The following is a 111,924-nucleotide window of genomic DNA, read 5'->3' as shown; positions in this document are numbered from 1 at the left end:
GTCGATCTTCAGCGCAAAAGGCGTGCCCTCGAAGGCGTCGGCGCCACGGCCGATCGACAGGATCGCCTCGATCATGCGGCCATTGCGATCAAGCAGGGCATCCGCCACGGCAATCAGGCGCGGATTGGGTGTCGCCGAGGGGGATAGCGTCCGCAATGTCTGAGCCAATTCGGCCTCGTCGCGTTTCGGCGCCAGGGCGGCGGCGATGATATAGGCCGAAGCGGTCGAACGACTGATGCCTGCATAGCAATGCACCACCATCGGCCTTGCCCTATCCCACCGGCGCGCGAAATCGAGCAGGTTGCGCACGTGATCCTCGCCCGGCATGGTCATGCCGTCCTGCGCTATAGCAATGTCGTGCATGACCAGATGCAGATGGTTTTCCCTGGCGATCGAGGCCGGGCGCACCACCTCGGTTCCGGCGGCGAGCAGCGACAGCAGGCGGTCGGCACCGGTCCTCGCCACCGTTTCCTCGACCTTTGCCAGCGAACAGACATGGATCATCATCGCGCGATCTCCCTGGCGCCATCGTCGCGCCGCGAAGCCCAGCCGGCAAGAGCGAATTCGAGCCGCCGCCATTCTTCGTCACTCCCCGGCAGGCCTGCGCGCAGGACATGCGGCCGGTCGGAGAAATGCCGCAGCAGGATACCGTGCTCGCCAAGCGCGGAAAACAGGCCGGCGGCATCCGCCAGACCGAGATAGCGGAACAGCGTGGTACCACCGGCAACGGACACGCCGAAGCGGCCGAACAGCGCGTCGAGCCGCGCCGATGCCTCCGCGAGCGATATCCGCATCGCGTCCTGCCAGCCGATATCGGCGAGCGCGCGGATACCATATTCCAGCGCCGGACCGGCGACGGCCCATGGGCCGAATTGCGTTTCCAGCAGGTCCACCGTTGGCGTATCGGAAAGCGCGAATCCAAGCCGCACGCCGGCCAGGCCAAAGAACTTACCGAACGAGCGCAGCACGACGATGCCGCCCTGGCCGACATCGCCTGCGAGGCTGTGTTCGCGCGGGCCGACATCCATGAAGGCCTCGTCGACGACCAGCAGGCCGCCTCTGGCGCGCAATCCTGCGGCGAGCACCAGCAGCCGGTCGCGCTCGATGACGCGCCCATCCGGGTTGTTGGGATTGACGATGATGGCAAGGTCGGCGTCGGCGAGCGCCGCAAAATCGCTGACCCCGGACACCTCGTGCCCGGCGATTGCCGCCGCCCGGGCGTGTTCGGCATAGGTCGGCCCCAGCACCAATGCCTTGCCGGGTCTGATCAGCGATGCCACGCGCGGCAACAGGATCTGCGTGCCGGGCGCCGCGACGACATTTGCGGGCGACGGCGCACCATAGGTGCTGGCCGCGATCTCTGTAAGCTCACGCCCGCGCCCTGTTTCCGGCAATCGCGACAGCGAGGTGGCGGGCAAGTCGAAAAGCGGGTAGGAGTGCGGATTGATACCGGTCGAGAGGTCGACGAAAGGCAGCAAGGCGTTGGGGAAAAGCGCCCTCGCCCGGCCAAGACTTCCACCATGGTCCACCGCTCCTTCAAGAAGCTTCATGTCAGTCCTGATCGCTTTCCTGTCACTGGCCGTCGAATTCGTCCTGGGTTATCCGGACTGGCTGTTTCGCGCCATCGGTCATCCGGTGACGTGGTTCGGCAGCCTGATATCCTTTCTCGATCGCGGGCTCAACCGCGCCACTGATACCGACGCGCTGCGTCGCCAACGCGGCGTCCGGGCGCTTCTGGTCATCGTGCTGGTACCGGCGGTGATCGGCCTTTGCGTGCAGATCCTTCTGCTCTGGTTCGTTCCCCTGGGACTGATCATTGCCGCCCTTCTGGCGACGTCTTTCCTGTCGCAGAAGAGCCTGTATGAACATGTCGAGGCCGTGGCGGACTCGCTTGACTCGGGTGGCCTCGCCATGGGCCGTGTCGCCGTCTCGCGAATCGTCGGTCGTGACCCGGAGACGCTCGACAGGGCCGGCGTCTGCCGCGCGGCGATCGAAAGCCTGGCCGAGAATTTTTCCGACGGCATCGTCGCCCCCGCCTTCTGGACAGGCGTCGGCGGGCTAGCAGGAGGTGCTGCCTACAAGGCGGCCAACACCGCCGATTCAATGATCGGCCACCGCACCCCGCGCCACGAGGCGTTCGGCTGGGCGGCGGCGCGCTTCGACGATTGGATCAACCTGCCGGCGTCGCGGCTGACGGCTCTGCTGATCGTGCTGGCTGCTTTCCTGGTCAAGGAAGCCGATCCCCGCAACGCCTGGACTGCGGTGTGGCGCGACGCCAAAAAGCACCGTTCGCCCAACGCCGGCTGGCCGGAAGCGGCCATGGCCGGAGCGCTTGGACTCGCGCTCGCCGGACCGCGCAGCTATGGCGGCGTGGTGGTCGACGACGTTTTCATGGGCGAAGGCGGCCGCCGCGACGTCGACAGCGGCGACATCAGGCGGGCGTTGCAACTCTATCGGGTCGCCGACTACCTGCTGATTGCGCTGTTCGGGATGGTCTCGGTGATTGTCATCGTGGCGTGACGTTACCCTCCCCCTTGTTGGGAGGGTCGGCGCGTAGTGCCGGGGGAGCGGTGGGCCCCCACCCCGCTCCGCTTCGCGGATCGACCCTCCCCACAAGGGGGAGGGTAAACTTACCCCGCCGGCCGATCCGCCGGATACGGCGTCCTCACCAGTATCGCCATGCCGATGCCGAGGAACAGGATGATCACCGCCATGCCGAGCCGCGCCGAACCGCTGAGCGCGGTGATGGTCGCCACCAGGAACGGTGCCAGGAAACTGGTCGCCCGGCCGGCCAGCGCATAAATGCCGAAATAGCGGCCGGATTCCGCCGCCGTGACGCTGCGCGCCATGTAGGAACGCGACGACGCCTGCACCGGTCCGAAAGCCAGGCCGATCAATAGGCCGTACAGGATATAAGCTTTTTCAGCCGCCGTGCCGAACAGGCCGCCCGAATCGGTTGTCGAGAGCGGTATCAGGCCGAGCAAGGTGAAGCCCGGCCCCGTCGAGATGATACCGATGGTGGCGACCGACAGCATCACCAGCGCGATCATCACCACCGCCTTGGAGCCGAGCGCGGTGTCCAGCCGCGCCGCGATCCAGCAGCCGAAAATGGCGACGATGTTGAGAATGATGCCGAACATGCCGATCTCGGTGATCGACCAGTGGAACATGCCCGCCGCGAACGTGCCGCCGAGCGCCAGCAGCGCGTTGACGCCGTCCTGATAGATCATCCGTGCGACGAGGAAGCGGAAGATGCCGCCGCGCCGGCGCACCTCGGCCAGCGTCGATTTCAGCTCCGACAGGCCCTCGCGCACCGCCGGCCCGATTGGGATGCCCTTGATGGCGTCCGGCGTGAAGAAGAACATCGGCAGGATGAACAGGAAATACCAGCCGGCCGACAGCGGCCCGGTGGCGCGGGCATCTTCGCCCAGATGCGGATCGAGCCCGAACAGCGGGGCGATGCCGATGATGGTCTTGCCGGTCTCGGGCGAACCGGCCAGGCACGTCACCACGAAGATCAGCGCGATCATGCCGCCGAGATAGCCGAGGCCCCAGGCCGTGTTGGAGATGCGGCCGATCTCGCTCTTCGGCACCAGCCGCGGCATCATCGAATCATTGAACACCGTGGAGAATTCCGCCGCGACCGACGCCAGCGAGAACAGTGCCACGATCAGGAACAGGTTCGAGCCGGGCGCGGCGAACCAGAGCAAGCTAAGGCTGGTGATCTTGATGGCGGCGAAGAAGGCGATCCACGGCTTGCGCGGCCCGGTCTGGTCGGCGATCGAGCCGAGGACTGGCGACAGCACGGCGATGACCAGCCCGGCCGCGGCGATGCCGTAGCCCCAGACCGCCTGGCCGGTGTTGGGGTCGGCAGCCATGCGCGAAACGAAATAGGGACCGAAGATGAAGGTGGTGACGACCGTGAAGAACGGCTGCGCCGCCCAGTCGAAGAACATCCATCCCCAGATGCCGCGCCCGGACGCCCGCTGCATTGTCTCTACCGCCATGCTGACTCCCCTGGCACCCGCTCGGCCCGTGTCGGGCGCCATGTCTGCATGTTTCCGATGCTCATGCAAATGACAAGCGTCGCGCTGCCCCTCATTGCCCTGCCGGGCACTTCTCCCCGTACGGTGACGGGGAGAAAGACGCTGTCGCCGAGGATTTCGCCAATCCTCGACGTGGCAGAATGAGCGCCGGCCTCCCAGCCGGTTCGCTTCTCCCCGTCACTATACGGGGAGAAGGTGGCGGCAGCCGGATGAGGGGCGGCACCAATCTCCGCAAGAATTCGTCACATCCCCGTCAGATCGCTCATCAGCCCGGACGCCACCGACAGCCGCGACACGGTGATGTCGCCGCCCTCGGTCAGCGCCTGCAGCCGCTCGCGGATGCGCGCCACCCGCTCGCCGCCGGCTTCCAGCCATGCGGCCACCGGATCGGCCGCCTTGGCATGACTGGTGAGCGCGGCGACCGCGATGCCGCGCCGCGCCGCGCCGATCGTGTCGGTGGCGCGCGACAGCGCGAGTTGGTCGTAATAATCCGACGGCGTGATCGAGCGCGCGGCGTCCTCGACGCGCGGAATGCGGAAGGCATCGCTGACGGCGAAGAACGCCTTGGCGGCCGCGACGATGTCGGCGCCGGCCGTGCGCGCCGTCAACGCGATGTCGGGGATCAATTCCGCCACTTCGCTCAAGGCCAGCTGCTCGGCCAGCCTTTCCGGCGCACCGGCCTTGAACAGCCCGTGCCGCTTCTCCTCGATCCGCTCGCGCGAGAACGCCGGCAGCAGGGGAACGAGCTTGGGTTCCAGCGCCTTGCGCGCCTCCTGCAATTCGGCGATGCGCTGGCCGAGCGGCGCCGTGCCGGCATCGTTCTTCAGATACCAGCCGCTGCTCATATAGATGAGCCGGCTCACAATCTGGTAGAGATCGAGCTGCACCTGGCCGTCGATCTGGTTGTCGAGCGCGTCGATCTCGCGGTAGAGCGCCGGCAGCGCAAAGCCATCCCGCACCACGGCGAAGGTGCGCACCACATCGGCGGCGGTGCGGCCCGTGGCCTCCTGCAACCGGTTGACGAAGGACGGACCGCCGCGATTGACGAGGTCGTTGGCGACGACACGGGCGATGATCTCGCGGCGCAGCCTGTGACCATGGATCTCGGTGGCGTATTTCTTCGCCATCCGGTCCGGGAAATAGCCCATCAGATCACGGTCGAAATGCGCGTCGTCCGGCACGTCGCTGGCGACGATGTCGGAGAACAGAACGATCTTGGCATAGGCGAGCAGCACGCCGAGCTCGGCCCTGGTCAGCGGCTCGCCGCGTGCCTCACGCTCGGCGAGCGCCGCCGGGGACGGCAGCGTTTCCACGGCACGGTCGAGCAGGCCCCGCGCTTCGAGCGCGGACATGAACCGGGCCTGATGCGCAATGTCGGCGAGGCCGCGCTTGCGCGCGATCGAAAGCGCCAGCGTCTGCTCGTAATTGTTGGACAGCACCAGCCCGCCGACCTCGTCGGTCATCTCGGCCAGCAGCTTGTTGCGTGCCGGACGGTTCAGCGATCCCTTGCGCATGGCGGATGCCAGCGCGATCTTGATGTTGACCTCGACGTCGGAACAGTTGACGCCGCCGGAATTGTCGATGGCATCGGAATTGCAGCGGCCGCCATTCATGCCGAACTCGATTCGTGCCCGCTGGGTGACGCCGAGGTTGGCGCCCTCGCCGATCACCCTGGCGCGCACGTCGAGCGCGGTGACGCGGATGGCGTCGTTGGCCCGGTCGCCGACATCGGCGTTGGTCTCGGTCGAGGCCCGCAGATAGGTGCCGATGCCGCCGAACCACAAAAGGTCGACCGGCGCCTTGAGGATGGCGGTCATGATCTCGACCGGCGTGGCGGTCGTCTTGGCAAGGCCGATCGCCGCCGCAGCCGCGGCCGGCAAGGTGATCGACTTCTGGCTGCGCGAGACGATGATGCCGCCTTCCGACAGCTTGGTCTTGTCATAATCCTGCCAGCTCGACCGTGGCAGCGCGAACATGCGCTGGCGCTCGGCCATCGAGGCCTCCATGTCCGGATCGGGATCGATGAAGATGTCGCGATGGTCGAAGGCGGCGATCAGCCGCGTTTTCGGCGACAACAACATGCCGTTGCCGAACACGTCGCCCGACATGTCGCCGACGCCGACGACGGTGAAGGGCGAGGTCTGGATGTCGCGGTTCATTTCGCGGAAATGCCGCTTGACCGCTTCCCAGGCGCCCTTGGCGGTGATGCCCATCTTCTTGTGATCATAACCGGCGGAGCCGCCGCTGGCGAAGGCATCGTCCAGCCAGAAACCATGGCTTTCGCTGATGGCATTGGCGGTGTCGGAGAAGGTGGCCGTGCCCTTGTCGGCGGCGACGACGAAATAGGGGTCGTCCTGGTCGCGACGCACCACGCCAGCCGGCGGAATGACACCGTCCAGCCCGATATTGTCCGTGATCGACAGCAGGCTGGAGACGAAGTTCTTGTAGGCCGAGGTGCCGGCCTCGAAGATCGCGTCGCGGCTGCCGCCCGCCGGCAGGCGTTTGGGGAAGAAGCCGCCCTTGGCACCGACGGGCACGATAACGGCATTCTTGACCTGCTGCGCCTTGACCAGGCCAAGCACTTCGGTGCGGTAGTCCTGGGCGCGGTCCGACCAGCGCAGGCCGCCACGCGCGACCGGCCCGAAGCGCAGATGCAGCCCCTCGACCTCGGAGCCGTAGACGAAGATCTCCCGCCACGGCCGTGGCGCCGGCAATCCCTCGACCGCTTGCGAGTCGAGCTTGATCGCCAGCGATTGACCCTTCTGCTTCGTATCGGCAACGAAATGATTGGTGCGCAGCGAGGCTTCGACCAAATTCAGGTAGCGCCGGATGATGGTGTCGTCGTCGATGTTGGGCACATCTTCCAAGGCATCCTTGATCTTGGCCTTGAGGTGCTTTGCCGCCACGGCGCCTTCCGTCTCTGCCGTCGGCCCAAGCCGGGCGATGAAAAGGTCGTGCAGGCCGCGCGCGATCTCCGGGTAGCGGTTGAGTGCGGCAGCGATGAAATCCTGGCTTTGCGGAATGCCGACCTGCTGCAGATAGCGGCCATAGGCGCGCAGGATGGTAATTTCTTCAGACCACAGGCCGGCGGTCTGGGCAAGGCCGTTATAACCATCATTGTCGACGTCGCCGCGCCAGACCGACAGGAACGCGTCCTCGAACAGCGCGCCGCCATCGGCAAGATCGATCGGCTTGCCGTAGCTGTTCTCCAGCTCCATGTCGTGGATGAAGACCATGCCGGTCGCGTCGTCGCCGACCTCGAACGTACGCTCGCTGATCACCCGGAAGCCGATGTTTTCCAACACCGGCACCCGCCGCGACAACGCCACCGGGCTGCCATGGTGATAGATCTTCAGCGCCGCCTGCTGCGGCTTCTGCTCGCCGTGGCGATAATAGTCGATGGCGATCGGATTGGCGGCGCTGATCTTGGCGATGCGCCCGGCATCGACCAGCGCCACCGCCGCGCTGAACGAATCGCGGTAGCTTTCCGGCAGCCTTGCGGCGATGGCTTTCAACGCCGGGTCGCTGCCGCTGGCCTCCGCCGCCTCGGAAAGGGCGTCCTCCCAGGTACGGACGATGTCGCGGATCGCCGCCTCGATCGTCGCCTGCTCGACTCTTGGCGTCTTGCCGCCGGAGCGGCCGATGATGAAGTGGACACGCGCCAGCCCGCCTTCCGGGAAGGCCGGGTAATAGGCCGACAGCCGGCCTTCGAACACGGTCTTGAGATAGGCGCCGACCTTCTCGCGCACCACGCTGTCGTAGCGGTCGCGCGGCACGAAGACGAGGATCGAGACGAAGCGGTCGAACTGGTCGGCGCGCACCAGCGCCCTGACCCGCGGCCGCTCGATCAGGCCGAGGATGGCCGCGGCGTGCTTCCTCAGGATCGGCACCGGGACCTGGAACAATTCGTCGCGCGGATAGCTCTCCAGCACATTGATCAGCGCCTTGCCGGAATGGTCGTGCCGGTCGAAACCGGATTTGGCGATGATGGTTTCGGCCTTGGACCTGAGATATGGGATCTTCATCACCGAGCGCGTGTAGGCGGTCGAGGTGAACAGGCCGACGATGCGCAGTTCGCCCGCCAGTGCCCCCTTGGTGGTGTAGGTCTTGACGCCGATGTAATCGAGATAGATGCGGCGGTGCACGGAAGACTTGGCATTGGCCTTGGTGACGATCAGCGGCTCCGGCCCGTGCAGGAAGGCGCGAATCTCAGGCGTCGTCGTCACCGCTTCAGTGCCGCGTCTGAGCACCAGCACGTCGGGATCGGACAGGATACCAAGGCCGGGCTTGTCGGCGCGCTCCAGCGTGCCGCTTTCCTCGCCGCCGGTATATTTGAACTCGCGCATGCCGAGGAAGGTGAAATTGTCGTCGCGCAGCCACTCCAGGAAGGCGATCGCCTCGGCAACGCTCTTCTTGTCGAGCGGCACAGCCGAATAGCGGAACTCCGAGATCGCCTGATCGAGCCGGGCCAGCATCGGTTTCCAGTCGTTGACGGCCGCATGCACCTGGCCGAGCATCTTGCGCAGCCGCTCGGTCAAGGCGTTTGCCGCCTCCGCGGTCAGCCGCGGGATATGGACGTGGATGACGCTCAGCCGGTCGTGGCCGCCGTCGTCCCTGGCGAAATTGCCGTCGCCGAGGATTTCCTCGACACCGCCTTTGCCATGACGCACGGTGATGACCGGATGGGTGACCAGGGTCGGCTCGCCGGCGGTCTCGGTGATCTCGCCAAGGATGGAGTCGAACAGGAACGGCATGTTGTCATTGACGACCGTGATGACCGTGACCGGGCGGCCTTCTCGGGCGACGCCCGGATCGCTCTCGACGGCGACGACGCACTCGCCTTTCTTGTGACGGGCTACCGCCTGGCCGGCGAGGTCGGCGGCGCGTTCCAGGTCCCCCACTTGATAGGCGGCGATGTCTTCCGCCGGCGCGCGGGCGAGCAGGTAATCGGCAAGCCTGGCTGGCCTGTCCTCCGTCTTCGCCGCCGCCGTTGCCCTCTTCTTCGACTTAGCTGCGGATTTCACGCTGGCCATGACGCTTCTTGCCTCCCGTCGTATGCTTTTGTGACTATGGTAGCAGATGACCGCCATTTGGCGACAAAGGTTTGACGGCTTGCCAAGAATTCTGGGAATTCGGCGGCAAGGCATCGCCCGACGAGGAGAAACAAACCATGACCGGCAAAATCACCGCGCTTGATCTCGATACGGGGGAACTGAGCGAGCCGACAAAAGCCTATTTCGCCAAATGCGAGGAGAAGCTCGGGCTGGTTCCCAACGTGCTGAAGGCCTATGCCTTCGATGACAAGAAGCTGCGCGCCTTCACCGACATGTACAACGATCTGATGCTCGGCGATTCCGGCCTGTCGAAGCTGGAGCGTGAGATGATCGCGGTCGCCGTCTCCTCCATCAACCAGTGTTACTACTGCCTGACCGCTCATGGCGCGGCGGTGCGTCAGTTGTCCGGCGACCCTTCGCTCGGCGAGATGATGGTGATGAATTTCCGCGCCGCCGATCTCTCGCCGAAGCAGACGGCGATGCTGGAATTCGCCGTCAAGCTGACCGAGGAACCGGCCAAGATCGTCGAGGCCGACCGGGCCACGCTTCGCAAGGCCGGCTTCAGCGACCGCGACATCTGGGACATCGCCTCGACGGCTGCCTTCTTCAACATGTCAAACCGGATGGCGGCGGCGATCGACATGCGCCCGAATGACGAATACCACGCCATGGCGCGGTGACGAGCCGGGTTCCCATCAGACTACATATTAGACATGCCTAATTCTCATTGCGTGTCGGCCTTTTTGGTCCGATGATCGCTGGGCGGCATGGCCGCATGCTGGTTCGATGCCGCTGATCAAGGGAGAAGAACATGGCGAAGTTTCTCTACGTCTATCATGGCTCAGGCAAGATGCCGGCGACGGAAGCCGAGCGGAAAGCCGCGATGGACGCCTGGAATGGCTGGTTCGGCAAACTGGGCTCGGCGGTGGTCGACGGCGGCAATCCGGTCGGCATGTCCAAGACCGTGCTGCCGGGCGGCAAGGTCGAGAACAATGGCGGCAGCAATCCGACGGGCGGCTATTCGATCATCGAGGCCAAGGACATCGACGATGCCGCCGACAAGGCCAAGGGCTGCCCGATGCTGGCCATGCCGAACTGCAGCATCGAGATCGCGCCGATCATCGAAATGATGTGACGCTTCTTCTGTTGAGCATGATCTTTCCGAGCCGAAAGTCTGCGAAGCAGAAGAAGACGATTTCCACTTTTCGCCGACGCGGTCCTTCGGTTCGGATGATGCTTACGACCGCGCCGCGATCGCCGCCGCGGCCCCGGCCATCGTCGAGGCGCTGACGCGGTTGGCGATCTTCATGGCGCGCTTGCTCCTCAGCAGCTTGCGCGCCTGCGAGGCGGCGAGCACCCAGGCGAGATCGATGGCGATCAGCACCACGGCCATGGTCGCCGTCAGTTCGGCCCAGCCGATGACGCTGACCGAGGCGAGGTCGATGATGGTTGGCAGCAGCGCCAGGTAGAACATCATGATCTTGGGATTGCCGAGCGTCACCGCCATGCCGGCGAGGAACAGCTTGGCGGGCGAATCCTCGCGCGGCATCTCCCCTTCCTTGGCTTCGACCGGAGCCGTCCACATCTTCCAGGCGAGATAGGCGAGATAGGCAACGCCGACCCATTTCACGATGACGAAGGCAAGGTGGAAGGTCTGCGCGACGACAGCCAGCCCGAACACCGCCAGCGACAGCCAGATGCCCTCGCCGATCCACATGGCGAGCAGGAACGGAAACACGTCGCGGAATCCTTTCGAGATGACGCGTGCGACGAGCGCCGCGATCGATGGACCTGGCGAACCGGCGGCAACGAACAAGGCAGCGGCGAAGATCAGGAGCGAGGTGAGGTGCATGGCAGGATTTCCGCTTGTTTCAGGGTCGATCAACCACGATAACCCGACAGCTGCGGCTCTGGCAAAGGCAAGACAATGCGGGCCATAGGTGCAGACATGCAAGGCTTGGGCTCGCAGGGCCCCCTTGCCGAGCCCGCATCGCGCCGCTAGAAGAGCCGCCCCGACACCCATTTCGAGCTTCACTTTGCCTCAGTAACCGCCGGTCTCGTCAACTCCCCCGACACACTGCATGGCGCCGCATTCGCGGTGCCTGTTTCATGTTCATGTGTTCTCTGGGCGGCGGTTCGAGACCGGTTTGGCACTGCTGAACCGCTGTCGCGCGCTTTTGGCCAGCGACACCTGACTTCCGATCTCCGCAGCCTACCGCCACGCCGCGCCCGCATGGGCATCTCGACAGAGCCGACCTGAAGAACTTCCCCCCGGGAAGGGCTTACCGGCATGTCTTCTACCACTTGCATCCAATGGATGATCGCGCCTGGGATCGCACCTCGACCGCTCATCAACTGCAATCGCTGCGGCGGCCTGAAGGCCTATCGCAGCAGCGGCAAGTTCCGCGTCAACGCCAACGGCAAGCGCATCGACGTGTGGCTGATCTATCGCTGCATCGACTGTGACAATTCCTGGAATTTCGGCATTTTCGAACGCTGCAACCGCCGCGACATCGAGCCGGCGCTGTTGCGGGCGCTCGAAAGCAACGATCCGGGGCTGGCGCGGCGCCACGCTTTCGACGTCGTCGCCCTGCGCGACAACGTGGGACGTGTCGAGGAGTTTCCCGACGTCGCCGTGCTCAAGCGGGCGGTTGGAGAGACAACGGAAAGCGCGACAGCGTTGGAACTCTGGCTTGGGTTGGAAATGCCGACGTCGCTCCGGCTCGACCGCCTGCTCACCAACGAACTCGGCATCTCGCGATCAAGGCTTCAGGCGCTGGAAGAGCGGCGATTGCTGCTCGTCGATCCAGGCGGCGCAAAAGCCCTGCGCAAGCCGGCTCGCGAAGGAACGACGTTGCGTATCGACCTGACCGGCGAACCTGATCGGCAGGCCATTATCGCGGCAGCCCTCGGATGAAAATGAAAAAGGGGCGGCGCACTGGTGTGCCCACCCCTTTTCAAATGGAGGAACGGAAATTACGCCGCGCCGACCGCCTTGGCCGACTTCTCGAAGCGCTTGCGCTCGTTTGGGTCGAGATAGAGCTTGCGCAGGCGGATGGTCTTCGGCGTCACCTCGACCAGTTCGTCGTCCTGGATCCAGGCCAGCGCGCGTTCCAGCGTCATGCGGATCGGCGGGGTCAGCTTGACCGCCTCGTCCTTGCCGGCGGCGCGGATATTGGTCAGCTTCTTGCCCTTCAGCACATTCACTTCGAGGTCGTTGTCGCGGGAATGGATGCCGATGATCATGCCCTGATAGACCTTGACGCCGGGGTCGATGACCATCGGGCCACGGTCTTCCAGGTTCCACATGGCGTAGGCGACCGATTCGCCCTGCTCGTTGGAGATCAGCACGCCATTGGTACGGCCGGGCAACTCGCCCTTGTAGGGCTCATAGGCGTGGAACAGCCGGTTCATGACGGCGGTGCCGCGCGTGTCGGTCAAAAGTTCCGACTGGTAGCCGATCAGGCCACGCGTCGGCGCATGGAAGACGATGCGCTGGCGGTTGCCGCCCGAGGGGCGCAGTTCGACCATCTCGGCCTTGCGCTCCGACATCTTCTGCACGACGACGCCGGCATGCTCCTCATCGACGTCGATGACGACTTCCTCGACCGGCTCCAGCAGTTCGCCGTTTTCGCCCATCTGCATGACGACGCGCGGACGCGACACGGCGATCTCGAACCCTTCGCGGCGCATCGTCTCGATCAGCACGGCGAGCTGCAATTCGCCACGGCCGGAAACGAAGAACGAATCCTTGTCGGGCGATTCCTCGATCTTGAGCGCGACATTGCCTTCGGCCTCGCGCAGCAAGCGGTCGCGGATGACGCGGCTGGTCACCTTGTCGCCTTCGGTGCCGGCCAATGGGCTGTCGTTGACGAGGAAGGACATGGTCACCGTCGGCGGATCGATCGGCTGCGCATGCAGCGCCTCGGTCACGCTGGGGTCGCAGAACGTGTCGGCGACGGTGCCCTTGGACAGACCGGCAATGGCGACGATGTCGCCCGCCTGGGCTTCCTCGATCGGCTGGCGCTCGAGGCCGCGGAAGGCGAGGATCTTGGAAATGCGGCCGGTTTCGATCTGGGTGCCGTCATGGTGCAGCACCTTGACCGGCTGGTTGGCCTTCAGCGTGCCGCTCTCGATGCGGCCGGTGATGATGCGGCCAAGGAAGGGATTGGCCTCCAGGATGGTCCCGATCATCCGGAACGGGCCGGGATGAACGGTCGGCGCCGGCACATGCTTGATGACGAGGTCGAACAGCGGCGCGAGCTGCTGGTCCTTGGGGCCTTCCGGATTTTCCGACACCCAGCCGTCGCGGCCTGAACCGTAGAGGATCGGGAAGTCGAGCTGCTCGTCGGTGGCGTCGAGCGCGGCGAAAAGGTCGAACACCTCGTTGACCACCTCGACATGGCGCGCGTCCGGCCGGTCGATCTTGTTGATGACGACGATCGGCTTGAGGCCGACCTTGAGCGCCTTGCCGACGACGAATTTGGTTTGCGGCATCGGGCCTTCGGCGGCATCGACCAGCACGATGGCCGAATCCACCATCGACAGGATGCGTTCGACCTCGCCGCCGAAATCGGCGTGGCCGGGCGTGTCGACGATGTTGATGCGCGTATCCTTCCAGTCGACCGAGGTCGCCTTGGCAAGGATGGTGATGCCGCGCTCCTTTTCGAGGTCGTTGGAATCCATGGCGCGCTCGGCGACGCGCTGGTTGTCGCGGAAAGAGCCGGACTGCTTCAAAAGCTGGTCGACAAGGGTAGTCTTTCCATGGTCGACGTGCGCGATGATCGCGATATTACGGAGTTTCATGTTCTGGTCTCGGGAGCGTTGCAGGCAGCAGGCCAAAGGCGCCGCCTCTTTCGGTTGCGCGGCTCATACAGGGTTTTTCGCATTTGCGAAAGAGGAAGCGCGATACCAAATAATCATCAAATCTTAAGCATCTCCATGTGAGATGGTTTTGTTAACCAAGGCGGGAACCTTTTGAGGGCCCGGCAGTTCGAACGTCATGACCGATAAACTCAACCGTTTTTGGCCGTTCGTCGCTTCGGCGGCCTTTGCCGTCCTGCTGGCGGCCAACGCCGCGCAGTCGGCCGCGGCGCTGAAGGAAGCACGCCCTGTTCTTCCGACAGATACCTCGTCGGCCCAGCAGGTCTTCGCCGACGCGCCCGATGGCGTTGACCCCATGGTGACCGGCCCGGTCAGCACCGCCTTCAAGCAAAGGCAGGACGCCGCCAACTGCGACGCCGCCGTCTGGCCGCATATTCCTATGGTCTGCTACCCGGATTGACGGCTGCTTCAACAGCCGTCCCAGGTCGCCTCACGCAGACCGCACAGGGTCGAGCGTGACCTTGTAAAGCTCGTTGTCGTCACGATCCATCAACCGCACCGTTAGCTGCTCGGTGGCGCCGGATATATCGACCAGACCGAAGAACTGCAGCCCGGCTGACGGCGGCAGGTTCTGGCCCTGCTCCGCGGTCGGCGCCTTGATGAACTTCAGCTCGGGGCCGAAGGTCATGTCGAAATCGTTCGGGCCGAAGGTGCCGGCGTGGATCGGACCGGAGACGAACTCCCAGAACGGGTTGAAGTCCTGGAACTGCGCCTTGTCCGGATTGTAGTAATGCACCGCCGTGTAATGGACGTCGGCGGTGAGCCAGACGGTGTTGGTGATGCCGGCGTTCTTGATGTAGCGCAACAGGTCGGCGAATTCGAGTTCGCGGCCTTTCGGCGCGCCATTGTCGCCATTGCTGACCGCTTCGGCGCCAACCTTCTTGGTGCCGTCGTCCCAAACGACGAGGCCGAGCGGCATGTCGGCGGCGATGATCTTCCAGGTCGCCTTCGAGTTCGTCAACTCGCGCTTCAGCCATTTCGTCTGCTGTTCGCCGAGCATGCGCGATTGCGGCGTCATGGTGTCCTCCATGTCGGGGCCGTTGGGGCCGCGATAGGAGCGCATGTCGAGGAAGAACACGTCGAGCAGCGGTCCGTGGGCGATCTTGCGATAGACGCGACCTGGCTCCGACGGTTCGTAGCGGATGGTTGTCATCTCGTGGAAGGCGCGCGCGGCGCGGGCCGCCAGCACGTGGATGGATTTCTCCTTGTAGCGATCGTCGGCACTGAGGTTCTTCGAATCCGACCAGTTGTTCAGCACCTCATGGTCGTCCCACTGGTAGACGGTCGGGCAGATGGCGCTGAGTTCCAGCACGTTCTTGTCCATCATGTTGTACTTCCACTGGTCGCGATATTCGTCCAGCGTCTCGGCCACCTTGCGCTTGCCGTCGATGAGAACGACATTCTTCCACTTGCCACCGCCGGGCAGGTCGACTTCGTCCTTCATCGCGCCATCGGCATAGATGGTGTCGCCCGAATGCAGGAAGAAGTCCGGCGTATGCTTGGCGATGGTGGAATAGGTCTTCATGCCGGTCTCGTCGATGCCCCAGCCCTGGCCGGCGGTATCGCCCGACCAGGCGAAGCGCACGTCGCGCTTCGAGGACGGCGCGGTGCGGAAACGGCCGACGATCGGGTCGGAGACGGCATTGATGTCGGAAAGATCGGCCGCCGACATGCGGTAGAAGATGTCCTGGTCGGAGGCGAGGTCGGTGAGCAGCCGCTTGACCGTATAGTCGCTGGCCGGCGAGGTGTCGAGCGGTGCCAGCTTTGTCGCATTAGCGAAGCTTTCCGTCGTGGATACTTCGAACATGACGCGCGCGGGGCGGTCGGTACGGGTCCAGACCATGCCGCTGACGGCGTCGACATCACCGGACTGGACGCCATGGGTGAAGGCCGGACGCTGGCTGGCGCGGGAATAATAGGGCAATGCGAGACCCGAGGCGCCGAGCAGACCAGCCGCGCTGGCCGAAGTGACGAAGGCGCGGCGGGTCATCGAAAGCTTGTTCATGGCTGTCTCCTGGTGGCGTTGAAGGTGCCACCAAGGTCCGGCGTCAGTGTTGCAGACGCATTTCGAAACCATGAAGTTTTGATAACAGCTGCCAATCTCCCCCCTCGAGGGGGAGATGTCGCCGAAGGCGACAGAGGGGGTCGCCTCGCGTAGAGCGCCAACCCTTTACGCCCGCGACAAGGTCGAGCCTAGTCGGACCGACCCCCTCTGGCCGCTTCGCGGCCATCTCCCCCCTCAAGGGGGGAGATCGGCAGCTCAAGCCGCCTGCGGCTCGGGATCGAATGCCGGCCGGCTGGTGTTGATCAAAAGCGAGAGACACGCCGCGGCGATCGCCGTCATGCCGGCGATCAGGAAGGCCAGTTCGTAATTGCCCTGCAACTCGCGCATGGTGCCGCCGAAGGCGGCGGCGGTTGCAGCCCCGACCTGGTGGCCGGCGACGATCCAGCCGAACACGATCGGCCCGCTGCGATCGCCGAAGGCTTCGTTGGCGAGCCGCAGCGTCGGCGGCACGGTGGCGATCCAGTCGAGGCCGTAGAGCACCGCGAAGATGATCAGGCTGGTCGCCGAGAAGCCGGAATAAGGCAGATAGATCAGCGATAGGCCACGGATGGCATAATAGACGCCGAGCAGCTTGCGCGGATCGAACCGGTCGGTGAGCCAACCGGACAGCGTCGTCCCGATCAGATCGAAAATGCCCATCATCGACAACAGGCCGGCGGCCTGCACCTCGCCGATGCCCATATCGCCGCAGAAGGCGATGAGATGCGTACCGACCAGACCGTTGGTGGTGAAGCCGCAGACGAAGAAGGTGGCGAACAGATACCAAAATACCCGCGTGCCAGCGGCGCGCCGCAGCGTGTTGAGCGTGTGCGCCAGGAAGTTGCCCTGCGATGCCGGCGAGACCGGCGGCACGTCATCGGCCCCGGCGCCATAGCGAACCATGCCGATCGAGGCCGGACGCTCCGGCACCAGCAGCCAGACCAGGGGCAGGAGGCAGGCGGTGGCGACCGCGACCGCGATTGCGACCGGCTTCCAGCCGCCCGATTGCGCGAGGGAAGCGATCAACGGCAGGAAAATCAGCATGCCGGTGGCGCTCGAGGCCGACATTAGCCCCATGACCAAGCCGCGATTGGTCCTGAACCAGCGGTTGACGATGGTGGCGCCGAGCACGCTGGCGACGGCGCCGGAGCCGATGCCGGAGAAGACGCCCCAGGTGATGAACAGGTGCCAGGGCTTGGTCATCAAAAGGCTGAGTGCCGTCGAAGCCGACATCACCACCAGGGCAGCGAGCAGCGTGCGGCGCAGCCCGATCCGCTCCATCAGCGCGGCGGCGAACGGACCGGTCAGACCGTAGAGCAGGATACCGACGCCGGCGGCCAGCGAGATCGTGTCGCGCCGCCAGCCGAAGCTGCTTTCGAGCGGCAGCATCATGACGGAAGGCGCGGAACGCAAGCCGGCCGCGATCAGCAGACAGAGGAAGATGACACCGACCACGACGAAAGCGTAGCGCTGGCCAAACGGACGGGATTGAGTTATCATGTTACTGACCGGTACGTTGCAAGAAGGGAGCATGTATACGTACCGATCGGTAACATTGTCAATCGAGTCCCACGATGCAAACCGACAAAAATATTGAACTGACCATCAGCGACGGTCATGCATCGGCGCCGCCGAAAGCCGCCAAGAAGATCCTCGACGTGGCTTATGACCTGTTCTACCGGCGCGGCATAAGAGCGATCGGTGTCGACGAGATCGTCAAGCGCGCCGGCGTCACCAAGCCCAGCCTCTATCGCAGCTTCCCCTCGAAGGACGAACTGGCCGCGTCCTATCTCAGGCAATACGACCTTGAGTTCTGGGAGCGCTTCGATGAGGCCGTCGACGCACATCCGGGCGATCCGCGCGCGCAGATCATCGCCTTCCTCACCCGCGTCGGCAAGCGCACGCAGAACCCGGACTATCGCGGCTGCGGCATGACCAATGCGGCCGTCGAATATCCCGAGCGCGGCCATCCGGCACGCGTGGTAAGCGAGGACAACAAGCAGGAACTGCGACGCAGGCTGCGCGCCATGGCCGCCGCGATGGGCGCGCCAGACGCCGATACGCTGGGCGACGGGCTGCTGCTGCTCATCGAGGGCGCCTATATCAGCGGCCAGTTGTTCGGCCTCGGCGGCCCGGCGCAATCGGTCGCCCGCAACGCCGACCTGCTGATCGAAGCAAGCTTGAAGGAATAAGACTTTCAGGCGCTGCGCAGCCCTTCATCCGCCTGCCGGCATCCTCTCATCATCGATTTCGCCAATCGACGGCGTTGCAAAGAGAGCGCCGGGGTAGCGGACGTCCCCTTCTCCCCGTCACTATAAGGGAGAAGGTGCCGGTAGGCGGATGAGGGGCGGCGCAGACGCTGACAATGGGCTTGGCAGCCATCTCGCGCAAGCTCGCCGACGAGAAGGCGCGCAGCTTCGTCTGCGGCAAGGACAGGCACACCGTCATCGGCGATGTGCCGCCCTTCGGCCGGGTCGATAATTAGCCTACTTGCTCGCCTTGGCGCGGTCGACCGCGTCCATGATCATCTTCTTGGCGTATTTGGAATCGTGCCAGCCTTCGATCTTGACCCATTTGCCGGGCTCGAGATCCTTGTAGTGCTCGAAGAAGTGCTGCACCTGCTGGCGGGTGATTTCGGGCAAATGCGTGTATTCGGTGACGTTCTCGTAACGCAGCGTCAGCTTCGGCGACGGCACGGCGATGACCTTCTCGTCCTGGCCGGCATTGTCTTCCATGATCAAGACGCCGATCGGCCGCACGTTGATGACGCAGCCCGGCACCAGTGCGCGCGTGTTGCAGACCAGCACGTCGATCGGATCGCCGTCGCCCGACAGCGTGTGCGGCACGAAGCCGTAATTGCCGGGATAACGCATCGAGGTGTGCAGGAAGCGGTCGACGAACAGCGTGCCGGCCTCCTTGTCCATTTCGTACTTGATCGGCTCGCCGCCGATCGGCACCTCGATGATGACGTTGACGTCTTCAGGCGGATTCTTTCCGGTGGCTATGGCTTCGATGCGCATGGCTTTGTCCCTCTCTCGGTTGGGAGACCGATAGCGGGCGGCGCAAAATGGCGCAATGCGGCGAATGGTGTTCACGTATGTCAGGTGAGACGCGATGGCGTTCGACGCGTTCAACAATCAGCACAAGATGTTTCAGCGTCGTGATTTTTGCGCGGGATGCGTCCCTGAGGCTTCGCCTTCCGGGACCATCTCTGGGCAGTCACTCCCAGACGAAAGCGACTTTCTTCAACGCTTTCTGCTCGAAGATCTCGACGCCTTCGGCAATGTCGCGGCCGCCGGCACCGGCATAGAAAGCCAGCGCGTTCTGGTTGTCTTCCAGCGCCCACACCACCATGCCTTTCAGGCCATGGTCGGCGAGACGTGCCCTGGCCGCCGAAAACAGCCGCCGGCCAAGACCGATGCCCTGATATTCCGGGCGCAGGTACAATTCGTAGATCTCGCCCTGCTGCTTGAGTTCCCGGGCGCGGTTCTTGCCGATCGTCGCATAGCCGGCGATCGTGCCGCCGACCTCGACCACCAGGACGGTGGCGGCGCGGCGAATCGCATTCGCCCACCAGTCGGCGCCGCGGCGGTTGATCATCGATGTCAGCGTGCGATGCGGAATGATGCCGCTATAGGCGCCGCGCCAGGCCTCGAGATGCACTTCGGCGATGGCGCCGGCGTCGCGCGGTTCGGCTTTGCGGATGTCGATCGTCAGCGTATTCATGATTTGTTAACCATAAACCCGCATCGCCCGATTGCAAAGAGTCCGGACGGCCCGCCGATCGCTTTCTTGCAACCGGTCCCGACACTGCTGACAGGGCAAGGCCATCTGAAAACGCATTCAGCCGAGGCGCATGACGTGGTTTTCAAGAACCGAAGCGCGACGGCTTTTCAGATTTCGACCAGATGGTCGTCGAGCTCGTTGGTATCGTCCGGCGTGACCGGGAAGTGCTCGGTCAGCACCGCCCCCACCTGCTCGATCGCCTTGACGAAACCGTCGGCAAGCCGGTCGTCGCCGGCATGCGCGGTGAGATCCCGCACGACGCCATCCCAGACATGCTGGCCGACCTTTGCGTCGATACCCGAATCGGCGACCACCTCTGCATAGCGTTCGGCGATTGAGACGAAGATCAGCACGCCAGTGCGCGCCGTGGTGCGATGGACGTTGCGGGCAAGGAACTGCTTGAGCGCGTTGGCGTGTGCCGCCTGATAGCGCAGCCGCCGTGGCACCATATGGATGCGCAGGCCGGGCAGCGCCCACAACAGCGCCAGCACGCTGGCCAGCGCCAGAAGCTCGGCGATGACGAAATGCGGCAGGCGGATGGCGAGCCACCATGCCTCCAGCCCATAGGCGACGGCGAGGCTGACGATCAGCATGCCGAGTGTCGCCATCAAGGCGGCGGGGGAGAAATAGCCGTCGCTGGCACGCGCCACGACGCAGTAGATTTCGCCATCGGTGCTGGCCTCGGCGACGCGGATCGCGTCGGCGATGCGTTCATGATCCTGCGGGCTGATCGGTCGTGTCGCCATGCCGTTGCCTCACCAGCCTCCTGACGAACCGCCGCCGCCGGACGAACCGCCGCCGCCCGAAAAACCGCCGCCACCGCCACCCGAAGACCAGCCACCGCCGGAACTTCCGGAAGACCAGCCACCACCGGATGAGGAGCGCCGGCCAGGCTCGAAGGTCATGCCGAGCCAGCGGTAGCGGCCCGGCCCAAGCTTCTGGCCGAAGATCGGCGGCAGGACAGAAGCCGCGATGCCGCCGAAGAAAATGATCGCCCAGATGCCGATGAAGATGGCGAAGAACAGGTTGTCGGGATTGAAGGGTGCCTGCTGGTTGCGCTTGCCTCGCGCTTCCAGTTCCTCAGGATTGCCCTCCAGCACCATGATCATGTCATCGACGGCCTTGCTGATGCCACCCGAGAAATCGCCTGCCCGGAAGGCTGGCACCATATCGTTCTCGATGATCAGCTTGGTGTGCAGGTCGGTCAGCGTGCCTTCCAGCCCGTAGCCGACCTCGATGCGCATCTTGCGGTCGTTCGGCGCGACCAGCAGCAGGACGCCGTTGTTCTCTTTGGCCTGGCCAAGCTTCCAGAAGCGGAACAGCCGGTTGGCGTAGGGCTCGATCTCCTCGCCGCCGAGGCTCGGGATGGTGGCGACGACGATCTGGTCGGAACCCTTTGTCTCGAAATCGGCGAGCTTCTGCGTCAGCGCTGCCTTGGTGCCGGCATCGATGATGCCGGCATTGTCGACGACACGGCCGGTGAGAGCGGGGAGATCGGCTGCGAGGGCGGTGAGGGCGGTGAGGGGCAGAAGGAGGAGGCAGAGAAGAAGGCCAAGAGTGTTTAGGCAAGCGTTCCTTCGCGCCCCCCTCTGTCCTGCCGGACATCTCCCCCGCAAGGGGGGAGATTGGCAGTTTCGCCGCTGGCTCCCGCCCTTGAGTATTGGAGATTGGCGAAAGCCGTGATCACAGCCGATCTCCCCCCTTGCGGGGGAGATGTCCGGCAGGACAGAGGGGGGTGTGACGGAACTCAAGGTCGACACGGACCAGACCCGCTAAATTGCTCGTTCACCCGCCCTGCTTGGTGCCGAAATCGACCTTCGGCGGCTGCATCTTGTCTTCGGCGACGGTGAAATTGGCGAAGGGCTCGTTGCCGCGGAACCAGAGTGTGGCCCACAGCACCGACGGGAACGTCCTCAGGGTCAGATTATAGTCCCTGACCGCCTGGATGTAGTCGCGCCGCGCTACCGCGATGCGGTTCTCCGTGCCTTCGAGCTGCGCCTGCAACGCCAGGAAATTCTGGTTGGCCTTGAGGTCGGGATAGGCCTCCGACACGGCGATCAGCCGCGACAGCGCGCTGGTCAGCCCTGCCTGGGCATCCTGGAATTTCTTGAACGCTTCCGGGTCCTTCAGCGTTTCCGGCGTCACGGTGATCTGCGTTGCCTTGGCGCGCGCCTCGACCACCGCGTCGAGCGTGTCCTTCTCATGCGCGGCGTAGCCTTTGACCGTCTCCACCAAGTTGGGGATGAGATCGGCGCGCCGCTGGTACTGGTTCAGCACCTCGCTCCAGGCCGCCTTGGCGTTTTCTTCCGCCGTCGGGATGGTGTTGTAGCCGCAGCCGGCCAGCAACGGCAGCACGATGGCCATCATCAGGAAGGCGGGAAGCGTGCGGAAGATGGATGATGGAGCAAGGCGCTGGGCGAGCATGAACGGTCCTTCGACGGAAGTTGTATGCGAAGCATTATCACAATCGGCGCGCAAGAAAATGGCCCCGACAAGGACGGGTTGTCGGCACGGTTACCCTCGGCTGCAAACCGCTGTAATTGGCGGGGCGAACACGATAAGGTCGCCGTGGAGACAGGATATCACCATGGCCGGACGCCAGGACAGCGACAACGAATCGCGCCGCATCCTCGAGCGCGTCGGGCGGGAAACCGATCCGGCCGGCACCTCGCTGGTGGCACGGACCGCGAAAGGCGTGCGCGACCACGTCGCCGCAAGCGACGCCGACCGCACGGACCCGATCGAGGTCTGGGGCACGCGCATTGGCAGGATACTCGGCCTGCTTCTGGCGCTGGGCCTGATGGTGTGGCTCGTGCTTTTCCTCACCCGGGGCAGCTAGGAATCAAAAAACAATGAGCGCCGAGAAACCCGACGCACCGCGTGCGGTCATCGTCATTTCGAGTCATGTCGCCCGTGGTTCGGTCGGCAACCGCGCCGCCGTCTTTGCGCTGGAAACCTTGGGGTTTCCAGTCTGGGCGGTGCCGACCGTCATCCTGCCCTGGCACCCCGGCCACGGGCGGGCGACGCGCATCGTGCCGCCGCTCGACCAGTTCAAGGCGCTGATGGCCGACCTTGAGCGCGCGCCATGGCTGGGCGAGGTCGGCGCCGTGCTGTCGGGCTATCTCGGCGAGGCCGGCCAGGCCGAGGCCGTCGCTTCGCTGGTCGCCGCGGTAAAGGCAAGGACACCGGGCGCAGTCTATATCTGCGATCCGGTGATGGGCGATTCGGGCGGCCTCTATGTGCCCGAGCCCACCGCCGCCGCCATGCGCGACCGGCTGATGCCGATCGCCGACATCGCCACGCCCAACCGCTACGAGCTGGAATGGATGACCGGCGCGCCGCTGCCCGACCTGAAATCCGTGATCTCGGCCGCGCTCCATGCCGGGCCATCGACGATGCTGGTCACTTCGGCACAGTCGATGATGACCGGCGGCACCGGCAATCTGCTGCTCGACGGCAACCAGGCGCTGCTCGCCGAGCATCGTCTCATCGACAAGCCGCCGAACGGCCTGGGCGACCTCACGGCGGCCGTCTATCTGGCGCGCATCCTCTCCGGTCAGCCGGCGATCAAGGCGCTGCAGTCGACCACGGCGGCGGTCTACGAGATCCTGGCGCGCACCGCCAAGCGCGGCGGCGACGAATTGCAGCTGGAGACCGATGCGCAGAGCCTGTCGCACCCGATGGCGATGGTGCAGCTTCGCCACCTCACGCATCCCGGGCGGGACCGCCGGGCTTGACTACGGCCACCGTCGTGCTTGTCGGCGCCGACGGTTGCAAGGCCGGCTGGATCGCGGTGCGGCGCGATCCGGATGCGGCGCCTTCGGTGAAGGTCTTTGCCAGCTTCGCGGCGCTGCTTGCGGCAGTTCCCGACGACGCGATCGTCGCCGTCGACATGCCGATCGGCCTGCCCGGGTTTTCGAACAAGGGCGGGCGCGGACCGGAGGCGCAGGTCAGGCCGTTGCTGGGGGCACGCCAGTCCAGTGTGTTTTCGATCCCGTCCCGCGCCGCGCTTTATGCGGACACCGCCGACTTCACCACGATCGATGCCTGGTACGCCGCGCATATCAGGGCAAGCAAGGTCGCCAAGGCTACCTCTGATCCGCCGCGCGGCGTTTCGATCCAGGCCTTTGGTATTTTTTCGAAGATCCGCGAGATCGACACGTTGCTGATCGCACGGCCCGATTTGCGCGGCCGTGTCTTCGAATCGCATCCGGAAGTGGCCTTCTGCCGGTTGAATGGCGATCAGGCCATGAGGATGCCGAAGAAGATCAAGGGCAGCATCAATCCGCCCGGCATGGCGGAACGCAAGGCACTGCTCTGCCGCCACGGCTATGACATGGATTTCCTCGGCCAGCCGCCGCCGCGCGGAGCGGCCGCCGATGATTTCCTCGATGCGGCGGTGATGATGCTGATCGCCGGCCGCATCGCCGGCGGCAAGGCCAGGCCGTTTCCGGACCCGCCGCTTGCCGACGGTTTTGGAATACCGGTCGCGATCTGGGCATGACAGTGTCGGCGTACGTCCGACTTTGGCGCATGGCATTTATGGCCAGCCCGCGCAATTCTGCATTGCTCGTAACAGGCTTTTGCCGCTAGAGCCTTTTCTCGACCGCAACGAGCTGCCGCCTCCAACCCGGAAAGGCCTTAGCCGCCCATGCCTCATCTTCCCGACCACCTCCTCGCCGGCTATCGCAATTTCATGAATGGCCGCTACCTGACGGAGAGCGGCCGCTATCGCGAGCTCGCGCGCGAAGGGCAGGCGCCGGAGACGATGATCGTGGCCTGCTGCGATTCGCGCGCGGCGCCCGAGGCGATCTTCGATGCCGGGCCGGGCGAACTCTTCGTGTTGCGCAATGTCGGCAACCTGGTGCCGCCCTACGCGCCGGACGGCGAGTTCCATTCGACCTCGGCGGCGCTCGAATTCGCGGTGCAGAGCCTCAAGGTCAAGAACATCGTCGTCATGGGCCATGGCCGCTGCGGCGGCATCCGTGCCGCGCTCGACACGACGGCCGCGCCGCTCTCGCCCGGCGACTTCATCGGCAAGTGGATGAGCCTGATCGCGCCGGCCGCGGAAACCGTCGCCTCCAGCACATTGATGACGGCGACGGAGCGTCAGACCGCGCTGGAGCGCATCTCGATCCGCTATTCCATCGCCAATCTCAGGACCTTTCCTTGCGTCTCGATCCTCGAGGGCAAGGGGCGGCTGTCGTTGCACGGGGCCTGGTTCGACATTTCGACCGGCGAACTCTGGGCGATGAACAAGGAGACCGGCGACTTCGAACGGCCGGTGCTGGAATGAACGGGACGGCGCGCCAGCTGTCGAACATCCGGTCGGTCGGTCTCACGGCGGCCGCACTGCTGGCTGCGATTTCGGCAGCACGCGCTGACGACGGCGCCATCATCAGCCGTTGGTATTCGGCGCTGCTGGTCGCCGACCGCACCGAACTTTCCGAGCTGCTCGCCGACGACGTCCGCATCAAACTCGACGACCTCGGCATCGTCCAGGGCAAGCAGGAATTCATCGCCTCGATCGACGAATGGAAGAGCGCGGTTGCCGGCGCCGCGATCCGCCACCGCATCGAGAAGAGCGAGGGCGGCGTCACCACCGTGATCGCGTGCTACGACTTCCCCGACAACGACATGCTGATGCGGGAAACCTTCGCAGTGAAAGACAACCGCATCACCGCCAGCTCGCAGGCGGCAATCGCCGAAAACTGCGACGGCTACTGAGGCAGACCGGCCGACTGTCATATTGCGGGCTCACGAGCCGCGCCCTACATCGGTGACACCCTCCCTTTGACGCCAGCGAAAGACCCTCCATGTCCTCCACGAAAGCCATCGACCTCGCCGCTCATCCGCTGACCGCATGGCAGGGGCCGCTTGGCCTGCCCGATTTCGCTCATATCGGCGACGGCGACTTTTCGCCGGCTTTCGACGCGGCGCTGAAGGCGCATGAGGCGGAGATCGACGCGATCGCCTCTAACAAGGATGCGCCGACCATCGAGAACACGCTTCAGGCGCTGGAACTCGGCGGCGAGGCGCTGGATCACGTCTCGTCGATCTTCTGGTGCCGCGCACGCGCCCACACCAACGAGGCCATCCAGGCGCTGGAGCGCGACATTTCGCCGAAGATGTCCAGGCATTTCTCGGCGATCTCGATGAACGAAAAACTGTTTGCCCGCATCGACGATCTCTATCAGCGCCGCGAGAGCCTGGGGCTCGATGTCGAGACGCTGCGCGTGTTGGAAAAGACCTGGAAAGGTTTCGTCCGCTCCGGTGCGAAGCTGGACGCCGAAGGCAAGAAACGGCTGGCCAGAATCAATGAGGAACTGTCGTCGCTCGGCACGAATTTCGGCCAGAACGTGCTGGCCGACGAGCGCGACTGGGCGCTATTCCTGGACGAGGCCGATCTTGCCGGCCTGCCGGACTTCTTGAAGAGCGCGATGGCCGAGGCCGCCGAAATGCGCGGCCAGAAGGGCCGTTACGCCGTCACCCTGTCGCGCTCGATCTACGAGCCGTTCACGACCTTCTCGGAACGCCGCGACCTGCGCGAAATCGCCTTCCGCGCCTTCACCATGCGCGGCCAGAATGGCGGCGCCACCGACAACACGTCCGTGGTGCGCGACATGCTGAAGCTGCGCGCCGAAAAGGCGAAACTGCTCGGCTATGCCTCCTTCGCCGCGCTGAAGCTCGACGATACGATGGCCAAGACGCCGGAGGCGGTCCATGCGCTGCTCGATCCGGTCTGGGAAAAGGCGCTGCAGAAGGCCGCCGCCGACCAGAAGGAATTGGAGCGGCTGGCCGCCGAGGCCGGCAGCAACGAGAAATTCGCCGCCTGGGACTGGCGCTTCTATCAGGAGAAGCTGCGCGCCGAAAAATTCGCCTTCGATGAGGCCGAACTGAAACCCTATCTGCAGCTCGACCGCGTCATCGACGCCTGCTTCGACGTGGCGACACGGTTGTTCGGCATCACCTTCGAAGAGAAGAAGGGCATTGCCGCATGGCATCCCGACGCGCGTGTGTTCGTGGTCAGGAATGCCGATGGCAGCGAGCGCGGCCTGTTCCTGGCCGACTATTTCGCGCGGCCCTCCAAGCGTTCCGGCGCCTGGATGAGCGCGCTGAAGTCCGGTTACAAGCTCGGCCACGGTTCGAAGCCGGTGATCTACAACATCATGAACTTCGCCAAGCCGCCTGTGGGCGAGCCCGCCTTGCTGTCGGTCGACGAGGCGAAAACGCTGTTTCACGAATTCGGCCACGCGCTGCACGGCATGCTGACCGATGTCACCTGGCCTTCGGTCTCCGGCACCTCGGTCAGCCGCGATTTCGTCGAACTGCCCTCGCAGCTCTACGAGCACTGGCTGACGGTGCCGGCGGTGCTGGAGAAGCATGCGTTGCATGAGAAGACCGGCAAGCCGATGCCGAAGGCACTGCTCGACAAGATGCTGGCCGCGCGCACTTTTGGCGCCGGCTTCGCCACAGTGGAATTCACCGCCTCGGCGCTGATGGACATGGCGTATCACGCCAGGCCGGACGCGCCTGAAGCACCGCTTCGATATGAGGCCGAAACGCTGGAAAAGTTGGATATGCCCGACACGATCGCGATGCGCCACCGCACCCCGCATTTCGGCCATGTCTTTTCGGGCGACGGCTACTCGGCCGGCTACTATTCCTACATGTGGTCGGAAGTGCTCGACGCGGACGCCTTCGCCGCCTTCGAGGAAACCGGCGATCCGTTCAACCCGGCGCTGGCCGAACGGCTGCGGAAGAACATCTACGCCGCCGGCGGCTCGAAGGACCCGGAAGAGCTCTACACCGCGTTTCGCGGCAAGATGCCTTCGCCCGATGCGATGATGATCAAGCGGGGGCTCGTATAGCAACAGCCAATCTCCCCCCTCGTGGGGGAGATGGCCGCGAAGCGGCCAGAGGGGGTCGTCGCGCGTGAAGCGCTGGCCTTTCCTTTTGCCGTTGCATGGCGTCGCAGCAGTTCGGGCGACCCCCTCTGTCGCCTTCGGCGACATCTCCCCCTCAAGGGGGGAGATCAGCAGCCCCAAGGATCAGCCACCCTTGGCCACACCGGCCGCTTCAGCTTCTTGTAATCCGTCACCGCCGGATTGCTCGGGTATGAACTCGGCGCCGTGACATAGATGATCTCGGCGGCGATCGGCGCGAAGCCGGCATAGAAATGATTGGTCGACTTGATCAGGAGCATGTCCTTGCTCAGTGGATCGACGCCGATGTTGGAAAAAATGTCCGGCTCGAAGGTCTGTGTGCGATTGGTGTTGAGGATGACGTCGACCTCGGTGCCATCGATCCGGACCAGCGCGGTCGGCCCGAGGGTCACCCGGCTCGGCCCGAAACTCTGCCAGCCCTCCGGAACCGCCTTCAGCACCTTGACGCGCGCGTCGATCGGCTCGCCCGCCTGAGGTCCGGCCTTGCCGCCGAAGCGCAGGTCGATGACCGCGCCCTCGCCCGCCGCCAGGCAGAAGGTCACGGCGATCGGGTCCCAGATCGTCGCCACACCGACCTTGTCCAGGCCGCGCGCCAGCATCTCGCGCAGCACAAAAGTGCCGTCGCCGGGAACGCCGCCGCCGGGATTGTCCCAGATGTCGGCGATGACCACGGGCTTGCCGGGATTTTCGGCGCGAACGGCCAGCGCCCGATCGAGACCTTCGGCGGTGGAGAGCATCGTCATCGCCGTCTTTTCGCGCATCGCGTAGAGCTCGCGCCCCAGCCGCTCCGCCAGCGCATCGCCCCTGACTTTGTCATTGTCGGTGATGACAAGAATGCGCGTGCCCATTTCCGGCACGTCGGCGGCCATGAAGCCATGGACGACCGACACCGACAGCACGCCGTCCTTGCCGTGCAGCGCCTTGATGCGGTCGACGAAGGAACGCATCGGCTCGCGGCTGGTCGGCAGCACCTGGATCATGCGGCAGTCGAAGGTCGAAATGACGGGCTTGATCTCGCCGCGCGCGGCGGCAAGGCCGAGCTCGACGACATGCTCTCCGCGCTCGTAGAAGTCGGTGTGCGGGAATTCGAGGAAATAGGCCATGATGTCGGACGCCGCCACGCGCTTCGGCGTCAGATGGCTGTGCGGATCGAACTCGGAGGCGATCACCACGTCAGGCCCGACAATTGCCCGCACGCGCTCGAGCAGGTCGCCCTCGCAGTCGTCATGGCCTTGCGCCACCATGGCGCCATGCAGGCCGAGGATGACCGCGTCTACCGGCAGTGCCGCCTCGAGCTGTCCCAGGATTTCGTCGCGCAGCGCTTCATAGGTCTGGCGCTGCACCAGGCCGCCGGGCTCCGCCCAGGTGGCGGTGCCTTCGATGACGGTCAGGCCTTCGGCGGCCGCGCGCCGGCGCAAGGCGACGATCGGCGAGGAGCACAGGGTCGGTGTGTCCGGATGCTTGCCCGGTCCGGCATAGAACGCCATCTCGAACGACGCCCGGTCGGTCGGCACCGGTGAGAAAGTGTTGGTTTCCGTCGCCAGTGAGGCGGTAAAGATGCGCATGAAAGCTCCGTGGACAATTACTTACGCTATTTGACCGCCCCGAGCGCCAGTCCGCGCACCAGATAGCGCTGCAGCCAGATGAACAGGATCGCCACCGGCAGCGTCGCCAGCAGCGTGGCGGCCATGACGTGGTGCCACTCGATCGTATAGCGGCCGGCGACCAGCGAGAACACCTGGATCGGCAGCGTGTAGCTTTCCTGGCTGCGCAGCATGGTCAGTGCCACGACGAATTCGTTCCAGGCATTGATGAAGGTGAAGATGGCGGTCACCGCGATCGCCGGCAGGCAGAGCGGCAGGAATACTTTGCGCAGGGTGAGCCAGCGGCCGGCCCCTTCCATCCAGGCCGCCTCCTCGAGATCGCGCGGAATTGTGTCGAAATAGCTTTGCAGCATCCAGACGGTGAAAGCGACGTTGAAGGCCATGTAGATGAAGCCGAGCGCCGTCGTCGATTCGACCAATCCCCAGGCCGCCATAAGCCGGAACAGGCCGAGCACCAGCACGATCGGCGAGATCATCTGCGAGATCAAAAGGAACTGGCGGAAGACACCGTAGCCGGCAAAGCGAAAGCGCGACATGGCGTAGGCGGCCGGAACGGAGATGAGGATGGCGCCGACCGTGGCGATAACAGACACATAGAGCGAATTGGCCAGCGCCTGGCCGAAACCGGTCGCCACCCACATGTCGGAGAAGTTGGACCACCGGAACTCGCTCGGCCACCATGTCGGCGACAGCACTTCGGTCCGCGGCTTGACCGCGGTCAGGAACATCACCGCGAAGGGAAAGATCGTCACCACGATCAGCGGCGCCAGCAGCAGCCAGGCGATGATGGTGCGCTTCAATTTGGCCGTCATGAACCTATTTGTCATGCGCGTTGCTCCCGCATCGCCAGCCGTACATAGATCATGGTGAAGATCAGCAATATGGCGAACATCACCAGCGACACCGCCGAGGCCTCGCCGAGTTTGCCGATGCGGAAGGCGAGCTTGTAGAGATGGGTGACCAGGATGTCGGTCGAGTTGGCCGGCCCGCCCTGCGTCATCACCCAGATGATCGGGAAGGAATTGAAGACATAGATGGTGTTGAGCACGATGGCGATGTTGATGAACGGCTTCAGGAGCGGAAAGGTGATTTCGCGGAACTGCTGCATTGGCGTTGCTCCTTCGAGCGCCGCTGCCTCATAGAGATCGTCCGGGATCGACGACAGGCCGCCAAGGAAGATCGTCGTGGTGAATGGCACCGTCACCAGTATGCCGATCAGCACCTGCATCGGAAACGCCGTTTCGGCGCTCGCAAGCCACTGGATGTTGTGGTCGATCAGGCCGAGCCCGATCAGCGCCGAATTGAGCATCCCGCTTTCGCCGCTCAACGCCCAGCGCCAGACAACCGCCGTCATGGTCAGCGACACCGCCCAGGGCAGCATGACGATGACGCGGGCCAGCCCGCGACCATGGAAATCGGTGTTGAGGATCATCGCCACCGGAATGGACAGCAGCAGCGCACCGCCGACCACCAGCACGGTCCACAGCCCGGTGCGCCACAGCGCGGCGACGAAGTCGGGATCGGCAAACAGCGCCGAGAAATTGGCAAGGCCGCTGAACTCGCGCAATTGCCCGAAGCGGTTGACGTCATGGGTCGATATCTGGATCAGGTCCCAGACCGGCCAGAAGATGACGACCGCCGCCAGGAACAGGCTGGGCAAGGTCAGGAGATAGGGCAAGATACGATTTTGCATCGGCTGGTTTGTACCGTGTTGCAAGGCATCAGCAGCGCTGGCTTGCCAGCTGGACTAATTCTGATCTGTTCTTCATGGCGCTCAGTTTCGAACTCTTTCCCGGCGTCGGCGCTGCCCCTCACCCGCCTGCCGGCATCCTCTCCCCGTATAGTGACGGGGAGGGGCGCTCTCGCCGCCGCTTTGACCAATCACCAGCGTCTCAAAGAGGACGACAAGATCGCGGCCAAGCCCTTTCTCCCCGTCCCTATACGGGGAGAAATGCCCGGCAGGGCAATGAGGGGCGGCGCCAATGTTGGCAATTTATCCTTCTGTCCGGAGTGATTGCCTTGTCGGCCTTCGATTTCCGTTGGGAACCATTGCATGCTTCTTCTAGGGGTGTGGCGCGCCCCGCCTGAGTCTGGGGCGCGCCACGGGCGCAGGGAGATACGCCCTATTTCTTGAGCACGGCCCCTACTTCTTCAACACTGCGTTGGCTTTCGCCGCCGCGCCCTTCAGGCCTGTCTCGGGATCGACGCTGCCGAGATAGATCTTCTGCATGGCGTCGGACGTAATCTGGGCGATCTCTTCCCAGCCTGGAATGACCGGCGCGAAGCGGGCGTCGGGCAACAGCGCGGTGAAGGCGGCCAGATCGGCGTTGTTGACATAATAGTCCATCTTGGCTTCTTCCTTGTTCACCGGCAGGAAGCCTTCGCCTTGCGTGAACTTGGCGCGTTGCTCCTTCGTGAACAGGAAGTCGAGCAGCTTCCAGGCCTCGTCCTTGTTCTTGGAGTTCTTGAACATGATCATGGAATCCGTGACGCCATAGGTGCCGCGCGCGCCGGTCGGCCCGGCCGGAATGGCCGCCACGCCGTATTTCAGCTTCGGCGCCTCTTCCTTGATCTGGTTGGACAGGAACGGTGCGGTGATCATCATGCCGACCTTGCCCTGCTTGAACAGGTTCTGCACGTCTTCACGGTTGTTGGAGGTGACGCCGGGCTCGGTCAGCCCCTCATCGATCATCGACTTATAGAGCTTGGCTGCTGCAAGCGCGCCCGGCGTGCTCAGGCCGGATGTGCCGTCCTTGTTGAGGATCTCGGTGCCCTGCGACCACATCGCATAGTAGTAATAGACGTCGGTCTCGATTTCCTTGCCCTGCAAGCCGAAGCCGAAGCTGCCGGAACCCAGTGCCTTGATCTTGCGGGCGTCGTCCTGCAGTTCGGTCCAGGTCGCCGGCGGCTTGGCGATGCCGGCCTTCTCGAACAGTTCCTTGTTGTAGTACATAGCCCGAGCCGAGGCTGCGATCGGCAGGCCATAGGTCTTGCCATTCATGATCGAGGGCGACAGGAAGGTCTCGATGAAACGGCCCTTGAATTCGGGCGTGATGTAGCTGTCGAGCGGCTCGGCGACATCCTGCTGGACGAAGTCGATCAGCCAGCGCGTGCCGATGATCGAGAGATCCGCATTGGTGCCGGCGGTGATGTCGGTGGTCAGCTTCTGCAGCAGGACATCCCACGGCACGACTTCGAACTTGACAGTGATGCCGGGGTTCTTCGCCTCGAACTCCTTCTTCACCTCCTCGAAATAAGGCCCGGTCTTGGCACTGTACTCGGCGACGGTGACGCGCACTTCACCCGCATTCGCCTGCGCCGCGAAGGCCAGCATGCTCATTCCGGCCATCAGGCCGACAGTCCATTTGGCAAGGCTCATCCGATCTCTCCCATTTGTTCCGCGCTTTTTTGCGCTCCTTGCGCCGATGGCTGGCACAAGATTTATGTGACTTTCCTACATTATCGATGAATTTCCCGCATGCAAGCGGATTATTATGTTGCTTAATTACATTCCATTCATTAGCCTGCCGGCATCTGCCTGATCTGCGGGAGGAACAAGCGCCGTGGTTTCGAAAGCCGAATTCGAGGGCCGTACTGTCGTCGTCACGGGTGCCGGCGGCGGCCTTGGCTCGGCGATCGTCGCACTGCTGGCCGGAAGGGGCGCGCGGGTGGTCGGCTGCGACCAATCCGAGGAGGCGCTGAAAAGCCCGCACCTTGCCTCGCGCCATGTCTTCAACCTTCTTGACCGCTCGTCCCTGGAGAAGGCGATCACCGCCGTGCTCGACAGGGACGGCGTACCCGATATCCTGATCAACAATGCCGGCTGGACGCGCGCCGAGACGCTTGCCGCGCTGACGGCGGAAAGGATCGAGCATGAGCTCGACCTCAATTTGACCGGGGTGATGACCTTCGCCGACCCTATCGCCAAGGCAATGGCCGCGCGCGGATCGGGCAGCGTCGTCTTCATCTCCTCCGTCAATGCCATCGCGCATTTCGGCAATCCCGCCTATGCCGCCGCCAAGGCCGGCATCAACGCCTATGCCAAATCGATCGCCGTCGAGCTTGGCCGCAGCGGCGTGCGCGCCAATGTCGTCTGCCCAGGGTCGATCCGCACCGCCGCCTGGGACCATCGCCTGGCCAAGGATCCGGAAATCCTCGGCAAGCTCAAGCGGCTCTATCCGCTCGGCCGCATCGTCAACGCACAGGAAGTCGCCGAAGCGGTGGCTTTCCTTGCCTCCGACCGCGCCTCGGGCGTAACAGGCGTGGTGATGCCCGTCGATGCCGGGCTGACCGCCGGTTGCCTGCCGTTCATCGACGACATATTGGGAGCGTGACCATGACCGACGTCCTGTTTCGCAACCTGTCGAAATCCTTCGGCCAGCACAGGATTCTCGAGGACATCAACCTCGATATAAAAAGCGGCGAGTTCGTCGTGCTGGTCGGCCCGTCGGGCTGCGGCAAGTCGACCCTGCTGCGCATGCTGGCGGGCCTGGAGACGATCAACTCGGGGGATCTGCTGATCGGCGGCACACGCGCCAACGACCTGCCGCCGCAGCAACGCAACATCGCCATGGTGTTCCAGTCCTATGCGCTGTTCCCGCACCTGAAGGCCTCCGACAATATCGGCTTCGGCCCGAAGATCCGTGGCGAGAGCCGCGCGGCCATCGACGACAAGGTGAAGAAGGCATCCGGCGTCCTCAACCTGTTCTCCTATCTCGACCGCTATCCCCGGCAACTGTCGGGCGGGCAGCGTCAGCGCGTCGCCATGGGCCGCGCCATCGTGCGCGAACCCTCGGTGTTCCTGTTCGACGAGCCGCTCTCCAATCTCGACGCGCAGTTGCGCGTGCAGATGCGTACCGAGATCAAGGCGCTGCACCAGCGGCTGAAATCGACGATCGTCTATGTCACCCACGACCAGATCGAGGCCATGACCATGGCCGACCGCATCGTCGTGATGGACCGCGGCAGGATCCAGCAGGTCGGAGCACCGCTCGAACTCTATGACAGGCCGGCCAACAAGTTCGTTGCCGGCTTTCTCGGCTCGCCGTCGATGAGCTTTGTCTCCGGGGCTCTCAGGATGACGCCTGAGAAGACCTGGTTCGAGTCGGTTGGCGGCGGCCGGCTTGCGCTTGCCGGTAAGCCGGTGCCTGCGGGAAGCGTGGTGGAGGCCGGAATCCGGCCCGAGCATTTCATCATCGGCGAAGCCGCCGACGCCATGGGACTCAAGGTGGATGTCGTCGAGCCGACCGGCTCCGAGACCCACGTCTATGGCGCCATTGGCGCCGACACGGTGCGCGCCGTGTTCCGTGACAGGGTGCCGATCAGGCCGGGCGACCTGCTTCCGGTCTCGGTCGATCCAGGCAACATCCATCTGTTCGACAAGGCAACCGGCCTGCCGCTGTGAAAACACCGGGATGACGATGAAGGCACAAGCATGAAGACGCCGGCCGACATCATCACGCGGCTGCAGCTGATGTCGCAGGACGGCACCAAGTCGGATCGCCGCCTGGCCGGCCTCGTGCTCTCCGATCTCGACTTCGCCTCCAAGGCGGCGATCTCGGAGATCGCCTCACGCGTCGGCGTCAGCGAACCGACGGTCACGCGCTTCTGCCGCAATCTCGGTTGCGAGGGCCTGCGCGACTTCAAGTTCTATCTGGCGCAGGCCATCGCCATCGGCGGCCAGTACCTGTCGCCGGAGCCACTGAGCCGCGATGCCCGCGAGCAGCGCATCGCCTCCGCCATCACCGAAGCGGCGATCTCGGCCATCCAGCGCGCCAGCGAGAATCTCGACATGACGACGCTGGTCGCGGTCGCCGAGCGGTTGGCGATTTCGGGCAATGTTCTGTGCATCGGCTCCGGCGGCATCTCCTCGATGATGGCGACCGAGATGCAGAACCGGCTGTTCAGGCTCGGCTTGCCGGTGCTGGCGCAGATCGATGGCCAGTTGCAGCGCATGTATGCCGCCGTTGCCACGCCCGAGACCACTCTGGTCGCTTTTTCGGTATCCGGCTATGCGCGCTCGGTCATCGAGGCTGTGCAGGTCGCCCAGCAATATGGCGCCACGACAGTGGCCGTCACCGCCCCTGACTCGGCGCTGGCCAAGGTCGCCGATACGGTCATCCATCTGCAGCCGCTTGAGGATGGCAACATCTACAAGCCGACATCGTCGCGCTACGCCCTGCTGGCGATCGTCGACATGATCGTGACATCGGTGGCCGAGACGCGCGGCCCGAAGGTGCTGGAGAACCTGCGCCGCATCAAGCAGAGCGTAAACACGCTGAAGGTCGACGACCCCAGGCTGCCGCTGGGCGATTGACTCCGAAGGTCGTGCGGCAAGGAGACCTATGCGCCGAACATCGCGACGCTCTTGGCCAGCGTCGCCGGTTCGCCGACAACGCGCAGCGTCTTGAGCCGGGCCGTGCCGCCTGCAACGACTGAAACGGCCGATCCCGGCACCCCCAGCGCCCTGGCGACCAGCTTCTCCAGCGCTTGATTGGCCGCACCGTTTTCCGGCACGGCGCGGACCCGCGCCTTAAAATGGCTGCGTCCGTCCGCCGATGTTTCGACGCCTTCCAACCTGTCCACGGAAGATTTCGGCGTCAGCCGGACAAACAGCTCGATACCGGTTTCGCGGATGCGGAACGGCGCGTTCACAGCAGCAGCGGCGCCACCGTGGTGAGAATGAACTGCCTGACGAAGAACAGGATCAGCAGCAGGATGATCGGCGAGATGTCGATGCCGCCAAGGTCGGGCATGAACCGGCGGATCGGCCGCAGCGCCGGCTCGGTCAGCCGGTAGAGCATGTTGCCGATGCTGCCGACGAACTGGTTGCGCGAGTTGACGACGTTGAAGGCATAGAGCCAGGAAAAGATCGCCGAGGCGATGATGACCCACCAATAGAGGTCGAGCGCCATGACGATGGTTTGAATGAGGGCGAGCATGCCGGTCTCCAATTGTTGCCGACATGTAGCCATTGCTTGCGAAACCGGCAAGGGCCGCCGGCTGCCATGGCAGGCGGGAAGGATTTCGGCAAAACGCCGCCTTGACAGAAATCCGCCGTGCCCGATAAATGCGCCATCCGCTGGACGGGGCTGTAGCTCAGCTGGGAGAGCGCGTCGTTCGCAATGACGAGGTCAGGAGTTCGATCCTCCTCAGCTCCACCAGCGGAATAGTCGATTGTCCGCTTTTTGCCGCAAGGCGCGGACGGCATCCGTTGCGACGCGCGGCGTCAATGCTCCCCCCAAAAAAGGCCATACGCGATTTCGCGGGATTTCCGGGGCAAGACAATTGTCAATTGGACTTATGGCGATGGTCGCTCTCGGATCAGCGCTATTTTTTTTGGAAGCCGCCCCATTAGACTGGCGTTACCAAATCAGTTTTTTCTGTGCGTTGTGACTGGGCGTTTCGGCGGGGGCGACCGAAGGCGCTATATGGATTTCGAGTCGAAATGAAGAATTCGCCTGCGAAAGCAAAGACGTGTCCATTCGCGAGAATCTCGCTGCAAATCTCAGACGACTCTGCAAGGACCATGCCTCCGTCAGCGCGGTATGCCGTGAATTGGGGATCAACCGCACGCAGTTCGAACGCTACCTGCAGGGCCAGACTATTCCGAACAAGGCCACGGCCAAGCTGATCTGCGACTATTTCCGCATCCACGAAGCCGAACTGTACCAGGACCCCGGCATGCCCGAGCCTGCGGTTGCCGGCCTGCCACCGATCTCCGAAAGCCTGTTCAACCAGATGATGCGCCCTCCCGCCCCGTCGATCGCGGGTGGCACCTATTTCACCTATTTTTCGATCCCGGCCCGTCCCGACCTCCTGATGCGGTCGGTGACGTTCGTGCGTCGCGAGGCCGAGTTGGTCACATTCCGCAGGGTCACCGGATGGTCGGAGCGCCGTGGCTCGACATGGGCGCGGGCGCGCGGCAACCACTACGGCGTGGCGATCTCGCGCCTGAACTGGATCTACTTCAGCGGCGTCAACCGTCGCCAGACCGGCGAGCCATCGCTGATCTCCGTGCAATGGGCTCCAATCTCGGAACCAGTGCTCGTCGGCAAGGCCATGCTTCTGACCGAGGCCGGCCCGGCATTCGTATCGGTCATCATGCGGCAAGATATGTCCGACATCCGGTCAAGGCATGCGATCCGCAAGGCGCACGTCGTCAGGCTTGACGATCCGGGCATCGATCAGCTCGTGGTCAGCCTGACCCAGGACGGGTTGGGCTAGACTAGGCGGACAAGCGGATGGTTACGCTGAATAAGAACAAGAATATCCCGAAAAAGCGTATGCCCACGATTGCCTACTCGGTATCTGAGTAAAATCGATTTTTTAGACTTTCTTGGAAAGAAAGATATTTTGGATCACGCTAGCTTTACTGTAATTTTAACACACCGTTAACTCTCCGAACTTACCTTTCTTCTCGCGGATCCCGCTATGGGGGATCTTTTAACAGATCCCATTGGGGGGTCGGGAAAGGGACGAAAATGGCCAAGAAAGTAAACAACGCCCCGAAGCTGACGGTTGCCGCAGGCACGCAGACCGTCTTCTTCTCGCAGGGCATGCACTACAACAAGCGCTGAAGTCGTTCGGCGCCGACGGGCTGTCCGCCCTGTCGGCGCCTTGCTTTCAAAAACGGCATTCAGCATCATGAAAATGCGCTCCTCAAAAACACTTGTGTTCTACCCCGGGACCAACAAGGTCACGGCCTGCAATTTCCTGACCCGAAGCGTCTTCGAATGCAGCCCCGCGGTGGTTGGTCTTCTCACATCCTGGGACGAATGGGCCTCTGCCGCGGAGATCGCGCGCGCCCGTGGATGGTCGAAATCCGACCTTGATGCCGTCGTCCCGCAATTGCTGGATTTTTCCGCCCTGGTCACCGCCGGCTCGCCGCTGGCCGAACGGGAGACGCAGTTCTCCGGGCAGTGGAACTGGGGCATCCCGACCGCGCTGATGCATTTCTGCGTCCAGGACAGCGAGTTCATAACCATCGAACAGGCCGAGGCACGGCAGATCGAACGCGCCGGTCATGTCGCCCAGCCCGACCTTCTGCTGAAAAATGCCACGGGCGCCATTCGGCTGCCGAACGCACTGGACGACAACGAACTCCTGACCCTGATGGCGCGTCGCCGCACCAACCGCGCCGCGGCCGCGCCCACCATCACCGCGCGGCAGCTCTCCGACTGCCTGTTCGCGGGCATGGGCATAACCGGCGAAACCAACAACTGCGTCGGCGCCCTGCCTCTGGGCATGACCCCCTCGGGCGGCGCGCGCAATCCCTATGAGGCCTATGTGGTTGTGGTTGGCGTCGAGGGTCTCGAGCCGGGTGTCTATCACTATTCCGCCGCCGATCACGACCTCGGCAGGATCTCGGCCAACCATCTGCCGAAGATCTCGGAACTGGTCGGCGGGCAGGAATGGGCCGATACCATGCCGTGCCTGGTCCTGCTGTGCGCCAGGTTCGACCGCACCATGTGGAAATATGAGGATGCCAACGCCTACCGCGTCGTCCTGATCGAGGCTGGCCATATCGGCCAGAACATGATGCTGGCGGCGACCCAGCATGGTCTGTCGGCGTGTCCCACGGCAGCTCTCAGCCACTCGGCGATCAAGCGCCTTCTCGGCCTCGACCGCCTCACCGACGCGCCCATCTATGCGTTGACCCTCTCGACCCCGGAATCAAGCCGGCATGCGGCGGGTCAGTCCATCAATTAGCCGCCTCGGTATGTCCAGTGTAGCGGGTAATGCGTTCCCTGAGTTCCATCAGATACAGGAGTAGCACGTGGCCAATCAGTCCTTACGTCAGTCAGAGATCGATAGTCTTCAATATATCGCGTCGATGACCAATGAGCTCGTGCAGATGGCCGAAGCAGGCCGTTTCCCCATGATCTCCTATTTGCTTGGCATGGCCTATGCCGAAGCATTCGATGTTCTGCGCGGCGCCCGGCCGGCAAGGCATGCGCAACTCAGCGGCAATCCGATGCATCCAAAGGCGCAGGCAATGGACCACGCTCAGCCGTGGAGAGCGTAGCGGATGCAGCCGTCAGTCCTGTGCGCGCCGGCGGGCTTGCCGCCGAACCGGCGGGGGACACTGTGCGCTGCAAGGCCTGCTCCTGGAAAAAGCCGCCGCCGACCCAGACCGCGACGGCCTGGTCTACTGGTTCGAGCAGGCCGACGCCGAGGCTGCCAACATCGGAGGCCGGCGATCGGATCCGGCAATGATCGCCGCCTTGATCGCTGGCAGCCCGCAAAATGAACATTCATGCGCAGAGATTTGAGGGGAACCCGCAGATGAACATGCTTGCAACCATCCGGACCGTCGACGCCAGGGAAAGCATCTTCGGCCGGCTCCATGCCCTGATCGCAGCCCGGCCGGCATTGCCGGACTCGGCGCGCGTCGAGGCCCGGCAGTTGATTTCCATGGCCATGGCCGACAGCTGGCAGGCCGACAGCCTCTGGGGCGCGGTAGACGCCTTTCATGCCCATTTCGATTTCATGATGCAAACCATCGACATCAAAGGCGCCAACGATGCCAACCTCGGGATCTTGCGCTCGAAATGCCGCTTCTACCTGGAACAGGTTGAAGCGCTGTGCCAGGCGATGAGCCGAGCAACTCCACTCGTCTTGCTTTGAGGCAATTCCGGGCGGAAACCACTGCACGCCTTCCTGGAATTTCTCTAGTCGCGCAAACTGAACACGAAGGGCGCCGTGCGGCTGACGCGCGGGCCCAGTTCCGCCGGCGGCGCCGGCACCGTGGCGCCCCGCAGCACGGCGAGCGCGGCGCGATCGAGCTCAGGATCGCCCGAAGAACGGACCACGCGCGCCGATATCACCTGCCCCGAGGCATCCACCGTGAACGCCACACTTGTATTGCCCTGCGAGCGCCTGGATTTCGCGGCGCCTGGGTAGCGCTTGTGCCGGTTGATCCATGCCGTCAGCCGGGACTCCCACTTGGCCGGACCGGTACCTGAAACCCCGGCTGTCGATTTCGGCGCGGCCGCCTTGGCTGAGGGCTTTGTCTCCGCGCTTGCGGTGGCAACCGTCTTTGCCGGCTCGGCCTGTGCCTTCTTCGGCCGTGGCTTGGGCTTTTCGACCGGCTTATTCGCCTTGGCTTCGACCGGTTTCTTTTCCTTGGGCGCTTCCACGGGCTTTGGCTGCGGCAGCGGAATGACCAAGTCGGGTGCGACGGCCTCGACGATATCCGGGATGATCTCATCCGGCGGTGTCTCATCGACCCGCTCTGCCATCTCGGCCTGGACAGGTTCGGCATCGGCGGGTGGCGTGGCTTCCGACCGCGCGACAACCGGCTCCGCCCTGTCGACCTGCTCCTGGGGATCCGGATCCGTCCTCGGTGTCGGCTCGGCCGGGTCGGATATCGCCGCATCTAGTATCGCGGCTTGTTCGGGCACCGCCGGCGTCATCGCCATCGGCGCCATTTCAATCACCGCGGCCGGCGGCGGCCCGCCGTCCGTCTCGATCGGACTCAAGCTTTGTAGCACATAGGCGACCGCGACATGGGCTCCCAGCACCAGCGCCGCCGCTCCCGCCCACAAGCCGAGATCGCGCCAACCGAAGCGCGACAGCGCCATCGCGGGCGAGGCGGCAGGGCGTGTCATGGCGCGGCCGTTCCAGACGGAGCGTATGCCTGCGCATCGGCCCCGGGCGCCGTCTCCAGACCGACCAGCGCGATCTTCAGATAGCCGGCGCCGCGCAAAAGGTTCATCACCTCCATCAGATCGCCATAGCCGACCGCCTTGTCGGCGCGCAGGAAGATGCGCGTTTGCTTGTCGCCCTTGGTCCTGCCGTCCAGGAACGCGGCGAAGTCCTGGCGTGGCACGCTATCGTTGCCGATCGCCAGGGTGAGATCCTCCTTCAATGTCAGGAACAGTGGCGTCTCAGTCCGCGGCGCGGGCCTGGCGGTCGAGCCCGGCAGATCGACATTGACGTCCACCGTCGCCAGCGGAGCGGCGACCATGAAGATGATCAGCAGCACCAGGATGACATCGATGAAAGGCGTGACGTTGATCTCGTGGCTTTCCTCGAGATCGTCGTCCATGGTCCGGCGGATTCTGCTTCCCATGGCGCCGCTCCGCTACTCCGCCGCCAAGGCCTTTGCCGGCGCCACCGTGCGGAAATCCAGATCACGGCTGACCAGCCGCTCGACTCCCGCCGAGGCGTCGGCGAGGATCTGCCGGTAGCCGGCTATCGAGCGCGCGAACATGTTGTAGATGACGACGGCCGGTATGGCGGCGACGAGCCCCATCGCGGTGGCCAGCAGCGCTTCGGCGATACCCGGCGCGACCACGGCGAGATTGCTGGTCTGCGCCTGCGAGATGCCGATGAAGGCGTTCATGATGCCCCAGACGGTGCCGAACAGGCCGACGAAAGGGGCCGTCGAACCGATCGTTGCCAGCACGCCGGTGCCGCGCGACATGCGCCGCGAGACCGCCGCCTCGATGCGCGAGAGGCGCGAGGTGACCCTTTCCTTCAGACCGTCACCGCCGACCTGATCGAGCGCAGCGGCCGAAAGGGCTGTCTCTTCCTCCGCCGCCCGCACAAGAAGGACGCCAGGGCCGCCGCTGCGGTCCAGCGCGCGGCTCGCCTGCTTCAAGGTGGCGGCATCGCCGATCGCCCGAACGGCGCGGCGGATGCGCAGTTTGCCGCCGAAAATCTCCAGCGATTTGGCCAGCCATATCGTCCAGGTGACAAGGGACGCGAAGGCCAGTCCGCTCATCACCGCCTTCACGATGATGTCGGCGGCCATGAACATGCCCCATGGCGACAGGTCGTGCGGCAGGCTGGGTTCCATCGCCCCCGAAGGTGCGGCAGCCGCCGGCGCGGCGGTTGCTGATGCGGCTGGAGCAGCGGGCACCCCGCCCGAAGGCGTCGCAGGTGCCTCGACCACGGAGGCGGTGCCGGCCGGCTGTTGCTGGGCCGTGGCGTTGCCGCCCGACAGGATCACCGATGCGACCAACGCCGCCAACATACCATGTCTGGACAAAGGTTCTTCCTTGTTCTCACAGCGGCCTTCCGCTCCGTGCAGCGGCAGGCGGATGCCGATTGACTAAGAAACATGACTTTACTAGTCAACATTTAAGATGACTGCAACACTCAACCGGTCATGACGATGTGTGTCCAAGGGCGCCGATCGCGTCATCGGCACCACACACCCGTATCCGCGCCTCGCCGCCCTGGTGGAGAATCGCTAGAGTGACTCGGGCAACAGGGAGCTCCGGATGATCAAGGCAACGCCCTTCGACTACCCCTATGACGGCAGGCTGGTGGCCGAAAACACAGCGCTGGTCGTCATCGACCTGCAGCAGGACTTTCTCTCGACGGCGGGCTACTTCGCCAGAAAGGGATACGACCCCTCGCCGCTGCGGGCCATCCTGCCGGCCGTGAACCGGCTGATCGGCGCGGCCCGCGCCGCCGGCGTCACGGTCATCCACACAAGGCAGGGCTATCGTGCCGACATGGCCGACATGACGTCTTACGAGAAATGGCGCCGCAAGCGCGCCGGTCTGGACGGCACGGACGTCCTTTTGCGCTCGGGCCAGGGTTTCCAGATCGTTCCGGAGATCGATGTCGGGCCGCACGACATCATCGTCGACAAGACCTGCAACAGCGCCTTCACCTATACGGATTTCGAGCTTGTGCTGCGTGCCCGAGGCATCACGCATCTGATGTTTTCCGGCTGCACGACCGATGTCTGCGTCCACACCACGCTGCGCGAAGCCTGCGACCGCAATTTTCAGTGCCTGACGATCTCGGACGCCTGTGCGAGCGGCGACCAGAGAGCCCACGAGGCGGCGCTTCACATGGTGACGGTGGAGGACGGCGTCTTCGGCGTTCTGGCTGATTCAAGAGCCGTCATCGACGGCCTGTCGCGGCTCGGCGACAGGCGCGGGACACTTGGGGATTAAAAAGGCTTCAGCCCGCCGCCCGCGTCTCCAGCCCCATGTGCGGCGCGTAAGCGCCAGGCTGGAATTCGCTGGCTTCGCGGCGTGCCAGCGAGTTGCGGAGCAGGGCGATCGTCTCCCGGCCGACTGTCGCGATCTCACGCGGCGTGTCGACACCGATGATCATGAATTCATCGATGCCGAGCCCGGCATAGGCAAGCAGCGACAGGGCGGCCTGGGCCGGCGGCCCGGAAAGGTCGGCCGCTCGATGACCCGCGAGCGAGCTACCCCAGTGAATCCTGACCGGAAGCGCGAAACGCAGCCTGCCGGCCCGGCCATGTTCGGCGGCGGCCCCGCGCACCCGTTCCATCAGGTGCCGGACCTCCTCGATCGAGCCCGGCGACAGTTCGAAGACATCGGCATGCCGGCCGGCCGCTTTCAGCGCCGTTCCCGATTGCCCGCCCATGCGGATGACATGGTCGACGCCATGAGGTCCCTTGCGCGGCACGTAGCCGCCCTCGATGCTGTAGAAAGCGCCTTCGTGGTCGAAGGGCAGGTCATTCGACCACAGCCGCTTCAGGAGCACCAGATATTCGTCGATGCGCTGCCAGACGACGCCATGCCCAACCGGCCGCGTCTCGGCATCGTCGTCGTTCAACGGCTCGCTGATCATCCTGAGCGCCAGCCGTCCGCCGCTCTCCCTGTCGATCGATGCCAATTGGCGGGCCGCCACCGTCGGTTCGATCACGCCCGCCCAATGGGTCAGCACCACTTCCAGCGACGCCGTGCGATTGAGCACCTGGGCCGCGAGATCCATGTTGGTCAGCAGCCCGGCCGGATCGTCGACGACGATCTTCTGGAAACCACCATCCTCGATCAGCCCGAGCTTGGTCGCGGTCTCGGCAAAGTCGTAGAAGAAAGGAACCGCGGCCTCCGCCGTCTTGCCTGGAACATGCGTGAACGCGATCGGCATTGCCATTTCCTCCATTTCTGGACTCACGGGGATGCGGTGATCGCCGGTCGCGCGAAGGCAGACCGGAATCCGGTTCATCGACTGCGAATGCATGGAAGCGCCGGGCCGCTAAACCCTGGCGATTAAAGCGCTCAGGGAATGAAGCCCAGGACAACGGCCCCGGTGAACACGAACGCAAGGGCAAAGACCACATAGGCGAAGGCACCGGCATAGGCCGGGCGGAAGGTCTGGGCATTGGCCAGCCTCTGGCCGCTACTGTCAGTCTGAGCGTTCTGGATATAGGACATATCGACCTCCGTCTCACCAATTAATCTATAAAACTTGTAGACTTTGTCGAGTGCTATTTTCCGGTATGCTGCAGAATAATTTTCTCACACTCGGCCGAAAATTGGCGACGGTTTGCTTATTTGATAGGTCTGGAAGGCCTCCGACGTGGGATTATCGGCGCCGCAACGCCAGCCTCAATGAACCTATCCCCTGTCCCTGCGGACCCAATTCGCGCATTGGCCGCTCCGCGCATCAGGGATAGCATCGCACAACAAGACATCATCCAACGGGACATGGGAGTTGAAGAATGGGCGCGAGACTGGCCGGTAAGGTCGCCATCGTTTCGGGCGGCGCGACGGGAATGGGCGGAGCGGCTTCGGAGCTGTTCGCCGCCGAGGGCGCCAAGGTGGCGATCATCGACCGCAACGGCGAAGCGGCAGCGACGACGGCGGCGGCGATCCGGGCGCGCGGCCACACCGCCGAGCACTTTATCGCCGACGTTTCCGACGAAGGACAGGTCGAGGCGGCGGTGAAAGGGGCGACGGAAAAGCTCGGCCCGGTCACCGTGCTGTTCAACCATGCCGGCACCATCGTCATCAAGCCGTTCCTGGAGACGACGCTGCAGGAATGGGACTGGCTGCATGCCGTCAATGTCCGCTCGATGTTCCTGATGACGCGCGCCGTGCTGCCCGGCATGATCGCGGCGGGCGGCGGCTCGATCGTCTGCACCTCGTCGATCTCGGCGGTGGCAGCGACGCCGAATGAAGTGCTCTACGACACCACAAAGGGCGCCTGCCACATGTTCGCCCGCGCCATCGCCGTCGAGTTCCGCGACCGCAACATCCGCTGCAACGCGGTCTGTCCCGGCTTCATCCGCACGCCGCACGGCCTGCGCGAGGTCGCCGATCTTGGCAAGCTCGGTGTCGATGTCTCTGACGCAGCCCTTGCGGCGCAACAGGGGCGCATCGGCGAGCCGGAAGAGGTGGCGAAGGCAGCACTTTACCTCGCCAGCGACGAGTCCAGCTTCGTCAACGGAGCGCATCTGTTCGTCGATAACGGCTTTACGGCGATATGATACTTTTCCTCGCCCCCACGGGAGTGGGGGAGAGGTGGCTCGGGCGAAGCCCGAGACGGAGCGGGGGATGCCCTGCGTGAAGCCAGAACCGACTGAGAAGCTGGCGCAAGGCGCGGCCCTGAAAAAGCAACCATTCGACAGTTGGCGCAGCCCCTCTCCGACCGCTTCGCGGCCACCTCTCCCCGTTTTGCGGGGCGAGGAAGCCAAGCCCGCACTACCGCTCCTCCCGCCGAAACGGCTTGAGCAACGCCGAGGGAGCGACAGCATTGCGCGACATGAACGCCATGGCGACGATGGTGAAGATGAAGGGCAGCATCAGGAAAGCTTCGTAGGGGATATGCCCCAGCCCACTTGCCTGCATGCGCAGTTGCAGGGCATCGACGAAGGCGAACAGCAGCGCCGCGCCCGCCGAGCGCCAGGGGTCCCAGCGGCCGAACACGACCAGCGCGATCGCCACCCAGCCGCGCCCGGAGACGACGCCGAAAGTGAAGGCGTTGAACTGCGCCATCGACAGGAAGGCACCAGCCAGGCCCATCAAGGCGCCACCGAGGATGACAGCCTGGAAGCGCGTGGCGATCACGCCGACGCCGGCGGAATCGGCGGCGCGCGGATTCTCGCCGACCATGCGCACGGACAGGCCCCAGGGCGTGCGGTAGAGGATGAAAGCCGCCAGCGGGATGGCCAGGATGGCCATGTAGACCAGCGCGAACTGGTTGAACACGGCCGGCCCGAGAACCGGAATATCGGACAGCACCGGGATCGGCAGCGTCTGAAAACCCTTTATGCTCGGCGGCACCGATTGCTGCCCGAAGATCAACCGGTAGAGAAAATAAGCGAGCCCCGAAGAGAACAGGGTCACGCCGATGCCGCAGACATGCTGGCTGAGGCCGAGCGCCACGGTGAACAGCGCATGCAGCGCGCCCATCAGCATGCCGTTCAGCATTGCCACCAGAACACCCAGCCACAGGCTGCCGCTGAGGCTGGTGGCGGTGAAGCCGGTCATCGCCGAAAGCAGCATGATGCCTTCGATGCCGAGATTGAGCACGCCGGCCCGTTCCGAGAACATTTCACCGAGCGTCGCAAAGGCCAGCGGCGTGGCGATGCGGATGATGGCCGCGAGGAAGCCGACCTGAAAAATCTGTTCCAGCACCACGCTCATTTGGCTGCCCCAACGCGGCGGATGCGGTAGGCGGTGAACAGCAGCGCCACCAGCATGGCGAGCAACGCGGTGCCCTGGATGACATCGCTGAGGAAGGCCGGCACGCCGGTCGCCCGCGACATCGCCTCTGCCCCGGTCATCACGGCGGCCAGAAAAATCGCCGCCGGCACCACGCCCAACGGGTTGAGCCGCGCCAGCATGGCGACCACGATGCCGGAATAGCCGTAACCCGGCGAGATGTCGCTCATCACCTGGAAATGCACGCCGCCGACCTCGCCGACGCCCGCGAGCCCCGCCAATGCGCCGGAGAGCAGCGCCGTCGACAGCAGCACGCGCTGCACATTGATGCCGCCATAGCGGGCGGCCTCCGGGTTTTCGCCGGTGACCCTGATTCTGAACCCCAGCGTCGTGCGCACGATCAGGAACCAGATCAACGGTGCCGCGACCAGCGCCACGACAACGCCGAGATGCAGCCGCGTGCCTTCGATCAGCACCGGGAAATTCGCCGAATCCTCGATCGGCGGCGAGATCGGATAGCCGCTGAAGCTGTCCTTCCACGGCCCCTCGACCAGCGCCATCAGCGCGTAATAGATGACCGAGTTGAGCAGCAGCGAACTGACGACATCGTCGACCTTGAATCTTACCCGCAGCGTCGCCGGGATGAGCGCGACGGCGGCGCCGGCCGCGGCGCCGGCGATCGCCATCAACAGCATCGCGAGTGGACCCGGCATCGGGATGGCGCCGACAAAGCAGCTGGCCACCGCGCCGGCGAGCAACTGCCCTTCGGCCCCGATGTTCCAGAATTTGGCCCGGAAGGCGACGGCCACCGCCAGGCCGGTGAAGATCATCGGCGCGGCGCGCACCAGCGTTTCGGTGATCGCGTAGCTGTCACCGAGCGAGGCCGTGAACATCACGCCATAGGATTCGAGCACGCCGGCCCCGGCCAGCGCGATGAGGCCGCTGCACAGCACAAGCGTGGCGGCGATCGCCAGCAGCGGCAGCGCAAGATTGAACCAGGCGGGCGTCGAGGGGCGGGCTTCCAGGCGAAACATCAAATATGGCCCTCCGAGCTTGCGGTAACGGCCATCGGAGGTTGGCGCCGCCCCTCATCCGCCTGCCGGCACCTTCTCCCCATACAGGGACGGGGAGAAGGAAGCTGACCGCAACGTCGGCTTCTTTTTCTGTAGTGCGGGCGACTGGCGAAACCATCGACGAGAGCGCCCCTCTCCCCGTCCCTGTATGGGGAGAGGATGCCGGCAGGCAGGTGAGGGGCAGCGCTGACGTTGACAAACAGCCTCAAGCGATCACCTAACGAAGCAAACCCATCCACTACGCCTTCCCCTCCGCGCCCGTCATCAACAGGCCAAGCCGGGCGACGGTGGCAGCGCCGCTGTCAAGCGTGCCGACGATGCGGCCCTCATACATCACCGCGATGCGGTCGCAGAGCACCAGCAGTTCCTCCAGATCCTCGCCGATCACGACGATGCCGCAGCCCTTGGCCCGCATGTCGAGGAATTTTTCGTGGATGAAGCGGGCAGCGCCGATGTCGAGGCCGCGCGTCGGCTGCGAGACAACAAGCACTTTCGGATCGAAGGCGAGTTCACGCGCCAGCAGTGCCTTCTGCAGGTTGCCGCCCGACAGCGCCCCGGCGCGCGTCATCGGCCCGGGGCAGCGTATGTCATAAGCCTTGATCTGCGCCTCGGCGAAGGCGCGGATCGCGTCGGGCTTGAGCAGGCCCTTGTTGCTGAACGCTGATGTGCCGATGCGCGGCAGCACCATGGAATCGGCGAGCGGCAGGTTGGTGACCAGGCCGGTTGTCATGCGGTCTTCCGGTATGCGGCCGAGACCGAGCGCCTGCACCTCGCGCGGGGTGAAGCGCGCCACTTGTTTGCCGGCTATGGTCATCCGCCCGGCCTCGGGCGAAATCATACCGGAGATCACTTCCGCCAGCGCCCGCTGGCCATTGCCCGAAACCCCGGCGATGCCGAGGATTTCACCGGCGCGGACGGCAAGCGATACGCCGCGCAGCGCCGTGCCCGAATGCTTCGAGGTGGAGATGCCGTCGAGGGTGAGCACCGGTTCGCCCGGCGTCGATGATCCCCTTGCCGGCGGCACGATCTCATGGCCGCACATCAACTGCGCCATTGCCGCGGACGTCGTGTTGGCCGGATCGTCGACGCGGCCGGCGACGTGGCCATGCCGCAGCACCGTGCAGCGATGGGTGAGCGCCCGCACCTCGTTGAGCTTGTGCGAGATGAAGATGATGCCGAGCCCCTGTGCCGCCATCGAGCGCAGCGCCGAAAACAGCCCGTCGACCTCGCTCGGCGCCAGCACGGCGGTCGGTTCGTCGAGGATCAAAAGCTTGGCGCCGCGAAACAGCGCCTTGACGATTTCCAGCCGCTGCTGCTCGCCAACCGACAGCGCCGAGACCGGTACGTCGGGATCGAGCGTCAGCCCATGCTGCCGGCCGATCTCGGCCAGCCGCGTCAGCCCGCCGGCGCGGTCGATCCGTCCCGACTTGCCGGGAATGCCTATGAGCAGGTTCTCCAGCACCGTCAGCCGTGGCGCGAGGTGAAAATGCTGGTGCACCATGCCGATACCCGCGGCCAGCGCGTCCGCCGAACTGGTGATCCGCGTCGGCCGGCCCTGGATCAGGATTTCCCCGGCATCGGGCGCGTAGGCGCCGAACAGCACATTCATCAGCGTCGTTTTGCCGGCGCCGTTCTCGCCCAGCAGCCCAAGGATTTCGCCCGGCGCGACGCTGAGATCGACAGCCTCGTTCGCCTTCACCGCGCCGAAGCTCTTGGTGATGCCGCGCATTTCGATGAGTGGGGCAGGCAAGGTTTTCTTCCGTTGAAATGGCTTGGCGTGGCTCTTCACCCTCCCCCTTGTGGGGAGGGTCGGCTTGCGATCGCAGCGTAGCGAAGATCGCGAGACGGGGTGGGGGTGCGCCCTACGAGACCCCCACCCCGATCCGCTTCGCGGATCGACCCTCCCCACAAGGGGGAGGGTGAAATATCAATCCGAAACCGGTGTGTTCTCGTCCACATCGACGCGGAAATTGCCTTCCAGGATCTCGGCCTTCTTCTTCTCGACCAGATCCTTGACGTCGGCGGGCAGCGTCTTGTCGAACTTGTGGAAGGGCGCCAGATACGAGCCGCCCTTGGCCATGCGCGAGAAATCGCCATAATCCTGCGCCGTATAGACCCCGGCCTTGACCAGCTTGATCGCCTGCTCGACCGTCGGATACATGTCCCAGACCGGGCCGGTGATGACCGTATCGGGACCGAGGCTCGACTGGTCGGACATGTTGGAGATGGCGAACACCTTCTTCTCCACCGCCGCTTCGATGACGCCGAATCGTTCGGCATAGATGACATCGGCGCCGGCATCGATCTGTGCGACCGCCGCCTCCTTGGCCTTGGGCGGATCGAAGAAGGAGCCGATGAAGGCGACCTTCTTCTTGACGTTCGGATTGACCTCCTTGGCGCCGGCGAAAAAGGCGTTGACCAGCCGGTTCACTTCCGGAATGCCCATCGCCGCGACGGCGCCGACCGTGCCCGACTTCGACATCTTGCCGGCGATCATGCCGGAGAGATAGGCCGGCTCATGGATCCAGTTGTCGAACACACCGAAATTGGGCTCGGCAGGGCCTGCGCCGGAGCCGAACAGGAACGCGGTTTTGGGAAACTGCTTGGCCGTGCGGCGCGATTCGCGCTCGGCGGCGAAGGCATCGCCCAGCACCAGTTCGTATCCGCCTTGCGCATATTCGCGCATGACGCGGCTGAAATCGGCGGTCTGCACCTTCTCCGACCATTTGTATTCGATGCCCAGTTCCTTCTCGGCCTTCTGCAGGGCGACATGGATCTGGTTGTCCCATGGTTCCTCGATGGGCGTGGCGAAGATCGCCGCCACCTTCAGCTTCTTGTCCTTGGCGAAAGCCGCGCCCGGCAGCATCGCCGCTGCCAGACCAAGCGCGCCCAGCTCCAGCACGTTGCGCCGCGAAAAACCCTCGCGTGCCGAATAGGATTTGTTTTTCCGGTTTTCCATTGCAGTCCCCTCTGTCGACAGCCGTGTCGAGCCGGCTGTTCTAAAAATCAGACGGGGAACTATGGAACGGGTCCGGACTATTGTCCACATGGTCAAATTTGACGGACCCGACCCAAGCGCTCTGCTGGCCTGGCCGGAAATGTGCCGATCAGACCCGTTCGAGCGCGATGGCGATGCCCTGGCCGACGCCGATGCACATGGTGGCGAGTGCGTAACGGCCGCCACGCTCACGAAGCTCCAGCGCCGCCGTGCCGGATATGCGGGCGCCCGACATCCCAAGCGGATGGCCGAGCGCGATGGCGCCGCCATTCGGGTTGACGTGCCCGGCATCCTCGGCGATGCCGAGTTGGCGCAGCACGGCGATGCCTTGCGAGGCAAAGGCTTCGTTAAGCTCGATGACATCGAACTGTTGTGGCGTCAGGCCAAGCCGCGCGCATAGTTTCTGCGTCGCCGGTGCCGGGCCGATGCCCATGATGCGCGGCGCGACGCCGGCGGCGGCGCCGCCCAGAATGCGGGCGATCGGCGCCAGGCCATATTTCTTCGCCGCCGCTTCCGAGGCAACGACCAATGCCGCCGCCCCGTCATTGACACCCGACGCGTTGCCGGCCGTCACCGTGCCGCCTTGCCGGAATGGTGTGGGCAATTTGGCCAACGCCTCGATCGTCGTTCCGGCGCGGGGATGCTCGTCCTTCGAGACGACAATCGCATCGCCCTTGCGCTGCGGGATTGTCACCGGCGTGATTTCCCTGGCCAGCCGGCCATTGGCCTGCGCGGCGACGGCCTTGTCCTGGCTGCGCACGGCGAAGGCATCCTGATCCGCGCGCGAGACGGCAAAATCCTCGGCGACGTTCTCGCCCGTCTCGGGCATCGAATCGACGCCATACTGCTTCTTCATCAGCGGATTGACGAAGCGCCAACCGATGGTGGTGTCGTGGATCTCGGCATTGCGCGAGAACGCCGCGTCGGCCTTGGGCATGACGAAGGGCGCGCGGCTCATCGACTCGACGCCGCCGGCGATCATCAACTCCGCCTCGCCGGCCTTGATGGCGCGCGCCGCGATGGTCAGCGCATCCATGCCGGAGCCGCACAGGCGATTGACGGTCGAGCCCGGGATTTCCTTCGGCAGACCGGCCAGCAGCAGCGCCATGCGTGCCACGTTGCGGTTGTCCTCGCCCGCCTGGTTGGCGCAGCCATAGACGAGATCGTCGACCGCTTGCCAATCGATGCCGGTATTGCGCTCGGCCAATGCCTTCAGCGGGATAGCGCCGAGATCGTCGGCACGCACCGAGGACAAGGAACCGCCGAAGCGGCCGATCGGTGTGCGGATGTAGTCACAGATATAGGCCTCGGCCATGTCATGCAGCCTTTGCTTTTCCGGTCCCCTCATGCGCCGCCTTGGTGCGGGCCTGCAGGTCGCGCAATGTATTGAGTTCGAGTTCGCTTGGCGCCGGCGTCTCGTCAAGCGCCTCGGCGAACTTAACCACCCAGCCACAGGTGTCCTGCACCTGCTGGCGAGTGACGCCAGGATGCAGCGACACAACGGTGAACTCCTTGGTCACCGGGTCCGGCTTCCAGATGGCAAGGTCGGTGATCAGCAAGGTCGGCCCAGCGGTGTCGATGCCGAGCCGCTTGCGATGGTCGCCGCCCTCGCCATGGCCGAAGGAGGTGAAGAAGTCGATCTTTTCGACCATGCCGCGCTTGCTCTGCGCCATGGTGATGTAGATCTCCTTCGACGAGGTCGCGATCTCGGGTGCACCGCCGCCGCCGGGAAGCCGGGTCTTGGGGTGGAAATAGTCGCCGATGACGGTGGTGTTGATGTTGCCGAACTTATCGAGTTGGGCAGCCCCGAGGAAACCGATCGAGATGCGGCCACCCTGCAGCCAGTAGCGGAACATTTCCGGCACCGCGACGGTGGTGACCGCGGTTTCGGACAGTTCGCCATCGCCGATCGACAGCGGCAGCACTTGCGGAGCGGTGCCGATCGTGCCGCTCTCATAGATCAGCGTGATGTCGGGTGCATGCGTCAGCCTCGCCACGTTGCAAGCGGCGGAGGGCGCACCGATGCCGACGAAGCAGACATCGTCGTTCTTCAACGCGCGGCTGGCGGCGATCGTCATCATCTCGTTGGGGGTGAAACCCAATGCATTCCCGCTCATGCCGCTTTCCTCAGATGTTCGACGCGGGCCGCGAAATCACCGGCGCTCTTGCCGATGACATTCGCCTGCATCCACGCCTGGAACTTGCCACGGTCAGCGGCGATTTCGTCCCATTCGAGATAGGCGGCATTGTCGCGCGCATAATAGCCATGTGCGTAGGAGGGGTGAGAGCCACCGGGCACGACCGAGATCGCCGTGATCGTCCAGCGCGGCAGCACCGTCAAATTGGGGTGCAGATCGTCGAAATTGTCGACCACTTCCTCCACCGTCACCACGGCCCGCCTGGCCGCCAGCACCGCTTCCTTCTGAATACCGATGATGCCCTCGACCAGCACATTGCCTTTGCGGTCGGCCTTCTGTGCATGGATGAAGGTGACATCGGGCCGGATCGAGGGAACAGCCGCCAGCACCTCGCCAGTGAACGGACAGGTGACCGATTTGATGTTCGGATTGACATCGGCCAGCCCGGCGCCGCGATAGCCGCGAAACACCGCGCAGGGCAGGCCGGCCGCCCCTGCCTCATAGGCGTTGGCCATGCCGGCATGGCTGTGTTCCTCGATCTCGATCGACCTGGGGAAGCCGTTCTCGATCGAATCGCGGGCACGCCGCAGCAGGCCGACGCCGGGGTTGCCGACATAGGAAAAGATGATTTTCTTCGCCATGCCCATGCCGATCATCTGGTCGTAGATCAGGTCCGGCGTCATGCGGATCAGGGTCAGGTCGCGAAACCCCTGGCGGATGGCCTCATGCGCCGCCGCCGTCGGGATCAGATGGGTGAAGCCTTCGAAGGCGACGGAATCACCATTATTGAGGTTCTCGGCCACCGCCTTTTTGAGCGGCAGGAACTTGACCATCGCCAGGGTTCCAATCCAATAAAGTTCGTATTGCGAACATATGTATTGTATGTGATATTTTCTAGGCTGACCTGCACCCCGAGTCAATCCGGGCGACGGTAGCCTTTGGTATGGAGGTCAGATGAACGAAGGGGCTGTTTCCCGTGATCACGTCGGCTCGCTTGAGCGCGGACTCGCCGTCATGGAGATCCTCGCCCGCCACCCTTCGGGCATGACGCTGACCGAAATGGCGGAGGAAGCCGGCCTGACCCGGGCTGGCGCCAGGCGATTCCTGCTGACCTTGGTCGCGACCGGTTATGCCACACAGGCCGGCCGTGTGTTTTCGCTGTCGCCACGTCTGCTGACCGTCGCCCGCACATGGCTCGGCGGCGCCTCGCTGTGGAGCTTCGCGGCCCCCATCATGCGCGCGGTGGCGGCGCAGTTGAACGAGGCCTGTTCGGCGGCGATCCTCTCGGGCGAGGATGTCGTCTACGTCGCCCGTATTCCTGGCCGCCGCATCCTCAGCGTCTCGCTGGATGTCGGCACCAGGCTGCCGGCCTATTGCACCTCGATGGGCCGCATGCTGCTCGCCGGGCTGACGCCTGAAGAATTGGACACCTTTCTCAGCCGCGCGTCGATCGAGAGAAGAACGGCCAAGACGATCACCGACAGGCCCCTGCTGGCGAAGGCTATCGGCCAAGCGAGGAAGGACGGCTTCGCCATCGTCGACGAGGAGCTGGAACTCGGCCTGCGCTCCATCGCCGTGCCGATCCGCGACCGCTCGGGAAACACGGTCGCGGCCATCAATGTGTCGACGCAGTCGGCGCGGTTCTCGGTTGCCGAGATGGAACGGGAAATCCTGCCCGCGCTGCTTGGGGCCAGGCAGCGCATCGAGGATTTCTTTGTCGTCTAAAGGCTTCCGCGGATCGGCATTTCAATGGTGCGGAATGCCAATCTTCGATGTCGGCGCCGCCCCTCATTGCCCTGCCGGGCATTTCTCCCCGTAGAACGGGGAGAAAGTAGCTGGCCGCAACGCCAGCGATTGGCGAAATCATAGGGACAGCGCCCCTCTCCCCGTCCCTATACGGGGAGAGGATACCGGCAGGCAGGTGAGGGGCGGCGCCAACATCGATAATTGATGGCGCCTGAACGGTTTCACGACGCGAAACTAACGCAACCCTTCAATGCTTGATTCTATCCCGCATCGCGTACCACAACATCCCCAGAACATAGAGCGGGCCGCGCAGCGCCGTGCCGCCCGGGAACGGCATCGGCGTGAGCGCCGAAAACAGGTCGAGCCGCGAGGCGTCGCCGGTGATCGCTTCGGCCAAGAGCTTGCCCGACAGCGTCGACAGGATGACGCCCTTGCCGGAATAGCCATGGGCGAAATAGACCTCGCCATAGTGACCGACATGCGGCAGGCGCGACGTCGTCACCGACACCAGCCCGCCCCAGGCATGATCGATGCGGCAGCCCTTGAGCTGCGGAAAGGTGCCTTCCATGTGCGGCCGCACGAAGCCGGCAATGTCGGCCGGCGGTGACGGCGTGTAGCGCTCGCCGCCGCCGAACAGCAGGCGGCCGTCCGCCGACATGCGGTAATAGTTGACGACGAAGCGCGTGTCGGACACCGCGACATTGGCCGGGATGACGTTGCGCTTGCCTTCCAGCGGCTCGGTGGCGACGATGTAGTTTCCGACAGGCATGATACGGCTGTTGACGCGCGGCTCCAGTCCGTGGAGCAAGGCGTCGCCCGCCAGCACGACATGTCTTGCGCGTACCGATCCCTTTGCTGTCGAGACCCGTATGGAAGGCTCGCGCTCCAGCCGCGTGGCCACCGAATTCTCGTGGATGGTGACACCGGCTGCGACCGCCGCGCGGGCGAGGCCCAACGTGTAGTTCAGCGGATGCATGTGCCCGCCAAGCGGCTCGTACATCGCGCCATGATAGGGCGTGTCGACCTTGGCCCGGGCTTCCGCTGCCGACAATATCTCGACGTCGCGGAATTTCATTACGCTTTCGAGGCAGCTGGCCTCCTCCTCCAGGTCCCTGAGGTCGGAGCCGTTGACCGCGCCGACCAGATGACCGGTCAGCCTCAGGTCGCAATCGATGGCGTGGCGCTCGATGATGTCGAGCACCAGCCCGCGCGCCTCGAAAGCGAGGTCGAACAGCACCTTCGCCCGCTCGGGCCCGTAGAGCTTGACCAGGCCCTTGGCGCCCTTGCGCAAACCGGGGATCATCTGGCCGCCATTGCGTCCCGACGCCCCCCAGCCGATCTTGCCGCCTTCGAGCAGCACCACCTTCAGGCTGCGCTCGGCGGCGTGCAGGGCGGCGGACAGGCCCGTGCAGCCACCGCCAACGACCACCAGGTCGGCGTCGACATCGCCCACGAGCGGCGAATGGTCCGGCGCCGGATTGGCGGTGGCGACATAGTAGGATTTGCCGATATCGAGGCCCGAATTGAAACCCGTCGAAGATGCCATGGTCACACCTTCAACAGCAGGTGGTCGCGTTCCCAGCTCGTCACCACGCTCTGGAACAGGTCGAGCTCGACGCTCTTGACGCGCAGATAGGTCTGAAAGAAATCCTCGCCGAGCAGCGCCCGCACCGGCTCGCAAGCGGTGAAGCGGTCGAGCGCCTCCTCCATCGTCTTCGGCAGCGTGCTTTTGATCTTGTACGCATTGCCCGACGCCTCGGCCGAGCGCGCCAGTTTCTGTTCGACGCCGAGATAGCCGGCGAGCAGCGAACCGGCGATCGCCAGATAGGGATTACAATCCGCGCCCGGCAGGCGATTCTCGACTCGCCGCGCGGCACGGCCACCGGCGGGCACGCGCAGGCCGCAGGAGCGATTGTCATGCGACCACTCGATGTTGGCCGGCGCGCTATGGTTCGGCCGGATGCGACGATACGAATTCACGTTCGGCGCGAACAGCGGCATGATTTCGGGGACATACTTCTGCAACCCGCCGATGAAGTGTCCGAACATTCCGGTGTCGGCGTCATCGGTGCCGGCGAACAGCGCGTTGCCAGCCTCGTCGACGATGGACATGTGCAGGTGCATCGAGCTTCCCGCCTGCGCCGCGATCGGCTTGGCCATGAAGGTGGCGTGCATGCCGCATTGCTGTGCCGCCTGGCGCGTCAATCGCTTGAACAGCAGCACCTGGTCGGCCAGCGGCAGCGCGTCGCCATGCAGCAGGTTGATCTCCAGCTGCGCCGTGCCCGATTCATGGATCAGCGTGTCGAGCGGCAGCCCGGCGGCCGCGGCATGATCATAGACGCGCCGGATCACCGGCTCGAACTCCTCGAGCGCCGCCATGTCATAGGGGTGCTGCACGCCCTCGGCGCGGCCATTGGCGCCGACCGGCGCGGTCAGCGGTCTGTCCGGATCGGGATTGGGCGCGGTGAGGTAGAATTCAAGCTCCGGCGCCACGACGGCCCGCCAGCCGCGCTGCCGGTAGAGATCGAGCACGGCCCTGAGCACATGGCGCGGCGAGGCCATCCATGGCCTGCCATCCATGTGGAAGGCATCGGCAAAGACATAGGCCTTGCCAGGCCCGGCGCCGGGCGCCAGGCACAGCGTCGAGACATCGGGCACCATGCGCATGTCCGGGTCCGAATAGGCGAAACCCTCGTCGATCGAGCCGGAATAGCGGCCGTCGATGCTGACCAGGAAGGCGCTGCTCGGCAGATAGAGCGCGCGGTCTTCCAGCGCCTTCAGGAATTTCGCCGTCGGCAGCGCCTTGCCGCGCAGCACACCGTTCATGTCGGGCACCAGGCATTCGACTTCATTGATGCCGTGCTGCGCCAGCCAGGCCCTGGGGTCGTTGCCGCTGGAGAGCGAGGTGTCGGTGTTCTTATCAAGCATTTCGTTTAATTCCGTATCAGAGAGAGTATGGCTTGCGCGGCCACGTCCGTTCCGGGTTCCAGCGCCATCCGGGCTGCATTGTCCCTCAGGCGGGCGCGCATGGCATCGTCGGCCAGCAGGCCGAGAATGGCTCTCTCCAATACTCCTTCTGTCCAGCCGTCACGGCCGATATGGTCGCCGACGCCGGTCTCTCCGGCGCGCTGCGCATTGTCGTGGCCGTCCCAGCAATAGGGTATGATCAGCGACGGCGCGCCGAAGCGCAGCGCCTCGCAAAAGCGCGCGCCCCGCGCGCGTAACGACTGCGCAATGCCGACGCAATTCAACGCCGCGCCGAAACTGGATTCGGGAAACAGCGCGATGGTCGGGCTGGCTTTACGCGTCAATTATTTCCTCTTCAATCGGGCCGGCTGATCATGCCAAACAGCGCGGGGGCGCCGCGGCTGGCCGCTTGCGGTCGCTGGCTGCGGGAGAGCCGCAGGTGGATACGAAGCAGATCGGCAGCCACCTCATACTGCCGGTTTTCGAGATGGTCGAGTATGTTCAGGTGTTCGCGCAAAGATTGCTTCAGGCGGAACACATTGACCCCGGGACAAATGCCCGGCAACCGGCGCAACCTTAGAGGATCCGACAGCGCATCGGTGAGGAAACGATTGGCACAGCCCTCGGCGATCATGCCGTTAAAATCGATGTCCAGTCGCTGGAATTGGCGCGCGTCGAACGCGGCGTCCGGCAACGCGGCCAGCGCCTCCACACCCTGGCGCAACGCCACGGCCCGCGTCCCGCCCAGCCGGAAGCCGGGCGTCAGGATCGCCGCCGGCTCGATGAGCAGGCGGAACTCATAGCTTATGCCTCCGGATCGTCTGGTGGCATCCCTTCCCGACAGCTGCCCCTGCGAGACCGGCGGCCGCAAGCACGTCCAGGCCACACCGGTTTTTCCTTTCTAAGGGCTGGCAGGAGGAACCTCGGCCCACGCGGATGGTTGTTCCGTTGGTCGACACGGGGGCTGGCGGTCTTACAATCGGAGCGACGAGATGGACGGCAGGATTGAAACCGGCGCCTGTTTTTGCGGGGCAATTGCCGCCGAGATGCAAGGCGAGCCGTTCTGGGTCTGCTCCGACCATGACGACGACTGCCGCCGGGCAATCGGCGGCCCATTGACCGTCTGGGTCGGCTACCGCCCGCATCAGGTGCGGCTGACCCGTGGCCGGCCGAAGGAATTCTCCAAGACCAAGGGCATTGTGCGAACATTCTGCGGAGATTGCGGCTCCTCGATCGCCTATCGCGACGAAGGGCTGAGCGACGAAGTCTACGTCACGATAGGCTTTTTCGACCATCCGGAGCGGTTCAGTCCGCAAGCGCACGCCTATTGGCGCCTGAGACTGCCTTGGGTGGAATTCTCGGACGACCTGCCGCGTATCGATACCTATTCGCGGCCACGCGATCCCGCGTTCGGAAATCCTGCCGACCGTAAATAAGTCTCCTTTTACGCCTGGATCGCCTCGATCAAAGCGCGCGAGACGGAAACAATAGGCCGTCGCGGAGAGCGAGGCGGCGATGCAAAATAGCTGGCGACGAACTCAGCCCGCCGCGCCGCCGTCCCAGGAGCCGGTTTCGGCCATTCGCTTCAGCAGCGGCGCAGGCTTGAAAACTGGCCTGCCGGTCCGCTGGTGCCAGTACTCAAGCCTTTCGACGATCCGCGCCGGCCCTTCAAGCCCGGCCCAGAACATCGGGCCGCCCTTGCCGACGGGAAAGCCGTAGCCGTTGACCCAGACGACATCGATGTCGGACGCACGGGCAGCGATCCCTTCCTCCAGAATCTTCGCGCCCTCGTTGACCAGGGGATAGAGCGTGCGCTCGATGATTTCCTCGGCGCCGATCGCGCGCGGCGCGATGCCTCGCTCGGCCGCCTTGCCTCGGATCAACGCTTCCACTTCGGGATCAGCAACGCCCGCCCGTGCGCCCGCCTCGTAGAGGTAGAAGCCACGGCCGGTCTTCTGGCCGAAACGGCCCTGTTCGCACAGCGTGTCGGCGATCACGGCCGTCTGGCCGCGGGCCTTGCGGTTGCGCCAGCCAATGTCGAGGCCAGCGAGATCGCCCATCTGGAACGGCCCCATGGGCCAGCCGAAATCGGTGAAGGCCTTGTCGATCTGGCTGGGCGTCGCGCCCTCCAGCAGCAGCGCTTCGGATTCCGAGCCACGCGCGGCCAGCATGCGGTTGCCGACGAAACCATGGCAGACGCCGACGACGACAGCCACCTTGCCGATCCGCCGTGCCAGATCGACGACCGTCGTTAGCGCATCTGGCGCGGTCTTTTCCGCCCGCACGATTTCCAGCAGCTTCATGACATTGGCTGGCGAAAAGAAATGCAGGCCGAGCACATCTTGCGGGCGAGAGGTCGACGCGGCGATTTCGTTGATGTCGAGATAGGAGGTGTTGGTGGCGAGAATCGCGCCCGCCTTGGCCACAGCGTCGAGCTTGCCGAAGATTTCTTTCTTGACCGCCATGTCTTCGAACGCCGCCTCGATGATCAGGTCGCAATCGGCAAGATCGGCGTAGTCGGTGGAGCCCTTGAACTGGGTGAGGCGCTGCCGCTTGGCCTCTTCACTCAGCGAACCACGCGAGACGGAGACGGTGTAATTTTTCTCGATCGTGCCCAGCCCGCGCTGCAAGGCTTCATGACTGGCTTCCAGCAAGGTGACGGGAAAGCCGCCATTGGCGAAGGCCATGGCGATGCCGCCGCCCATCGTGCCGGCGCCGATGACACCGACGCGGGCAATCCTGCGCTTGACGATATCCTTGCCCGGAAGCTTTGCCGCCTCGCGTTCGGCGAAGAACAGATGGCGCTGCGCCCGCGACTGGTCGCTGGCGACCAGCTTCACGAACAGTGCCCGCTCCGCCGCAAGCGCTTCGTCGAAGGGCAGCGTGACGGCGTTGCGCACCGCCTCCGCGCAGGCGATCGGCGCTTCCAGTCCCCGCGCCTTCCCGGCAAGGTTCGCCGCCTCGGTATCGAACGTCGCCAGGTCGGTCTCCCTCAGCAGGTCGTCGCGATCGCGCACCGACGTGAAGGGACCACCCTTGCGTGCGATCTCCCGGGCGAAATTCACCGCGTGCGTGGTCAGATCGCCTTCGAAGACGGCATCAACCAGCCCTGCAGCGTGCGCTTCATCAGCTCCGATCGGCGTGCCTGAAACGACCATCTTCAGAGCCTTCAATGCCCCGACCAGCCGTGGCAGCCGCACCGTGCCGCCGCCGCCCGGCAGCAGGCCGAGCTTCACTTCGGGAAGGCCAAGCTTGGACCCGGCATCGGCGACACGGAAATGGCAGCCGAGCGCGAGTTCCAGCCCACCGCCGAGCGCGGTGCCGTGAACGGCGGCGACCGTCGGCTTGGTAATGGTTTCCAGCAGGGCCACGATGGCGCGCAGGTCAGGCTGCTGCACCGGCTTGCCGAATTCGGTAATGTCGGCCCCGGCTACAAAGGTCCGCCCGGCGCAGGCGAGCACGATCGCGGCAACCGAAGCGTCGTCGCGCAAGGCAACCAACGCCTGCATCAGCGGCTCTCGGACATGAAAACTAAGCGCGTTGACCGGCGGGTTGTCGATGATGATGATGGCGACATCGCCGTCGCGGCTGACCTTCAGGGAATCGGACACGCAAAAACCTCCCAGCAACGGTGAGCGGCTGGCCGCCGCTTGAACGGGATTTATAGCGCCATGACGCGGATGGGAACCGGCCTCCAGTCTGGCACAACGATTAGTGCCGGCCGGCGGCCTCCGTTGCCATCATCTCCGGCATTGCGTCGCTGGCGGTGCGCCCGCCGCGCCAGGAGGCAAAAGCCGCGACCAGATAGAGGATCGCCGAGAAGGTGAAGGCGAAGACCAGTCCATGCTTGAACGGCCCCGACATCAGCTCGGGGAAAAAGGCATGGCCGGTCAGCGTGTCGATGCTCTGCTGCGGCAGCGCATGCAGCACATCGGCCGGGATCAGCTCGCCCATCGGATTGTAGCCCAGGAAAGCGGCGAACAGGCTGGCCACCGGCGGCATGTTGGCGATCTGGTGCGCGACCGCCTCCGGCACATGCTGCGCCAGAAGGCCGGCTTCCATGCTCTGCGGCAGGCTTGCGGCAAGGCCCAGGATCATCAGGCTGAAGAACAGGCCGATCGACAGCACTTGCCCGGCATTGGTGGTGGTGGCACGCATGCCTGACGCCTGGCCACGTTCCCGCGCCGGCACGGAATTCATGATCTGCGTCGAGTTCGGCGCCACGAACAGGCCTGAGCCGAGGCCGTTGAGGAACAGGAGCGCGGCAAACGCCGTATAGGAGAAGTCGGCAGGCAAGGCCATCAACGCGATAAAACTGCCAGCGCCCACGACCATGCCGCCGACCGCGAAGGGCACGCCGCCGACCCGGTCGGAGAAATAGCCGGACACCGGGCCGGCGATGAGGAAGCCGACCGTCAGCGGCAGCATGAAGATCGCCGACCACAGCGGCGTCTCCTCGAAGGAATAGCCGTGCAGCGGCAGCCAGATGCCTTGCAGCCAGACGATCAGCATGAATTGCAGCCCGCCGCGCGCGATGCCCGAGGCGAGATTGGCGATGTTGCCATAGGCGAAGCCTGGAATGCGGAACAGCTTCAGGTCGAGCATGGGCTTCGTCACACGCTGCTCGATGAAGATGAAGGCGATCAGCGAGATCAAGCCGATGGCAAACAGGACAAGCACCTTCGGGCTGGTCCACGCCATTACCTGGTCGCCATAGGGTTGCAGCCCATAGGTGATAGCGGTGAGGATGAGCACCAGGCCGAGGCCGAAGCTGATATTGCCGAGCCAGTCGATCGTATGCGTCGAGCGGTTCGGCGCGTCGTGCAGCTTCATGTACGCCCAGATCGTTCCGACGAGGCCGAACGGCACGTTGATCCAGAACACCAGCCGCCAGTCCGTGTCGGCCAGAAGGCCGCCGATCAGCAGGCCGACGAACTGGCCGCCAATGGCCGCCACCACATTGATGCCGAGCGCGAAGCCGCGTTCGTTTTCCGGAAAGGCATCGGTGAGCAGCGCCGTGGAGTTGGCCATGATCAGCGCGCCGCCGATGCCCTGGATGATGCGCACCGATATCAGGTACACTGCGGCAAAGTCGCCTTGGCCGGGCAGCAGGTCGAGGCGGCGGTGAAGATGGCGAAGCCGAGATTGTACATCCTCGCCCGGCCGAACTGGTCGCCGAGGCGTCCGAAGGCGACGACGAGCACAGCCGTGGCGATCATGTAGCCGATGATCGCCCACAACAGGTAGTTGATGTTGCCCGGGTCGAGCGCCTTGAGGCCGATGCCGCGAAACACCGCCGGCAGGCTGATCAGCAGAATCGACCCGTTGATGGCGGCGGCCAGCATGCCGAGCGTGGTGTTGCTCAGAACCATCCATTTGTGGCTCTGCGGGCGGCTGTCAACGGCGGTATTCATGGTGGTAATAACTCTCGAAGTTGCTGGCGCGGTCGCCGCCAGCGCCATATATGAGGGTAGTCTCAGGTTTGGAAATATGAGGATGGCCTCGGAAATTGCAAGAGCCTTACGCATGTCGCTCAAAAGTGAGCTCGGTTTTGGGATAACGACATGCATGAAAACAAAGACCGAAGGCGCGTCGCATGAATTCGGTTAGACGCGACGCGCTTTCGGTGGCGAATCCGCGTGCACCGCAGCGAAAAAGAGGGCGCGAACGGGTCGCGGCGCTCATGGCGAGCGGGGCAGCGCTGTTCGTCGAGAAAGGTTTCGACGCCACGACGATGACCGAGATCGCCGCGCGGGCGGGTGCTGCCATCGGCACGCTCTATCTGTTCTTCCCGACCAAGGAGGCCCTGGCGCAAGCCATTCTGGCCGAGAACGCGGAAGGTCTGTCCACGCAGCTTGACACCTTGCAGGAACGCGCCAGGGGCCAGCCGCCGGCTGCCATCGCCGATGCGCTGTTCGAATTGCTCGGCGATTTTCTCGCCACGCATCCGGCCTATTCCGCCCTGCTCGACCTGCCCGGCGACGAAGGCTGGCGGCGCAAGATGCGGGCCCGCCGACGTGAGCAGATCGCCGCCCTGTTCGCGCAGGCCGAACCGCCGCTCCCCTTAGGCCAGGCCGAGCGGCTGGCCGTAATCGTGCCGCAGCTGATGCGCATCCCGCTGGCACTGATCGGCGAGAAACGGTTGCGCGATGGCGTGCTGGAGGAATTGCGGCTGATGCTGGCGCGGCATTTACAGGTTGGCCAGGGCTGATGCAGGCTGCTTGGCGAATTCCGCTGATATTCAGGTCAGGCCGAGTCGAAAATGGTGGAGTCCGAGAACCGGAGCGGAGCGTACTTGAAGTACGTGAGCACCGGAAGCGCAGGAGGCCGCCATTTGCAGGCCGGCCTCACCTGAATCTTCAGCGCACCGCCTTCTCGCCACCCGCCGCCGTTATCACCCCGACAATGATCAGCCCCGTCAGCAGCAGCCGCACGCCGGCACTCACGCCGAACGTGTTGAGCATGGTGAGCAGCAGCACCAGGAAAAGTGCCGCGCCCCAGACGCCGGGCACATTGGCCTTGCCGCCGGCGACCGACGTGCCGCCGATGACGACGACGGCGATCGAGGCGAGCAGGTACTCATTGCCGATATCGACATTGGCGCCCCGGAAATAGCCGGCGAGCAATGCGCCATCGAGGCCACCGAGCGCGCCCGAAAGCGTGTAGGTAAGAAAGCGGATGCGGCCGACATTGACGCCGGCCAGCCAGGCGGCGCGGATGTTCTGCCCGATCGCCAGCACCGATCGGCCATAGATCATGCGCTGCAAGGCTATGCCGGCCCCGATGGTGAACAGCACGGTCAGCATCGCCAGCACCGGAATGCCTGATATTTGCCAATTGGTGAAATCGGCGAAGCCTGGCGGCGGCTTGATCTGCAGCCCGCGCCCATAGCTGATGTCGACCGATTGTATGATGAAGCTGGCCGACAGCGTGGCGATGATCGGCGGGATGCGCAGCGCCCAGATCAGCAGATAGTTGACGGCGCCGATCGCGGCGCCGCAGGCAAGCGCAGCCAGCAGCCCGGCAGCGATCATGGAATCGCTGCCGCCCATCACCTTCATGGCGACAGCACTGGCAAGGCCGATATTGGCCGGCAGCGACAGGTCGACATTGCCCGGGCCGAGTGTGATGACGAACATCTGGCCAATGCCGACGATGACCGTGAACACGGCAAGCGAAAGGGCTGCCGTGACCATGCCGCCGGCGCCATGGCCGCCGGTGAAGACGATCGTCGCAAGCCACACCAGCAGCGCGGCGAGAAAGGACCAGATCCAGGGCTTGGCGGCCAGCGATTTCACCGATGTCATCGCTCACCTTTCCCTACGGCTGATCAGCACCCGCGCCGCCAGCACGATGATCAGGATGGCGCCGTTGGCGGCCACCTGCCAGTCTGGCGGGATGTGCATGAAGGTGAGCAGCGGTGACGCCGCCAATGCCAGCGTCAACGCACCGATCACGGCACCGATCGGCGAAACGCGACCGCCGACGAATTCGCCGCCGCCGAGGATGACGCCGGCTATCGAAAGCAGCGTGTAGCCATTGCCGATATTGGCATCGGCCGAGGTGGTGATGCCGATCAGCGCCATGCCGGAAAGCACGCCGAACACGCCGGCGAGCGCAAACAGCACGACCTTGGTCTTGAGCAGCGACCAGCCGGCGCGCCGAAGGGCTGCCGCATTGCCGCCGGAGCCACGCAGGATGACGCCATATGACGTGCGCATCAGGCTCAAATGAACGATGAGCCCGATCAGCAGCGCGGCCATGATCGGGAAGGGAACGAAGGGCGGTTTGAAGGACAGGATCGCCAGCAGCCAGTCCGGCGCCTTTCCGCCTGGTTTGGGCAGGACAAGGATGGCAAGCCCCTGCCATACAAAGCTCATGCCCAGCGTCACCACGATCGACGGCAGGTTGCGCAGATGGATCAGCGCGCCGAGCAGCGCATAGATGCCGATCGATCCGAGCAGGATGGCGATACCTATCAGCGGCGCGTCCTTCAGCCAGGTCGCGGTGACGCAGCCGACGAACCCGACGAAGGTGCCGATCGACAGGTCGAGCTCGTTGCCGGCTATGACGAACATCTGCGCGATCGTCGCCAGTGCGATCGGGATCGCCAGGTTCAGCATCAGGCTGAAGCCGAAATAGCTGATCGCACGCGGGTTGAGCCAGGCGATGGCGAGCAGCACAAGCACCAGCGACAGCGCTGGCAGAAGCCCGCGCAGCAGTCGGGCACGTGCCGCGCTCCCGCGCGCCGCGGATGGTTTGAGACCGGTTTCCACAGTTGCCGCCGTCATCTCAGGCCGCGTCGCCGAAGGAGGACTGGATGATCTTTTCTTCGCTCAGTTCGTGGCGCGTGAGATCGGCGACGATGCGGCCGTTCTTGAAGACATAGATGTGGTCGCAATTGTCGAGCTCTTCGGTTTCCGTTGTGTACCAAAGGAAGGTGCGGCCGCGCCGGGCCTCCTCGCGCACCAGATCGTAGACTTCGAGCTTGGTGCCGACATCGACGCCGCGCATCGGATCGTCCATCAGCACGATCCCGGCATCGGAACCCAGCGCGCGAGCGAACAGCGCCTTCTGCTGGTTGCCGCCAGAGAGAGAAAATATGTTGTTGTTCATATCGGGCGTGCGGATGCCGATCTTCTTCTGCCACAAGGCGGCGAGCTCGGCCTCGCGTCGCGCCGAGATCAGCAGCCCGTTGCGCAGGCGGGCCAGCGAGCGGATGCCGATGTTCTGCGCGATCGACCATTGCGGGAAAATGCCGTCCGACTGGCGATCGCCGGCGACCAGCGCCACTGGCGCCGTTACCTCTACGCCTGCCCTGGCGCGTGACGCGGCATTGAAGATCGCCAGCAGCAGGTCGGTCTGGCCGTGGCCAGCCAGCCCGGCAAGGCCGATGATCTCGCCGGCGCGGGCGACAAGGTCAACGCCGTCCTTCTGCACGGCGGGACGCGCCCGAACCCGCAGCGGACCGGCCCCTGACTTGGCGGCCATTTCGGCTGCCATCTTCTGGCGTGCTTCCGCCCCGCCCATCACCGTCACAAGCCGGTCGCGGTCGAAGGCACCCGCGGCTGCCGACGCCACCACCTTGCCGTCGCGCATCACCACGATGCGGTCGGCATTTCTCAATACCTCGCCCAGCACGTGCGAGATGAGAATGCAGCTTTTGCCGCTGGCAACGAAGCGGCGCACGAAGGCCAGAAGTTGGCCAGCGGTATGTGCGTCGAGAGACGACGTCGGCTCGTCGAGGATGACGAGGTCGAGCCGGTCCTGCGTGACCGTGAAGGCGCGCGCCACCTCGACCATCTGGCGCCGGCCGATCGAAAGGTCGCCGACAATGTCGGATGCGGAGATGCCGTGGCCGGGAAAGATCTCGTCGAGCTTGCCGGCGATCAGCTCCGCCGCCCTGCGGCGCCAGCCGAAGCCGGCGAGTGAGGCGTGGTTGATGCGCGTGTTTTCGGCGACGTCGAGATTGGGGCACAGCGACAGTTCCTGGAACACGCAGCGTATGCCGAGCTGCTGTGCCCTCGACACCGAGTAGTTCTCCTCGATGCCGCCATGCACCCCGATCCTGCCGCTGTCGGGCGTCGAGGTGCCGGCCACCATGTGCATCAAGGTCGACTTGCCGGCGCCGTTGTGGCCGACAAGGCCGACGCACTCGCCAGGGCCGACATGGAAATCCACCCCGCTGAGCGCCCTGACGGCGCCGAAATGCTTTTCGGCACCGTCAAGTCTTACGATGTCACTATTGGCGGCGCCGAAATGTTTTTCGGCGCCGTTCAATCTGATGATGTCAGCGTTGCTTTCGGCCATGCTCAACGATATCCGCTTGGCGATACGGACGGCAACGCTGCCGCGATTTATTTGATGTTGGCCTTGATGGCCGCGATGGCATCTTCCTGGCTGTATTCGTGGGTGGCGACGCCGCCCTCCTTGATTTTCGGCAAGGCTGCCTCGAAGTCGTCCTGGGTGAAGGCCAGATACGGCACCAGAAGGTCGTGCGGAATGTCCTTGCGGCCGTCGAGCACCTGTTGTGCCACCCAGAAGGCGAGCGACGACACGCCGGGCGCGATGGATGCCGACCAGGTTTTGTAGCCGTCCTTGTCCTTCTGCTCCTTCCACCACTTCAGCTCGTCCTGCCTGTTGCCCATGATGATGGTCGGGCGCGGCTTGCCGGCCGCGGCGAAGGCCTGTGCGGCGCCGTAGCCGTCGCCGCCCTGGTCGACGATGCCGACGACGTCGGGCAGCGACGGCAGGACGGTCGCCACCGCCTTCTGGGCGGTGGTCTGGTCCCAGTCGCCGGTGACCGAACCAACGATCTTGAATTCGGGATGGGCGGCGACACCTTCGAGGATGCCGGCGTGGATGGCATCATCGATCGAAGTGCCGGCAAGGCCACGGATTTCAAGCAGGTTGCCGCCCTTCGGCTGGAACTTGGCCATGTGCTCGACTTCCTGCTTGCCCATGTCCTTGAAGTCGACGACGACGCGGTAGGCGCAGGGTTCGGTGACGATACCATCGAAGGAGACGACCACGATGCCGGCATCGCAGGCCTGCTTGATGGCGCCGTTGAGCGCGTCCGGCGAGGCGGCGTTGATGACGATGGCGTCATAGCCTTGCAGGATCAGGTTCTGCACCTGCGCTGCCTGCGTCGGCACTTCCTTGTCGGCGGTGGTGAAGACATCGGCGGCGGCGACGATCTTGTCGTCCACCGCCTTCTTGGTGACGATGCCATAGCTGTCGAGCATCGCCTGCCGCCACGAATTGCCGGCATAGTTGTTGGAGAATGCGATTTTCTTGCCGCTGGTATCGGCCAAAGCCGTACCGGCTGCGAGCACCGCTGCCAGGGTGCCCAAGACGAACAGTTTCTTCATGTCATGCTCCTCCCAAGGTTTGTGGTCGTGGCTGATTTCGATGACGTCGTGCCTGCGTTCCTGTTTTTTATCTATTGTCAGACAAATGCAGTTGGGCGCGCTTGTCAACTGCGATCGGTAGCTGACTGGCGATCAACTTGCGGTGCGGCGGTTGAAAAGGCTTCGGCGGATGGCTAGTCCTGCGTGCATGAGGGTGAAAGCATGACGCCGACCGTCCCCCCGGGCGCACCGGGTATCCCGGCGCGCTGGACGTCCAGCGCCAAGAGCGGTGTCGGGTCGGCGCTTTCCCGGCACAGCCAGGTCTGGTTCACCATCAGCCACGGCATCCTGAACGAGATCTACTATCCGCGCCTCGACAGCGCCTGCACGCGCGACCTTGGCCTGATCGTCACTCGCCCCGGCGGCTATTTCTGTGAAGAAAAGCGCGACGCCACGCACGCCATCGAACCGTTCGAGGCCGGCGTGCCCGCCTACAGGCTGGTCAACACGGCTGACGACGGCGCCTGCCGGATCGAGAAGCGCATCCTTGCCGATCCGACCCGCCCGACCTTGTTGCAAGAGATCACCTTCACCCCGCTCAAGGGCGCTGTCGCCGACTACCGGGTCTACGCGCTCCTGGCGCCGCATCTGGTCAATGCCGGCATGGGCAACACCGCCTGGGTCGGCAACCATGAGGGAAAGCCCGTGCTGTTCGCCACGGGACGTGGCGCCTGCCAGGCGCTGGCCTCGTCGCTGTCGTGGCGAGACTGTTCGGCCGGTTATGTCGGCTTCTCCGACGGCTGGCAGCAGCTTCACAACACCGGCGCACTCGATCCGGCCTGCCAGCGCGCCGAGGACGGCAATGTCGCGCTGACCGGCGAGATCGGTTTCACCGCTGCCAGGACAAAGGCCGTGCTGGCACTGGGATTTGGCGCAACACCCGAAGAGGCCGCCGAAAATGCCTTCGCCAGCCTGAAGCGAGGCTTTGAGCCCGCGGCGAAATCCTACGTCGAGAGGTGGCGTAAATGGCAATCGGGGTTGTTGCCACTGGACTGGCATGGCGAGGTCAACAGCTATCGGGTCTCCACCGCTGTCCTGGCAACGCACCGCTCGATCGCCATACCGGGTGCGGCGGTCGCCAGCCTGTCCATCCCCTGGGGCTTCAACAAGGGCGATGACGATCTTGGCGGCTACCATCTGGTCTGGCCGCGCGATCTGGTCGAAACGGCGGGCGGCTTCCTTGCCGCCGGCGATGCCGCTTCGGCGTTGCAGATCCTCGGCTATCTCCGCTCCATCCAACAGCCCGACGGCCACTGGCCGCAAAATGCCTGGCTCGACGGGTCGGCCTACTGGCCCGGCATCCAGATGGATGAATGCGCCTTTCCGCTGCTGCTCGCCGACGCCTTGCATCGCGCCGGCCATTTGCCGCGCGCCAGGCTGAAAACCTTCCTGCCGATGATCGAAAGCGCCGCCTCTTACGTCGTGCGCAACGGACCGGTCACCGGCGAGGATCGCTGGGAAGAGGACGCCGGCTACAGCCCGTTCACGCTGGCCGTCGAGATCGCCGCCCTGCTTGCTGGCGCCGACCTGCTCGATGCCTGCGGCGAGAAGGCGGCCGCCGCCTATCTGCGCGAGACCGCCGATGGCTGGAACGATCAGGTCGAGCGCTGGACCTATGTCACCGCCACGGCCATCTGCAAGGCGGTCGGCGTCGAAGGCTACTACGTCCGCATCGCACCGCCCGACAGCGCCGATGCCGGTTCGCCGAAGGACGGCTATGTGCCGATCAAGAACCGGCCGCCGGGCGACACCGACAGGCCCGCCCAGGAAATCGTCAGCCCGGACGCGCTGGCGTTGGTGCGCTTTGGCCTGAGGGCCGCCGACGATCCCCGCATCGTCGACACGGTCAAGGTCATCGACGTGCGATTGCGCTGCGAGCTGCCGCAAGGGCCGCTCTGGTACCGCTACACCGGCGACGGCTATGGCGAGCACGAAGATGGCGCGCCCTTCGACGGCACTGGCCAGGGCCGCCCGTGGCCGCTTTTGGCCGGCGAACGCGCCCATTATGAGTTGGCGGCAGGGCGTAAGGACAATGCGGTCGACTTGCTGGCGGCAATGGAACGATCGGCCGGGCCAGGCGGCTTGTTGCCGGAGCAGGTCTGGGACGGCACCGACCTGGTTGAACGCGAACTGGTGCATGGTGGCCCCTCGGGCAGCGCCATGCCCCTGGTCTGGGCGCATTCCGAGCACATCAAGCTTCTGCGCTCGCTGCGCGACGGGGCGGTCTTCGACATGCCGCCGCAAGGCGTGAAGCGCTACATCGGGGACAAGACCGTATCGCCGTTCCGGACCTGGCGCTTCAACAACAAGATCCGCACGCTGCCCGCCGGCAAGACGCTGCGCGTCGAATTGCTGGCAGCCGCGACCGTCCGCTGGAGCACCGACAATTGGGCAACCGCTCGTGACAGCCAGACAGCGGAAAATGCTTTCGGCATCCATCTTGTCGATCTGCCCACGGCAAGCCTCCCCAACGGCAGCACGCTGATCTTCACTTTTTTCTGGCCCGGGACCGGCGATTGGGAGAATGTCGACTTCTCCATCATGTCAGGCGCTCAGGGCAGCCAATAGACCCTTCCTCGATAAATCCAGCAAATCCTCCAAGAAACAGGGACGAAAACCATGCAGATCGGAATGATGGGACTGGGCCGGATGGGCGCCAACATGGTCCGGCGCCTGATGCGCGACGGCCATGAATGCATCGTCTACGACATCAACCCGGCCAGCGTCGCCGCCCTGGTGGCCGACGGCGCCTTGGGAGCGGCCTCCCTGGCGGAATTCGTCGGCAAGCTCGCCAAGCCGCGCTGTGTGTGGCTGATGCTGCCGGCAGCGATCACCGGCAGGATCATCGATCAGGTCGCGGCCCTGATGGAGCCCGGCGACATCGTCATCGACGGCGGCAATTCCTACTATCACGACGCCGTCGACCAGGCCGCGAAACTCGCCCCCAAGGGTATCCATCTCGTCGATGTCGGCACCAGCGGCGGCGTCTGGGGCCTGGATCGCGGCTACTGCCTGATGATCGGCGGTCCCGACGTGGCGGTGCAGCACTTGGATTCGGTCTTTGCCACGCTGGCGCCGGGCGCCGATGCCGGTTCCAATCCGCCCAAGGATGCCGGCACAGCGCCCTTCGGCTATCTGCATTGCGGGCCGAGCGGGGCCGGCCACTTCGTCAAGATGGTGCACAACGGCATCGAATATGGCGTCATGGCCGCCTATGCCGAAGGCATGAACATCCTGAAATCGGCCAACGCCGGCAAAAGGCAACGCACCGCGGACGCCGAGACCAGCCCGCTGGAAAGCCCGCAATACTATCAGTTCGACATCGACCTTCCCCAGGTGGCCGAGGTCTGGCGGCATGGCAGCGTCATCGGCTCCTGGCTGCTCGACCTCACCGCCGGCGCGCTGAAGAGCGACCCGGCGCTGGCGCAGTTCGGCGGCCGGGTCTCGGATTCCGGCGAAGGCCGCTGGACGCTGAAGGCGGCGATCGACACCGGGGTGCCGGCGCCCGTTCTGTCCTCGGCGCTGTTCGACCGCTTCTCCTCGCAGGGCGAATCCGAATTCGCCGACAAGCTGTTGTCAGCCATGCGCTACGCGTTCGGCGGCCACGTCGAGAAGCCGAAGGCCGGCAAGTGACGCCAAAGCGGGAGACGCACGCATGAGCCAGGAACGATCCGATACGCTGGTGCTTTTCGGGGCGACCGGCGACCTCGCCCACAAGAAGATATTTCCAGCCCTTTACCAGATGGTCGCCAAGGGCACGCTCACGGAGCCGGTGATCGGCGTTGCCTTCGACGCCTGGGACTTGAAGCAGTTGCAGGACCGCGCCCGCGACGGCATCGTCAACACGCTGGGCAAGATCGACGAGAAGGTGTTCGCCAAATTCGCTTCGCTGCTGCGCTATGTCAGCGGCGATTATCGCGATCCCGCTACGTTCGAGAAACTGAAGAGCGCGCTCGGCAGCGCCCAGCGGCCGCTGCACTACATGGCCGTTCCGCCGACGATGTTCGAGATTGTCGTGCAAGGGCTTGAACAATCCGGCACCGCGCATGGCGCCCGCCTGATGGTGGAAAAGCCGTTCGGCCACGATTTGCAGTCGGCGCGCTGGCTGAACCGGGTGCTCCACCTTGTGTTCGACGAACAGTCGATCTTCCGCATCGACCATTATCTCGGCAAGGAAGCGATCCAGAACCTGCTCTATTTCCGCTTCGCCAATTCCCTGCTCGAGCCGATCTGGAACCGCAATTTCGTCGAGAGCGTGCAGATCACCATGGCCGAGGATTTCGGCGTCGAGGGGCGGGGCCGCTTCTATGACGATGTCGGTGCCATCCGCGACGTCATAGAGAACCATCTGCTCAACATCCTGCTGCTGCTGGCCATGGAGCCGCCGGTCGGCCGCTCCGCCGACGACCTCATCGACGAGAAAGTGCAGGTGCTGCGGGCGATCCGGACCTTGACCAGGGACGATGTCGTGCGCGGCCAGTTCAAGGGTTATCTTGCCGAGCCCGGCGTCAAGCCGAACTCGCCGGTCGAGACATTCGCGGCGGTGCGATTCTTCGTCGACACCTGGCGCTGGCAGGACGTGCCGTTCTTCATCCGCGCCGGCAAGAACATGCCGGTGCATGTCACCGAGGTGGTGGTGCGGCTGAAGCGGCCGCCGCTCGACGTTTTCGATCCGATCAAGCCCGCCGACCAGAATTACGTGCGCTTCCGCATCGACCCGCAGGTGATGATCGCCATCGGCGCCCAGCGCAAGGCTTCCGGCGACGACATGATCGGCGAGCAGGTCGAGTTGACGGCGCTCGACGACAGCAAGGGCGACATGCCTCCCTACGAACGGCTGATCGGGGACGCCATGAACGGCAACGGCCAGCTCTTCACCCGCCAGGACGCGGCCGAGCTTGCCTGGCGCATCGTCGGTCCGGTGCTGGGCGACACCACGCCGCCGCATCTTTACGAGCCGAAGAGCTGGGGGCCGGCGGACGCCATGGCCGGCTTCGGGCCGCCCAATGGCTGGATCGACCCGGTGGCGTGAGTGGGGGACACGATGGCCAAGGCGGTGAAGCAAGCAGCATCGGGCACGGACAAGGTCGTGCTGGCGATCGACATCGGGGGCTCGCACGTCAAGATCCTGACCAGCGCCGGTGGTGCGGAGCGCCGGGCCGATTCCGGCCCGGGCCTGACACCACAGCAGATGATCGAAACGGTGAGAAAATTGGCCGAGGGCCTGGCCTACGACGTGGTATCGATGGGCTATCCCGGTCCGGTGCGTCACGATAAGCCGACGCGTGATCCCATGAATCTCGGCAAGGGCTGGGCCGGCTTCGACTTCGCCGCGCAGTTCGGCAAGCCGGTCAAGGTGGTCAACGACGCGCTGATGCAGGCCATCGGCAGCTATGAGGGCGGCCGGATGCTGTTTCTCGGTCTCGGGACCGGCCTCGGTGCGGCGATGATCCTCGACAACGTCGCCCAGCCGATGGAACTCGCTCATCTTCCCTACAGGAAGGGTGGCAGTTTCGAGGACTATGTCGGCGAGCGCGGCCTGCAAAAGCGCGGCAAGAAGAAGTGGCGCGGCTACGTCTTCGACATCGTCGACCGGCTCCGCGCAGCCATGCAGCCCGACTATATCGTCATCGGTGGCGGCAATGTCGACATGCTCGACCAACTGCCCGCCAACAGCAGGCGCGGCGACAACACACGGGCCTTCGAAGGCGGCTTTCGTCTATGGCGAGACAAGGCCTTGATCATCTGATATTATTACAGTTTAGTATAGTTGTTCAAAATAACGTGTGATGCCGCGCTAAATCATTGCGTTGGGCAGATTTGCCGACTAGGAATTCCGCCCCACTGCCGGCGTGCTCCCACGGATACACCAAAGACGATTCGGCATTTTTGATTTTGTGCCTCGTCCTTTCGAAACCGATCCCGATTTTCGAGGCCGTGCGCCATAGACGGAGGAAAGATTGAACGACGATAGCAACGACGCTCGCAAGGACATCGACCTTCTCGAGCTCACCGCCCATATTGTGTCCGCTTACGTCGAGAAGAATCGCCTGCCCGCCTCCGGCCTGGCCGACCTGATCGCCAGCGTCGCCGCCTCCATCGGTGGACTGAGCAAGCCGGTCGCTCCCGTCGCCGCGCCGCTGGTCCCCGCGGTCAATCCCAGGAAGTCGGTGACGCCGGATTTCATCATCTGCCTTGAAGACGGCAAGAAGTTCAAATCGTTGAAGCGTCATCTGGGCGTGCATTTTGGGCTGACGCCGGATGCCTACCGCGCCAAATGGGGCCTGCCGGCGGACTATCCGATGGTCGCTCCCAACTACGCGGCCTCGCGCTCGCAATTGGCGAAGTCGATCGGCCTCGGTCGCAAGGCCGTCGCGCCGGCACCCGCCAAGGCGAAGGGCCGGAAGGCCAAGATTTCGGCCTGAGCAATTCAGCCCTGAGCCAATATTTAGGAAGACTGGAACAGAAGCCTGCCGGCGAAACCGCCTTGGCAGGCTTCCGATTTTTGTGGCTTGGATACATCAGACAAGATGATCTGGGGAAAGCCATGAACTACACCAGGATGGTGATCGAGAAAGAGGCGCCGGAGGAGTACGGCTATGACCGTATCCGCTACAATCTCTCCGAAAGCTCGATCGCCGACCAGAAGCTCTCCGACATCGGCCTGTCGCTGCCCGACCTGACGCTTTTCTACGGCGAGCATCGCGGCGACAAGCAATTGCGTGGCCTGATCGCGGCGCAGGATGCCGGCATCTCGCCCGATGACGTGCTGGTCACCGCCGGGGCCGCCGGTGCGCTTTTCATAATCTCGACTTCGCTTTTGTCGGCCAGCGACCACCTCGTCGTCATCAGGCCCAACTATGCCACCAACATTGAAACCCCACGGGCGATCGGCTGCGCCATCAGCTTTGTCGACCTGGCCTTCGAGGACGGCTTTGCCATCGATGTCGAAGCCATCCGGGCGGCGATACGGCCGAACACCCGGCTGATCAGCGTCACCTGCCCGCACAACCCGACCGGGACGATGATGTCGCGCCCCGACCTCGACGCGCTGATTGGGCTCGCGGAGAGCCGCAATTGTCATCTGCTGGTCGACGAGACCTATCGCGACCTGTCCTATGGCAGGCGCTTGCCTTCGGCGGCCTCGCTCAGCCCGCGCGCCATCAGCGTCTCCTCGCTTTCCAAGGCCTTCGGCATTCCCGGCATCCGCATCGGCTGGCTGGTCACCAGGGATGCGGCACTTCAGGAGACGTTCCTCGCCGCCAAGGAGCAGATCGGCATCTGCGGCAGCGTCATCGACGAAGCCATTGCGCGTGGCATGCTGGAGCGGCGCGATACCTTGCTAGCGACGCTGCTGCCCGAAATGGCGAAGCGGCGCGACATCGTCCAGGCCTGGATCGATCGCGAACCGCTGGTCGACTGGGTGCGGCCAGAGGGCGGCGTCGTCGGCTTCCCGCGCCTCGATGTCGAGCCCGACTTCGACCTCGACCGGTTCTATGTGAAGCTGCTGGAAAACCAAGGCACCTATGTCGGGCCCGGTCACTGGTTCGAAATGCCGAAGCGCTTCTTCCGCGTCGGCTTCGGCTGGCCCGCGGAGGCCGAGTTGCGAGGCGGGCTCGATGCCATTTCGGCGGCGCTACGGCAGTAACCTTCACGTGCAGTCGGGCTGATCGGTTGAAATTTCTTGATAGCATAGAAATTTTGAAGCACATCCCGCCGCGAACTTTGCTAGAAGTTCCATTGGTCGGACCAGCGCCCGTCGTGGAAGTGCCCCGCCGGCATCGCATCGGCGCGAAAATCGGTTCCGATTTTCGGAAAAGCACGATGCGAAAACCAACAGTGCTGGGGTGTACTTTGTGCGTTCGATTGGACGCACGTCGCTCCAGTGCCATCGCAACGGGGCTCCATTCATGACTGCCGCACAAATTTCGCCGGACCAGCGCTACGCCGCGTTCCGCCACCGTCCGTTCCTCAGCTACTGGACGGCACGCTTCCTCACCACCTTCGCGACCATGATCGTATCCGTCGCCGTTGGCTGGCAGATTTATGACCTGACGCGCGATCCATTCGACCTCGGCATCGTCGGCATTGTCCAGTTCCTGCCGTCACTGCTTTTGGTGCTGGTCACTGGCGTCGTCGCCGACCGCTTCGGCCGTCGGCTGATCATGACGCTGTCGACGCTGATCGAGGCTGGTTGCGCATTGGCTCTGCTGTTCCTGACGCTGGACGTCCTTACCAGCCCATTGCCGATCTTCGCCGTGCTCGTCGTGTTCGGAATTGCCCGCGCCTTCTATGGACCGGCATCGTCGTCGCTGTTCGCCAATCTCGTGCCGCAGGAGGATTTCGCCAACGCGATCGCCTGGAATTCGTCCGCCTGGCAGACGGCGACCATCATCGGTCCGGTTGCCGGCGGCCTGCTCTATGGCGTATCGGCAGAAGTGGCTTACGCCACGGCGGCGATCCTGATGCTCGCCGCGGCGTTGCTCATCTTCACCATCCCGAAGCCCGCCCAGCAGACGTCGACCGACAAGCCGACCGTGCAGACATTGTTTGCCGGCTTTCGCTATATATGGGGCGAGAAGATCGTGCTCGGCGCCATCTCGCTCGACCTTTTTGCCGTGCTTCTGTCCGGCGCCTCGGCACTGCTGCCGGTCTATGCCCGCGACATTCTGGAACTTGGCCCCTGGGGGCTCGGGTTGCTGCGTTCCGCGCCGGGCATTGGGGCCATTTGCGTCGCGGTGTGGCTGGCCGGACACCCGATCCGCAACCATGCCGGCCTCATCATGCTCGGCTTCGTGGCGGCGTTCGGTGCCTTCACCGTGCTGTTTGGCCTGTCGACTCTCACATGGCTGTCGATCGTGGCGCTTGCCTTCCTCGGCGCCACCGACATGTTCAGCGTCTACATCAGGGAAACGCTGATCCAGCTGTGGACGCCGGATGCGGTGCGCGGGCGCGTCAACGCCGTCAACCAGGTTTTCGTCGGTGCTTCCAACGAGCTCGGGGAATTCCGTGCCGGCACGATGGCGGCGCTGATCGGCACCGTTCCGGCAGTCGTGATCGGCGGCGTCGGCGCCATCGCCGTTGCCGGCCTGTGGGCCTACCTGTTCCCTCAGCTGCGCAAGGTTCGTCACCTCAACGGACGAAACTGAAGCGCGACCTCGTAAGTTACGGCACCTCGGGCTTGCCGAACACCATCCGCAAGAACTCGTCCAGCCAGCGCTTCAAATGGATGTCCCAGATCAGGCGGCCGCCGAGATGGTCGCGGCCGGGCTGCGCGCCTGGCAGCTCGAAGCGGTGCGCGCCGCGCACCACCCAGCGCTGCATCATCACCCTCGTGAGTTCGCCGTGGAACTGGATGCCCCAGGCATTGTCGCCATAGCGGAAGGCCTGGTTGGGATAGGTTTCCGCCGTCGCCAGCAACGTCGCGTCCCTGGGCAGCGAAAAGCCTTCGCGATGGAACTGGTAGACCATTTCGGGCCAGTGCATCAGCCTCTTGCCAGCCTCGGTGGCCGTGAGCGGATACCAGCCGATCTCGACCAGCCCTTCGCCGTGACCCTCGACCTTGCCGCCGAGATGATTGACCAGCATCTGCGCGCCAAGGCAGATGCCGAGCAGCGGCCGGTTTTCCCTGAGCGGGACTTCGAGCCAACTGGTTTCGCGGCGGACGAACTCGTCCTCGTCATTGGCGCTCATCGGCCCGCCGAACACCACGGTGCCGGCATGGTGGTCCAACGTTTCCGGCAGAACATCGCCCAGCGGCGGACGACGGATGTCGAGGTCAAAGCCCTCTTCGAGCAGCATATGGCCGACGCGTCCGGGGCTCGAATTCTCCTGATGCAGCACGATCAGGATTCTTGGCTTCGACCTCGTTGTGCGCGGCATCGGCAGGCGAAATCCCGTCTATTCGTCGCTCGACGTCCCACGGGCGCCCGGCGCCTGCGCCGCCGCCTTGCGGCGCGTCTCGATCCGGTCGTGGCGCTCGACGCCGATCAGCTCGGCGACGCGCCAGACTGTATTGTCCTCGAGCTCGTGCAGTTCGCCATCGGCATAGACGATCTCCCACATCAGGCCGATGAACGCCTTGCGTCCCTCGGCGTCGAGATGCCGCTTGAGCACACTGGTGAAGGCATAGAGATCGATCGCCTCATTGTCGGCGCGTTCGCCGGCGGCGGCGAGTGCTTCGAGTTCGGCGCCGCTGATCGAATAGGTCTGCGCCAGCACCGCCTTGAAGCGCTCCCACTCGACGTCCTGGCGCACGCCGTCGGCATTCATGACATGATAGAGCAGCGCCGAGGCGGCAACGCGCGGATCATCCGCGCTCGGGCGGACCCCGGCGCCGGTCGGCAATTCCTTGAGAAACGACAGCACGCGCTCGAACATCAATCCATTCCCAAATGACCAGATGATTGGCCCAGATCAAAACAGCCGGAAACGGCGCGGTGACTTTCCCGCCTCGTCGTCCGGATCGACGCCCGGATCGTCCGGCAACCGCGTCAGCTCTTCCGCCGGCTCGACGGCCTCGGCACCGGCCGGCACCGCCGCGAACGCCGCCGCGGTGACAGGGGTGACATGGTCGTCTCGGCTTTCGGTTTCCTTGCTTGTCGCCTCGTTGGCCTGGACGCCATGATCGATGACGTCGATCGGCTTTTCCGGCACCGGTTTGGCTGGCGCCTCGATTGCCGCGACCGCGACATCCGCCGCGTCGTGGTGGCTGTCGATCAGCCGGCCGAGGCGCTCCATCGGGGCGCGCCACTCGAAGGCGTCGAGCCGGCCGGTGATGGGCGATACCGGCGCCCAGCGTTCCGAAACCACGCCGTCCGCCACCCAGGCCGGGTCGCGCGGCGCCCGCACTGCCTTGGAGAGCAGCTGCCTGACCTTGCCCTGGTCACCGGTCTCGGCTTCCTCGATATCGGCGAGGAGCAGATAGGCGCCCTCGCGGCGATCCATCCGGATCGCGGCCTCGGCCTCGCGGCGGGCGGTGGCGAAATCCTGCGCATCGAGTGCCGCGCGCGCCACCGTCATCGACGATTCGGCGTGGTTCTTCTTCATCTCCTGCAGTTTCCTGGCCCGGTTGAGCCGGTCGAGCACGGCGTCACCCGGCCGCGCATGGGTGTAGAGCTCAGCGATCTCGGGATGCGGCTCGGCCCGCCAGGCCGTTTCCAGGATCTTGGATCCCTTGCGCACGTCGTTCTGCTTGAACAGCGCCGCGGCGGCGGCGACGGCGGCAGGCGTGAAATCCGGCCGCAGTCTGTTGGCCTCGATTGCCGCTGTCCGGGCGGCGGCGGGATCGCTGTCGGCAAGCGATTGCGCCTTGGCGGTCAACAGCACGGCGCGGCGGCGGCTGGCGGCGTCGCGTTCGATCTGCCGCGTCGCCTTCTGCGCCTCCACCAGTTTCAGGGCGCCGTCCCAGTCGCCGCGCGCGGTCAGCTCCTCCAGTGTCGATTCAGCCGCCCAGGCCAGCTGCGGCGCCATCGCCGCGGCACGGCCGGCATAGTGCCGGGCGGCGTTGCGGTCGCCCAGCCGTTCAGCTTCGAGATAGAGGCCACGCAGCCCGAGCAGACGCATTTCGGGATCGTCGAGCATGCTCTCGAATTTCTGCCGCGCGCCTTCATGGTCGCCCTCGAGCAGCGATGCCTGCGCCTCGAGCAGATGGATCAGCGGCTCTTGGTCGGAGCGGATCAGCTTGGCCGCTTCCTTGGTCTTCTTGCGGGCGAGCGCGCCGTCGCCGGCGCCGGCGGCGATCATGCCGGTCGACAGCGCCTGATAGCCACGGTCGCGGCGGCGCACGCGGAAATAGCGCGAGATGGTGTAAGGGCTGTTCCACAACGACCTGATCAGCCACCACAGGATCATCACCGCGGCGACGACAGCGACGACGGCCACCGCCGCCACCATCAGGCTGACCTGGTACTGGTAGCCGTTGAAGGTGACGACCATGTCGCCCGGCCGGTCGGCCAGCCAGGCAAAGCCCAGCCCGAGCGCGAAAACGACGATGAGGAAGGCGAGCAGGCGGATCATCGTGTTGCCCTCATGCCTTCATCGCGCCGGAGATCAGCGCGTCGACCTGGGCTTCGACCTCGATGCGCGCCTTCAGTTTGCCGGCGAAGTCGGCGCCGGCGGCCTTCGCGGCTTCCGGCAGCGTGTCGTATTCGCGGAGCGCCTTGGCATAGTCGCCTTGATTGACCGCCACTTCCATGCGGGCCACGGTTTCCGGCACGCCAGGCCCTTCGACGGCACCGATCGGCCGGACCTTGACCAGCGATTCGGCGCTCGACATCAGGTTCTGCAGGAAGCCGGCATTCTGGTCGACAGGCGTCGCGGCGGCGACCATGGCATTGGCCGCGGCGTCCATCCGCGAGGCGATCTCGGTGCGGGTCGGAACCCCCTTTTCGGCATAGGGCCGCAAGGTCGCGAGCTCCGGCGCGTTGGGCGAAATCGCGGCCAGCGTATCGAGTTCGGCCGAGAACGGCGCGCCACGGTCGAGCGCTGCCTTCAGCGCCGAGGCGGCGATGGCGAGCGCGATCTTCGGCTGTCCGGCCTGCGCCTCGACCTTGCCGGAAAGCTGCGATACCGATTGCTCCAGCGCGGTCAGCCGGCCGTCCTGCGCCTTCGTCGCCTCGTCGGTCGACTTCACCAGTGCCTCGAGACCCGCCACCTTTTCGTTGAGCGGGCCGAGATCGACCGGCGCATTGCCGGCCTTGCCAAGGGCGGTGACCGCCGTTTCGATCTGCTTGACCTTGTCGCCGAGTGCGGCAAGCCCGGCGCTGTCACCCGCGCCGCCCTGTGCGACCGTCGATTTCAACGTCGCGACATCGCTCTTGACCTGATCGAGTGCGGCCGACAGGCCGTCAACCTTGGCCGAGGCGTCGCCGCCGCCCGCTTCCTTCATGCCGGCGATTTCAGACTTCAGCGAGGCGATCTGGCCATTGACCCCGTCGAGTGAAACACCGGCGCCGGAACCCGGTGCGCCGAGCAGGCCGGCGAACTGCAGGCCGCCGGCGCCGACCAGTGCGATGACACCCCCGATAATGCCGGCGGCGATGCCGTTGACGCCGCCACGCTTCGGCTGTGCCGCCATCGGTTCGCTCCTTGCCTCGCTTTTTCCGGCAGCCGCCTTGGTCTCGCCGGCCTTCGTGCCTGCGTCCTCAAAGCCGTAATCGAAAGGCTTGGCGGGCGGCGCCTCCGAACCGGGATAAGGCATCTCCGGTTCCGCGGCTTTGGTCCTCGCATTTGCCGGCGCATCCGCTCCAGCCTGCCCCGTGGCGTCGGCATGCTCCCAGGGTTCGAGATCGGTCTGGTCGGCATGCACCGGCTCTTCCGAAGCCTCCGGCTGCGAGGCGTTCGCGGCTTCCTCGGCCTTCGCCTCGTCGGTCTGGGCCGCGTCGTTGGCGGCATCCTCGTCGACGATGCGGGACACGGCGCCGGGCTCGAGATCGATGGTCACCGGCTCGCGGCGGCTTTTCGAGTGTCGCATCTTCGGCGTCTTGACCATGCCTGGGCTCCGCAAAATTCGCTTCGTCTCAACGCCTGGCGGCGCGTGATGGTTCAGAAAGGGTCTAGCACATCACCAAGCGGTGAAAAGGGGCGGTGTGATGACGCGGTCACGCCTGCTCCGTCAAAAGCGCCAGCAACGCCTCCTCGTCGGGCCGTGCGGCAATACGAATTGCTTTGCTGGCGCTGTCGTCGAAGGCAGCGGCGATGCGCGCGGAAAGTACGAAAATCCTTGTATTTTCAAACAGTCGTTTCAAGGCGGGGCGTTTGACCAGGGCCTGCAACGCGACAGCCGCCTTGGCGGAATATAGCAGCACCGCATCGACCGGCCCGCTGGACAGCCGCGCAAGGACGGTCTCGTCCGAATACGGCACCGGAAGGGTGTCGTATGTTTCGACCGCGCGAACCCGGACTCCAGCCGCCTCCAGCCGCTGTTCGAACATCGGAAACCGCACGCGTCCGCAGAGATAGACGACGGTCTTGCCGGCAAACGCCGCCACAATGCCGCCGGCAAGCGCCTCGGCATCGCCGGAACCCTCGACGACCGGCAAAAGTCCCATTTTGCGCGCCGCTTCGGCGGTTCTGGCACCAACGGCGTGACAAGGCAAAGCAGCCAACGCCGCGATTATCTCGTTTGAGGCATGGCGCACCGCATTGGCGCTGGTGACGGCAACAGCGACGGCGTCATCTGCAACCAGCCGGGCATCGGCAGACAAAGCCACCGTTTCGGTCAGGGGCAGGAGAACCGGCTGAAAACCTTTATCCTGAAGCCGCCGCGCCGTGCGCGATGCGCCCGGCTCAGGTCTGGTCACCAGGACGCGAAGCATTTTCAGAGCCAGCCGTCGAAGAACTTTTCGCCGGCCTTGGCCCGCACCGTCCGCGCCGCCTCATCGCCTATGCGGACGGCGTCCTGTGCCGGCCCCTGCAGTTCGACCGTGTGCGACTGGGTACCATCGGGCGAAATGATCAACCCGGAAAACGAGAGCGTCCCGGCCACGATCGCCGCGTAGCCGGCGATCGGCGTGCGGCAGGAGCCGTCGAGCGCCGCCAGGAAGGCGCGCTCGCAAGCGAGTGCCTGTCCGGTCGGCACGTCATGGATGGCCAGCAGCATCTTCTCGACCTCGCGGTCGCCGATGCGCGTCTCGACGCCGATCGCGCCCTGGCCCGGCGCCGGAGGAAAGATGTCGAGCGGCATCAGGTCGGTGATAAGATGGTCGAGGCCGAGCCGCTTCAGCCCGGCATAGGCGAGGATGGTGCCGGCGGCGATCCCCTCGTCCAGCTTGCGCAGCCGCGTCTGCACATTGCCGCGGAACATCGCCACGTCGAGATCCGGCCGCATGCGGCGGATCAGCGCCTGCCGCCTGAGCGACGACGAGCCGACTGTCGCGCCGCGTGGCAGCTCGGCAATCGTCTTCGCCGCCTTGCCAACAAAGGCATCGCGCGCATCCTCGCGCGGCAGGAAGGCGGAGAGCTCAAGGCCATCGGGCAGTTGCGTCGGCATGTCCTTCGACGAATGCACGGCGATGTCGATCGCGCCGGCGAGCAGTGCCTCCTCGATCTCCTTGGTGAACAGCCCCTTGCCGCCGGCTTCCGACAGTGGCCGGTCCTGGATGCGGTCGCCGCTGGTCGAGATGACGACGACCTCGAAGGCCTCCGCCGGCAGGCCATGCGCGGCCATCAGCCGTGCCTGTGTCTCATGCGCCTGCGCCAGGGCCAGCGGGCTGCCGCGTGTTCCGATTTTCAAGATTGTTTGCATGGCGCGCGGTCCGTGATAACCCCCGGCTGGCTTTGCGTTTCCGGGCACTCTCCTAACGAGGAACGTCCGGACATACAATCTCTGGAGACAGCGACGAATTGATCCGCGTTCTGGGCATTGAGACGAGTTGCGACGAGACCGCCGCCAGCGTCGTGGCGCTGGAGGGCGGCGGCGCGCCGAAAATCCTCTCCAACGTCGTTCTCAGCCAGATCGAGGAACATGCCGCCTTTGGCGGTGTCGTGCCCGAGATCGCCGCGCGCGCCCATGTCGAGGCGCTGGACGGCATCGTCGAGGCCGCCCTTGCCGATTCGGGCACGGCCCTTGCCGATATCGATGCGGTCGCCGCCACCGCTGGCCCCGGCCTGGTCGGCGGCCTGATCGTCGGGCTGATGACGGCCAAGGCTATCGCCGCGGCGGCTGGCAAGCCGCTGATCGCCATCAATCACCTCGAAGGCCATGCCTTGACGGCTCGGCTGACCGACGGGCTCGAGTTTCCCTACCTGCTGCTGCTCGTCTCCGGCGGCCACACGCAGATCCTGGCCGTGCGCGGCGTCGGCGACTACCAGCGCTGGGCCACCACCATCGACGATGCGCTCGGCGAAGCCTTCGACAAGACGGCCAAGATGCTCGGCCTGCCCTATCCCGGTGGGCCGAATGTCGAGAAGGCGGCGGTATCGGGCGACGCGACACGCTTTGCCTTCCCCCGTCCGATGAAGGGCTCGGCACAGCCCGACTTTTCCTTCTCCGGGCTGAAGACCGCCGTGCGTCAGGCCGCGACGGCGATCGAGCCGCTCAGCGATCGGGATGTCGCCGACATCTGCGCCTCGTTCCAGGCGGCGGTCGCCGATGCGCTGGCCGACCGCGTTTCTCGCGCGCTGAAGCGGTTCGGCGAAACGTTTCCCGGCACCAAGCAGCCCGCATTGGTTGTTGCCGGCGGCGTCGCCGCCAACCGCACGATCAAGGCGACGCTGCAGCGGCTTTGCGCGGAGGCCGGTTTCACCTTCGTCGCGCCGCCGCTGAAGCTTTGCACTGACAATGCGGCGATGATTGCCTGGGCCGGCATCGAACGGCTGCGCGAAGGCCTGGCGCAGGAGAACGGCTTCGATTTCGTGCCGCGCTCGCGCTGGCCGCTGGACAGCATCTCGGCGCCGATGGTCGGTTCCGGCCGGCGCGGAGCCAAGGCATGACTGGTGAGGCAATGAGCGGCCAAGCGATAGATAGTCAAGCGACAAGTAATCCCGGCAAAAGCGGATGGCGTGTCACCGTGCTTGGCGGCGGTGCCTGGGGTACGGCGCTGGCGCTGGCCATGCTGCGCGCCGGCCATTCGGTGCGCTTGTACGCGCGCGACCAGCAAACCGTGGCGGCGATCGGCCGTGGCGAGAACCCGCGCTATCTGCCCGGCATAGCCATCGCGCCCGGCATCGAGGCGACGAGCGATATCGAGGCAGCGCTCGCCGGCGCCGATTGCGTGCTGGCGGTGACCCCGGCGCAATCGTTGCGGGCAACGCTGGCGGCGGCGAGAGATCATATGCCGGCCGGCATCCCGCTTGTGCTCTGCGCCAAGGGCATCGAGCGTGACACTGGCGCCCTGCTGTCGGCAATTGTCGAAGAAATCCTGCCGAAAAATCCCGTCGCGGCCCTGTCCGGCCCGAGCTTCGCAACCGATGTCGCGCGTGGCCTGCCGACAGCGGTGGTTGTGGCCGCCCGTGACGAGATGCTGGCCGCCGACCTTGCCGCCCGCTTTTCCGCCGAGAACCTGCGCTGCTATTCGAGCAGCGACCTGATCGGCGTCGAGATCGGCGGCGCCTTGAAGAATGTCTTCGCCATTGCCGCCGGCGCGGTGACCGGGGCCGGACTCGGCGCCAGCGCCCAGGCCGCCATGGTGACGCGCGGCTTCGTCGAACTGCGCCGCATCGGTGCCGCCTTCGGCGCCAGGCCCGAGACCTTGATGGGGCTTTCCGGCCTTGGCGACCTGCTGCTCACCTGCTCGTCGGCGCAATCGCGCAATTTCGCCTATGGGCTGGCGCTTGGGCAAGGCAAGGCGCTTTCCGGATTGCCGTTGGCCGAGGGCGTGCCGACGGCGGCGATCGCCGCCCGCATCGCCGCCGAGCGTGGCATCGACGCGCCGATCATTTCCGCCGTCGCCGCAATACTGGACGGCAAGGTGACCATAGACCAGGCCGTGACGGCGCTGATGACACGGCCGCTGAAAACCGAAACCAACGACTGAACCATCCGGAGTTAGAAACCATGCTGTTTGCGTTGATTTGCAAGGACAAGCCCGGCAGCCTGCAGCTGCGCGTCGATACAAGGCCGGCGCACGCGGCGTTTCTGGAAGGCCTGATCAGCGAAGGGAGGCTCGCCTTTGCGGGCCCCTTCCTCGACTTCGACGGCAAGCCGGACGGCAGCTTGGTGATGATCGAAGCGCCTGATATGGCCGGCGCGCAAGCCCTCGCGGCAGCCGACCCCTATGCCAAGGCCGGCCTGTTCGAAAGCGTCGAGATCCGCGCGTGGAACTGGGTCTTCATGAAGCCTGCGAGCGAATGACCGTTCGGTCGCGCAACCCTCATCGGGCAGGGTGCGGGGCAGCACCGACGCCATAGTGATATACTGCGACAACGGTAAGGAACCCCTGAGATGAACTACTGGCTGTTCAAGTCCGAGCCCTCGGTTTTCTCCTTCGAGGCACTGAAGGCCAAGGGCAAGGCCGGCACACAATGGGACGGCGTGCGCAACTACGCCGCCCGCAACAACATGAAGGCCATGCAGATCGGCGATCTCGGCTTCTTCTACCACTCCAATGAAGGGCTCAACGTCGTCGGCATCGCCGAGGTCTGCGCGCTGGCCCACCCCGACACCACATCGGACGACCCGCGCTGGGAGTGCGTCGACATCCGCGCCTTCAAGGACGTGCCGACCCCGCCGACGCTGGCGGAGATCAAGGCCAATCCGAAGCTTGCCGACATGGCACTGGTGCGGCTTGGACGGCTCCGTGCAGCCGGTGACCACGGCCGAATGGAAGGAAGTCTGCCGCATGGGTGGGCTGGCACCTGCTCCGTGACGGCGCTTACCCCGGACAGCGCCAGGCAATTCATCCTCGACAACACCGCGCTGATGGCGCCGCCGCACGTACCCGAGATCCAGCTTTATCTTGCCGATGAAGCACACGGACTGTGGCAGCGAACCGAGGACGAGCTGGTCGAGATCGGCCTGCCGCCACCCTTCTGGGCCTTTGCCTGGGCCGGCGGCCAGGGCCTCGCCCGCTATGTCATCGACAATCCGGCCACCGTGCGGGGCAAACGCGTGCTCGACTTCGCCTCGGGATCAGGCCTCGTCGCCATCGCCGCCGCCAAGGCGGGCGCGGCCGGGGTAACCGCCGCCGACATCGATCCGTTCAGCGGGACCGCGGTCCGCCTCAATGCACAGGCCAATGGCGTCGAAATCGAATTCCTCGGCACCGACTGCATCGGCGCCGATATGGGTTGGGACGTCGTGCTGGCCGGCGACGTCTTCTACGACAAGCCTTTCGCCGACCGGCTGATGCCTTGGTTTTCGGCGCTCAAACAGCGTGGCGCCCAGATTCTGGTCGGCGATCCCGGGCGGTCCTATCTGCCACCATCGGGACTGGAGCCGCTCGGTGTCTACGAGGTTCCGGTGACGCGGGCGCTCGAGGACGCGGAGATCAAGCGCACGACGGTCTGGCGACTTGCTTGACGCCGTCGCCGAACAGGCGCTTCCATAAATCCGAATCGGAGGGGGCAAGTTATGGATTTTTCCGCAGTGAACTGGCTGGCGGTGATTGCCGCCGCCATCGTCGCATGGCTGTTCGGCGCAGCCTGGTACATGGCTTTGAGCAAGCCCTGGCTGAAGGCCGCCAAACTCGACCCGGCGACGATGAAGAGATCGCCGCTGCCCTTCGTCATCAGCTTCATCGCCGAACTGGTCATGGCCTACATCATGGCGCTGGTTGTCGGAGCGATGACCGGGGGCGAGCCGACACTGCTGGCCGGCCTTGTCTTCGGTTTCGTGCTTTGGCTGGGTTTTGTCGCCACGACGCTTTCGGTCAACCATCGCTACGAGAATTTCGGCTGGGACCTGACCCTCATCGATGGCGGTCACTGGCTCGGCGTGCTGTTGATCGTCGGCGCTGTGGTCGGCTGGTTCGGCGCCACGGCAAGCTGAGACGGTGTATTGACGATGGCAGACGAATCCGGATTTCCACGCGACCTGGTGTTCACCCGGATCTGCCACGTCAAGCAGGGCTATGATGATCGGCGCCGGCACATTGTCCGTGAGTTCGAGCGGCGCGGCGTGCCCGTCTATTTCTACACCGACTGGGACCGGCCAGACATCACCCCTGAGATTCGCGACGAGTTGATCGCTCCAACCTTTACCCACCCGGCCGCCGTCTCGCTGGCGCTGAAGCATGTCGGCATCTGGCGCGATTTCCTCGAGACCGACCTGCCCTATTGCCTGGTGTTCGAGGATGACGTCTTCCTTGCCCGTGGCTTCGTCGCCAAATTCCGGCAGGGGCTCGCCGAGCTCGGCGACCCCGCGCGCAAGGCCGTCATCTACCTCGGCAATGGCAGCAACTATTACACGCCGAGCTGGAAATTGCGCAGGGGTCAAAGACTCTATCCCGCACTGCATGCCAGATGCGCCGATTCCTACCTCATCACCCGCCCGGTCGCCGAAGCCCGTTGCGCCTGGATCGCCCGCAACAAGATCTCCACGGGTATCGACCACCAGATCGAACGGATGGACGAAGAACTGGCAGTGGAGATGTTGTGGTTTGAACGGCCGATCGCCGAACAGGGCAGCGAAAACGGCACCTTCCACACCTCCGTTGCCGGCAAGCCGCACCCGCTTCTGTACAAGAAGTTGCAGTGGAACTGGAAAAAATACACCCGCATGATCTTCGGCCACAACGCCCGGTCCTGAGCGAAACGCTGGCGCGGCCGGCCTAATAGGCTTTGTCCGTGGCGCGCGTCCTGGCCACTTCCTCGAGGATCCACTCGCGGAAGGCGACGATGCGCGGATCGTCGGCCGTCGCCTTGGGATAGACCAGGAAATAGGCGTATTCGGGGGCAACCTTGATGCTCAGCTCGAAAGGCCGCACCAACCGGCCTTCGGAGAGGTCGTTTGCCACCATGGCGAAATCGGCGAGCGCGACGGCATTGCCGTCGAGCGCCGCCTGGACGGCGTCCGTGGAGGTGCCGAAGACCACGGTGCGGCTGTCATCGAAGTCGTTGATGCCGGCCGCCGCCATCCACATGCGCCAGTTCGGCCATGTCACGCCCTGCCGTGCCCATTCGATATGGGCAAGCGTGTGCTGGAAGAGATCGCGCGGCTCGCGCAAGGGCGGCCCTGACGCCAAAAGGCCCGGACTGCATACCGGAATGATGATGTTGTCGAACAGGCGGTGCGCGCAAAGCCCCGGATATTTGCCGGCCCCGAAGCGGATGCCGACGTCGACATCGTCGAGATCGAAATCGCGCAGCCCGTAGGCGATGTCGAACCTGAGCTCGATGCCCGGCCTCTGCTTGCGGAAATCCTCGACGCGCCGCATCAGCCATTTCGCCGCGAACTGCGCGTCCAGCGTCACCTTCAGGAATTCCGTTCCACGCGCCATCTTGCGCGCCCGCATGGCGGCCCTGCCGAGCAGGTCGAGCGCATCGGTCGCGGCTTCGAACAGCATCGTGCCCGCCTCCGTCAGCCGGATGGTGCGGCTGGTGCGCGTGAAAAGCACGATGCCAAGCTGATCCTCGATTTCCTTGATCTGATGGCTGACGGCGGCCGGCGTCAGGCCGAGCTCGTCGGCGGCGCGTGTGAAATTGAGGTGGCGGGCCGCCGCCTCCAGCGTCCTCAGCGCCCGCGTCCCCGGCAGCAGGACCGCCATCAGCGCGTGACCTCCGCGAAGCGGCCCATAACACCCCCGCCATCCTCAAAGAAAACTTGATAATCGGGAAAAAACTACTCGTTTCCTCCTAGGATTTCAATCGGGCATGATGTGAACATCGGAACACTGTCAAGCCAGATTTGAAGCCCGGAAAGAACGGATCATATCATGTCTCACATCGCTCTCCATCCTGCCTATGCCCCCCGGCCGGGCTGGCTATCGTCGGTCCGTGACTGGCTGCGTCAGGCAAGGGTCGCGGTCAGCCTTCCGCACCAGAATGTCGAGAACCTGTCCGACCGCCAGTTGCGCGACATCGGCGCTGCCCGCAAGGACATCGTCCGGGCCATGGACCGCGAGATCGGCCGGCTAGGCCTTCTCGACATCGGCTGGCAGCAGCCAAGAAGATAAGGGAATAGGCAGTAGGGCGTGGGCATCAGAAAGACAGTCCCCTACTGCCTACTGCCTACTGCCTACCTCACCACCCGCATCACCGTACGATCCGACAGCAGCGGCAGCAGGCGCGCCATCGTGCGCGCGGTGACGGCGACGCAGCCTTCCGTCGGCGTGAAACCGGGGCGTGCCAGGTGGAAGAAGATGGCGCTGCCGCGTCCCCTGCGGCGCGGCGCGATGTTCCAGTCGAGCACAAGGCAGGCGTCATAGAGCCGGTCGTCACGCCGCATGCGTTCGTGGCTGGCGCCATAGGGGATCCTGACCGGACGGTTGTAGTTGCGGTCGTCCGATACCTCGCACCAGCCGAGATCGGGGCCGATCGGCGCCATCGCCAGGCGGGTTCTGCGGCCGGCGGCAAACTGATCTCCCCGGAAATAGCCCGCCAGGATGCGCATCGAGCCAAGCGGCGTGGCGCCATCGCCTTCGCGCTTGTCGGCCGAGATGCCGCCGCGCCCCAATGCGCACGCAAACACCGTTTTTCCGGCCTGCAGCAGGCCCTGAGTTGGGTGACCGGGCCTTGGCCGCACGGTCAGCACACGCAGCCCTTTCGGCAAAATTGCGCCGGCTGCATTGCGCGCGCGTTTTTTCTTGTATGATCGTGCCACGGAACAAATCACTGTGATCGGCTGTTGTGCCGGTCAGCTTCCGCATAAACAGGCAGCGGTCAACTGAATTTTCTTTTCAAAACAACGGATTGATCCATGACTTCACGCACCATCCTGATCGTCGACGACGATGACGACCTGCGCGGCACACTGGTCGAGCAATTGTCCCTCTACGAGGAATTCGACGTGCTGCAGGAATCGACTGCGGCAAAAGGCGTCACCGCGGCCCGCGGTGGCCTCGTCGACCTGCTCATCATGGATGTCGGCCTGCCCGACATGGATGGCCGCGAGGCGGTGAAGATCCTGCGCAAGGGCGGCTACAAGGCGCCCATCATCATGCTGACCGGCCATGACACCGATTCGGACACCATTCTCGGTCTTGAGGCCGGTGCCAACGACTATGTGACCAAGCCGTTCCGTTTCGCGGTGCTTTTGGCGCGCATCCGTGCGCAGCTGCGCCAGCATGAGCAGAGCGAGGATGCCACCTTCTCGGTCGGCCCCTACACCTTCAAGCCCAGCCAGAAACTGCTCATCGACCCGCGCGGCGGCAAGGTGCGGCTGACGGAAAAGGAGGCCTCGATCATCAAATATCTTTACCGCGCCGACCAGAAGGTGGTGACGCGCGACGTGCTGCTGGAGGAAGTGTGGGGATACAATTCCGGCGTCACCACGCACACGCTGGAAACCCATGTCTACCGCTTGCGCCAGAAGATCGAGCGCGATCCTTCCAATGCCGAAATTCTTGTGACAGAAAGCGGCGGCTACAAGCTGGTTCCTTAAACATTTTACTATCCAATAGGCGGTCTGGGCGGGGCCGCTTTCGGATACGATCCGGTTGGAGGGGGATTCTGGATCGTACCGCAAAGGAGGACTGGACTGACCGTTCGGGGACACAGCTAGATGGCGCTGGATGACGACATCCGCATCCTGTCCGCCGTGAGGCTTTTCGAAGGCTTCACGCAGGAACAGTTGCGCCTGCTCGCCTTCGGCGCCGAAACCACTTTCTTGCAGGCCGACCACAAGCTCTATCGCGAGGAAGACGTGGCCGACTCGGCCTACGTCGTCGTCAGCGGGCGTATCGTGCTCTATCGCGAGCAGAATGGTGGCGAGCGCATCCCGCTAGGCACAGTCGGCCCCGGCACGATGCTCAGCGAACTGGCATTGATCGCCGACACCAACCGGCTGACCAGCGCGTCGGCCGAAATCGACTCGGAAGTGATCCGGCTCAGCCGCAAGATGTTCCGCCGCATCCTGGAGGAATATCCGGAAGTGGCGGTGAAGCTTCACCAGCGCATCCTGGAGGATTTTCAGGCCATGATCCGCCGCATCGAGCAACTGGCGCCGCGATTTACCGGCGAGTGAAGGCGTGGCAAATATAAAATCCTATTAAGCCAGAGCGCAGGGGGGCGTGGAGGATCGCTGTCTTCGGCAGGTCAATCCAGATCGAAGCGCGCGATCACCGGCACATGGTCCGACGGCCGATCCCAGCCGCGCGCCGCGCGCAGGATCTCGTAGCCGGTGAAATCGGAGACCAGGTTTGGCGACGACCAGACATGGTCGAGCCTCCGGCCGCGATTGGAAAGCTCCCAGTCCTGCGCGCGATAACTCCACCAGGTGTAGAGCTTCTGTTCGAGCGGCACATTGAGCCGCATGAGGTCGACCCAGTTGCCGGCCAGCCGCATCGCTTCGAAGCTTTCGGTCTCGACCGGCGTGTGGCTGACCACGTTGAGCAGTTGCTTGTGCGACCAGACATCGTGTTCGAGCGGCGCGATGTTGAGATCGCCGACCAGGATCGAGCCCGACACCTCATTGTGCTCGGCGCGGATGGCGTTCATCTCGGCGACGAAATCGAGCTTGTGCCTGAACTTCTTGTTGATCTCCGGGTCTGGTTCGTCGCCGCCCGCCGGAACGTAGAAATTGTGCAGCAGGATCGCTTTGCCGCCGGCCCGCACCGTCACCGACAGATGCCGGCTGTCCTCGATCTCGCAGAAGCGGCGCTTCTCGACCACCTCGATCGGCCGCCGCGCCACCGTCGCAACACCATGATAGCCCTTCTGGCCATGGAAGGCGATGTGCTGGTAGCCGAGCCTGCGAAAGGACTTTTCGGGAAACAGTTCATCGGGAACTTTCGTCTCCTGCAGGCAGAGCACATCGGGCGCGTATTCATCGAGCAGGCGCTCGACGATCGGCATGCGCAGGCGAACAGAGTTGATGTTCCAGGTGGCGATGGAAAAGGGCATGCGGCGGGTCCGATAAAGATCGAACTACTGCCAGCCGCGCGTCACAAAGACAAGTACTGCAATAATGTCAGAGGCCAGCGCGGCCCCTCATTGCTGCCGGGCATTTCTTCCCGTGAACGGCGAGAAAGAGGCTGGCCGCGACCTCGGCATCTTTCTGTCAACGCTGGCAATTTAGCGAAACCGTCGGCAACAGTGCCATTCTCCCCGTTTACGGGAGAGATGGTGGCAGCCAGATGAGGGCGGCGCCGGCGTTCAAAAGCTTTCCGCAGAGATTGCGGATTACCTGGTCTTCGTATTCAGTTCGCGGTTCGCCGTATAGTCGATGGCGAAGGTGTCGGGGGCGAAACTGACCCCTTCCTTGGTGTTGAAGATCATCACCGTCGTGTCCTTGCCTTGCGCATCGGTAATCGTCCACTGGCGCAGGTCATAGGTTTTCGGGTCGAACATCATGGTGATCCGCGCATTGCCGAACACCGACTTGTCGGCGAGCTGGATGGTGGTCAGGTCGTCCTCTTCCTTGACGCTCTTGACACGGTCGCCCGACAGGTCGATCCGGTCATCGAGCAGCAGCTTCAGCGGCGTCTTCGATAGCGGATAAAGGTCTGACGTGTTCAGCTTCTTGTTGAGGATGACCACCGACTTGCCGTCGGAGATCACCCGGAAATTGGACGACCCATCATAGTTGAAGCGGATCTTGCCCGGCCGTTCCAGGAAGAACTTGCCGCCGGTCTGCTCGCCCTTTGGGCCGAACTGGACGAATTCGCCGCTCATCGATTTGACCGCGGAAAAATGGTCGGCGATTTTCTGCGCGGCCGGCGGTACTGCGGCCTGTGCGGACGCCAGCAACTCGAATCCAGGCACCACATTGAGGGCTGCGGCACCCGCGAACACCAGTCCAAGGCCAAGCAGCCGGCGTCGGGTCGTGGCAAGGTCGCTGAGCGCTGAAAGATCATTTTTCATATCGGTCACTCTCATCTGATTGGCTGATTTGATCGCTGTCCTGGACCCCCAGTTGGGCTGAAGTTTGGCGGGACGAACGCTGCCCAGTCGCTTGAACGCGCCAGAGGGTTCAAAGTTGCCGTGGCCCCTACGTCAGAACTTATCCTCTTCGGTCGGTACCAGGATTTCGCGTTTTCCCGCGTGGTTGGCCGGGCCGACAATGCCTTCCTTCTCCATCTTCTCGATGATCGAGGCGGCGCGGTTGTAGCCGATGCCGAGCCGGCGCTGGATGTAGCTGGTGGACGCCTTGCCGTCGCGCAACACCACCGCGACAGCCTGATCGTAGGGATCGTCGGAATCCTCGAAATTGCCGCCGCCCCCGCCGCCGGAACCGCCCTTGCCGGACGACTCGTCGTCATCTTCGCCGTCGTCCTCCGTGATGGCGTCGAGATATTCCGGCACGCCCTGCAGCTTCAGGTGCCCGACGATCTTCTCGACCTCGTCGTCGGAGACGAAGGGTCCGTGCACGCGCTGGATGCGGCCGCCGCCGGCCATGTAGAGCATGTCGCCCATGCCGAGCAGCTGCTCGGCGCCCTGCTCGCCAAGAATGGTGCGGCTGTCGATCTTCGACGTCACCTGGAAGGAGATGCGGGTCGGGAAATTGGCCTTGATGGTGCCGGTGATGACGTCGACCGAGGGGCGTTGCGTGGCCATGATGACGTGGATGCCGGCGGCACGCGCCATCTGCGCCAGGCGCTGCACCGCGCCCTCGATGTCCTTGCCGGCGACCATCATCAGGTCGGCCATTTCGTCGATGATGACGACGATATAGGGCATCGGCTCGAGATCGAGATCCTCCGTCTCGTAGATCGCCTCGCCGGTCTGGCGGTCGAAGCCGGTCTGCACCGTGCGTGAAATCTTCTCGCCCTTCTTCTCGGCTTGGCTGACGCGTGCGTTAAAACCGTCGATGTTGCGCACGCCGACCTTGGACATCTTGCGGTAGCGGTCCTCCATCTCCCGCACGGTCCATTTCAGCGCCACCACCGCCTTCTTGGGATCGGTGACGACGGGCGTCAGAAGATGCGGGATGCCGTCATAGACGGAGAGTTCGAGCATCTTCGGATCGATCATGATCAGCCGGCATTCCTGCGGGGTGAGCCGGTAGAGCAGCGACAGGATCATGGTGTTGATGGCAACCGACTTGCCCGAGCCGGTGGTGCCGGCGACCAGCACATGCGGCATCTTGGCGATATCGACGATGACCGCCTCGCCATTGATGGTCTTGCCCAGCGCCAGAGCCAGCTTGGCCTTGGTCGTCTCGAAATCGCGGCTGGCCATGATCTCGCGCAAGTAGACCGTCTCGCGCTTGGCGTTCGGCAGTTCGATGCCGATGGCGTTGCGGCCGGGCACGACAGCGACGCGGCAGGCGATCGCGCTCATCGAGCGGGCGATGTCGTCGGAGAGGCCGATGACGCGCGACGATTTGATGCCGGGCGCGGGTTCGAGCTCGTAGAGGGTGACGACCGGGCCCGGGCGAACGGCAATGATCTCGCCCTTGACGCCGAAATCCTCCAGCACGCCTTCGAGCAGCCGCGCATTCTGTTCCAGCGCATCCTTGGACAGGCTCGGGTCGCGCGCCACGTTCTTCGGTTCCGACAGGAAATGCAGCGACGGCATCTCGAACCTGTCCGAGCCGATCAGCGAGGTCTGCGCCTCACGCTGGACGCGGGCGCCGGGCGCCGGGCGTGGCGCCGGCGCCTCGACGCGGGTGGCGGCATCGGAACGGAACTGCTGCACCTTGGCCGTGGGGGCCGCACCGCGCCGGGCGACAGGCTCGTCGTCGAAATCCATGTCTTCGCCGCGGCCGAAGACGTCATCATCGTCCGGATCGACGGAAACGCTGCGGTCGTTGACCATGGCGGCGAAGAATTCGGGCTCGACGCGGGCGCGGCCATCCTGGCTCATCCGCTGCTCGGCGAACTCGGCCGATTCGACCCGTTCGGCGGCGCGGCGCCAGGCGCTGGCGCGCGGCTGCATCTCAGGCTCGTATTCGTCCCGCTCCTGCCTCCGGCGCATCGCGCGCCGGTGCATCCACGCGCGGAATGAAAGCCACCAATGGGTGATGGCGCCGAGCGCCAGTATGCCCTCGTCGCCTTCATCCTCGTCATTGTCGAACAGAAGCTCATCCTCGCGCGGATCGGCGGCCGCCGGCTCCTCCATGACGGCAAAGCCGTTCTTGCGCCCGATCAGCGCCGAGCCATAGGCGAACAGCCAGAGCGCCGGCGCTGCCAGCAACACGGCGAGCACGCTGGCGATCAGCCCGGTCGGATAACCGCCGATAAGAACGCCGGGGATCTTGAGCACCATGTCGCCGAACACGCCGCCGAGGCCGGTGGGCAGCGGCCAGGTCTTGGGTGGAACGATGCAGCCGGCGATCGCGGCGGCGAGCAGCGCGAAACCGAACCAGAACAGCCCGCGCTTGGGCAGCCTGTCGACACCGCGCGCCGAAAACAAGAGGTATCCCCAGATCACCGCCGGGACCAGCGCCGCAACCGCGGCGAGGCCAAAGAACTGCATGGCAAGGTCGGAGAACACCGCGCCGGCATAGCCCATGGCGTTGGTGACGGTGTTGTTCGTGGCGTGCGAGAAGCTTGGATCGGCAACATTCCAGGTGGCGAGGCTGGCGACCCCGAAGGCCACAGCCAGGAACAGGCCGGCGCCGACAAGCCGGCCGACCTGGCGCCGCGCGAAAGCGTGGATGCCGTGCCCCGTATCGGTCAGCGCGAGCGGTGCTGAAGCCCCTGAACGCATGCTCTTCCCCGTCAGTGATTGCCTGGCCCGAGCGCATGACGCACTCCGGCAGATTCGAGGACCAGACTATGCGTGGGAAGGTTAAGGGCGCATTAACTATAAGGCCGCCGATGGTTACCCCTCTGCTACAGAGAACTTCTGGGCCCAGCACCCAGAAAATGGCGGGCGCCCTGGCCCGCCATCCGATCGGGTGGATCAGGCAGCGCGTTACTTGCTGGCGCCGCCAAGGGCGCGCACATTGGCGCAGAACTCGGCATGCGGCTTGCTCATCGCCGCGTCGTTGCACTCCTTCATCATGGCGTCCTGCTTTTCCTTCGGCATGGCCATGAAGGCCGCCTTGAATTCTTCCATGGGCTTCATGGTTTTCATGCTGGAATCGGTAAAGAAAGGCGACATGTCGACTGGGCTGTCGAGAGCGCCGCCAGCCAAAGCCACGCCGCTGATCATGGAAAGCGCCAGTGCCCCGAGGCAGATATTCTTGAGGTTCATGAAAAATTCCTTCCCTGCGTTGTACAGACGAACGCCAGGACGACGATCGCCTCCACAGTTCGGGCCAAAGCAGTGGATGTTTCTTTCAAAAATCTTTCTCACGCCAACGTGATTGCGCGAATCCAGGCGCGGCCGGAACGAATTTCTCAAAAAGGAGGCCCGGATGCGATCCGGGCCTCAAGGCGTGAGCTCCTTGCGGGAGCGTCACGACGGGATTCTTTTCAAGCAATTCCGGGAAACGCATGCAGCGCTTCATCGCCCGGAAATGCGCGGAGATATGGGCCGGCGGGAGGAGGATCCGCCGGCCCTTTGGCGAGGGTGGCCTTACGGCACCACTTCGCCGTGCTGGGTGACGTCGAGGCCTTCGACTTCTTCCTGGCTCGATGGACGCAGGCCGACGAGCGCCTTGACGATGTAGAGGATCACGAAGGTGACGACCGCCGTCCACAGAATGGTGAAGACGATGCCATAGAGTTGGGTGGCGACCGACGCGCCCTTGCCGAGCGCGTTGATGGCCGGATCGGCGAGCGCGCCGGTGAGCAGCGCACCCACGATACCGCCAACGCCATGCACGCCGAAGGCGTCGAGCGAGTCGTCATAGCCGAACATATGCTTCACCTTGACCGCCGAGATGTAGCAGACGACGCCTGCGACGATGCCGACGATGAAGGCGCCCGTCGGGTTGACGAAGCCGGAAGCGGGCGTCACCGCGACGAGGCCGGCGACGGCACCCGAGACGATGCCGAGCACCGATGGCTTCTTGGCGATGATCCATTCGGCGAACATCCAGGCAAGCGCCGCCGCCGCGGTCGCGACCTGCGTGTTCATCATGGCCGCACCGGCAAGCCCGTCCGCCGCCAGTTCCGAGCCGGCGTTGAAGCCGAACCAGCCCACCCACAGCAGTGAAGCGCCGATCACCGAATAGACCAGATTGTGCGGCGCCATGTTGGTGGTGCCGTAGCCTTCACGCTTGCCGAGCACCAGTGCGCAGACCAGGCCCGCGACACCGGCGTTGATGTGGACCACCGTGCCGCCGGCAAAGTCGAGCACGCCCGCCGTGCCAAGGAAGCCGCCGCCCCACACCCAATGCGCGATCGGCGCGTAGACGAACACCAGCCACAGCGCCATGAAGATCAGCAACGCCGAGAACTTCATGCGCTCGGCGAAGGCGCCGGCGATCAGCGCCGGCGTGATGATGGCGAACGTCATCTGAAACATCGAGAAGACGAATTCGGGGATGTTGGCCACACCCGGCGCCCACAGCGTCGCGGTGGTGATGCCGTGATGGAAGAACTTCGAGAAACCGCCGAGATAGGCATTCATGCCGCCACCGTCGGAGAAGGCCAGCGAGTAGCCGAACATGAACCAAAGCACCGTCACCAGGCAGGTGACGGCGAAGCTTTGCATGATCGTGGCGAGCACGTTCTTCTTGCGCACCATGCCGCCGTAGAACAGCGCCAGGCCCGGAATGGTCATCATCAGCACCAGCGCCGTCGAGGTCAGCATCCAGGCGGTGTTGCCGGTGTCGAGCACCGGGGTCGGGGCGGCGGCCGGCGTGGCCGCCGCGGCGGCGGGGGCGGCTTCCTGCGCGAAGGCGGCGACCGTGCCCAATGCTGCGAGAGCGAGCGAGCCCAAAAGGGCGGCGCGTCCCGTCTTCTTCAAGGTGGAAGGCATGTTCATTGAACTCTCCATTGGAATACGTGTCCGCCGCTTAAAGTGCGTCGCTGTCTGTTTCGCCGGTGCGGATGCGTACCGCCTGGTCGATGCCGAAAACAAAGATTTTGCCGTCGCCGATCTGGCCGGTCTTGGCGGCTGCGGTGATGGCCTCGACGGCCTTGTCGGCCATGTCGGCGCTGACCGCGACCTCGATCTTGATCTTCGGCAGGAAGCTGACCGCGTATTCCGCCCCGCGATAGATTTCCGTATGCCCCTTCTGACGCCCGTAGCCTTTGACTTCGGTGACGGTCAGGCCCTGGATGCCGACGGCGGTAAGCGCTTCGCGCACCTCGTCCAGCTTGAACGGCTTGATGATTGCCATCACGATTTTCATAAGGTTTCACCCTTTGCTGTTGCGGTCCCCCGCGTTTGCACGACTGCACCGATCCCGAGGAGCCGGAGAAGCGCCCCCAAGGATTCAAGCTCCGTGCCAAGTGCCGAAGCAGCATGTTAACCTGTTGTAAACAAAGGAAATGGATGGGCCGCAGCCAGCAGGTGCCGGAGCACGCGGCATGCCGCATGCTTAAAATTTATGCAATTTTTTGGAAATGCCTATTTCGCCGGCTTCTGATCAACGCTTGAGCCGGATCAAACCTTCCTGGGCCATCGAGGCAATCAGCGTGCCGTCGCGCGCATAGAGCATGCCGCGGCTGAAGCCGCGCGATCCCGAGCTCGACGGGCTGTCCTGCGCATAGAGCAGCCACCCGTCGAGCGAATGCGGCCGGTGGAACCACATCGAATGGTCGAGGCTCGCCGCCTGGATGTCGGGATCGAACAGCCCGCGCCCATGCGCGAAGGTCGAGGTATCGAGCAGCGTCATGTCCGAGAGATAGGCGAGCAGCACCGATTGCAGCGCGCGGTCGTCGGGAACCGGTCCGGCTAGCCGGATCCAGACATTCTGCCGGGGCGGCAGCTTGTCGCGGCTCTCATAGTGTTCGAGGTTGACCGGCCGCAGCTCGAGCGGCCGCTCCCGTGCCCAGAACCGTCGAACGGCTTCCGGCACCCGGTCGGCCGTTTCGAGCAGCTGGCGCTGCGTCTTCAGTCCTTCCGGGGACGGCACGTCGTCGGGCAGCGCGAATTGATGCTCCAGTCCCTTCTCGTCGACCTGGAACGAGGCTTCCAGCGAAAAGATCGCCTGTCCGTGCTGGATCGCAAGCACGCGGCGCGTGGTGAAGGAGCCGCCGTCGCGAATGCGGTCGACCTCGTAGATGATCGGCACCTTGATGTCGCCCGGCCGCATGAAATAGCCGTGCAGTGAATGCACGAAGCGATCGGGCTCCACGGTCCGCTGCGCCGCCACCAGGGCCTGGGCGATCGTCTGGCCGCCGAAGACGCGCTGCCACTCCACCTGGGGGCTGCGACCACGATACAGATTGTGTTCCAGCCTCTCGAGGTCGAGAATGCGCAGAAGCTCGTCCATGGCCGCCGTCATGTTTTGTGACCTCGCCTCAAAATTGCTATGGCGGTTTCCGACAGGAAGAACGAGCCGTCAAGGGCGCAGGCCCGGGCGCGCGCAAGGAGCCAAGACAATGGAACGCAAGGCGGACGCCAAGACCAGATCCCGGCTCGATGTTCTCGTCGCCGGCGCCGGCTATGTCGGGCTGGCCAGCGCTGTCTCGCTGAAACAAGCGCGACCGGGCCTTGCCGTGGCGCTGGTCGATGCCGCACCCGCCGGCGCCTGGCAAAGGGATGGCCGCGCCTCGGCCATTGCCGCGGCTGCCTGCCGCATGCTCGACCAGCTTGGCGTGTGGGCCGAGATCGCACCTCAGGCGCAGGCGATCACCGAGATGATCATCACCGATTCGCGCAGTTCCGATCCGGTGCGCCCGGTGTTCCTGACCTTCGGCGGCGAGGTCGCGCCGGGCGAGCCCTTCGCGCATATGGTGGCCAACAAGGTTTTGAACGGCGCCTTGCGCCGCAGGGCCGAAAAGCTCGGCATCGACATCATCGAAGGCGTCGCGGTGCAAGGCTTCGAAACCAACGGCACCGGCATATCAGTGCATCTCGCCGATGGCGCCACGCTGGCGGCGCGGCTGCTTGTTGCCGTCGACGGTGTCAATTCGAAGCTGCGCGACATGGCCGGCATCAAGACGGTGAAGTGGGAATACGGCCAGTCCGGCATCGTCTGCACCGTGGCGCATGAGCGCCCGCACCATGGCCGCGCCGAAGAGCATTTCCTGCCTGCCGGCCCTTTTGCCACGCTGCCGCTCAAGCCTGACGAGGACGGCACCAACCGCTCGTCGATCGTCTGGGTCGAGCGCACCGCCGATGCCGAGGCGCTGGTGTCCGGTGACGATCTCGTCTTCGAGCATGAGCTCGAACGGCGTTTTGGTCTGAAGCTCGGAGAAATCCGCGTTGCCGACAAGCCGCGCGCCTGGCCGCTCGGCCTCACGCTTGCGCGCGCCTTCGTAGCGCCCCGCATCGCGCTCGCCGGCGACGCCGCCCATGGCATCCACCCGATCGCCGGCCAGGGCCTGAACCTGGGCTTCAAGGACGTGGCGGCACTTGCCGAAGTGATCGTCGAGGCGGACCGGCTCGGCCAGGACATCGGCGCGCTCGACGTTCTGGAGCGCTATCAGCAGTGGCGCCGTTTCGATACGGTGCAGATGGGCGTCACGACAGATGTGCTGAACCGGCTGTTTTCCAACGACATCACCCCGCTGCGCACTGTCCGCGACATCGGCCTCGGCCTGGTCGAGCGCATGCCGCGCCTGAAGGAGTTTTTCATCCGCCAGGCATCGGGACTGTCGGTTAATACGCCGAGGCTGTTGCGAGGCGAGCCGATCTGATCGCCTGGCAATTGGCCGAGGCCTACACGACGTCGTCATCCACGGGCGGAGCGGGAGCGAAGCGGGCGTGCAGACCCGAGGATCCGTTCCGTGACCTTGCTTATAGGTAAAGGCGGGCCCTCAGTTCACCTCGAACCCAAGCTTCTGCCGCAACCTCAACATTCGCTGGTCGGCGACCTTGACGCTTTGCCCGCCGCCCTGGGCGACGCGGTTCAGCATCCTGAGCAGGTCTTCCCGTTCGTTCGGGTCGAGACGACCGCGCAGGAACGGCGCCAGCTTGTCGATGACGAGTGTGGCGTCGTCGATCTGTGACGCCGCCCATTTGGCGTATATCACCGCTTCGTCTGTCTTCTTCTTGTCGGCAATGCCGGAGATGACTTCGCGGATGACGGCCTCGCGCTGCGGCAGGACAGGCCCGTTCTCGGAGACGATCGATGTGATCAGCGTCGCGGCGGCCACTACTGGATCGTCGATCGCCGTCAGCGGCGACAGCGCCGCCTGCTTGCGCAGCTTCTTGCGCCGGATGTTGCCTTGCATGCGCGGCGTCGTTCATGGCCTTCATCCGGTAATACCAGAATGCCGCCGCTCCCAGCACGCCAAGGATAGCAATCAGGAAAGGCATGCCGAAATCCCCCAAAATCCTGGCGACGATTAGGAGAAGTGTCGCGTTGCTTCAACACGCAAGAGTTGCGTCAGGGGAAGAAATTTCGTGCCCGCGCTGGCAGTGGCGTCAGGGCTCAAGACCGGTTCACCGAGTTCCTTCCCAAACTCTGCGGACGGCAGGACACAGGGGGTGCTGTCCCATCAGCATCCGGCATCTTCTATGATCCCGGTACATCGTAGATCGCCCGCACCTCGATCGTACCGATCTCCGCCAACGGAATCCCGGCGGCGATGTCCAGCGCTTCATCGAGATTGTCGGCCTCGACCATGACGAAGCCGAGCAATTGTTCCTTGGTTTCAGCGAATGGTCCGTCAGTGACCAGCCTCTTGCCCTTGCGGCGGCGCACGGTTGTGGCGGTCTGCACCGATTGCAGTGCCTGCGCGACGATCAGCTTGCCCTCCTGGTCCAGGGACCTGTCATAGGCGAGCGAATCGGCGTTCAGCTTGGCCCCACGCTCCGGGGTCAGCGCATGGAGGTCCTTTTCCTCACCATAGACCAGACAGACATATTTCATTTCCGGCTCCCGTGCTGCGATGAACCATAGGATGCGGTGGCGGGCGTGTCAGCCTTACCCTCGACCGCCGTTGCTTGGTCAAGAAGGCAGGCCGCGGCCCCAATGATGGCGACGGCCGCAAGCAGCCGGCCGAAGCCGGACGCCGGCGGGTCCAGCCAGAAGCCGTCTTGTCGCCCGGGCCTGCGGCCCCGCTCGTGCCAAAGTGCGAAAAGCAGATTGTCCATGTGAACCTTCCATCCGGCCACAAGCTTCGTGGCCGCCCGCAGGACGGCCGGACCGGATGGAAGCCGACATTTTCGCACCCGCATTTTTCAGAAAAAATTTCGCCACGGGCGCCGATGCTGCGGTTTCCGCTGCGATGGCGCGATGGCCTTCCCATGCGTCCGCGCTATAGTTGGAAGGAACGCTGGCGCCGGGCCAGCGCAAACGAGGCCAAGGAGACCACCATGGACCGCACCGCAACCGCCGTCTGGAGAGGCAATCTGAAAGAGGGCAAGGGCACGCTCGACAGCCAGAGCGGGACGCTCAAGGGCACGCCCTATTCGTTCAAGGCGCGCTTCGAAGATGAAAGCGGCAAATCCGGCACCAATCCGGAAGAGCTGATCGCGGCTGCCCACGCCGGTTGCTACGCCATGCAGCTTTCGCATTTCCTGGCCGAGAACGGCACGCCCGCCGACGAACTCGATGCCAAGGCCGTGGTGACGCTGGTTCCGGGCACCGGCATCACCGGCAGCGCGATCACGCTGGTCGGCAAGGTGCCCGGCATCGATGCGGCGAAGTTCAAGGAATTGGCCGAGAAGGCCAAGGCCGAATGCCCGGTCTCAAAGGCGCTCGGCGCCATAAAAGTGTCACTCGACGCCAGGCTGGAGTGATTTGCGTTCTATTTGCCGAGATCGCGTTCCTTCGCGCCCCCCTCTGCCCTGCCGGGCATCTCCCCCACGAGGGGGGAGATTAGCAGCTCGGTCGCTAGCGCTTCTCTTTCAACGTCGGCGATTGGCGAAAGCCGGCGTACATTGGCGAAAGCCGGCGTACATCTGATCTCCCCCCTCGTGGGGGAGATGCCCGGCAGGGCAGAGGGGGGCGCCTCGCGCCAACCTCCGGTGAACTAGCTGCCCAGCGCCTCTATCTTGGCCCGCAGCGTCGCGACCTCTTCCTCCAGCGCCCGCACGCGCGCTTCGAGATCGGACTCCGAAGACGATATCGCCGGCTGCCAAGGCGCCGCAACCGCTGCCGCCTCCACCGGTCCGCTCAACAAATGCACATACCTCTCCTCCCGTTGGCCCGGCGCACGCTCCAGCAACTGCACCAATGGCGGCCGCCGTCCGATCATCAGGTCGAGATCGTCGCGCAGCTCCTCGAACGAGGCAAAGCGCGCCATGCGTTCCGAACGTGCCAGCAGCTCATGCGCCGTCTGCGGTCCGCGCAACAAGAGCAGACCGAGCAAGGCGGTCTGCGGCGTGGTCAGCGAGAAGCGCTGCGCCATCTGATGCTCGTAGCGCTCGACGCGCGAGCCGAACATCTGCCGCACCAGCCCCTTCTGCTCGAGCAGCTTCAGCGCGCGATGCACCTCGCTTTGTTCCAAGACCATCACCGGCTCGCGCGCCGTCTTCTGGTTGGCGGCGGCCAATGCCGCGTTCAACGTCAGCGGATAGACATCCGGCGTCAGTTCCTTCTTCTCGATCAGGCAGCCGAGCACGCGCGCTTCGCTGGGAGAAAGGATAGGAAGGTCATCGCTCATTGGGCATCCTTTCAGACTCTGACGGACGGTGCTCCTCTCTCCCGCCGGACATCTTTCCGAGCGGAGATCCGCAACTTCGTCGATGGCGTCCGTTGTAGCGCAATTCCAGGAAAACTGTGTAGCGGTTTCCGTCCGGAATTGCGCAAAAACAAAGAGTTAGCGGGGCAACAATTCGATCGAACGCTGAACCGCTTTGAGTCGTTGGCGATTGGCGGGACAGGGTGCGAAGCGGTGCGCGTGTCGGCACTAATATGCAGCAGCCCCAAGCGCCGCGGCCGTCCGCGCCGGTTTCACCTGCCAGAATGATCTGACGAGCACATCCTCGGCATAGATTACGTTGTCGAACTGGGTCTGTCCAAGTTCCTGGGCCAGCGTCGGCCGATTCCCGAGCAGCGACACGCCAAAGGCAGCCTTGCCGTTGGGCGGCGGCAAATGCAGCGCGTCCAAAATGGTGGGAAATATGTCGATCGTGCCCGAAAGTCCGGTATGCGTTTTGGAAGGGATACCTTCCCCCGACAAGGAGAAAAAGTTGCGTCGTTCATATCTGTTCAAGCGATCCGTGACCTTGCTCGGCGCGGAAAGGTGGTCGCTTTGCAACGCCAGGATGGTGTTCGCCATCAGGCCTTCGGCTTCGGCTTTGTGAATGAAATCCGCGATGAGCATATTCGTGCATTTCACGGCATGGAGAATATTGGGCGTTTGCGGAGAAAGCCCCGTCTTGCCGATGCATTTGTCCGTCAGGTAGCCATCCATCGCATGCCCGCCACTGACGGCGATCGTCAACGAGAACGGTTTGCCGTCCCGCTTCGCGCGCCGCAGAATGTCGATGCTCAGATCCAACACTTCGGCGTCGTCGGCGCCGAAAGAGTTGCCGCGCCCGTTGACGGCGGCCACCACTTCGGGCCCTCCGAAAAGCGACGAGTAGCCGTGGGTGGAATAAAATGTTCCCTGCCCGGTGAAGCTGAGTGGCCAACCGGTAACAAAGTTCTGCTGATAGCCCCGTGCTTTCAGGACATCGCCCAGGCAGGTCAGGCCCGGCAGGAATTGCGAATTCTCCTCCAGATACTGGCGCGTTGTGAAAAATGTTATCAGCAGCGGCGTTCCACAGTTCGCAGCGACCATCCCTGAGATGGAATTGTTGGTGTAGGCAAGCTGCACCATGTTGGTTGCCGAAAGGCCATGCCGGTCGAATTCGAGCAGTGGGTCCATAACGTCGCCGAACTCCGCCTCGTTCATATAGGTGCGCTCGGCGCTCTCGATGAAAATATGAATTAGGTTCCTTGGCGCGGCGGTCGCGGACGCTGTTTCAGCCAGCGGCTTTGTCAAGGAGGTGATGTCGACGAACCGCTTGGACAGGAAATCATGCAGCGGGTTGGGATGGATCGCTGCCGAGATCGGACGCGTCAGCATCGGGTTTGCCGCCAGGAAGAACGCCATCAGGGCGACATCCAATCCTCTGGTCAGCGTGCCGCGTGCCTTGAGTGCGCCAAGACCGAAAAGGACGACCACAATGACCAGTATCGTGCCGCCGGTATGCAGCAGATATTCATACACCACACCGGGGGTCAGCATGCCGGCATCGGCATGCATCAGCATCGCACCCCAGTCAAAATAGCCGAAGGCACTTTCGAGATAGACATAGACAAGGAATAAAAGGCAGGGGAAGAGCGAGAAATAGAGCCTGAACCACTTGCTTTCTTGCTGATCCGCCTTGTTGTCCTGGAAGCGATCCAGCAAGAGAAGTGCTATCAAGACCCCCAGGCCGAGAGCCGCGATCTGCCCGCTCTCCTGAAAATAGATCCGCGACACAAGCCAGGTGAGCGACCCCACTGTCGCCGTGGAGATCAATGGTCCAACTATCCAGTAACGACTTGTGATGAAGCCGCGCATCACTTTGCACTCGAGCGAGGAGCTCGAAATTGGATACCGAGTATTACTTAAAACTATACTAAGACAACGCTGCGCAGCTTCGCGCATTCAGCAGTCAATTACTTTCATTACTGCTAATATGTGCCGCCGAAAAAGTGTCCCCGGTTCTGGCGAGCGACATGTTTGAAACAATGATGATGGCGTTCGGCGCGCCAGCAATTCATGCGCGGTCTGCGGGCCTAAGCAACAAAAGCAGGCGGAGCAAGGCGGAACTGCGGCGCAGCCGCACAAGCATTCGGCCCAGGCGTCCGCTGTATCAGTGTCATACTGGCGTACGCGGTCTTCGGCCAGTGGCGGCATGCGCCACATTGAACATCAGTGTATCCGACGTGTCGATCAGGCAACCAAGTCTTCGATCAGTGACGGGATCGCCTTGGGGCCTGCTAAACCCGTCTCTCCACCATCATCTTCTTGATTTCGGCGATCGCCTTGGCCGGGTTGAGGCCCTTCGGGCAGGTCTGGGCGCAATTCATGATGGTGTGGCAGCGGTAGAGGCGGAACGGGTCTTCCAGATTGTCGAGCCGTTCGCCCTTGGCCTCGTCGCGGCTGTCGATCAGCCAGCGATAGGCCTGCAGCAAGGTCGCCGGGCCGAGATAGCGGTCGCCGTTCCACCAGTAACTCGGGCATGAGGTCGAGCAGCAGGCGCACAGGATACATTCGTAGAGCCCGTCGAGCTTCTCGCGATCCTCGTGGCTCTGCAGCCATTCCTTGGCCGGCTGCGGCGACACCGTTTTCAGCCACGGTTCGATCGAGGCGTGCTGGGCATAGAAATTGGTGAGGTCCGGCACCAGGTCCTTCACCACCTGCATATGCGGCAGCGGATAGACCTTGACGGCGCCGGATATGTCGTCGCTGCCCTTGGTGCAGGCGAGCGTGTTGGAGCCGTCGATGTTCATGGCGCAGGAGCCGCAAATGCCTTCGCGGCAGGACCGGCGCAAGGTCAGCGTCGGATCGATCTTGTTCTTGATCCAGAGCAGCGCGTCGAGCACCATCGGCCCGCAATCGTCCATGTCGACGAAATAGGTGTCCATGCGCGGGTTCTCGTCATCGTCCGGCGACCAGCGGTAGATGCGGTATTCCCTGAGATTGGTGGCGCCTTCCGGCTTCGGCCAGGTCTTGCCCTGCTGTATCTTCGAATTCTTGGGGAGCGTCAGTTCGACCATTACCTCAGGTCCTTTCGGATGACGAGCTTCAGCCCGGACCAGATTTCATTCACGGCGGCGACTTTCACGTCGACAAGGCCGAGCTTCAGCGCCTCGGCGCGGACGACCCCCTCGGTGACATCGGTCGCCACTTTCGATGCCTTCTTCGGCCAGGAGACCCAGACCATGCCGTCGCGCTTGATCGCCGCCTCGATATCGCCAAGACGATCTTCGATCTCTGCCCGTTGGCGGCTGAAGGCATGGACGGCGTCGTATTTCAGGGTCGTCCCGGAAATACCGGACCAGTCGGCCAGCCGGTCGACTTCGGCGAAGTCCACGGCTTCGGCTAGCTCGTCGAGTTCAGGCGGCAGCGCAATGAAGGCGGCGATCATGCCGTCCTTCAGGCCGAGCTTGGCCGGAAGAGGCGTGCCCGAATATCCCGTCGCCGCCAGCGCCATCAGTACACCCTGGCCTTCGGCGCGATCTTGGCGAGGCTGATGCCGCCGTCCTTTTCGGCCAGCAGCGGCTCGGTATGCACCGGGCGGTAGCTGAGCGTCACCGTGCCGTCTTCGGCGACGCGCGCCAGCGTATGCTTGCGCCAGTTGGCATCGTCGCGCGCCGAAAAGTCCTCACGAGCATGGGCGCCACGGCTCTCCTTGCGCGCCTCGGCGCTGTAGACCGTGGTGATGGCGTTGGCCATCAGGTTTTCCAGTTCCAGCGTCTCGACAAGGTCGGAGTTCCAGATCATCGAGCGGTCGAAGACCTTGATGTCCTTGAGCTCGCCCCAGATTTCCGAAATGCGCTTGCAGCCGTTCTCCAGCGATTCCTGCGTGCGGAACACGGCGGCGTCTTCCTGCATCGCCTTCTGCATCTTCTCGCGCAGCACCGCCGTCGGCGTCGAGCCATTGGCGTGGCGCAGTTTGTCGAAGCGGTCCACGATCTTTTCGACCGAGGCTTCGTTGGGCGAAGGGATGGCCGACTTGCGGTCGATGACCTGGCCGGCGCGGATCGCCGCGGCACGGCCGAACACGACCAGATCGATCAGCGAGTTCGAGCCCAGCCGGTTGGCGCCGTGCACGGAGGCGCAGCCGGCCTCGCCGACCGCCATCAGGCCGGGCGACACCTGGTCAGGATTGAAGGCCGTCGGGTTCAGCACCTCGCCCCAGTAATTGGTCGGCACGCCGCCCATATTGTAGTGCACCGTCGGCAGCACCGGGATCGGCTCCTTGGTCAGGTCGACGCCTGCGAAGATCTTGGCCGATTCCGAAATGCCGGGCAGCCGCTCATGCAGCACCGCCGGATCGAGGTGGTCGAGATGCAGGAAGATGTGGTCCTTCTTCTTGCCGACGCCACGGCCTTCGCGGATTTCCAGCGTCATGCAGCGCGAGACGACGTCGCGCGAGGCCAGGTCCTTGGCCGAGGGCGCGTAGCGCTCCATGAAGCGTTCGCCCTCGGAATTGACGAGATAGCCGCCCTCGCCGCGCGCGCCTTCGGTGATCAGGCAGCCGGCGCCGTAGATTCCCGTCGGGTGGAACTGCACGAATTCCATGTCCTGCAGCGGGAAGCCGGCGCGCGCCGCCATGCCGCCGCCGTCGCCGGTGCAGGTGTGCGCCGAGGTTGCCGAGAAATAGGCGCGGCCATAGCCGCCGGTCGCCAGCACCACCATCTTGGCCGAGAAGCGGTGGATGGTGCCGTCATCGAGGTTCCAGGCGACGACACCAGTGCAGGTGCCGTCCGGCTCCATGATCAGGTCGAGGGCGAAATACTCGATGAAGAACTGCGCGTTGTGCTTCAGCGACTGACCGTAGAGCGTATGCAGGATCGCGTGGCCGGTGCGGTCGGCGGCGGCGCAAGTGCGCTGCACCGGCGGCCCTTCGCCGTAATTCATCATGTGGCCGCCGAACGGCCGCTGGTAGATCTTGCCCTCTTCGGTGCGCGAGAACGGCACGCCGTAATGCTCGAGTTCGTAGACTGCGGCCGGTGCTTCGCGCACGAGATATTCCATGGCGTCGACATCGCCCAGCCAGTCCGACCCCTTGACGGTGTCGTACATGTGCCACTGCCAGGAATCGGGACCCATATTGGAGAGCGATGCAGCAATGCCGCCTTGCGCTGCGACAGTGTGCGAGCGGGTCGGGAACACCTTGGTGATGCAGGCCGTGCGCAGGCCCTGCTCGGCCATGCCGAGCGTGGCGCGCAGGCCGGCACCTCCGGCGCCGACGACCACCAGGTCGAACTTGTGGTCGACAAAGGTATAGCCCGCCGTGTTGGCTGATTTCGCGTCCTTGGCCAACTCAGCCTCCGAATGCCAGTTTGAGCAGGGCGAAGAGCGAGGCGACGCCAACCGCTACTGTGAAAAATGTATTGAGCGCGATCAGCGCCAGCTTCATGCCTTCGCCATGCACATAGTCCTCGATGATGACCTGCATGCCGATCCGCATATGATAAAGCGGAGAGATCAGCACCAGGGCCAGCACCAAGGCTACGAACGGATTGGCGAGTGCCGCGCGCACCTCCGCGTAACCGGCGCCGTTGAGCGCGATCAGGAAGCCGACGAAGAACAGGGTCAGCGGGATATTGGCGATGGCCGTCAGCCGCTGGCGCCAGAAATGCCCGGTGCCTTCGTGGGCGGAACCCAGGCCGCGGACTTTCGCCAGCGGCGTGCGCATATCGGTGTTGTTGCCGCTCATGATCAGGCCCCCCGCGCCATATAGCCGACGATCCAGATCAGCAGCGTGAGCAGGATCGAGCCGGCGAGCGTCGCCCAGGCGATCCTGGAGGCCGTATGCTTTTCAAGGCCGGCGCCGGTGTCCCAGACCAGGTGGCGCACGCCGCCCAGCATGTGATGCATCAATGCCCAGGTGTAGCCGAACAGGATGAGCCGGCCGAGCCAGGTGCCAAACGCCCAGTTGATCCAGTCGAAGGCGCCCTGCGAACTTGCCGCCGCCGTCAGCCAGGCGGCGACAAGCAGGGTGCCGAAATAGAGCGCACCGCCGGTGATGCGATGGATGATCGACATCGTCATGGTGATCGGCGGCCGGTACACGCTCAGGTGCGGCGAAAGCGGCCGTTCACGTCTGATATTCGCGCGGGTGGCGGGTGATTTGCTCATGGCTCCCCCAGTTCGGCGTCTCTGGAGCCCCAGGTGGAAATGCGGCGTTGCCGCTTCCGGTTGCGACTTCGGACAGCCGGTTTCTAATGCTCTTTTTGCACCGCGTCAAAGCCAGAAAACCGTTTCGAAAACGTAATTTAGTCTGACTAACTGGGTCGCTTCCGCTTCAATCGATTAGCGCGCGATTCGAAGCCGGCGCAGCGTCGCTGCACTGCGGTATATAGCTGCGATTCGCGCCGGCTTATCGCTTGCAGGTCTGTGGTGTCGACCCCTTCTTCATGACCAGCGCTTCGCGTCCGTCGATCACGATTGCGTCATGCGTCGCCGCCTGGTAGCGGCTGGTCTGGTTGGCGGGTGACGCTGCAAACTCCTCGGCCACGCCATCCCGCCCTACCGCGCGAAGCGACGTGCCGAGACTCTGGATGGTGATCATGTCGCCGTTGCCGCATCTATAGGTGGCCGTGCCGGTGCTTGATCGCGGCACGGTAAGGTCGGTGGTGATCTTGGTTGCGGGTGCCGAGGTTGCCGGCGCCAAGGGCACCGCGGGTGCGGCGGACTGCTGAGCCAGAGCAGGCGGGACCGCGGCCGATGCCGCCTTCGGTGCGCCATCTTGCGGCACACAGCCCGCGGCAACGAGAAGCAGCGGGATAGTGATCACCCGAACCGTGTGGCCAAAGGTCATGCGCTGCCCCTTTCGTGCGCGGCACGCTAAGGCTTGTTGAGATTCGGGATTCCACTTTGGGCTTGATCGTGATTCAAGCTTCGGATGGAACGATTCGTGCTGACGGACGCCCAATGGGCGAAGATGGAACCGCATTGTCTGGGTAAGCCGACGGACCCTGGACGAAGCGGGAGCGATAATCGCCGCTTCATCGAAGCCGTGCTTTGGATTGTGCGGACGGGAAGCCCGTGGCGCGATCTGCCGGCCCTGTTCGGAAACTGGAATACCGTCTTCAAGCGATACCGCGATTGGGTCAAAGCCGATGTTTTCATAAGGCTTTTTGACGCTTGCTCGGACCAGCCGGACATGGAATACGCCATGGTCGACGCCACCATC

The 111,924-nt window shown here is 64.2% G+C and carries 111 protein-coding genes, 1 tRNA gene and 1 pseudogene (1 of these 113 only partly in view); 45 read left to right on the top strand and 68 right to left on the bottom strand.

Features of this window, described 5'->3' with window-relative positions:
• A protein-coding gene (locus FJ930_RS18035; RefSeq protein ID WP_140741262.1) for a tyrosine phosphatase family protein crosses the window boundary here: on the bottom strand, window positions 1-504 show its 5' portion. 18 nt of this gene lie to the left of the window's left edge; the window shows 504 of its 522 coding nt (coding positions 1-504); the start codon lies at window positions 502-504; its stop codon lies off the left edge, out of view.
• Complete coding sequence (cobD, locus tag FJ930_RS18030; protein ID WP_140740829.1) at window positions 504-1,550, bottom strand: threonine-phosphate decarboxylase CobD; 1,047 nt, start codon at window positions 1,548-1,550, stop codon at window positions 504-506. Before cobD ends, FJ930_RS18035 begins: the two co-directional genes overlap by 1 nt.
• Here cobD and cbiB point away from each other — a divergent pair.
• Entirely contained in the window at window positions 1,549-2,520 is a 972-nt protein-coding gene (gene cbiB, locus FJ930_RS18025; RefSeq protein WP_141839534.1) for an adenosylcobinamide-phosphate synthase CbiB, read from the top strand. The two genes, cobD and cbiB, sit on opposite strands and share 2 nt — an antisense overlap.
• Before the next feature lie 110 nt (window positions 2,521-2,630).
• Here cbiB and FJ930_RS18020 read toward each other — a convergent pair whose 3' ends face one another.
• Complete coding sequence (locus FJ930_RS18020) at window positions 2,631-4,007, bottom strand: MFS transporter (RefSeq protein WP_141839532.1); 1,377 nt, start codon at window positions 4,005-4,007, stop codon at window positions 2,631-2,633.
• A 281-nt stretch (window positions 4,008-4,288) separates the two neighbouring features.
• Entirely contained in the window at window positions 4,289-9,079 is a 4,791-nt protein-coding gene (locus FJ930_RS18010; protein ID WP_141839530.1) for an NAD-glutamate dehydrogenase, read from the bottom strand.
• A gap of 137 nt (window positions 9,080-9,216) precedes the next feature.
• Here FJ930_RS18010 and FJ930_RS18005 point away from each other — a divergent pair, with 137 nt between their 5' ends.
• Together FJ930_RS18005 and FJ930_RS18000 are read left to right on the top strand one after the other, a co-directional pair.
• Entirely contained in the window at window positions 9,217-9,780 is a 564-nt protein-coding gene (locus tag FJ930_RS18005; protein WP_141839529.1) for a peroxidase-related enzyme, read from the top strand.
• A 131-nt stretch (window positions 9,781-9,911) separates the two neighbouring features.
• A complete protein-coding gene (locus FJ930_RS18000) occupies window positions 9,912-10,235 on the top strand; it encodes a YciI family protein (RefSeq protein WP_140613560.1) in 324 nt (107 codons plus the stop codon).
• A gap of 102 nt (window positions 10,236-10,337) precedes the next feature.
• Here the strand turns inward: FJ930_RS18000 and FJ930_RS17995 are convergent, their stop codons facing one another.
• The gene (locus FJ930_RS17995; RefSeq protein ID WP_141839527.1) at window positions 10,338-10,952 is read right to left on the bottom strand and encodes a LysE family translocator; all 615 of its coding nucleotides are present in this window, start codon (window positions 10,950-10,952) and stop codon (window positions 10,338-10,340) included.
• A gap of 438 nt (window positions 10,953-11,390) precedes the next feature.
• On the opposite strand from FJ930_RS17995, the gene FJ930_RS17990 reads away from it, so the two are divergent.
• Window positions 11,391-12,017, top strand: a complete 627-nt coding sequence (locus FJ930_RS17990) for a DUF1062 domain-containing protein (RefSeq protein ID WP_141839525.1) — start codon at window positions 11,391-11,393, stop codon at window positions 12,015-12,017.
• A 59-nt stretch (window positions 12,018-12,076) separates the two neighbouring features.
• Here the strand turns inward: FJ930_RS17990 and typA are convergent, their stop codons facing one another.
• Entirely contained in the window at window positions 12,077-13,906 is a 1,830-nt protein-coding gene (gene typA, locus FJ930_RS17985; RefSeq protein ID WP_141839523.1) for a translational GTPase TypA, read from the bottom strand.
• A gap of 196 nt (window positions 13,907-14,102) precedes the next feature.
• Between typA and FJ930_RS17980 the strand changes: the two genes are divergently transcribed.
• Window positions 14,103-14,384, top strand: a complete 282-nt coding sequence (locus FJ930_RS17980) for a hypothetical protein (protein ID WP_140745027.1) — start codon at window positions 14,103-14,105, stop codon at window positions 14,382-14,384.
• Between the two features lie 30 nt (window positions 14,385-14,414).
• Here the strand turns inward: FJ930_RS17980 and FJ930_RS17975 are convergent, their stop codons facing one another.
• Window positions 14,415-15,989, bottom strand: coding sequence for an alkaline phosphatase (locus tag FJ930_RS17975; protein WP_141839521.1), 1,575 nt, complete (start codon window positions 15,987-15,989; stop codon window positions 14,415-14,417).
• A 255-nt stretch (window positions 15,990-16,244) separates the two neighbouring features.
• On the bottom strand, window positions 16,245-17,528 hold the full coding sequence (locus FJ930_RS17970) for an MFS transporter (RefSeq protein ID WP_181763406.1): 1,284 nt from the start codon (window positions 17,526-17,528) through the stop codon (window positions 16,245-16,247).
• A gap of 74 nt (window positions 17,529-17,602) precedes the next feature.
• On the opposite strand from FJ930_RS17970, the gene FJ930_RS17965 reads away from it, so the two are divergent.
• On the top strand, window positions 17,603-18,220 hold the full coding sequence (locus tag FJ930_RS17965) for a TetR/AcrR family transcriptional regulator (RefSeq protein ID WP_141839517.1): 618 nt from the start codon (window positions 17,603-17,605) through the stop codon (window positions 18,218-18,220).
• Between the two features lie 294 nt (window positions 18,221-18,514).
• Here FJ930_RS17965 and ppa read toward each other — a convergent pair whose 3' ends face one another.
• The 5 genes from ppa to FJ930_RS17935 form a co-directional block, all read right to left on the bottom strand.
• On the bottom strand, window positions 18,515-19,048 hold the full coding sequence (gene ppa, locus FJ930_RS17960; RefSeq protein WP_135900105.1) for an inorganic diphosphatase: 534 nt from the start codon (window positions 19,046-19,048) through the stop codon (window positions 18,515-18,517).
• Window positions 19,049-19,247: 199 nt separating this feature from the next.
• Window positions 19,248-19,754 (bottom strand): GNAT family N-acetyltransferase, encoded by a 507-nt coding sequence (locus FJ930_RS17955; RefSeq protein ID WP_141839515.1) that lies wholly within the window; start codon window positions 19,752-19,754, stop codon window positions 19,248-19,250.
• A 167-nt stretch (window positions 19,755-19,921) separates the two neighbouring features.
• Window positions 19,922-20,560, bottom strand: coding sequence for a TPM domain-containing protein (locus tag FJ930_RS17950; RefSeq protein ID WP_141839513.1), 639 nt, complete (start codon window positions 20,558-20,560; stop codon window positions 19,922-19,924).
• 9 nt (window positions 20,561-20,569) lie between these two features.
• Complete coding sequence (locus FJ930_RS17945; protein ID WP_141839511.1) at window positions 20,570-21,430, bottom strand: YgcG family protein; 861 nt, start codon at window positions 21,428-21,430, stop codon at window positions 20,570-20,572.
• Between the two features lie 169 nt (window positions 21,431-21,599).
• Window positions 21,600-22,238, bottom strand: a complete 639-nt coding sequence (locus tag FJ930_RS17935; protein WP_140745020.1) for a LemA family protein — start codon at window positions 22,236-22,238, stop codon at window positions 21,600-21,602.
• 163 nt (window positions 22,239-22,401) lie between these two features.
• On the opposite strand from FJ930_RS17935, the gene FJ930_RS17930 reads away from it, so the two are divergent.
• The 6 genes from FJ930_RS17930 (at window position 22,402) to FJ930_RS17905 (ending at window position 27,685) form a co-directional block, all read left to right on the top strand.
• Entirely contained in the window at window positions 22,402-22,653 is a 252-nt protein-coding gene (locus FJ930_RS17930; protein WP_141839509.1) for a hypothetical protein, read from the top strand.
• 13 nt (window positions 22,654-22,666) lie between these two features.
• Entirely contained in the window at window positions 22,667-23,551 is an 885-nt protein-coding gene (gene pdxY, locus FJ930_RS17925; protein WP_141839507.1) for a pyridoxal kinase PdxY, read from the top strand.
• A complete protein-coding gene (locus tag FJ930_RS17920; RefSeq protein WP_141839505.1) occupies window positions 23,548-24,318 on the top strand; it encodes a DUF429 domain-containing protein in 771 nt (256 codons plus the stop codon). Before pdxY ends, FJ930_RS17920 begins: the two co-directional genes overlap by 4 nt.
• A gap of 147 nt (window positions 24,319-24,465) precedes the next feature.
• On the top strand, window positions 24,466-25,110 hold the full coding sequence (locus tag FJ930_RS17915; protein ID WP_140745016.1) for a carbonic anhydrase: 645 nt from the start codon (window positions 24,466-24,468) through the stop codon (window positions 25,108-25,110).
• On the top strand, window positions 25,107-25,541 hold the full coding sequence (locus FJ930_RS17910; RefSeq protein WP_141839503.1) for a nuclear transport factor 2 family protein: 435 nt from the start codon (window positions 25,107-25,109) through the stop codon (window positions 25,539-25,541). Before FJ930_RS17915 ends, FJ930_RS17910 begins: the two co-directional genes overlap by 4 nt.
• Window positions 25,542-25,630: 89 nt before the next feature.
• Window positions 25,631-27,685, top strand: a complete 2,055-nt coding sequence (locus tag FJ930_RS17905; protein WP_141839500.1) for a M3 family metallopeptidase — start codon at window positions 25,631-25,633, stop codon at window positions 27,683-27,685.
• Window positions 27,686-27,849: 164 nt separating this feature from the next.
• On the opposite strand, the gene FJ930_RS17900 is transcribed toward FJ930_RS17905, so the two are convergent.
• From FJ930_RS17900 to FJ930_RS17880, 4 genes are all read right to left on the bottom strand, one after another.
• Window positions 27,850-29,325, bottom strand: coding sequence for a M81 family metallopeptidase (locus FJ930_RS17900; RefSeq protein ID WP_141839498.1), 1,476 nt, complete (start codon window positions 29,323-29,325; stop codon window positions 27,850-27,852).
• A 26-nt stretch (window positions 29,326-29,351) separates the two neighbouring features.
• Window positions 29,352-30,176 carry a carbohydrate ABC transporter permease gene (locus FJ930_RS17895; protein ID WP_140745094.1) on the bottom strand — a complete coding sequence of 275 codons (825 nt, stop codon included), beginning with the start codon at window positions 30,174-30,176 and terminating at the stop codon, window positions 29,352-29,354.
• 11 nt (window positions 30,177-30,187) lie between these two features.
• On the bottom strand, window positions 30,188-31,057 hold the full coding sequence (locus tag FJ930_RS17890; RefSeq protein WP_141839496.1) for a sugar ABC transporter permease: 870 nt from the start codon (window positions 31,055-31,057) through the stop codon (window positions 30,188-30,190).
• Window positions 31,058-31,507: 450 nt separating this feature from the next.
• Window positions 31,508-32,743 carry a sugar ABC transporter substrate-binding protein gene (locus tag FJ930_RS17880; protein ID WP_141839494.1) on the bottom strand — a complete coding sequence of 412 codons (1,236 nt, stop codon included), beginning with the start codon at window positions 32,741-32,743 and terminating at the stop codon, window positions 31,508-31,510.
• Between the two features lie 184 nt (window positions 32,744-32,927).
• On the opposite strand from FJ930_RS17880, the gene FJ930_RS17875 reads away from it, so the two are divergent.
• The 3 genes from FJ930_RS17875 to FJ930_RS17865 are packed head-to-tail and all read left to right on the top strand — an operon-like array spanning window position 32,928 to window position 35,680.
• The gene (locus FJ930_RS17875; protein WP_141839492.1) at window positions 32,928-33,698 is read left to right on the top strand and encodes an SDR family oxidoreductase; all 771 of its coding nucleotides are present in this window, start codon (window positions 32,928-32,930) and stop codon (window positions 33,696-33,698) included.
• A gap of 2 nt (window positions 33,699-33,700) precedes the next feature.
• Window positions 33,701-34,768: an ABC transporter ATP-binding protein gene (locus FJ930_RS17870; RefSeq protein WP_141839491.1), complete on the top strand. Its 1,068-nt coding sequence runs from the start codon at window positions 33,701-33,703 to the stop codon at window positions 34,766-34,768.
• Between the two features lie 30 nt (window positions 34,769-34,798).
• Window positions 34,799-35,680 (top strand): MurR/RpiR family transcriptional regulator, encoded by an 882-nt coding sequence (locus FJ930_RS17865; protein WP_140698762.1) that lies wholly within the window; start codon window positions 34,799-34,801, stop codon window positions 35,678-35,680.
• A gap of 26 nt (window positions 35,681-35,706) precedes the next feature.
• Here the strand turns inward: FJ930_RS17865 and FJ930_RS17860 are convergent, their stop codons facing one another.
• Window positions 35,707-36,018 carry a DUF167 family protein gene (locus FJ930_RS17860; protein ID WP_141839489.1) on the bottom strand — a complete coding sequence of 104 codons (312 nt, stop codon included), beginning with the start codon at window positions 36,016-36,018 and terminating at the stop codon, window positions 35,707-35,709.
• Window positions 36,015-36,305, bottom strand: coding sequence for a YggT family protein (locus FJ930_RS17855; protein WP_140613445.1), 291 nt, complete (start codon window positions 36,303-36,305; stop codon window positions 36,015-36,017). Before FJ930_RS17855 ends, FJ930_RS17860 begins: the two co-directional genes overlap by 4 nt.
• A 146-nt stretch (window positions 36,306-36,451) precedes the next feature.
• Here FJ930_RS17855 and FJ930_RS17850 point away from each other — a divergent pair.
• The 5 genes from FJ930_RS17850 to FJ930_RS17820 all read left to right on the top strand — a co-directional run bounded on the left by FJ930_RS17850 (window position 36,452) and on the right by FJ930_RS17820 (window position 39,993).
• Window positions 36,452-36,527: transfer RNA gene (locus FJ930_RS17850), tRNA-Ala, on the top strand.
• A 313-nt stretch (window positions 36,528-36,840) separates the two neighbouring features.
• Complete coding sequence (locus tag FJ930_RS17845; protein ID WP_141839487.1) at window positions 36,841-37,590, top strand: helix-turn-helix transcriptional regulator; 750 nt, start codon at window positions 36,841-36,843, stop codon at window positions 37,588-37,590.
• Between the two features lie 426 nt (window positions 37,591-38,016).
• A complete protein-coding gene (locus tag FJ930_RS17835; RefSeq protein WP_246676950.1) occupies window positions 38,017-39,075 on the top strand; it encodes a SagB/ThcOx family dehydrogenase in 1,059 nt (352 codons plus the stop codon).
• A 67-nt stretch (window positions 39,076-39,142) separates the two neighbouring features.
• Window positions 39,143-39,391 (top strand): hypothetical protein, encoded by a 249-nt coding sequence (locus FJ930_RS17830; protein WP_141839483.1) that lies wholly within the window; start codon window positions 39,143-39,145, stop codon window positions 39,389-39,391.
• Between the two features lie 221 nt (window positions 39,392-39,612).
• Window positions 39,613-39,993 carry a hypothetical protein gene (locus tag FJ930_RS17820; protein WP_246676949.1) on the top strand — a complete coding sequence of 127 codons (381 nt, stop codon included), beginning with the start codon at window positions 39,613-39,615 and terminating at the stop codon, window positions 39,991-39,993.
• Window positions 39,994-40,037: 44 nt separating this feature from the next.
• On the opposite strand, the gene FJ930_RS17815 is transcribed toward FJ930_RS17820, so the two are convergent.
• From FJ930_RS17815 to exbB, 3 genes are read right to left on the bottom strand one after another with little or no spacing between them, the layout of a single operon-like run.
• Window positions 40,038-40,976, bottom strand: coding sequence for an energy transducer TonB (locus tag FJ930_RS17815; RefSeq protein ID WP_141839482.1), 939 nt, complete (start codon window positions 40,974-40,976; stop codon window positions 40,038-40,040).
• Window positions 40,973-41,440: a TonB system transport protein ExbD gene (gene exbD, locus FJ930_RS17810; protein ID WP_141839480.1), complete on the bottom strand. Its 468-nt coding sequence runs from the start codon at window positions 41,438-41,440 to the stop codon at window positions 40,973-40,975. Before exbD ends, FJ930_RS17815 begins: the two co-directional genes overlap by 4 nt.
• A gap of 12 nt (window positions 41,441-41,452) precedes the next feature.
• On the bottom strand, window positions 41,453-42,361 hold the full coding sequence (gene exbB / locus FJ930_RS17805) for a tonB-system energizer ExbB (RefSeq protein ID WP_141839478.1): 909 nt from the start codon (window positions 42,359-42,361) through the stop codon (window positions 41,453-41,455).
• A 235-nt stretch (window positions 42,362-42,596) separates the two neighbouring features.
• Here exbB and FJ930_RS17800 point away from each other — a divergent pair, with 235 nt between their 5' ends.
• Complete coding sequence (locus tag FJ930_RS17800; protein ID WP_141839476.1) at window positions 42,597-43,283, top strand: isochorismatase family cysteine hydrolase; 687 nt, start codon at window positions 42,597-42,599, stop codon at window positions 43,281-43,283.
• A gap of 7 nt (window positions 43,284-43,290) precedes the next feature.
• Here FJ930_RS17800 and FJ930_RS17795 read toward each other — a convergent pair whose 3' ends face one another.
• Window positions 43,291-44,232, bottom strand: coding sequence for an LLM class flavin-dependent oxidoreductase (locus FJ930_RS17795; protein WP_141839475.1), 942 nt, complete (start codon window positions 44,230-44,232; stop codon window positions 43,291-43,293).
• Window positions 44,233-44,363: 131 nt separating this feature from the next.
• Window positions 44,364-44,519 (bottom strand): hypothetical protein, encoded by a 156-nt coding sequence (locus FJ930_RS17790; RefSeq protein ID WP_140744994.1) that lies wholly within the window; start codon window positions 44,517-44,519, stop codon window positions 44,364-44,366.
• 287 nt (window positions 44,520-44,806) lie between these two features.
• Between FJ930_RS17790 and FJ930_RS17785 the strand changes: the two genes are divergently transcribed.
• A complete protein-coding gene (locus FJ930_RS17785) occupies window positions 44,807-45,574 on the top strand; it encodes an SDR family oxidoreductase (protein WP_141839473.1) in 768 nt (255 codons plus the stop codon).
• 214 nt (window positions 45,575-45,788) lie between these two features.
• Here the strand turns inward: FJ930_RS17785 and FJ930_RS17780 are convergent, their stop codons facing one another.
• The 7 genes from FJ930_RS17780 to FJ930_RS17745 form a co-directional block, all read right to left on the bottom strand.
• A complete protein-coding gene (locus FJ930_RS17780; protein WP_141839472.1) occupies window positions 45,789-46,733 on the bottom strand; it encodes an ABC transporter permease in 945 nt (314 codons plus the stop codon).
• The gene (locus tag FJ930_RS17775) at window positions 46,730-47,785 is read right to left on the bottom strand and encodes an ABC transporter permease (RefSeq protein WP_141839470.1); all 1,056 of its coding nucleotides are present in this window, start codon (window positions 47,783-47,785) and stop codon (window positions 46,730-46,732) included. The genes FJ930_RS17780 and FJ930_RS17775 overlap by 4 nt, the downstream gene beginning before the upstream one ends.
• 277 nt (window positions 47,786-48,062) lie before the next feature.
• Window positions 48,063-49,574, bottom strand: coding sequence for an ABC transporter ATP-binding protein (locus FJ930_RS17765; protein ID WP_141839468.1), 1,512 nt, complete (start codon window positions 49,572-49,574; stop codon window positions 48,063-48,065).
• Window positions 49,575-49,751: 177 nt separating this feature from the next.
• On the bottom strand, window positions 49,752-50,783 hold the full coding sequence (locus FJ930_RS17760; protein WP_141839466.1) for a BMP family protein: 1,032 nt from the start codon (window positions 50,781-50,783) through the stop codon (window positions 49,752-49,754).
• A gap of 148 nt (window positions 50,784-50,931) precedes the next feature.
• Window positions 50,932-52,137, bottom strand: coding sequence for a 3-oxoadipyl-CoA thiolase (gene pcaF / locus FJ930_RS17755; RefSeq protein ID WP_141839465.1), 1,206 nt, complete (start codon window positions 52,135-52,137; stop codon window positions 50,932-50,934).
• A gap of 1 nt (window position 52,138) precedes the next feature.
• Window positions 52,139-52,939 (bottom strand): CoA-transferase subunit beta, encoded by an 801-nt coding sequence (locus FJ930_RS17750; RefSeq protein ID WP_140744987.1) that lies wholly within the window; start codon window positions 52,937-52,939, stop codon window positions 52,139-52,141.
• Window positions 52,936-53,793 (bottom strand): CoA transferase subunit A, encoded by an 858-nt coding sequence (locus FJ930_RS17745; RefSeq protein WP_141839463.1) that lies wholly within the window; start codon window positions 53,791-53,793, stop codon window positions 52,936-52,938. Before FJ930_RS17745 ends, FJ930_RS17750 begins: the two co-directional genes overlap by 4 nt.
• Window positions 53,794-53,914: 121 nt before the next feature.
• Here FJ930_RS17745 and FJ930_RS17740 point away from each other — a divergent pair, with 121 nt between their 5' ends.
• Window positions 53,915-54,685 carry an IclR family transcriptional regulator C-terminal domain-containing protein gene (locus tag FJ930_RS17740; protein ID WP_141839461.1) on the top strand — a complete coding sequence of 257 codons (771 nt, stop codon included), beginning with the start codon at window positions 53,915-53,917 and terminating at the stop codon, window positions 54,683-54,685.
• Window positions 54,686-54,953: 268 nt separating this feature from the next.
• On the opposite strand, the gene FJ930_RS17735 is transcribed toward FJ930_RS17740, so the two are convergent.
• From FJ930_RS17735 to FJ930_RS17720, 4 genes are read right to left on the bottom strand one after another with little or no spacing between them, the layout of a single operon-like run.
• Entirely contained in the window at window positions 54,954-56,252 is a 1,299-nt protein-coding gene (locus tag FJ930_RS17735; RefSeq protein WP_141839459.1) for an FAD-binding oxidoreductase, read from the bottom strand.
• Window positions 56,253-56,254: 2 nt separating this feature from the next.
• Window positions 56,255-57,634, bottom strand: a complete 1,380-nt coding sequence (locus FJ930_RS17730) for a glutamine synthetase family protein (RefSeq protein WP_141839457.1) — start codon at window positions 57,632-57,634, stop codon at window positions 56,255-56,257.
• Between the two features lie 5 nt (window positions 57,635-57,639).
• The gene (locus FJ930_RS17725; RefSeq protein ID WP_246676948.1) at window positions 57,640-58,017 is read right to left on the bottom strand and encodes a nucleotide disphospho-sugar-binding domain-containing protein; all 378 of its coding nucleotides are present in this window, start codon (window positions 58,015-58,017) and stop codon (window positions 57,640-57,642) included.
• A gap of 11 nt (window positions 58,018-58,028) precedes the next feature.
• On the bottom strand, window positions 58,029-58,559 hold the full coding sequence (locus FJ930_RS17720) for an FCD domain-containing protein (RefSeq protein WP_246676947.1): 531 nt from the start codon (window positions 58,557-58,559) through the stop codon (window positions 58,029-58,031).
• 106 nt (window positions 58,560-58,665) lie between these two features.
• On the opposite strand from FJ930_RS17720, the gene FJ930_RS17715 reads away from it, so the two are divergent.
• A complete protein-coding gene (locus tag FJ930_RS17715; protein WP_141839455.1) occupies window positions 58,666-59,109 on the top strand; it encodes a GFA family protein in 444 nt (147 codons plus the stop codon).
• 102 nt (window positions 59,110-59,211) lie between these two features.
• On the opposite strand, the gene FJ930_RS17710 is transcribed toward FJ930_RS17715, so the two are convergent.
• The 3 genes from FJ930_RS17710 to FJ930_RS30235 form a co-directional block, all read right to left on the bottom strand.
• Window positions 59,212-61,284, bottom strand: coding sequence for a 3-hydroxyacyl-CoA dehydrogenase NAD-binding domain-containing protein (locus FJ930_RS17710; RefSeq protein WP_141839453.1), 2,073 nt, complete (start codon window positions 61,282-61,284; stop codon window positions 59,212-59,214).
• 100 nt (window positions 61,285-61,384) lie between these two features.
• Window positions 61,385-62,755, bottom strand: coding sequence for an MFS transporter (locus FJ930_RS17705; protein ID WP_210245363.1), 1,371 nt, complete (start codon window positions 62,753-62,755; stop codon window positions 61,385-61,387).
• Window positions 62,746-63,087 carry a hypothetical protein gene (locus FJ930_RS30235; protein WP_210245362.1) on the bottom strand — a complete coding sequence of 114 codons (342 nt, stop codon included), beginning with the start codon at window positions 63,085-63,087 and terminating at the stop codon, window positions 62,746-62,748. The genes FJ930_RS17705 and FJ930_RS30235 overlap by 10 nt, the downstream gene beginning before the upstream one ends.
• 182 nt (window positions 63,088-63,269) lie before the next feature.
• On the opposite strand from FJ930_RS30235, the gene FJ930_RS17700 reads away from it, so the two are divergent.
• Window positions 63,270-63,884, top strand: coding sequence for a TetR/AcrR family transcriptional regulator (locus tag FJ930_RS17700; RefSeq protein WP_141839451.1), 615 nt, complete (start codon window positions 63,270-63,272; stop codon window positions 63,882-63,884).
• Between the two features lie 148 nt (window positions 63,885-64,032).
• On the opposite strand, the gene FJ930_RS17695 is transcribed toward FJ930_RS17700, so the two are convergent.
• From FJ930_RS17695 to FJ930_RS17680, 4 genes are read right to left on the bottom strand one after another with little or no spacing between them, the layout of a single operon-like run.
• A complete protein-coding gene (locus FJ930_RS17695; protein ID WP_140739996.1) occupies window positions 64,033-64,980 on the bottom strand; it encodes an ABC transporter permease in 948 nt (315 codons plus the stop codon).
• Between the two features lie 3 nt (window positions 64,981-64,983).
• On the bottom strand, window positions 64,984-65,964 hold the full coding sequence (locus FJ930_RS17690) for an ABC transporter permease (RefSeq protein ID WP_141839449.1): 981 nt from the start codon (window positions 65,962-65,964) through the stop codon (window positions 64,984-64,986).
• Window position 65,965: 1 nt separating this feature from the next.
• Window positions 65,966-67,483 carry a sugar ABC transporter ATP-binding protein gene (locus FJ930_RS17685; protein WP_246676946.1) on the bottom strand — a complete coding sequence of 506 codons (1,518 nt, stop codon included), beginning with the start codon at window positions 67,481-67,483 and terminating at the stop codon, window positions 65,966-65,968.
• A gap of 47 nt (window positions 67,484-67,530) precedes the next feature.
• The gene (locus tag FJ930_RS17680; RefSeq protein ID WP_140612521.1) at window positions 67,531-68,544 is read right to left on the bottom strand and encodes an ABC transporter substrate-binding protein; all 1,014 of its coding nucleotides are present in this window, start codon (window positions 68,542-68,544) and stop codon (window positions 67,531-67,533) included.
• A 201-nt stretch (window positions 68,545-68,745) separates the two neighbouring features.
• Here FJ930_RS17680 and FJ930_RS17675 point away from each other — a divergent pair, with 201 nt between their 5' ends.
• The 7 genes from FJ930_RS17675 to FJ930_RS17645 all read left to right on the top strand — a co-directional run bounded on the left by FJ930_RS17675 (window position 68,746) and on the right by FJ930_RS17645 (window position 77,732).
• Window positions 68,746-71,151 carry a glucan 1,4-alpha-glucosidase gene (locus tag FJ930_RS17675; RefSeq protein WP_141839447.1) on the top strand — a complete coding sequence of 802 codons (2,406 nt, stop codon included), beginning with the start codon at window positions 68,746-68,748 and terminating at the stop codon, window positions 71,149-71,151.
• 51 nt (window positions 71,152-71,202) lie between these two features.
• Window positions 71,203-72,216, top strand: a complete 1,014-nt coding sequence (gnd, locus tag FJ930_RS17670; protein WP_141839445.1) for a phosphogluconate dehydrogenase (NAD(+)-dependent, decarboxylating) — start codon at window positions 71,203-71,205, stop codon at window positions 72,214-72,216.
• 22 nt (window positions 72,217-72,238) lie between these two features.
• The gene (zwf, locus tag FJ930_RS17665) at window positions 72,239-73,615 is read left to right on the top strand and encodes a glucose-6-phosphate dehydrogenase (RefSeq protein ID WP_141839443.1); all 1,377 of its coding nucleotides are present in this window, start codon (window positions 72,239-72,241) and stop codon (window positions 73,613-73,615) included.
• Window positions 73,616-73,627: 12 nt separating this feature from the next.
• On the top strand, window positions 73,628-74,332 hold the full coding sequence (locus tag FJ930_RS17660; RefSeq protein WP_141839580.1) for an ROK family protein: 705 nt from the start codon (window positions 73,628-73,630) through the stop codon (window positions 74,330-74,332).
• A 211-nt stretch (window positions 74,333-74,543) separates the two neighbouring features.
• A complete protein-coding gene (locus tag FJ930_RS17655) occupies window positions 74,544-75,008 on the top strand; it encodes a MucR family transcriptional regulator (RefSeq protein ID WP_141839441.1) in 465 nt (154 codons plus the stop codon).
• A gap of 122 nt (window positions 75,009-75,130) precedes the next feature.
• A complete protein-coding gene (locus tag FJ930_RS17650) occupies window positions 75,131-76,231 on the top strand; it encodes an aminotransferase class I/II-fold pyridoxal phosphate-dependent enzyme (protein ID WP_141839439.1) in 1,101 nt (366 codons plus the stop codon).
• Window positions 76,232-76,493: 262 nt separating this feature from the next.
• A complete protein-coding gene (locus FJ930_RS17645) occupies window positions 76,494-77,732 on the top strand; it encodes an MFS transporter (protein ID WP_141839437.1) in 1,239 nt (412 codons plus the stop codon).
• 16 nt (window positions 77,733-77,748) lie between these two features.
• Here FJ930_RS17645 and FJ930_RS17640 read toward each other — a convergent pair whose 3' ends face one another.
• The 6 genes from FJ930_RS17640 to hemC form a co-directional block, all read right to left on the bottom strand.
• On the bottom strand, window positions 77,749-78,465 hold the full coding sequence (locus FJ930_RS17640; RefSeq protein ID WP_141839435.1) for a glutamine amidotransferase: 717 nt from the start codon (window positions 78,463-78,465) through the stop codon (window positions 77,749-77,751).
• Window positions 78,466-78,483: 18 nt separating this feature from the next.
• On the bottom strand, window positions 78,484-78,963 hold the full coding sequence (locus tag FJ930_RS17635; RefSeq protein WP_141839433.1) for a TerB family tellurite resistance protein: 480 nt from the start codon (window positions 78,961-78,963) through the stop codon (window positions 78,484-78,486).
• 36 nt (window positions 78,964-78,999) lie between these two features.
• The gene (locus FJ930_RS17630) at window positions 79,000-80,601 is read right to left on the bottom strand and encodes a heme biosynthesis protein HemY (RefSeq protein ID WP_141839431.1); all 1,602 of its coding nucleotides are present in this window, start codon (window positions 80,599-80,601) and stop codon (window positions 79,000-79,002) included.
• Between the two features lie 10 nt (window positions 80,602-80,611).
• The gene (locus tag FJ930_RS17625) at window positions 80,612-82,075 is read right to left on the bottom strand and encodes a mitofilin family membrane protein (RefSeq protein ID WP_141839429.1); all 1,464 of its coding nucleotides are present in this window, start codon (window positions 82,073-82,075) and stop codon (window positions 80,612-80,614) included.
• A 109-nt stretch (window positions 82,076-82,184) separates the two neighbouring features.
• Window positions 82,185-82,901, bottom strand: coding sequence for a uroporphyrinogen-III synthase (locus FJ930_RS17620; RefSeq protein ID WP_141839427.1), 717 nt, complete (start codon window positions 82,899-82,901; stop codon window positions 82,185-82,187).
• Between the two features lie 2 nt (window positions 82,902-82,903).
• A complete protein-coding gene (gene hemC, locus FJ930_RS17615) occupies window positions 82,904-83,830 on the bottom strand; it encodes a hydroxymethylbilane synthase (RefSeq protein WP_141839425.1) in 927 nt (308 codons plus the stop codon).
• A 101-nt stretch (window positions 83,831-83,931) separates the two neighbouring features.
• Between hemC and tsaD the strand changes: the two genes are divergently transcribed.
• From tsaD to FJ930_RS17580, 7 genes and pseudogenes are all read left to right on the top strand, one after another.
• A complete protein-coding gene (gene tsaD / locus FJ930_RS17610; protein WP_181763414.1) occupies window positions 83,932-85,017 on the top strand; it encodes a tRNA (adenosine(37)-N6)-threonylcarbamoyltransferase complex transferase subunit TsaD in 1,086 nt (361 codons plus the stop codon).
• A gap of 11 nt (window positions 85,018-85,028) precedes the next feature.
• Window positions 85,029-86,060 carry an NAD(P)H-dependent glycerol-3-phosphate dehydrogenase gene (locus FJ930_RS17605; RefSeq protein WP_141839579.1) on the top strand — a complete coding sequence of 344 codons (1,032 nt, stop codon included), beginning with the start codon at window positions 85,029-85,031 and terminating at the stop codon, window positions 86,058-86,060.
• Window positions 86,061-86,080: 20 nt separating this feature from the next.
• Complete coding sequence (locus tag FJ930_RS17600; RefSeq protein ID WP_140740041.1) at window positions 86,081-86,377, top strand: YciI-like protein; 297 nt, start codon at window positions 86,081-86,083, stop codon at window positions 86,375-86,377.
• A gap of 90 nt (window positions 86,378-86,467) precedes the next feature.
• Window positions 86,468-86,891, top strand: a pseudogene (locus FJ930_RS17595) (EVE domain-containing protein).
• Complete coding sequence (locus FJ930_RS17590) at window positions 86,846-87,544, top strand: methyltransferase (protein WP_181763405.1); 699 nt, start codon at window positions 86,846-86,848, stop codon at window positions 87,542-87,544. Before FJ930_RS17595 ends, FJ930_RS17590 begins: the two are co-directional and overlap by 46 nt.
• Before the next feature lie 51 nt (window positions 87,545-87,595).
• The gene (locus FJ930_RS17585; protein WP_141839419.1) at window positions 87,596-88,012 is read left to right on the top strand and encodes a DUF1761 domain-containing protein; all 417 of its coding nucleotides are present in this window, start codon (window positions 87,596-87,598) and stop codon (window positions 88,010-88,012) included.
• Between the two features lie 15 nt (window positions 88,013-88,027).
• The gene (locus FJ930_RS17580) at window positions 88,028-88,771 is read left to right on the top strand and encodes a glycosyltransferase family 25 protein (RefSeq protein ID WP_141839417.1); all 744 of its coding nucleotides are present in this window, start codon (window positions 88,028-88,030) and stop codon (window positions 88,769-88,771) included.
• A 22-nt stretch (window positions 88,772-88,793) separates the two neighbouring features.
• On the opposite strand, the gene gcvA is transcribed toward FJ930_RS17580, so the two are convergent.
• Window positions 88,794-89,729 (bottom strand): transcriptional regulator GcvA, encoded by a 936-nt coding sequence (gene gcvA, locus FJ930_RS17575; protein ID WP_141839415.1) that lies wholly within the window; start codon window positions 89,727-89,729, stop codon window positions 88,794-88,796.
• Window positions 89,730-89,897: 168 nt separating this feature from the next.
• Between gcvA and FJ930_RS17570 the strand changes: the two genes are divergently transcribed.
• A complete protein-coding gene (locus FJ930_RS17570; RefSeq protein WP_141839413.1) occupies window positions 89,898-90,137 on the top strand; it encodes a hypothetical protein in 240 nt (79 codons plus the stop codon).
• A gap of 62 nt (window positions 90,138-90,199) precedes the next feature.
• Here FJ930_RS17570 and FJ930_RS17565 read toward each other — a convergent pair whose 3' ends face one another.
• Window positions 90,200-90,736 carry a L,D-transpeptidase gene (locus FJ930_RS17565; RefSeq protein ID WP_181763413.1) on the bottom strand — a complete coding sequence of 179 codons (537 nt, stop codon included), beginning with the start codon at window positions 90,734-90,736 and terminating at the stop codon, window positions 90,200-90,202.
• A gap of 144 nt (window positions 90,737-90,880) precedes the next feature.
• Between FJ930_RS17565 and FJ930_RS17560 the strand changes: the two genes are divergently transcribed.
• Both FJ930_RS17560 and FJ930_RS17555 read left to right on the top strand, forming a co-directional pair.
• Window positions 90,881-91,564, top strand: coding sequence for a response regulator transcription factor (locus FJ930_RS17560; protein WP_140612477.1), 684 nt, complete (start codon window positions 90,881-90,883; stop codon window positions 91,562-91,564).
• Window positions 91,565-91,684: 120 nt separating this feature from the next.
• Window positions 91,685-92,146: a cyclic nucleotide-binding domain-containing protein gene (locus tag FJ930_RS17555; RefSeq protein WP_141839410.1), complete on the top strand. Its 462-nt coding sequence runs from the start codon at window positions 91,685-91,687 to the stop codon at window positions 92,144-92,146.
• A gap of 71 nt (window positions 92,147-92,217) precedes the next feature.
• Here the strand turns inward: FJ930_RS17555 and FJ930_RS17550 are convergent, their stop codons facing one another.
• The 7 genes from FJ930_RS17550 to tesB form a co-directional block, all read right to left on the bottom strand.
• Window positions 92,218-93,024 (bottom strand): exodeoxyribonuclease III, encoded by an 807-nt coding sequence (locus tag FJ930_RS17550; protein ID WP_141839408.1) that lies wholly within the window; start codon window positions 93,022-93,024, stop codon window positions 92,218-92,220.
• 279 nt (window positions 93,025-93,303) lie between these two features.
• A complete protein-coding gene (locus FJ930_RS17545) occupies window positions 93,304-93,984 on the bottom strand; it encodes an outer membrane lipoprotein carrier protein LolA (RefSeq protein ID WP_140740791.1) in 681 nt (226 codons plus the stop codon).
• Between the two features lie 132 nt (window positions 93,985-94,116).
• Window positions 94,117-96,774 carry a DNA translocase FtsK gene (locus FJ930_RS17540; protein WP_141839406.1) on the bottom strand — a complete coding sequence of 886 codons (2,658 nt, stop codon included), beginning with the start codon at window positions 96,772-96,774 and terminating at the stop codon, window positions 94,117-94,119.
• A gap of 207 nt (window positions 96,775-96,981) precedes the next feature.
• The gene (locus FJ930_RS17535) at window positions 96,982-97,263 is read right to left on the bottom strand and encodes a hypothetical protein (RefSeq protein ID WP_140612469.1); all 282 of its coding nucleotides are present in this window, start codon (window positions 97,261-97,263) and stop codon (window positions 96,982-96,984) included.
• A gap of 324 nt (window positions 97,264-97,587) precedes the next feature.
• Window positions 97,588-98,943, bottom strand: coding sequence for an ammonium transporter (locus FJ930_RS17530; RefSeq protein WP_141839404.1), 1,356 nt, complete (start codon window positions 98,941-98,943; stop codon window positions 97,588-97,590).
• Between the two features lie 31 nt (window positions 98,944-98,974).
• Complete coding sequence (locus FJ930_RS17525) at window positions 98,975-99,313, bottom strand: P-II family nitrogen regulator (RefSeq protein ID WP_140612463.1); 339 nt, start codon at window positions 99,311-99,313, stop codon at window positions 98,975-98,977.
• Window positions 99,314-99,550: 237 nt separating this feature from the next.
• The gene (gene tesB / locus FJ930_RS17520; RefSeq protein WP_141839402.1) at window positions 99,551-100,411 is read right to left on the bottom strand and encodes an acyl-CoA thioesterase II; all 861 of its coding nucleotides are present in this window, start codon (window positions 100,409-100,411) and stop codon (window positions 99,551-99,553) included.
• Between the two features lie 97 nt (window positions 100,412-100,508).
• Here tesB and FJ930_RS17515 point away from each other — a divergent pair, with 97 nt between their 5' ends.
• Complete coding sequence (locus tag FJ930_RS17515) at window positions 100,509-101,768, top strand: ubiquinone biosynthesis hydroxylase (protein ID WP_141839400.1); 1,260 nt, start codon at window positions 100,509-100,511, stop codon at window positions 101,766-101,768.
• A gap of 120 nt (window positions 101,769-101,888) precedes the next feature.
• Here the strand turns inward: FJ930_RS17515 and FJ930_RS17510 are convergent, their stop codons facing one another.
• The 3 genes from FJ930_RS17510 to FJ930_RS17500 all read right to left on the bottom strand — a co-directional run bounded on the left by FJ930_RS17510 (window position 101,889) and on the right by FJ930_RS17500 (window position 103,170).
• Window positions 101,889-102,305, bottom strand: a complete 417-nt coding sequence (locus FJ930_RS17510; protein WP_246676945.1) for a hypothetical protein — start codon at window positions 102,303-102,305, stop codon at window positions 101,889-101,891.
• A gap of 284 nt (window positions 102,306-102,589) precedes the next feature.
• Window positions 102,590-102,946: a YciI family protein gene (locus tag FJ930_RS17505; RefSeq protein WP_141839398.1), complete on the bottom strand. Its 357-nt coding sequence runs from the start codon at window positions 102,944-102,946 to the stop codon at window positions 102,590-102,592.
• Window positions 102,943-103,170 carry a hypothetical protein gene (locus FJ930_RS17500; protein ID WP_141839396.1) on the bottom strand — a complete coding sequence of 76 codons (228 nt, stop codon included), beginning with the start codon at window positions 103,168-103,170 and terminating at the stop codon, window positions 102,943-102,945. The genes FJ930_RS17505 and FJ930_RS17500 overlap by 4 nt, the downstream gene beginning before the upstream one ends.
• Before the next feature lie 222 nt (window positions 103,171-103,392).
• Between FJ930_RS17500 and FJ930_RS17495 the strand changes: the two genes are divergently transcribed.
• Window positions 103,393-103,818 carry an OsmC family protein gene (locus FJ930_RS17495; protein WP_141839394.1) on the top strand — a complete coding sequence of 142 codons (426 nt, stop codon included), beginning with the start codon at window positions 103,393-103,395 and terminating at the stop codon, window positions 103,816-103,818.
• 233 nt (window positions 103,819-104,051) lie between these two features.
• Here the strand turns inward: FJ930_RS17495 and FJ930_RS17485 are convergent, their stop codons facing one another.
• The 8 genes from FJ930_RS17485 to FJ930_RS17450 all read right to left on the bottom strand — a co-directional run bounded on the left by FJ930_RS17485 (window position 104,052) and on the right by FJ930_RS17450 (window position 111,549).
• Window positions 104,052-104,684 carry a DUF480 domain-containing protein gene (locus tag FJ930_RS17485; protein WP_141839392.1) on the bottom strand — a complete coding sequence of 211 codons (633 nt, stop codon included), beginning with the start codon at window positions 104,682-104,684 and terminating at the stop codon, window positions 104,052-104,054.
• 246 nt (window positions 104,685-104,930) lie between these two features.
• Window positions 104,931-106,574: an LTA synthase family protein gene (locus tag FJ930_RS17480; protein WP_141839390.1), complete on the bottom strand. Its 1,644-nt coding sequence runs from the start codon at window positions 106,572-106,574 to the stop codon at window positions 104,931-104,933.
• A gap of 422 nt (window positions 106,575-106,996) precedes the next feature.
• Window positions 106,997-107,776, bottom strand: a complete 780-nt coding sequence (locus FJ930_RS17475) for a succinate dehydrogenase iron-sulfur subunit (RefSeq protein WP_140740099.1) — start codon at window positions 107,774-107,776, stop codon at window positions 106,997-106,999.
• Window positions 107,776-108,213 (bottom strand): DUF3052 family protein, encoded by a 438-nt coding sequence (locus tag FJ930_RS17470; protein ID WP_141839388.1) that lies wholly within the window; start codon window positions 108,211-108,213, stop codon window positions 107,776-107,778. Before FJ930_RS17470 ends, FJ930_RS17475 begins: the two co-directional genes overlap by 1 nt.
• Window positions 108,213-110,048: a succinate dehydrogenase flavoprotein subunit gene (gene sdhA / locus FJ930_RS17465; RefSeq protein WP_141839386.1), complete on the bottom strand. Its 1,836-nt coding sequence runs from the start codon at window positions 110,046-110,048 to the stop codon at window positions 108,213-108,215. Before sdhA ends, FJ930_RS17470 begins: the two co-directional genes overlap by 1 nt.
• Window position 110,049: 1 nt before the next feature.
• Window positions 110,050-110,445, bottom strand: a complete 396-nt coding sequence (gene sdhD / locus FJ930_RS17460) for a succinate dehydrogenase, hydrophobic membrane anchor protein (RefSeq protein WP_141839385.1) — start codon at window positions 110,443-110,445, stop codon at window positions 110,050-110,052.
• A gap of 2 nt (window positions 110,446-110,447) precedes the next feature.
• Window positions 110,448-110,867: a succinate dehydrogenase, cytochrome b556 subunit gene (sdhC, locus tag FJ930_RS17455; RefSeq protein WP_140740112.1), complete on the bottom strand. Its 420-nt coding sequence runs from the start codon at window positions 110,865-110,867 to the stop codon at window positions 110,448-110,450.
• 241 nt (window positions 110,868-111,108) lie between these two features.
• On the bottom strand, window positions 111,109-111,549 hold the full coding sequence (locus FJ930_RS17450; protein WP_140740115.1) for a hypothetical protein: 441 nt from the start codon (window positions 111,547-111,549) through the stop codon (window positions 111,109-111,111).
• 96 nt (window positions 111,550-111,645) lie between these two features.
• Here FJ930_RS17450 and FJ930_RS17445 point away from each other — a divergent pair.
• Window positions 111,646-111,924: transposase (locus FJ930_RS17445; RefSeq protein WP_210245361.1), on the top strand; the 279-nt coding region annotated here is incomplete at its 3' end.

It is taken from the genome of Mesorhizobium sp. B2-4-15, assembly GCF_006658505.1.
Lineage (GTDB): Bacteria > Pseudomonadota > Alphaproteobacteria > Rhizobiales > Rhizobiaceae > Mesorhizobium.
This window is presented reverse-complemented; position numbering and strand designations above follow the sequence as displayed.

Excerpts from the sequence above, each read along its gene's own strand:
- FJ930_RS17570 (WP_141839413.1), top strand. The coding sequence starts at position 89,898 with ATGTCTCACATCGCTCTCCATCCTGCCTATGCCCCCCGGCCGGGCTGG.
- FJ930_RS17815 (WP_141839482.1), bottom strand. The coding sequence starts at position 40,976 with ATGACACGCCCTGCCGCCTCGCCCGCGATGGCGCTGTCGCGCTTCGGT.
- FJ930_RS18000 (WP_140613560.1), top strand. The coding sequence starts at position 9,912 with ATGGCGAAGTTTCTCTACGTCTATCATGGCTCAGGCAAGATGCCGGCG.
- sdhD (WP_141839385.1), bottom strand. The coding sequence starts at position 110,445 with ATGAGCGGCAACAACACCGATATGCGCACGCCGCTGGCGAAAGTCCGC.
- FJ930_RS17715 (WP_141839455.1), top strand. The coding sequence starts at position 58,666 with ATGGACGGCAGGATTGAAACCGGCGCCTGTTTTTGCGGGGCAATTGCC.
- FJ930_RS17735 (WP_141839459.1), bottom strand. The coding sequence starts at position 56,252 with ATGGCATCTTCGACGGGTTTCAATTCGGGCCTCGATATCGGCAAATCC.
- FJ930_RS17515 (WP_141839400.1), top strand. The coding sequence starts at position 100,509 with ATGGAACGCAAGGCGGACGCCAAGACCAGATCCCGGCTCGATGTTCTC.
- FJ930_RS17750 (WP_140744987.1), bottom strand. The coding sequence starts at position 52,939 with ATGAGCGGGAATGCATTGGGTTTCACCCCCAACGAGATGATGACGATC.
- FJ930_RS17935 (WP_140745020.1), bottom strand. The coding sequence starts at position 22,238 with ATGCTCGCCCAGCGCCTTGCTCCATCATCCATCTTCCGCACGCTTCCC.
- FJ930_RS17525 (WP_140612463.1), bottom strand. The coding sequence starts at position 99,313 with ATGAAAATCGTGATGGCAATCATCAAGCCGTTCAAGCTGGACGAGGTG.
- hemC (WP_141839425.1), bottom strand. The coding sequence starts at position 83,830 with ATGCAAACAATCTTGAAAATCGGAACACGCGGCAGCCCGCTGGCCCTG.
- FJ930_RS17890 (WP_141839496.1), bottom strand. The coding sequence starts at position 31,057 with ATGCAAAATCGTATCTTGCCCTATCTCCTGACCTTGCCCAGCCTGTTC.
- typA (WP_141839523.1), bottom strand. The coding sequence starts at position 13,906 with ATGAAACTCCGTAATATCGCGATCATCGCGCACGTCGACCATGGAAAG.
- FJ930_RS17510 (WP_246676945.1), bottom strand. The coding sequence starts at position 102,305 with ATGCAAGGCAACATCCGGCGCAAGAAGCTGCGCAAGCAGGCGGCGCTG.
- FJ930_RS17505 (WP_141839398.1), bottom strand. The coding sequence starts at position 102,946 with ATGAAATATGTCTGTCTGGTCTATGGTGAGGAAAAGGACCTCCATGCG.
- zwf (WP_141839443.1), top strand. The coding sequence starts at position 72,239 with ATGAGCCAGGAACGATCCGATACGCTGGTGCTTTTCGGGGCGACCGGC.
- FJ930_RS17585 (WP_141839419.1), top strand. The coding sequence starts at position 87,596 with ATGGATTTTTCCGCAGTGAACTGGCTGGCGGTGATTGCCGCCGCCATC.
- FJ930_RS17700 (WP_141839451.1), top strand. The coding sequence starts at position 63,270 with ATGAATTCGGTTAGACGCGACGCGCTTTCGGTGGCGAATCCGCGTGCA.
- FJ930_RS17450 (WP_140740115.1), bottom strand. The coding sequence starts at position 111,549 with ATGACCTTTGGCCACACGGTTCGGGTGATCACTATCCCGCTGCTTCTC.
- FJ930_RS17540 (WP_141839406.1), bottom strand. The coding sequence starts at position 96,774 with ATGCGTTCAGGGGCTTCAGCACCGCTCGCGCTGACCGATACGGGGCAC.
- FJ930_RS17620 (WP_141839427.1), bottom strand. The coding sequence starts at position 82,901 with ATGCTTCGCGTCCTGGTGACCAGACCTGAGCCGGGCGCATCGCGCACG.
- FJ930_RS17745 (WP_141839463.1), bottom strand. The coding sequence starts at position 53,793 with ATGGTCAAGTTCCTGCCGCTCAAAAAGGCGGTGGCCGAGAACCTCAAT.
- FJ930_RS17870 (WP_141839491.1), top strand. The coding sequence starts at position 33,701 with ATGACCGACGTCCTGTTTCGCAACCTGTCGAAATCCTTCGGCCAGCAC.
- FJ930_RS17685 (WP_246676946.1), bottom strand. The coding sequence starts at position 67,483 with ATGGCCGAAAGCAACGCTGACATCATCAGATTGAACGGCGCCGAAAAA.
- FJ930_RS17645 (WP_141839437.1), top strand. The coding sequence starts at position 76,494 with ATGACTGCCGCACAAATTTCGCCGGACCAGCGCTACGCCGCGTTCCGC.
- FJ930_RS17560 (WP_140612477.1), top strand. The coding sequence starts at position 90,881 with ATGACTTCACGCACCATCCTGATCGTCGACGACGATGACGACCTGCGC.
- FJ930_RS17785 (WP_141839473.1), top strand. The coding sequence starts at position 44,807 with ATGGGCGCGAGACTGGCCGGTAAGGTCGCCATCGTTTCGGGCGGCGCG.
- FJ930_RS17895 (WP_140745094.1), bottom strand. The coding sequence starts at position 30,176 with ATGACGGCCAAATTGAAGCGCACCATCATCGCCTGGCTGCTGCTGGCG.
- exbD (WP_141839480.1), bottom strand. The coding sequence starts at position 41,440 with ATGGGAAGCAGAATCCGCCGGACCATGGACGACGATCTCGAGGAAAGC.
- FJ930_RS17835 (WP_246676950.1), top strand. The coding sequence starts at position 38,017 with ATGCGCTCCTCAAAAACACTTGTGTTCTACCCCGGGACCAACAAGGTC.
- FJ930_RS17500 (WP_141839396.1), bottom strand. The coding sequence starts at position 103,170 with ATGGACAATCTGCTTTTCGCACTTTGGCACGAGCGGGGCCGCAGGCCC.
- cbiB (WP_141839534.1), top strand. The coding sequence starts at position 1,549 with ATGTCAGTCCTGATCGCTTTCCTGTCACTGGCCGTCGAATTCGTCCTG.
- FJ930_RS17550 (WP_141839408.1), bottom strand. The coding sequence starts at position 93,024 with ATGCCCTTTTCCATCGCCACCTGGAACATCAACTCTGTTCGCCTGCGC.
- FJ930_RS17625 (WP_141839429.1), bottom strand. The coding sequence starts at position 82,075 with ATGGTCAAGACGCCGAAGATGCGACACTCGAAAAGCCGCCGCGAGCCG.
- FJ930_RS17880 (WP_141839494.1), bottom strand. The coding sequence starts at position 32,743 with ATGAGCCTTGCCAAATGGACTGTCGGCCTGATGGCCGGAATGAGCATG.
- FJ930_RS17470 (WP_141839388.1), bottom strand. The coding sequence starts at position 108,213 with ATGGCGCTGGCGGCGACGGGATATTCGGGCACGCCTCTTCCGGCCAAG.
- gnd (WP_141839445.1), top strand. The coding sequence starts at position 71,203 with ATGCAGATCGGAATGATGGGACTGGGCCGGATGGGCGCCAACATGGTC.
- cobD (WP_140740829.1), bottom strand. The coding sequence starts at position 1,550 with ATGAAGCTTCTTGAAGGAGCGGTGGACCATGGTGGAAGTCTTGGCCGG.
- FJ930_RS17680 (WP_140612521.1), bottom strand. The coding sequence starts at position 68,544 with ATGAAGAAACTGTTCGTCTTGGGCACCCTGGCAGCGGTGCTCGCAGCC.
- FJ930_RS18020 (WP_141839532.1), bottom strand. The coding sequence starts at position 4,007 with ATGGCGGTAGAGACAATGCAGCGGGCGTCCGGGCGCGGCATCTGGGGA.
- FJ930_RS17635 (WP_141839433.1), bottom strand. The coding sequence starts at position 78,963 with ATGTTCGAGCGCGTGCTGTCGTTTCTCAAGGAATTGCCGACCGGCGCC.
- FJ930_RS17650 (WP_141839439.1), top strand. The coding sequence starts at position 75,131 with ATGAACTACACCAGGATGGTGATCGAGAAAGAGGCGCCGGAGGAGTAC.
- tesB (WP_141839402.1), bottom strand. The coding sequence starts at position 100,411 with ATGACGGCGGCCATGGACGAGCTTCTGCGCATTCTCGACCTCGAGAGG.
- FJ930_RS17530 (WP_141839404.1), bottom strand. The coding sequence starts at position 98,943 with ATGAACATGCCTTCCACCTTGAAGAAGACGGGACGCGCCGCCCTTTTG.
- FJ930_RS17900 (WP_141839498.1), bottom strand. The coding sequence starts at position 29,325 with ATGCGCATCTTTACCGCCTCACTGGCGACGGAAACCAACACTTTCTCA.
- FJ930_RS17780 (WP_141839472.1), bottom strand. The coding sequence starts at position 46,733 with ATGAGCGTGGTGCTGGAACAGATTTTTCAGGTCGGCTTCCTCGCGGCC.
- FJ930_RS17475 (WP_140740099.1), bottom strand. The coding sequence starts at position 107,776 with ATGGTCGAACTGACGCTCCCCAAGAATTCGAAGATACAGCAGGGCAAG.
- gcvA (WP_141839415.1), bottom strand. The coding sequence starts at position 89,729 with ATGGCGGTCCTGCTGCCGGGGACGCGGGCGCTGAGGACGCTGGAGGCG.
- FJ930_RS17910 (WP_141839503.1), top strand. The coding sequence starts at position 25,107 with ATGAACGGGACGGCGCGCCAGCTGTCGAACATCCGGTCGGTCGGTCTC.
- FJ930_RS17690 (WP_141839449.1), bottom strand. The coding sequence starts at position 65,964 with ATGACGGCGGCAACTGTGGAAACCGGTCTCAAACCATCCGCGGCGCGC.
- FJ930_RS17795 (WP_141839475.1), bottom strand. The coding sequence starts at position 44,232 with ATGCCGATCGCGTTCACGCATGTTCCAGGCAAGACGGCGGAGGCCGCG.
- FJ930_RS17740 (WP_141839461.1), top strand. The coding sequence starts at position 53,915 with ATGAACGAAGGGGCTGTTTCCCGTGATCACGTCGGCTCGCTTGAGCGC.
- FJ930_RS17995 (WP_141839527.1), bottom strand. The coding sequence starts at position 10,952 with ATGCACCTCACCTCGCTCCTGATCTTCGCCGCTGCCTTGTTCGTTGCC.
- FJ930_RS17485 (WP_141839392.1), bottom strand. The coding sequence starts at position 104,684 with ATGAGCGATGACCTTCCTATCCTTTCTCCCAGCGAAGCGCGCGTGCTC.
- pdxY (WP_141839507.1), top strand. The coding sequence starts at position 22,667 with ATGAGCGCCGAGAAACCCGACGCACCGCGTGCGGTCATCGTCATTTCG.
- FJ930_RS17480 (WP_141839390.1), bottom strand. The coding sequence starts at position 106,574 with ATGCGCGGCTTCATCACAAGTCGTTACTGGATAGTTGGACCATTGATC.
- FJ930_RS17955 (WP_141839515.1), bottom strand. The coding sequence starts at position 19,754 with ATGAATACGCTGACGATCGACATCCGCAAAGCCGAACCGCGCGACGCC.
- FJ930_RS17930 (WP_141839509.1), top strand. The coding sequence starts at position 22,402 with ATGGCCGGACGCCAGGACAGCGACAACGAATCGCGCCGCATCCTCGAG.
- FJ930_RS30235 (WP_210245362.1), bottom strand. The coding sequence starts at position 63,087 with ATGAATACCGCCGTTGACAGCCGCCCGCAGAGCCACAAATGGATGGTT.
- FJ930_RS17695 (WP_140739996.1), bottom strand. The coding sequence starts at position 64,980 with ATGACATCGGTGAAATCGCTGGCCGCCAAGCCCTGGATCTGGTCCTTT.
- FJ930_RS17600 (WP_140740041.1), top strand. The coding sequence starts at position 86,081 with ATGCTGTTTGCGTTGATTTGCAAGGACAAGCCCGGCAGCCTGCAGCTG.
- FJ930_RS17630 (WP_141839431.1), bottom strand. The coding sequence starts at position 80,601 with ATGATCCGCCTGCTCGCCTTCCTCATCGTCGTTTTCGCGCTCGGGCTG.
- FJ930_RS17975 (WP_141839521.1), bottom strand. The coding sequence starts at position 15,989 with ATGAACAAGCTTTCGATGACCCGCCGCGCCTTCGTCACTTCGGCCAGC.
- FJ930_RS17660 (WP_141839580.1), top strand. The coding sequence starts at position 73,628 with ATGGCCAAGGCGGTGAAGCAAGCAGCATCGGGCACGGACAAGGTCGTG.
- FJ930_RS17760 (WP_141839466.1), bottom strand. The coding sequence starts at position 50,783 with ATGGAAAACCGGAAAAACAAATCCTATTCGGCACGCGAGGGTTTTTCG.
- FJ930_RS17950 (WP_141839513.1), bottom strand. The coding sequence starts at position 20,560 with ATGGCGACACGACCGATCAGCCCGCAGGATCATGAACGCATCGCCGAC.
- FJ930_RS17775 (WP_141839470.1), bottom strand. The coding sequence starts at position 47,785 with ATGTTTCGCCTGGAAGCCCGCCCCTCGACGCCCGCCTGGTTCAATCTT.
- FJ930_RS17675 (WP_141839447.1), top strand. The coding sequence starts at position 68,746 with ATGACGCCGACCGTCCCCCCGGGCGCACCGGGTATCCCGGCGCGCTGG.
- FJ930_RS17855 (WP_140613445.1), bottom strand. The coding sequence starts at position 36,305 with ATGCTCGCCCTCATTCAAACCATCGTCATGGCGCTCGACCTCTATTGG.
- FJ930_RS17800 (WP_141839476.1), top strand. The coding sequence starts at position 42,597 with ATGATCAAGGCAACGCCCTTCGACTACCCCTATGACGGCAGGCTGGTG.
- FJ930_RS17730 (WP_141839457.1), bottom strand. The coding sequence starts at position 57,634 with ATGCTTGATAAGAACACCGACACCTCGCTCTCCAGCGGCAACGACCCC.
- FJ930_RS17545 (WP_140740791.1), bottom strand. The coding sequence starts at position 93,984 with ATGAAAAATGATCTTTCAGCGCTCAGCGACCTTGCCACGACCCGACGC.
- FJ930_RS17580 (WP_141839417.1), top strand. The coding sequence starts at position 88,028 with ATGGCAGACGAATCCGGATTTCCACGCGACCTGGTGTTCACCCGGATC.
- FJ930_RS17495 (WP_141839394.1), top strand. The coding sequence starts at position 103,393 with ATGGACCGCACCGCAACCGCCGTCTGGAGAGGCAATCTGAAAGAGGGC.
- FJ930_RS17990 (WP_141839525.1), top strand. The coding sequence starts at position 11,391 with ATGTCTTCTACCACTTGCATCCAATGGATGATCGCGCCTGGGATCGCA.
- FJ930_RS17905 (WP_141839500.1), top strand. The coding sequence starts at position 25,631 with ATGTCCTCCACGAAAGCCATCGACCTCGCCGCTCATCCGCTGACCGCA.
- FJ930_RS18010 (WP_141839530.1), bottom strand. The coding sequence starts at position 9,079 with ATGGCCAGCGTGAAATCCGCAGCTAAGTCGAAGAAGAGGGCAACGGCG.
- FJ930_RS17970 (WP_181763406.1), bottom strand. The coding sequence starts at position 17,528 with ATGATAACTCAATCCCGTCCGTTTGGCCAGCGCTACGCTTTCGTCGTG.
- FJ930_RS17865 (WP_140698762.1), top strand. The coding sequence starts at position 34,799 with ATGAAGACGCCGGCCGACATCATCACGCGGCTGCAGCTGATGTCGCAG.
- FJ930_RS17535 (WP_140612469.1), bottom strand. The coding sequence starts at position 97,263 with ATGAACCTCAAGAATATCTGCCTCGGGGCACTGGCGCTTTCCATGATC.
- pcaF (WP_141839465.1), bottom strand. The coding sequence starts at position 52,137 with ATGGCCGAGGCCTATATCTGTGACTACATCCGCACACCGATCGGCCGC.
- ppa (WP_135900105.1), bottom strand. The coding sequence starts at position 19,048 with ATGCGCATCGAAGCCATAGCCACCGGAAAGAATCCGCCTGAAGACGTC.
- FJ930_RS17820 (WP_246676949.1), top strand. The coding sequence starts at position 39,613 with ATGAACATTCATGCGCAGAGATTTGAGGGGAACCCGCAGATGAACATG.
- FJ930_RS17555 (WP_141839410.1), top strand. The coding sequence starts at position 91,685 with ATGGCGCTGGATGACGACATCCGCATCCTGTCCGCCGTGAGGCTTTTC.
- FJ930_RS17980 (WP_140745027.1), top strand. The coding sequence starts at position 14,103 with ATGACCGATAAACTCAACCGTTTTTGGCCGTTCGTCGCTTCGGCGGCC.
- sdhC (WP_140740112.1), bottom strand. The coding sequence starts at position 110,867 with ATGAGCAAATCACCCGCCACCCGCGCGAATATCAGACGTGAACGGCCG.
- FJ930_RS17790 (WP_140744994.1), bottom strand. The coding sequence starts at position 44,519 with ATGTCCTATATCCAGAACGCTCAGACTGACAGTAGCGGCCAGAGGCTG.
- FJ930_RS17590 (WP_181763405.1), top strand. The coding sequence starts at position 86,846 with ATGGAAGGAAGTCTGCCGCATGGGTGGGCTGGCACCTGCTCCGTGACG.
- FJ930_RS17915 (WP_140745016.1), top strand. The coding sequence starts at position 24,466 with ATGCCTCATCTTCCCGACCACCTCCTCGCCGGCTATCGCAATTTCATG.
- FJ930_RS17640 (WP_141839435.1), bottom strand. The coding sequence starts at position 78,465 with ATGCCGCGCACAACGAGGTCGAAGCCAAGAATCCTGATCGTGCTGCAT.
- FJ930_RS18005 (WP_141839529.1), top strand. The coding sequence starts at position 9,217 with ATGACCGGCAAAATCACCGCGCTTGATCTCGATACGGGGGAACTGAGC.
- FJ930_RS17965 (WP_141839517.1), top strand. The coding sequence starts at position 17,603 with ATGCAAACCGACAAAAATATTGAACTGACCATCAGCGACGGTCATGCA.
- FJ930_RS17605 (WP_141839579.1), top strand. The coding sequence starts at position 85,029 with ATGAGCGGCCAAGCGATAGATAGTCAAGCGACAAGTAATCCCGGCAAA.